Genomic DNA, 112,939 nt, shown 5'->3' on the forward strand with positions numbered 1-112,939 from the left:
GGGGGGGGCGCCCCTGCGCGGGGGGGGGGGGGGGCGTTGGTTGGGTTTGGGGGGGCTCCGCCCCCCCCCGCGCGGCCCCCCCCCCCGGCGCGACCCCCGGCACGCTCCCCGAACTCCCCGTCCAGTACGCGGACTGGCAGCACGCCCGGCTCGCCTCCGGGAAGCTCCAGGACACCGTCGATTACTGGCGCGACCGGCTCGCGGGCGCGCCGGCCCGGCTGGAACTGCCCACCGACCGGCCCCGGCCGCCGACCCAGTCCTACCGCGGGGCGGTCGAGCACTGCCATCTCGACCGGGAGCTCCTGGGCGATGTCCACGCACTCGCCCGTGAGTCCGGGGCGACGCTGTTCATGGTGCTGCTGGCCGCCTGGATCGTTGTGCTGTCGCGCCGCTCCGGCACCGAGGACCTGACGATCGGGACGCCCGTCGCCGGACGGCCCGCCCTGGAGATGGAGCCGTTGATCGGCTTCTTCGCCAACACCCTGGTGCTGCGGGTGAGCACCGCGGGCTCCCCCAGTTTCCGGGAGCTGACCGACCGGGTGCGGACCGTGACCATGGACGGATTCGCCCACGAGGAGATGCCGTTCGAACAGCTGGTGGAAGTGCTGCAACCGGAGAGGTCGCTCAGTCACAGCCCCCTCTTCCAGCACATGTTCATCCTCCAGAACACCCCCACCGAGGGGTTCGCGCTGCCCGGACTGTCGACGGGCGCCCTGACCGAGGACTGCCCGGACGGCCTACGCGCGGGACTGGAGTACGCCACCGACCTCTACGCCCGGGACACCGCGGAACGCCTCCTCGACGAGTGGCGGACCGTGCTGCGGGTGGCGGTCGCCGCCCCGGACACCCCGGTGGACCGGCTGCCGCTGCTCTCCCCCGCGCGCTGCGCCGACGAGGGGTGGGACCGGGGACCCTGGTCGGGCTGTACCTCCTCCGCTCTCCGGAGCTGGTGATCTCCCTGCTGGCGGTGCTCAAGGCGGGCGGCGCGTATCTGCCGCTCGACCCAGGCGCCCCTACAGAGCGCACCGCGTACATCCTCGGCGACGCCTCGGCCGCGTTCGTGCTCGTCCGGTCCACCTCGGCCCGGCCGCCGGATGTCCCGGAATGCACCGAGGTCCTTGAGGTGGACCGACTCGACCTCACCGGCCACCCGTCCGGCCCGCCGCACCCGGCGGCCGGCCCCGCCGACCTCGCGTACGTGATCTACACGTCCGGTTCCACCGGCCGCCCCAAGGGCGTCATGGTCGAGCACCGCAATATGAGCGGTTTCTGCGCCGCCATGGACGAGGTGTTCAGCGCCCCGACCACACACGGGGAAAGCAGGCGTCCGCCCAGGTCACAGCGCATGACAGCACCCCTCGCGACAGGGGGTGTCCCGTCTCAAATGGTCTGCTCTGCGAGTAGGGCTGTGACCTGCGGCGACCAGATCACTTGAGACGCCCGGACGCCGAAAATCTCAGGCTATCTGGTCCCGGAAGCCTGGATGCCGGGTGTCGTCTCAGTTGATCCGGTCCGTCCCAACGCAGGCCAGCGGCCTCGTAGTCTCTCGATGTGCCCGCATCCCGAAACATCGACTCCTGGCAGCAGGTGGAATCCCGAGCGGACTTCGCCACTTACCTCCGCTTCCTGGCCTTCGACCGCGAGCGTGCCTGCGGCGCCAAGCACCGGACCCACCAGAGCATCAACGGCTTCCTGTTGGGCTGGGTCCGCCTGCTGGGCAGCCGTATCGACGGCACCGACCTGCTGCACGAAGAAGCCCCCGAGTCGACCGGCCTGGTTCGCGGTTGCTGACCAGATCACTCCGTCACGGGCAGGCACTCGGCGAGCAGGTCGACGACGTCGCGCCAGGCCCGCTGCGCGTGCCGTGGGTGGTGGCCGACGCCGGGGAGCACGGTGTGGTCGACCGGCGGGTAGTGGAAGGCGTGCAAGGCTCCGCCGTAGACCACGAGGCGCCAGTCGACGCCCGCGGCCTGCATCTCGGCGGTGAACGCGTCCCGTTGCGCGGGCGGCATGATCGGGTCTTCCGACCCGACCCCGGCCCACACCGGGCAGCTCCGGCGCGGTCCGGAGGCGGTCGCGGTCTCAGGCCACCGGCCGGAAGGGCGCGGTGGAGTACGGCGTGGGGGCGATGATGTGATGGTGGCCGTCCTGGACCTGGTAGACGAGGTGGGCTTGCGCGATGGACGGGTCGGTCGTCTGGTCCGGGTAGACCAGGTTGGTCTGGTCGGGAGAGCCGAAATGGTAGGAGCCGTTGACCCCGCGATGGACGATGCGGCGCAGGACGCGGTTGACCTCTTCGGTGTCGTGGGGCGAGTCGCATTGTGACCATGCGGCGGCCAGTAGGTGGATCATGTCGTAGCGGATTCCCGCGCTGGACAATCCGGGTGTGCTCCCGAAGCGCCGGAGGAACCGTCGCTCGAATTGATGGCCGAAGTTGTCGCCGTACAGTCCGCTGACGGTCGCCCAGAGCATTCCCTCGGCGCGGCCGTCGGCCTGGTCGAGGAATTGGGGAACCGAGGGCGAGTACAGGGCGTACAGCAGGGCGTCGGACGGATCGCGCCGGAATTCGCGTACGAAGGCCGCCATCTGGGCCGTGGCGAAGTGGGCGATCATGACGGCGGCGGGGTCCAGGTCGCGGATCTGGCTGATGACGGTGGTCCAGTCAGGCGCGAAGGAATTGATGTGTTCGACGGCCGGCCGCCATCCGGCTCGTTCGGCCGCTTCCATCGCGGACGGGGTGAACGTGGTCATATCGGTGTCGTCGGTGTCGAAGACCTGAAGTCTGTTCGAGGCGGGGCGCCACGCTCCTGAGTCGCGCAGCGTGGTGAGCATACGGACGAAGCCGGTTCCGTAGACACTCTCCCGGCCGCACACCTGGAAGACGTTGCTGAACGTGTCGGTCTCTTCGGCGATGAGATCGGCGGCGCTCGCCGACGTCGAATGGTGCAGTAGGGGAGAGCCCGCGGAGGCCGCGGGGAGGAACTGCGCGCTGAGTGAATCGCGGGAACGCTGGAGCGTGTATCCCGTGGTGATCGCGTCGACGTCCTCGCCGACGAGTCGTTCGATCGCGTGCTGTATCGCCCGGCCGTCCTGGATGTTGACCCGGAGCGGGATGTGCTCGATCCTGCGGCCGGCTACACCGCCGCGTTCGTTGATCTCGTCCACGGCGAGTCTGGTGCCCTGTTCCATCTTGAGGCCGTCACCGAGCCAGTCCCCGGCGGAGGGATAGACGGCGCCGATCAACAGGGGTCGCGGGCGGGTGACGCGCCGTCGTGGAGCGTCGGGGGTGGACGGGCTCCCGGGGTTGTCGCGTACCGCCGCCTCCAGCCTCAGCGGGCCGAGCGACGGGAGGCCCGCCAGCTCGCCCCGTACCGGGAGGGTGAACAGGTCACGGTCCAGCGCGATCGCTGTCGCCGCGGCGCGGCTGGTGACTCCCAGCTTGTGCAGAAGCCGCTCGACGTGGGTGGCGGCCGTGCGCCGGGAAACTGTCAGGCGGGTGGCGATGTCGGGGTTCGTCAGTCCGCAGGCGACCAGGGTCAGCACCTGGAGCTCACGCCCGGTGAGTCCGGAACGTTCCTCCGGCGCGAACGGCCGGACCTCGACGTGACAGCCCCCGGACGGACGCCCGGCGGGTGCGATATGGACGCGCAGGATCTGGGGATGGCCCGTGTCGGGCTCCTTGGGGAGTACGACCGGGTCGGGGCCGGTGTCCCAGGCGAAACACACAGGGGCGGGCAGCCCGGTGCGAGCCGCCGTGCGCAGATAGCGGGAAAGGCCGGCGTGCACGGTGATTTCGCCGCGATGGCGCTCCCGGATCTCGCCCGCGCGGGACACCATGGCGATCACCGTGGAAAAACGGGGCGGATACGTGCTCATCAGGGCATCGTAACCGGGGGCTGTGTTGTCCGCTTGTCGGTCATTTGACCGACGAATTCTGACGATTTCGCTGACAGCATGCGGGCATCGACCGGACTCGAGGGAGACCCTGATGCCCAGAATCGCCAGCTGTACTTCAGCGTTCCGTGAAGTCGCGGATTTCGAGGAGTTCGCCGCACATCTTCGGGATCTGCTCGACCAAGCGGTCGGCGCCGACCTCGTCGTGCTGCCCGAACTGGTCACCTTCGAACTCATGACGGCCGTTCCCGGCTGGCGCGACGCTGTGGATCTGGAGCCTGTGGTCGAGACCGTACGGTTCACCGACCGGTACCGGGAACTCATGGCCCGCGAGGCCGCGAAGCGCGGACAGTACATCCTCGCCGGTTCACATCTGGTCCGTACCGGGGATGGCGGCCTGCTCAACGTCGCTCCTCTTTTCGGGCCGGGCGGAGCGCTGCTGCACGAGCACGCCAAAACCCACCTCTTCCCACTCGAAAATTCCCTCGGTATCGGCGAGGGAGACGATATGGCGGTCGTGGAACTTCCCTTCGGCGTCGTCGGCGTGAATATCTGTTACGAGGCCGAGATCCCGGAGTGCTCCGCGTCGCTCACCGAGCAGGGTGTGCAGATCGTCCTCGTCCCCTCGCTCACCATCACCGAGGCCGGGTTCTGGCGCGTCCGTCACTGCGCCGCCGCCCGCGCCGTCGAGAACCAGATCTACACCGTGCACTCCGGTGTCGCCGGTCCCGCACGCGGGCCCTGGCCCGGGGCCTGGGCGCGCAGCGCGGTCCTGGGCCCGTGCGACGCGGGCTGGCCCGACAACGGGGTTCTGGCCGAGACCGCCGCCAACGTCGACGCGGTCGCCGTCGCCGATGTCGATCTCCAGCGGCTCGCCGAGAACCGGAAGACGGGCGCCGCGACGACCTTCGCGGACCGCCGCCGGCGCGCGGAGCGCTACCGGGCCTGGCCCTCCCACTGAGTCCGCGTTCGGCCACCGACCATCCCGATCAAGGAGACGAGGACCCATGTCCAAACCGACCGTATGCCTGACCTTCGACTTCGACGCCATCTCCGTCTGGCTGGGCACTATGGGCCTGTCCACCCCGACGTATGTGTCGCGCGGCGAGTTCGCGGCGAACGTCGCGACCCCGCGCATCCTCGATCTGCTGGAGCGTGAAGGAGTCACGTCCACCTGGTACATCCCCGGCCTGGACGTCGACACCTACCCGGACGTGTGCAAGCGCATTCGCGACGCCGGCCATGAGATCGGCCACCACGGCTACGCCCATGAGGGGCCGACCAGCCTGGACGAAGCCGCCGAGTCCGAAGTGCTGGAGCGTGGACTCGACGCTCTCGACCGGGTTCTCGGAGTCCGCCCGGCCGGCTACCGGTCGCCCGCGTTCGATCTCTCCCCGAACTCCACACGGCTGCTGTCGGACTTCGGGTTCACGTACGACAGCAGCATGATGGGGCACGACTTCGAGCTGTACCGCTGCCGTACCGGCGACATCATCCACCGTGACCGGGCCGTGGAGTTCGGGCGCGAGCTGGACCTGGTCGAGGTGCCCGTCTCGTGGACCCTCGACGACTTCCCCTTCATGGAGTTCGCCCTCGCCCCGCCGATGTTGATGCCCGCCTCCACCGACGTCGAGGGGCTGGCCAACCGCTGGCTGGCGGATCTCGACTTCATGGTGGAGGAGGTTCCGCACGGGGTCTTCACCCAGACCTTCCACCCCCAGTCCATCGGCCGCGCCGGGCGCATCCGCATCCTGGAACGGATCATCCGCCGGGCCAAGGAACACGGTGCGCGGTTCTCCACCGTGAACCAGGCGGTCGGCGACTGGACCGCACGGCCCGGCACCGGCAGAGGCTGACCCCACCACGCACCCCGGGTTGTGCATACCGCTCCCCGAACAACTGCGGCAGCCCCTCCGGATCACGGCCGGGGTCTCGGTGCCAGCGGATGAAAGCGGAGGCTGCGGGACGGCGGGCATCGCAGGCCGGGCAGGGCTCCATCCACACGCCCGTCATCAGGCGAGCAGCAGTCGGCCCGGCCGGGCCGGTCCGCGGACGACTTCGACGGCGGGGTGGCCCCAGACCTCTTCGGTCTGGCGGTCGTTCTGGTCTCCTCCGAGGCAGGCGGTGATCAGGTTCCGGTCGGTGCCGTAGGCCCGGCGTGCGTTGTGGTCTTCGGTGAGCAGGCGCAGGTGTCCGTCCAGGAGGAGGTAGGCGCGTGCGTCTCCGGACCAGGCGACCGAGAGCAGGCCGCCGGGGGTGTGCACCACGACGACGGCCGCGGCGGTGGGAAGGTCGTGGTCGGCGGTCCGGGCGGGCTCTGCGGCGTAGTGGTCGTACTCGGCGCGCAGGCCGGCTTCCGCGTCCGCGTGCAGGACTGCGGCGCGGGCCAGGCGGCGGGCGGCGGCCTGGGTCCAGGTGCGGACGGCCGGGGTGTCGCCGACGCCATCGAGGAGGGCGTAGGCCCGCGTACCTGCGGACGACGTCCACACGGCGGTGGCGTCGCATTGATGGTTCCGGTCGCCGCCCAGCTGGGATGTCCCGTACGTGATCAGCAGCCGCCCCCGCGGCATCGTGCGGGGCATCCCCGCCGGGACGGTACCCCTCCGCGCAGAGCTGCCGCGACAATGCCTCCAAGCAGTGGGTGACGCATCTGCACCAGCTGCAGGTCGTGCTGTTCCGTCGCGGCCAGGTGGCCGCCCAGCCGCGCAAGCTGATGCCGTCATGGAAGCCCGCCGATGGAGCTGCCGCTGTGCATGCTGGCGGTCGCCCAGAAGTGGCTGGCGGCACGCGAGCTGACCGATGCTCCGTCGACGGTGGACAAGCTGGAGCTCGCGGTGCGGGTGTTCGGCGTATGGCTCGGCGAGAACCATCCCGAGATCACCACCTTCGCCGACGTCACCCGGGAACACTGCCTCGACTGGATAGGCCACATCGCCCAGGCTCCTGCGGAGCGGACCGGCAAGCCGCTGGGCGTGATGTCGCGGATCCAGCGGATCTCCGGGCTCTCCCAGTTCTTCCGGGACACCGCCGTCTGGCAGTACGCCGACGTTCCCGGCCACACCCTGATCGGTGCGGGCGATGCCCCCAAGTACCCCCAGAAGGTGCCCCGCTTCATCTCCGACCACGAACTCGACAAGCTGATGCCGGCCATCGGGTGGCGGGTGAGGTCCCGGATGGCCCGGTGGTCGCGGTCGGTGAGGATGTGGAGGCCCGCGCGGGCGAGAGCGGTGTAGAGCGGGTCGGCGGCGGGCCCGGCGAAGCGGCGGTGCGCAACATCGGCGCTCTGCCGGGCCTGGCGGGCGGCCTCGCGAGCGCGGTCGGCAACGTCCTGGCGGTGGTGCTCTGTGCACTGGGCGCGCTGGAGTCCGAGGTCGTGGTCCGGGCCGTAGGACTTGAGCATGGTGGTGGCGGCCTCGCCGCGGATGCGCTGCCGCTCCTGGAAGACGACCGCGGCCCGGACGACGGCGCTCTCGTCACCGGCGTCGGCGTGCCGGTCGGCGATCCGCAGGTCGTCCTGGGCGGCGGCCAGGGCCTGGTCGACGGCGGCCGTCAAGGCTGGCGGCCGCCTTCTCCCGGCAGAACGACGCCCGCGGCACCCGGCGGTGCGCTGCCGGGCACCGGCGTGGGTACGCTGCTGCCGATCGGGGTGTTTCGGACGGCCGGGAAACGGCACGAGGGCCTGTGCCCGCGCAGATGCGCGGGCACAGGCCCTCGTGGGTCACTCCGGTTGCCCCTGTCCGGCCCCCGGGGTGAGGGGAAGCCGAATGGTCGGCTTAGTACCAGTGGTGGGTCTGCCAGAAGCTCCAGGCGGCGTTCGGGCTGCCGTAGCGGGTGTTCATGTAGTCCAGCGCCCACTTGATCTGGGTGGACGGGTTGGTCTTCCAGTCCGCACCAGCCGAGGCCATCTTGGAGGCCGGCAGCGCCTGGCCCAGACCGTACGAGCCCGAGCTCGGGTTGGTCGCCGTGACGTTCCAGCCCGACTCGTGGGAGATGATCTGGCTGAACGAGGCCAGCTGGTCCGCCGACACGATCTGAGCGGCGATGGCCTGCGGGGAGGCGTCCGCGGCCGAGGCGACGGTGGGGACCACGGCGGCACCCAGGGCGGTCACACCGGCGGCACCGGCAAGAATCACGGCAGAGGTACGCATACGGAGCTTGAAAGCGGGCATGAAGAGCAAGACCTCAATCGGGTTGGGCCGGTGTCACGCCCCGCCTCGACCATGGCCGGACAGGGGCCGAACGGTCGCAGGGCGTGACTCGGCGGTAAGCCGTTCACCGGCGGGACAGGAGCCGGTGTGGCTGGCGACGAATGCCAAGTTGCCAGACTGGATCGGCGCTCGCCAAGGCCCCTTCGCTACGACCCGCGGTCGTAGCGAAGAGACCGGATCCGATTCGAAGGAAGGGCCTGTCTGGAGCGCGCCACCCCTCCCGGCCTGCACAAACACCCCCCAGCCCCCTTGCGAAGTGGCGCAAAACGGACTGCTAGCCGTCGTCGTTCATCGCATCCGCGTGTGAGCGCACTCACCGCCCCGGCCCCGGCACCATCACCGACCGGCCCACCACCCACCACGCCGAGTCACCACCGATCGCCCGCCATTGAGACCGCCACCACACCCGGCCGACGCGGGAACGGCACCACCGGACGTCGCCACAGCTGCCGCCCCCCCTGACCGGCACGGCGGCAGCCGGGCGGGGCGCGAAGCCGCCGCAGGACCCGGCCGGCCACCGAGACGCTCGTCCCGGCCGGCACCGCCCGCATCGAGGACCTCACGTCGCGGCGGGGCGGGCACCGGCGGCTGGTGTCCGCCCCGCTGGTGTCCAGTGCTCGTTCCGCCAGGCCCGAACGGCTTCGTCGAGGCGCTCGGCGCCCTCCCAGTGGGCCGGGTGGGGCATCCGGCCGGCGGTCTCGCCATCCGTACTCGAGGGCGCAGGCCAGGCCGACCGGGTCGGAGGCGGCGGGGACGTCCAGTTTCATCGGCGGGTAGACGCCGGGGTCGGATTCGCGGTCCCGGACGTACGACCAGTCGACCGTGCTGTCCCAGTTCACGGTGAGCAGGCAGTCGGCGTCGGAGCCATCGGGGTCGCCGACCGGGCCATGGTTGCCGGCGCCCGAGCCGAGGAGCGCTTGCAGCCCGGGAGCGCCCCCACCGCCATCAGCGCGCCCGAAGCCGCCGGCTCAGGCCCGCACCCGGCCGGCGACGACACGGCGGACCGGGTGCTGCTGGGACTGGTACGGTCACCGCACGCGTTCGGCGAGTCCTTCGGCGACATGGCTCCACCGCTGCAGTTCCAGTTCAAGCCGTATCAGGACCTGCTCACGTCCCAACTGCTCCAACGGGTCGGCGACGCTGAGAGGACCACGCCGGGCGCCCTGGCTTGACAGCCCACCCGCCGGGGCCGGGGCGGCTGCCACCCGCCGAAACCGCGACCGAGAATCCCGGCAGGCTGTCACCAGAAATCCCGGCACCCGCCAGACCGGGCCTTACCCGAAGGAAATACCGGCCGCATTCGTGAGCGGAATACGGCGGCCTTTTGGGCGGTCCGTCACTTCGCGGGATTACCCGGACCGCCCCGAGACGGCCCCCGGAGGGCTCCGGACGGCCAGGCGAACACCCCCGGGAACACCCACAGCGGCAGCCCGGCCGGGCCTCCAGACAGCCGGAGCAGGGTTGCGTCACCAGCAGCCGGTAACGCAACCACCGGCCCGGGCCCGGCGCAGCACGGACAGGCCGGGACGGGCAGGCGCAGCCGAGCCGGGCAGACGGGGGCCAGGCAGGAGCGGGCAGGCCGAACGGGACCGGCCACCACCCCACACAGCGGGGCGGCTTGTGGTGACCTCCGGGTTCCGTCACCGTGGGATGGTGACGGGTCATCACGGACAGACGCCTGCCGCCGTCGCCCTTGCCGTAGAGGTCACGGTGATCCGATATCGGTGCCGCCCTGACCACCGCATTGCTCAAGGCCTCCCATTCCGGCAGCACCGCAAGCGCCACATCTGTGATGGCCTGGGGTGCGGAGGGCAGGTTGCATGCCTGCTCGAGCCAGGTAAGGACGGCCTGACGCAGCTGGGAGGTGTCTTCCATGCGGCACGCGACTAGCGCACTTCGCCGTCTACGCGACGTGTTCTCGCACGTCAGAAGCGATGCGAACTCTGCAGTGATCGGTAGAGTCGACTTCGGCTGGATGCGCAAGCTCGGCTGGATCGAGCCCACCGCCCTCGCCGCGGATGCGCTGCCACTCCTGAAGGACGACCGCGGCCCGGTCGATGGCGTCCAGGGTGAGCCCGGCCGCCCGCCGACGGACCCGGGTACGGACGTCCCCGAGCAGGCCGTGCTCCCGGCCGTCCGACTCGTCCTCGTCGACGGCCTGGTCGTCGTCAGGGCGGGCCGGGTACTGGGCGAGGGCGGCCTGCAGCGCCGCTGCGACGCCCGTCTCCCCCGCCGGCAGGCTGACCGGTAACCCAACAACCAGAGCTCCCTACAGCGTTCTCATTGGCTTCGGAACGCGGTTGCAGCTCTTGAAACACTCCAGGTCGGACGCCACACACGAGGTTCCCCCTGACACACCGTCCCTTAAATGCCCAGACCAGCGCCCTCTTGCGGTACGCCTATACGCTCTCTCAACTCGTGAAACAAAGCAGGTCAGAAGCCACCAGCGACCTCACCGCGTTTCAGTTCCACTGAGGCCACATACCCGACAGCCCAGGCCCCGCACCGGCCTCTTCGTATCATCAGCCATATGACTGCTGATCTACCGGAACCGGTCCGCCCAGGTGATGTGCGGGCCTCTCATGCCGAGCGCGATGCGGTGGTTGAGCGTCTACAGGAGGCAGCAGCCGAGGGGCGCCTCGACCTCCACGAGCTGGATGCGAGGCTGGAACAGGCGCTGATCGCCAAGACTCACGCCGACCTGGCGTCGCTCACTGGCGACCTGCCGCCCGTGGTTCCTGTGGACCCGGGACGTCCGCTGGTGCTCAAGGGGGGCCTTAACGGTGTTTCCCGTATCGGGCGCTGGCAGGTGCCCGCACGCATAATCGCGTATGGCGGCCTGGGCGGCGCCAAGCTTGACTTCACCCGGACCGACTGCCGACTGTCGGCCGTCGAGGTGGAAGTCCATGGCCAGATGGCCGGCGTTACCGTCGTCATCCCTGATGGCTGGGCTGCGGAGACCGGTGGGGTGGATCCCGGCCTCGGTGGGCTGAAAGACCTGACCACCTCCGACCGGCTCTCGGGTACACCGCTTATTCGTCTCAGCGGCACCGGTGGCCCGGCGGGCGTGGTTGTCCGCCATCCGAATCGTTGGGAGCGCCGCAAGTTGAGGCGCAATCCGCCGCAGTGAGTCAACGGGCCGGACGACCCGAGCGCACCAACCACGGGCCGCACACGAACACGAACACGCAGCACCGAACGCGGCGGGCCAGGAAGGGCCCAGGCCGCCCGCGCACGCCCGTGCCCGGGGACGAGCCGCCGAACCCGCCCCACCCACGCGGCCGGCACCAGCCGGACGCCGGGAAGAAGAACAGCCCACCGCAGGTACCGAACCCGAACCGACAACCGCAACCACAGACCAAAAACCAAAGACAAAGGGAAGAAAGGAGAAGAGGGTTGTCGAGGTGGTGAGTTCCACCTCGACAGCCACTCACCACTGCCCCGGACCTGCACAGTTGCCCAGATTCCGAGCCCGGCGGCCGGAAGAGGCGGCCACCGGATGGCGCACCCGTTCTCACCACCGGTTGCCGGACCGGTTAGAACACCCGTTGTCGGATCGTGACCGCAAGGACCGCCGGTGGTGAGAAATCCGGTGAGAGGCGCGGGCTTCCATCCCAATGCCCGCTGCCACCAGGGCGGCGGGCGCCGACTTCGAGGAGCCCGTGATGGCGATGCCGCCCGAGATCGACCACGCCGTGGTCGCCGCGCTGTCCCAGTTCCGGATGGCCACCGCCGAGCAGCTGCGCGTCCTGCACACCCCCGAGGCCGGGCCGGAGCAGATGCGCCGGCGTCTTCGCCGGCTCAAGGACGAGGGCCTGGTCGAGGACGTCGTGCTGCCGCAGGCCGGGAGGCCGCGGGCCTGGTTCCCGACCGGGCACACCGCCCGGATCGCCGCAACGTTCCCCGAGCTGAAGGGCGTCGCCTCGCCGCCGCCCGGCGACAAGAGCGCGGCGCGGCTGCGGCTCGGTCACATCCTGGCCGTCGTCCGCACCCACGTCGCCTTCGTGGCCGGCGCCCGGGCGGCGGAAGACGAGTGCGCGCCGCTGGACTTCCTGCCGGAGGTCTACCACCGCTACGGCGCAGGCCCGGCCGGGGCAGTCATCCCCGACGGCCTGCTCCACTACGGCCGCACCGCCGCCGACGGGCGCACGCCGCACCGGGCGTTCGTCGAGGTCGACCGTGGCACCATGGCCAGCGAGAAACCGGCGTCGAAGCTGATCGGCCACGCCCGCTTCCACGACCACCACCCCATCCCGGCGCACCTGCGGCGCACCTCCCACGCCCAGGGCGTGCTCCCGGCCCGGCAGCAGCACTACGTCGTCTTCCCGCGGCTGCTGTTCGTCCTCACCGGCACCGGCCAGGCCGGCTTCGCCAACCGGGCGAACGACCTGGAGATCGCCACCCGCACCCCGTACGTCGCCAGGATGCTGCGCACCGTGGCGGCCGGCGTCGCCGAGCTGGAGGATCTGGAAGCCGATGGCGCGGGTGCCGACCTCTGGTGGTCGACCGCCGACCTGGACGACGGGCCCGCCCCCTGGTGGGAGCTGACCGGCACCAGGCCCTGACCGGCACCGCCACTCATTCCTTGATGGCCCGCCCCGGACTGCTGGGGCGGGCATCAAGGTGCCCTGACCGGGCCGGCCGCCGGGCCATCAAGGTGCGCGATGTCATCACAGGGTTGATCGCTTCGTTCTACCTGCGCAGAACGAACCGGAGGGCGCGGGGCGGGCATCAAGGTGACCGATTCCGCTCTCACCAATGCTTTGACCTGGCGCGTTATCTCGCCGTGACATGGCTGCCAAGGTATCGGACGGATACCTTGGCGGACCATCAAGGTGCGGAGCGCGGCTCCGTGGCGCCATCAAGGCCGGCGGCCGGACGCTCCCGGGAGGACCACGTCGGGGTCCAGGACGACCAGGTGCTCGTCGGCGTACGCGGTGCCCAGCCCGGCACCGGCGAGATGCGATTCGAGGACGAGGTTCTGCACGAAGCGGGCGCTGGGCGGGTCGCCGCCCGGGGTGCGGCAGACGCTGACGGCGAGGACACCGCTGGGCAGCGGGTGCTGGTCGGTGAGCTGCCAGCGGACCGCGACCGCGAGGCCGCGCGGGCCGAGCTCCAGCACCGCGCCGGGGCGGCCGTCCCCGGCCTGGACGACGTCGATGCCCGCGGCCGCGAGAGCCGCGACCGTCCGGTCCCACAACGCCCGGCGGTCGCCGGCCGCAGCGACGGGGTCCGTGGAGTCGGGTTCGGCAGGCTGGTCGTGCATCCGGCGACCCTCCCCGCCGTCGGCGCTCAGCGCCGGGCCCACGTCGGGCAGGCGGGTTCGTGCCAGGTCGTGCGGACGACCAGGCCGCCTTGGGCGAGGTGTTCGCTGGACCAGGTCCGGCAGCACCCGCCGCCGCGCGGCCGGGCCGGGGCCGGCGGGAGCGGGCACGGTGGGCGAGGCCGGACGGCGGCGACGGCGGCGCCTGGTCATGGGGTGTCGTCATGCCGGAGGCTCTGCCCACCGCGCCGCGGTGCCGAACCCCGCAACCACCCGGACGGCCCATCCCCGATTCCGCTCCAACCAGCCGCTGACCTGCGCCGACATCCGAAACTCACCAGGCGACGGGGGCGAAACTCACCAGGGTCCGGCCGCCCGGGCGCGCGAATCTCACCGGCACCTCGGGGCGGAACTCACCGCCCCGAGGCGAAACTCACCGGTGCAGGTCAGCGGCTTGCACCCGAGGCGGGGCCGGGTCAGGACCGACGCCACCAGGCGCCGGCGGCCGCGGCCTCGGCGGCGGCCTGGTGGTGCTCGGCGGCCTCCCGGGCCCGCTGGTCGGTGTCGGCCCGGCGGCAGTCGGCGCACAAGCCGTCGTCGCCCCAGGTATCGGCCCGCTCGTGCTCGGCCCACCGCTCGTCGGAGAACTTCGCCCGGCAGCGGGTGCAGGCCGGACGGCGCCGCTCGCGCTCCGCCTGCCGCCACTCCTTCTCCCGGGCCTGGGCATGGGCGGTCTGCTCGGCTTCGAGCAGCCGGTCTCCGTCGGGGTTGTCGAGGGCGTCGGTCAGGGAGTGCCGGCCTTGGCGGCCGTAGCGCCACCAGACGGGGCCGAGCGGGCCGGGCTCGGCCAGGAGGTCCAGGGTGGTGGCGAGGACGGGCACGGAATCGTCGTACTCGCGCCAGCCGTCCCCGGACGAGCCGCCGCCCCACGAGTCGGTCGCCGCCCTCGGCCGACCGACGTTCCGTCACCAGGCCGCCACTGGTGACATCACGACAGGCCCAAGTCCGTCCCGCATGCCGACGGGCCCTGCGTCAGCCCGCAGCAGCCTGCAGATCGACGATCTTCCGATCGATCGAGAGGGGGGTGATTGTGATGACCGGCCAGCCCGTCGATTCCCACAGCTCCAGTTCCGCAACGGACTGGATCTGTTCGACTGTCACCAGGGGCACCCTGAGGGGCCTGTCACGGTGCACCCACGTGTGTTCGGCACCGTCGCAGACGGCCGGCTCGGCGCGACCAGGCCCCCACGCCGAACTGTGGAGGCGGACCACGCGAGGACCGAAGGGGGAGGGGGCGGGGGCGGGGACGGGCGCGGAGCAGCGGTACGTACCCGAGAGGGTCACGAACCCGTTGCTGTCGACGGTCCCGGTGGAGTTGAGGAACACCGTCCCGGTGTAGGCGGTGGGCGTCGTCCCCGAGGTGGCTGCCTGGGCCGGCGAAGCGGCCCAGATTCCCGAGAGCAACGTGATGGACACAGCTGTGGACAGAGCGGCAGAAGCAGAGCGACGCAACGAAATTCCCCTCGCTGAACGGTGATTGACTTGTCTAGACCTTTCATCGAGAACGTACCAACGCCTTTGCCGGCACATCTGTGGGTCCGTCAGAAACTGCCCCGCCTACCGGGCGAGGCTGCCCGATCGGACAGACTCTCCCCGGAGCAAGGCCAGCCGCAGGCGCAGGCAGTGATGGCCCCCGCTCCCGCGAGCAGGCCCCCGCCTGGTTCGACGGCCTGGTGGAGGCCGGCGCCGGACGCGGTCCGGGCCGAGCAGTGCGCGGTGCGACGCGGGTTGCGTGTTGCACCGCGCGTCGCGTCCGGAGGTTGTCACGGGGGGCTGTCGCGCCCGGATCGGCTACAGGAGAAGGGGCCCGTCCGTGCAGGTCGCAGCACCCGACAGCGCCCCACGCGACAGGGGACGCGGCAGCACCCGCGACAGGCCCCGGGCTCCGGGGTTCAGGCGGTGCGGCCCTTGGGCGGGTAGAGCTTGGCGTGCCGCACCCGGGCCTCCCACCACCGGTCGGCGGGGGCCGAGATACGGGCGGCCATCAGCTCCCGCCGGGTCGGGGCGGGCAGCACCAGCGGCCCCAGCCCCTTCGTCTCCCGGTCGCTGACGCACTGCGGGCACTCCAGCCGGTCAGGGCGGCCTTCTCGGTCAGCTCCAGCCACGGCCCCTCCTTCCCGCCGATCGAACCCCGGCACGTCCAGCACGGGCGCAGCCGCGCGTTGGCCGCGCGGGCCGCCTCCAGCTGCTCTTCGGCCTCCCGTTCCAGCCGTTCCGTGTGTTCCTGGTCCTTCTCGTGGCAGGACCAGCAGCGGCCACCCGGGCGGCGGGTCCACTTCTGTGGTCCCTTGGGGCCGTACTCCTCGGTGCTCTCCTGGGTCGGCACGTTCCCGCAGTCGGCGCAGGCCAGGGTCTCCATCAGCTCGCGGTGGACCTGGCGGGCCTTCTTCTCCCGGGCCTTCTGGCGTTGGTTGCAGGCGGCGCGGTTGTCGGGGTTGTCCGGGGCGTCTGTCAGGGAGTGCCGACCCCGCCCGCCGCGTCGGGCTCGGTGCCGTCGCGGGGCGCGTTGCGGGAGGTCCCGTACGGCCTGCCCTTCGTGCTCGTGGTCCCGGTCCCTGTCGACCGTATGAAGCGGCGGGGCCGGGCAGGCGCGGTGGTGGGGTGAGGTGTCCCATCGTGCGGCCGGTCAGCTTGCCGTCGGCGCGGGCCTGGGCTTTTCCGAGTCCGGGCAGGTCGGTACACCAGCGGTGTACCAGCGGTGTACGATCGCGGTATGGCTGATGCGACGATCAAGGTTTCCCCTGATACGCGTGACCGGCTGGCCGCTCTCGCGGCGGCCCGCGGCACCACGATTGGCGCCCAGGTGGCCCTGCTGGTGGAGGCGCAGCCCACCGCGGAGCAGATCGCGGAGCGCGTTGCCGAGGGCCGTCGGCTGCTGCGGGAGCACTTCGGGATGACGCTCACCGACACGGAGCTGGACGAGGGCCCGAACCTGCTGCAGCGGGTCTACGACATCGCCGCGGCGGATGCGCGCGCCAAGGTCGCCCCGAGGCGCAGCGCGTGATCATTCTGGATTCCAGCGCCCTGTCCGCGCTGGCCGCCGGTCATCCGCGCCTGCATCGGATCGTGGACTCCGCTCTGCAGAGTCCGTTCCAGCATCTGCTGGTTCCGGTGCTGTGCGTGGTCGAGGCCGAGGTGAAGGGCGAGGGTGCCGCGCACGCGGTCATGGCGCTGCCCGCGCTCGAGTTCGAGCCGCTGGATGCGAGTACCGCAGTGGTGGTGGCGACCATGGTCCGCGACGGCTACGGCGGCCCGGATCTGGCCCATGCCATCGCCACGAGCCTGCCCACCCCGGTGCGTCCGCTGCAGCACCTGATCCTGACGGCCCGTCCGGAGCTGTATCCGCCCGGGATCGCCACCGTCGACATCGACGACCCCCGCCTGGAGCCGTAGGTGGCGACAACTGGGCGCTCAAGGACCACCGGGTGCAGTACCTGTCCGACCGCGCCACCGGCATCCGGGCCCTGTGGGAATGGGCCGAGGCGGAGCCAACGAGCGCCGATCCGCTGACCGTCCTGTCCAGGGCGGAAGTCGCCCGCGCCTTGGTTACCAGCGCTGCCCACAACACGGCGCCCGCCGTACGAGGGCTCCCGATTCCGCGTCACCAGCGCCTTCGTATCGTGTCCGCCACTACGGATGAAGGAGTGCCGCCGCTGTCCACTGACCCGCCGGACGACCCGCCGGCCCCTGCCACGGACCCGGTGTACGAGGGTGAGCAGCTCGGCCGCTGGGCGCAGGCGCAGCGGGCCGGCTGGCCCGGCCCGGAGGAGGACCAGCGGGACCTGCTGTCAGCGGTCGGCATCGAGGAGGACCAGGAGCTGGTGGCCGCCAAGGCCGCCACGGAGGCGAAGCCGGCGGTCTCCCGCGTCGACCGGTTCGCCCAGGGCCTGGCGGCGCTGGCGCAGTTCGTCGAGCGGGAAGGGCACGCAGCCGTCAAGCGCCCGCGCAAGGAGCCGCTGGAGACCGTGGAGGCCGGCCCCGGCGGTGAGGAGCAGGCGGTGGTGTCGCACTTCGTCCTGGGCACCTGGCTCAACAACCAGAAGGCTCGCCGGGTGAAGCTGACCCCGGGCCAGCTCGCGCAGCTCGCCGAACACGGTGTGGAGTGGGCTGGGTGGCTGGGCCGAGCGGCAGGTGCGGTTCGGCGGGCGGTGGGCCGTCGGGGGCCGGCCGCGCCAGGCCGTGCTGGTCGCCGCGTACTTCGTCACCCGGCCGGTGGTCAGCTTGCGCAGCGTCAGGAAGGACCGGGCCGAGCAGCGGTGATGCCGGTCAGCAGCACGTGGGGGGGCCGCACCCTGCGGGGTGCGACCTCCCCCGCTCCCCTATAGATCGTCCCGGGGCTTCTGATGCTCGTCCCAGTTTCCGAAGAAGAGCAGGCCGAACGCCATACATCGCCGCTGTCAAGCAAAGAACCCCAGTTCAGAGCCCTGGAAGCGGTCTGTTCCAGTTTTTGCAGAACACCCCGGCGTACATGCCGATCTCGTGCGGTTGCGTGATCGTCAGGTGAACTGAGATCAACTCCGCATTCACTACGTCGTCATCGAACAGGAAGAACCCTTCGGCAGGCCGAAGGGGGCTGCGGTCCGTGTTCTCCGGGATGATCCCGGGGCTGACCGACGGCAGGGAAGCCACCGAGAGCAGATGACCGCCGGTGGGGGCGGGACCTGGCAGGGCCCGCCCCCGGTGTCGCGTCAGGCCACCTCGGCCCGGGACGCGAGGTGGAAGGTGCAGGGTCCGCCCGCGTGGGCGACGAGTCCTCCCCCGGCGATGTCGAGGGACACGGTGGCGAGCGTCTCCCAGCGCTTGCCGAGCGCCGAGTCCGGCTGGGCGTGGCAGCACAGCTCCGCACCCTCGTCCGCGTGGCAGGTGAGGGCCTTGACGAGGTCCTCCCTGTCCGGTCCGGTGAGGGTCGCCGTGTGCTCCCGCAGGACGTCCATCCGCCGGTACGTGCTCGGGTCCTCGACTCCCATGGCCTCGCCACCGGCCAGTGCCCGGTCGACGAAGTGGTTGGTCCGCAGCAGGAAGCCGTCTTCGCGTGGGCGTAGCAGTACCGAGCCGGCCGGACTGAGTTCGATCGCCGCGGCGGTGCTCCGCCTTTGCGCGTGGTCGACGAGCGTCAGTGAGCTGGAGGCCGCCACCGGTGTGGCGGCGGCCAGTTCGACGGCCTCGGACACGCTGGTGCAGGTGTCGAGTATGCGTCGCGCCAGGACGTGTACCGGTATCCACGAGCCGGTCGGCACGAGCGACTTGTCGGAGGTGTGGCCGAGGATGTTGAAGTGCAGGCCCAGGCCCGCCGTGTTGACACCGATCTTGCCGACGATGCCGAACTCCGTCACCGCGTGCACGACCCGGCCGTCCGGGTGCTCGATGGTCCAGACGAACCAGCCGTCGCGCATGCCGTCGTGCCAGTCCCAGGTCTGCGCGGTGACCGGCGGGCGTCCGTCGGCCGGCGCGTACACGACCGTGGAGCACTCCGGGTGCTGCGTCCGGCCGAAACGGCCGAGGATCTCCGTTCGGGCGTTGAGCGCGGCGATCCGCCACAGGGGCAGGCCCGCGCCGAGTGCCATGCCGTCGATCTCCTCGGCCAGTTCCGGGGCCCAGGTGCTGATGTGCTCGAAGGCCCGAAGGCTCCAGTCGGTGACGTCCTCGGGCGTGGCGCCCGCGGCGGCGAAGAGCTGGTCGTAGAAGGCGCTGGCCTGCCCGATGCGTTCCGGGAAGGCCTTGCCCAACTGCTGCCCGCGATCGCCGGGGGCGGCCTTGGCCGACCGGAAAACCGTAGGGGTGGTCACCATGTCTCCTCCATGGCGAGCGCCCGGCGCTCGTCCTGGCTCATTCGCCGCGGCTTCCAGCCGGGGCCGGGCACGGATCGGCGAAGCATCCGGGTGTACGGATGCTGCGGGTCGTCGAGGATGCGGGCGGTGGGGCCGGATTCCACGATCCGGCCCTTGCGCATGACGATCGCCTCCTCGCTGATCTGCCGTACGACGGACAGATCGTGGCTGATGAACAGGTAGGTGAGGCCGGTGCGTTCGCGGATGTCGGCCAGCAGGTTGAGGATCTGCGCCTGGATCGACACGTCCAGCGCGGCGACCGCTTCGTCCAGCACCAGGACCTTCGGTTCGGCGGCCAGGGCACGGGCGATGGCGACCCGCTGCCGCTGTCCGCCCGACAACGCGGAGGGCAGTGCGCGGGACTGCCGTTCGTCGAGGCCGACGTCCTCCAGCAGCCGGGCGATCCGCTCCTCGCGCTCGCCGCGGGAGGGCTTGAAGTGCAGGTCGATCACCTCGCCCAGGGCGTCGCGGACCGACCTGCGCCGGTTGAGGGATCCGTACGGGTCCTGGAAGACCATCTGGATCTCGCGCCCGCGCCGGCGCCGTTCGGCCGTCCCGGCGCGTTTCACGGTGCGGGAGCGGCCGAGGACGGTGATGCTGCCGGATGTCGGGGTCTCCAGGCCGACCAGCATCCGGGCGACCGTGGACTTGCCGGAGCCGGACTCCCCCACGATCGCGAGCGCTCCCCCGGCCCGGACCTGGAAGCCGACGCCGTCCACGGCGGTGAAGTCGGCGGAGCCCCGGCCGTCGGGGCGGCGGACGCGGAACACCTTGCGCAGCTCGGTCGCTTCCACGACGGGAGTGTGGTCAGACATCGCGCACCTCCGTGCCGGAACGTCGCAGAACGGGCTCGATCTCTTCGCTGCGCAGGCACCTGACCCGCCCCTCGCCGGCCGGCCGCAGGGCCGGGACGGTGGCCGTGCACTGCGGCTCGGCGTAGGGACAGCGTGGGGCCAGGGCGCAGCCGGGACCGACCTCGAAGGCCGAGATCGGCCGTCCCGGGATCACTTCCAGGCGGTCTGCGGCCTGGTCGATGCGCGGCCGGGAGTCCAGCAGGAGCCGGCTGTAGGGGTGTCGGGGGTGGTCTTCGAGCGCCTGCGGCCTGCTCTCCTCGACGATCGAGCCCGCGTACATGACCGCGATGCGGTCGCACACCGCACCGGCCAGCTCCAGGTCGTGGGTGATGAACAGCATGGCGAGGCCGTGTTCCCGGCGCATCTCGTCCAGGATGCCCATCACCTCGGACTGGGTGGTGACGTCCAGCGCGGTGGTGGGCTCGTCCGCGAGGATCATCCGGGGGCGGACGGCGATCGCGGCCGCGATCGCGACGCGTTGGAGCAGCCCGCCGGACAGTTCGTGCGGGTACTGGCGCATCCGGCGCGAGGCGTCGGGGATGCCGACGTCGGACAGGATGTCCTGGACGCGGGCGCGTGCCTGCCGCGGGCTTTCCTGATGGTTGGCGACCAGCGCTTCCACCAGGAAGTCGCCCACGGTCGACACGGGGTTGATGGCGGCACGCGGGTCCTGGTGGATCACCGCGACCTCGTGGGAGCGCAGCCGCCGCAGGTCCTTGGCCGGCATGGACAGGATGTCGGTGCCGTCGAAGTCGATGCGTCCCGAGGTCTCGGCCCCGTGGGGGAGCACGCGCAGGATCGAGCGCACCGTCATCGACTTGCCGGAACCGGACTCGCCGACCAGGCCGACGGCCTCGCCCGCGCCGACGTCGAGCGAGACGTCGTGCAGCACGGGGCGTCGCTCGCCGTCGACGTTCAGTGTCACGTGAAGGGCGTCCAGGCGCAGCAGGGGGCTCATGCGCGGCCTCCTGCCTTGCGTCCGCCGAGGCGTTCGCCCAGCACGCTGAACGCCGCGACGGTGATGACGATCATCAGGCCCGCGTACAGGGACTGCTGGGGGAAGCCCTTGACCAGGGAGGCCTGGCCGCTGGAGACCATCAGGCCCCAGTCGGCCGCGGGCGGCTGGACGCCGAGGCCGAGGAAGGAGATCGCGGCGAGTTCGATCATGGCGGATCCGAAGTTGATGGTGGCACCGGTGAGGATCTGGGGGGTGATGTTGGGCAGGATCTGCCGCAGGCAGATGACGAAGCCCGAGAAGCCCTGGATCTCTCCGGAGGCGATGTAGGGCAGCATGCGTTCGCGCAGGGACACGCTGCGCAGTACCCGTGCGGTGTACGGGGTGAAGCCCACCGCGAGCGCCAGGGACGCCTGGAGCAGCCCGCGGTCGTAGAGCGCGATGACGATGATGGCCAGCAGCAGGCTGGGGAAGGCGAACAGCAGGTCGAGCAGGCGGGAGATCAGGTCGTCGACGCGGCCGCCGAACCAGGCTGCGGCCAGCGCCAGTGCGGTGCCGAGTGTTGCGGTGACCGTGACGACGATGAACGGGCCCAGAAGGCTGGTCCGGGCGCCCCAGATCAACCGGGAGAGCAGGTCACGGCCGGAGTTGTCGGTGCCGAGCAGGTGCTCCGCGCTGGAGGACTGGTAGGTGGCGGCGAGGTCGACCTGCAGCGGGTCGTAGGGGGCGATCCAGGGGGCGAGGATCGCGACGAGGGCCAGCAGGGCGATGATGGCGGCGGCTATGGTGCCGGCGATCCCGACGCGCCCGACAAGGCGTCCGATCGGGTTCCGGCCCTTGGTGGGGCTCGCGGGTCGGGCGGCCTTTCCCGCGGTGGCCGCGGTGGCCGTGCCCGAGGCGTTGACGCTGTCGCTCATGAGCGCTTCCCTCCCAGCTTGAACCGCGGGTCCAGCCATGCGTAGAGCACGTCCACGGCCAGGTTGACCAGGCCGAACGCGACCACCAGCGCGAGCGCGATGGCCTGGACGACGGCGAAGTCCTTCTGGTTGACCGCGTCGACCAGCGCGGAGCCGAGACCATCGAGGGCGAAGGCCTTCTCGACCACGGTCGCGCCGGCGATCAGGGCCGCGATGTTGACGCCCACGATCGTGGTCACCGGCAGGAGTGCGTTGCGCAGCACGTGCCGCCGGACCACCAGCAAGCGCGGGAGTCCGCGGCCGATCGCGGTGGTGACGTGCTCGGAGTCCTTCTCCTCCGTGATCGCGGTCCGGGTGATGCGGGCGACCACCGCGCCCGAGGGGATGGCGAGCGCGATCGCGGGCAGGGTGAGGTGCCAGAGCCGGTCCGCCAAGCCCTCACCGGAACCGAACACGGGGAACCAGCCGAGTCGCACGGAGAACAGGTCCATGAGCAGCAGCGCGGCGAAGAACGTGGGAACGGCGAAGCCCGTGCTGGTGACGATCAGTGCCACCGTGTCGAGCCGGCCGCCGCGGAGCCCGGAGACCATGCCGACCAGCACGCCGAACACGACGATGAGCACGGCGGCGTACAGCGTGAGCAGCAGGGTGGAGCCGACACGCGGGGCGAGCAGGCTCGCCACGTCCTGGCGGAACACCAGGGACTCGCCGAGGTCGCCGCGGGCCACTCCGGTGATCCAGTCCCAGTAGCGCACCGGCAGCGGGTCGTCGAGGTGGTACTGCGTGCGGATCGAGGCGAGTGTCTCGGGGCTGATCGAGCGCCCCTGGGTGAGGAAGGTCTCCGGCCTGCCCGGTGCGAGGTAGAGCGCACCGAAGATGAGGAAGCTGGCGACGATCAGGGTCGCGGCCAGCCCGAGCAGGCGTCGGACGAGGAATCCGAGCATGGGCTGTTCCTGTGGGGGGAGTTCGCGGGGGCGCGGCCGGGCGTGGGCCGCCGCGCCCCCGGCGGAGCGTGGTGAGGGCGTGGGCCGTGGGCGGGTGGGGTTGGTGGGTGCCGCGTGCTACCGGCTCACTTGGCCGAGCCCACGGATGCGGCCCACGGGTAGTACAGGTAGACGAAGGAGGCGGGTGCTCCGGTGACCTTGTTGTTCATGAACAGCCGGGTCGAGGGGGCGACCATGGGCAGCCACGGGGTCTTGGCCATGTACCTCGTCTCGATCTGGGCGGTGAGTTCGGCTCGCTTGGTGTCGTCGCTCTCCGCGGAGGCCTGGCCCAGCAGCGCGGTGATCTCGGGGTCGGAGAACTTGTCGTAGTTCTCGGGGGAACCGGGGTCGATGTGGTTGCGCAGGAAGGCCAGCGGCTCGGGCACGTCGGAGTAGTTCGTGGTCATGAAGCCCGAGTAGCCCTTGCGGGCCTGCGCGTCGGAGAAGAAGGCGCCGTACCGCGCGCTCGGCACGCCCTTGGGCTGGATGTCCAGGCCGATCTTCTTGCCGGCGCTCTGCACCTCGGCGAGGAGGTCCTCGTAGACGGTCCGCTCGCTGGGGTAGGCGATGGTGATCGGCCCGCTGGGCTTGCCGGCCTCCTCGACCAGCTTCCTGGCGCCCTCGATGTCGACCGTGGTGGGCAGCAGCTTGTCATAGGCCGCCTCGTAGACCGCGGACGCGTAGGAGTAGCTGCCCGGAGGCACCACGGAGCGCAGGGGCGCGGCGGTGCCGGCGAAGACGGTCCTCCCGATGGCCTCCCGGTCGGTGGCCATTAGCAGGGCGGTACGCAGCCGGGGATCGGCGAAGGGGCCCTCGCCGGTGCCGATGATGGCCACCATCTGCATGGACTTGCCCAGGTAGAGGGTGCCGTTGGTGGCGTTGGACAGCTGGTCGACGGCGTCGGTCGGCACGTCGTACGAGCCGTCGATCTCGCCGGTCTTCAGCGCGTTGGTGAGGGTGGCCGGGTCCGTGATGAAGCGGAAGTCGAACTCCTTGGCCTTCGCCTTGAGCGCCTGGTTCCAGTACGCGTCGTTGCGCGCCAGCTTGATTCGGGAGCCCTTCTCCCACGACTTGAGCTCGAAGGGGCCCGTGCACATGACGCCCTTGTCCGGGGTGCCGAACTTGGCGCCGGCCTGCTGGGTGAACGCGGCCTGGGTGACGGCGCCCAGCGGTGTCGCCATGTAGTCGTTGATGACGACGTCCGGCGTCTTGAGGGTGACGGTGACCTGCAGGTCGCCGGTCTTCTCGATGCTCGCGATGTTGCCGGTGAGCATGTCCCCGGCCCAGAAGGAGCCCTCCGCGGGGTCCAGGTGGCGCTTCAGGCTGAAAACGACGTCGTCGGCCGTCATCTCCTGGCCGTCCCAGAACGTCACGCCCTTGCGGAGGTTGTACACCCAGGTGGTGGGCGTGGGGTGCTCCGCCGACTCGGCCAGTCCCGGGGTGATCGAGAAGTCGGGGTTGATCCGCATCAGGCTTTCGCAGAGGTTCGAGAGGACCTCGTTCTCCGGGTAGTTGTAGGACTTGAGCGGGTCCAGCGAGGTGGGCTCGCCGTAGGGCATGTTCCAGGTCACCCGGTCCACGTCGGCCTTGGAGGCGGGGGTGTCGACGCGCTTCCCCGCGCCAGCGCTCTGGTCAGCGCTCGATGACTGCGCCGGTTTTCCGCACCCGGCCAGCGAGATCACGCTCGCGATTGCGACGGCGACAAACGCTCTCTTGCGCACTTCCAGTCCTTCCTGGCCTGTCCCCGGGGCATGCGGCGGCGCCACGACGGGCGCACGTGAGGGTTCGCATCCAGCGGGAGTGGACAACTCAGACTGGTAGAGTCACCTACCAAAACGTTTTGGTCAATCGTTTTGGTGATATCTTTTTGCCAACATCCGGAAAGGCTGGACAAGGCGTGATGGCTCCGTCGGGGAGAGTGACGATCCGCGACGTAGCGCGGGCGGCCGGTGTGTCGGCGACCACCGTCTCGCACGTGCTCAACGGAAAGGGCGCGGTGGCGGCGGCGACGCGTGAGCGCATCCTGCGCACCGCCGCCGAGCTGCGCTACCAGGCCAACCCCATCGCCCAGAGCCTGCGCGGCGGCCGTACGGGGGTGATCGCGCTGGCCATCCGCCCGCTGGACGCCATCGGTTACACGCTGCAGGGCGTGGACTACTTCGTCCGGCTGGCCGGAGCCGCCGCGACCGCAGCGCTCGACCACGGCTTCGGACTCATGCTCGTCCCCGACCTCACGCGCAGATCCGTACCCGCCGCCATGAACCTGGACGGCGGTATCGTCGTCGACCCGTTCGTCGGCGACCCGGTCCTGGCCGAGCTGCTCGACCGGGGGCTGCCCGTGGTCTCCACCGGCCGTGACCCCGCCCGGCCCGAACACATCTGGTGGACCGACACGGACAGCCGTGCCGAGACCCGGCGCGTGCTCGACCTGCTCTTCGAACGCGGCGCCCGCCGGGTCGCCGTCGTCGCGGGCACGGATGACAACGCCTGGAACCACGACACGGTCGAGGCGTACCTGTCATGGGCCCACGAGCACGGCCAGGAGCCGATCCTGGAGCGGGTCCCCGAGAAGCGCGGGGAGACGGCCGGCGCTGAGGTCGGCGGGCTGCTGCTGTCCCGCCCGAACCCCCCGGACGCCGTCTTCGCCAGCACCGGCCGCCACGCCGCCAGCATCGCGCGCACCGCGATCGCCCTCGGCTGGGACATTCCCGGTCGTCTTCTCATCGCCGCGGGATCGGACAGCGAGCAGACCCGGTTCGCCACTCCTGGCATCACCGCCCTCGACCTCTCCCCCGAGGCCACCGGCAGACTCGCCATGGAGCTCCTGCTCGAACGCCTGGCCGGTGAGTCGGGATCGGCGGCACCGAGGATCGTGCCCGCGACGCTGCACGAGCGCCAATCCACCGCCCGCCTGGGCTGAGGACCGCCCCGGACCCCGGCCGACCGTGCGCCGCCCGGGTGATCCGGCAGCTCTTCGCTCGAACCAGCGCCACCTCACGGCGCACGTTCATCGCCCGTCAGATCTCCCCGCTCGAGTTCGCCCGCTACCTCGGCGTCCCCGTCTCCGCCCGCACGACCCAGGCCCAGATCGCCGCCTCCGTGTGCCACACCTACAACACGGTCGGCGTACGGCTGGTGACGATCGACGAGATCCACCGCCTCAACCCGCGCACCAGCACCGGCGCCGAGGCCGCCGACTTCCTCAAAGACCTCACCGAGCGGATCTCGGCGACATTCGTGTACGCGGGTATCGATGTCACCGCCACCGCGCTGTTCACCGGCGCCGCGGGCGCCCAGCTCGCCGGACGCGCCGGTCTGATCGACTGCGACTCCCTGCCCGCCACCGCACGCACAAGCAGCACCAGGAGCAGCCGGAACTCCGGCGGTGAAAGCGGCGGGAGTGGCGGCAGCAGAGGCAGTGCCGAGGGAAGGGGAGGGAGCGGCGTGGGGGCGGGAAGCGCAAGCAGCGGGGGTGGCGGCGCGATGGTCATCCGGCCAGTCGGGACGTGCCGAAGCGATGAGGTTCAGGGAGATCTCGTCGGTGAAGGCGCCATCCATCTCCAGGAAGGGCCCGGCGAAGTGCAGGATGCCGGTGAGCGAGATCACCGCGTCGGGACGACCCGGTCCGTAGCGGAGGAAGACGTCCACTCCTCCGCCCTCCCTCGAGCTGTCGACCAGGACACGCTCGATGAAGTGGTCGTCGAGGTGTTGGTGACGGTCAGCCGGGGAGGGTACTTTCACCAGGTCCTCCACTCGGCAGTACCCCCACACCCTCAGCTCGTCCAGCGCCGCCGCCAACGCCTTGCGGCCCTGCGGACTGGAGTCCGCCATCTGCCGGCACGTCTCCCGCCAGCCGCCCGGCCGCGACAGCAGGTCCACCGACAACCCCCGCGCGGTGCAAGACAGAGCCCCTCCCGCGCAACGACGGAAGGGTGTGTGGCCGCCGTGGCGGCCGCACACCCTTCGCTGTCACTCGTCATCCGCCGCCGGCGTCACCCGCCGTCGACGCCGCCGACCCGTCCGTCCGTCAGATCGACCAGACCTGGTCCGCGAACTGCGGGATGCAGTCGTACTGGGTCAGCTTCGACCCGGGCGCGTTGTCGCCCGACCAGGCGATCGCGCACCGGTCGGAGAAGGTGTTGCGGATCTGGTAGCCGCCGTCGACCTTCTCCAGCTTCCAGACCTGGTCCGGGTACTGCGGGTCGCAGTCGGCCTGCACGATCGGGCCGCCGTTGTCCGGGGTCTGGTGGGGGGCCAGCAGGCACTTGCCGGAGTAGGTGTTGCGGATCTGGTAGGTGCCGGCCGGGGTCTTCTGGAAGTCCCAGACCTGGTCGATGAACTGCTTGTCGCAGCCGATCTGGATCACCGGCGCGCCCCACTCGGGGGTCTGCCACGGCACGTACGCGCACAGGCCGCTCAGGTTGTTGACCAGCGAGGCGGTGTGCAGCCGGGTGTCCAGCAGCCAGCCGGCGAGGTCGTCGACCCGGGTCTCCACCGCGCCGGTCCTGGTCTCGGTGGTGCCGAAGCAGCCGCCCTGCCAGGAGGTGCTGTTGACGGCGACGATCTCCGCCCGGCCGTTGACCATCCGCACCGCCGGGCCGCCGGCGTCACCCTTGCAGATGCTGTCGCGGCCCGCGGTCTTCCCGGTGACGGCGAGGGTGGTGGCGGTCGAGGACTGCACGGTGAACTGGCCGTTGTGCAGGGCGAGCGGCGACCACTCGTCCTTGGTGCGGCCGTAGCCGTTGACCGTCAGGGTCTCCCCGGCGACCGGCGCGGCGCCGAGCGGGACGGTGGGGATGCCCTGGGCGGGCTTGGCGAGGCGGGCCAGCACCAGGTCGCGGTCGGCCCGGGGGACCAGCTCGGTGACCTCGGTGACGTGGCCGGTGCTGGTGGTCGTCAGGTCGGTGCGGCCGACGGTGGCGACGGTCCTCAGCTTGGGCGCACCGGCGGCGAGCGCCAGCGGCTGGGCCGGGTTGTCGGCGAAACAGCTGCTCGCCGTCAGCACCCAGTACGGGTCGACGAGCGAACCGGTGCAGCTGCGCTGGCCGTTGCCGATGTCGAGCTTGGTGGTGTACGTGTGGAAGTTGGTGGGCACGGTGTCGCCGACGACGGCGTTGGCCGTTCCGCCGGTGAGCATTCCGCCGACGACGGCGGCCGAGGCGAGCAGGCCGGTCATCCACGCGGTGCGTGAACGGGTGCGAAGCACGAGGTGTCTCCCGGTGTCAGGGCAGGGCCGGAACTGATGTCGGGGCAGGACGGCGCGGGCCCGCCGCGGTCGCGCGGCGGGGCCCGGGGGCGTCACTTGACGGCGGTGAGGTCCAGCAGCGTGTACGGGCGGCGCTGCGGGTCGGTGGCCTCGCCGACCGGGTTCGGCTTGTTCCGCTGCAGCGCGAAGGTCTTCTCCTCGGTCTGGTCACCGGTGCCGGTGACCATGTGGGCCGTCACCGCGTAGTCGGGGGTTGTGATGCCGTAGACGTTCGGCAGCTCCAGCTTGATGGAGGCGCTGTTCCCGGTGATCTGGAAGCAGAACTTGCCGTGGCCGATCGTGTCCCGGTCGGTCATGCCGCGGGTGTCGATCAGCAGAACCCCCGGCTTGGTGGTGCCGGGGCTGGGGCAGTCGACGAGGACCATGTGGCCGTCCCCGGTGATGAGCCTGATGCCGCGGTCCGTGAAGATCTTGTCGGCGTCCGGGTAGACGAAGTCCTCGACGGCCGGCGGCGGGGTGTCGTCGGCGGTGACGACCGCGGAGCCGGCCGGAACGCCGGTCGCCGCGTTGGCGACCGCGACACCGGTGAGCGCGACGGAGCCGGCGACCGCACCGGCGACGAGCAGCTTGGGAATGGAGCGCATGGGAATCCCCCCTGGAAAGTTTCGGTTTCGGTGGTTCACGGCATCTGCGTGAATGGCTCGGCGGCCGTTACCGGAAGCATTGCTATCACGAACGGATGATGTTCCGGAAGATCGTTCAGCCGGCCGAGAGGAGAATTGTCGAACCGCAGGTACGTGTACGAACTCTATGGGCGGGGTGATATTCCGAACGGCCCCTTGCCGGGCGGTTACGGCTTGAACAGGTACATGAGGCCGCCCATCGCGACCGCCGCGACGGTGAAACGGATCATGGCTTCCTGGGCGAGGCCGTAGTGCTCCGGCGGCAGGCTGCCGTCCTCGGGGCGTTCCAGGACCATCCGCGCCATCTTCCTGCGGAACCCGAGCAGGCTCCCGGGAACCAGCAGGCAGGCGATCGAGTACATCGAGAGCAACAGTTGGGTCGAGTAGTCGGGCTTGGCGACCGAGGCGACGAAGGCGAACGTCGCGATGACCACCGGCATGAACGAAACGCGGATCCGGGTCGCGCGCGTCGGCATCGAAGGCACCAGCAGCGCGAGGTTGACGGCCGCGCACAGGACCGCGATCAGCCACCAGGAGGTCGTGCTGAGGTCGAGTTCGTACATGTCCCCCCCTTGTCGACCGTGGGGCCGCGTCGGACGCGGCCCCACGGTCCCGTTCGGATTGACTCACCGCTCTCCGGCAGCCTAGACCGCCGGACGGTTCAGGAGATCACCAGGTGAAGAGGCCGATGATGCCGGAGGCCGCGTTGGCCCCACCCTCGATGATCTTCTTGCCGACTGCCTTGGCGCCCTTGATGCTGGTCTTCACGGCCGGTGCGGCGACCTTGCCGAAGGCCTTGCCGAAGGGGCCTCCGACCCAGCCGACGGCGGCGCTGGTCGCCGCGTCGAGGAACGCCTTGCTGTTCCAGCCGTCGGAGAGGAGGAACCCGCCGGCGCTGAGCAGACCGGCGCCGAGGGAGAAGGCCCCGAAGACGGTGAACCCGATCTCCCCGAGGGGCGGCGGAAGGACGAGCGAAGCGACCGCAGCCATCGCCCAGACGGTGCTGTAGTGCCCCATCTCCGTGGCGAAGTTGCGGACGCCCTCCTTGCCGTCGCCGCCGCCCGTTCCACCGTTCCCACCGTTTCCGCCGGAGCCCCCGGGCGGGGTGGCGGACGCCGTGTCGTTGACCTTGTCGTTGGCCGGGTTGTTGGACGGGTTGACGTTCGCGGCCTCGGCGGCCCGGGCCGCCTGAGCCGCCGCGGCGGCGGCCGCCGCCTGCTCCTGGGCCCGCTTGTCCGCCGCGATGGTGCGTGCCTCCCGGGCGGCCGCGGAGGCCTCGGAGGCGCTCTTGCCGGCAGCCGTCGCCGAGGCCGCCGCGCTGGCGGCCGAGGCACGGGCGCCGGCCGCCGAGGCGGTGGCCTTGTCGGCGGAGGCGACCGCCTGGTTGAGCGAGTAGTTGGCCGCGCGGTTCGCCTTCTGCGCGGTCGCGGCGGCGGACTTGGCCTGCTGGGCGGAGGCGGCCGCGGCGTTCGCCGAGGCGTCCGCCGCCGTGGCCTTGGCCTTCGCGTCGTCCGCGTAGCCCTTGGCCTGCTGGGCCGATGCCTGGGCCTTGTCCGCCCACTCGTTGGCCTCCGCGGAGGCACTGCGGGCGTTGGCCGCGACCTGGTACGCCAGCTGGGCGTTCTCGGTGGCGGTGACCGCGTCCTTCGCCGCGTTGGCGATCAGCGCGAGGACCGAGGACACGTGGGTGTCGGTGTCCGAGTCGAGCACGGCCGCCTTGTACTGGACGGTGGTCACGAAGTCGTGCTGCATCCAGGCCGGCCCGGCGAGCGCGATCTCGGCCGCCGCCTTGAGGTTGGGACCGGCCTGGCTGCCCAGGAGGGTGAAGATCGCCACCCGGTCGTCCTCGGCCACGGCGCGCTGGTAGCCGGTGTGGACGAAGTCGGACATCGCCTTGGCGCTGCCGTTGCTCAGTGCGGCGGCGCCGTCCCGCTGGACCGCGGTCCCGGCTCCGTTGAGCATGGTGAAGATGGTGTACCGGAGGTCGTCGGCCTGGACGTCCAGCGCGCCACCGGAGAGGAACTTCGGGACGGCGGTCGGGTCCGTGCTCTCCAGTGTCCGCTGGGCGGCCCCCGCGAGCGTGGAGGTGCCGATGGTGGACATGTAGGCGACCTTGTCGCGGTCGTCCAGCCGGAGGCTGTCCTGGTACTCCTTCTTCGCCCAGGCGACCACGCCGTCGTCGTTGTCGGCGAGCGCCGCGCGGGCGGCGTCGCGGGTCCAGTAACCCGCGGTGTCCAGCAGGTTGACGGCGGCCTTGCGGCCGAAGCCCGCCGCGGTCTTCGTGTCGGTGCCGGAGGCGGCGGCCTTCTGCACCAGGTCCTTGGTGGCCGCGTCGAGCGCGGCGGCCGAGGTCTGGTCGCTGGTCAGCTTGGCCTGGTCCGCTGCCTCCGCCTTGGCGAGGGCGGCGGCCTCCTTGAGCCCCTGCTGCTTGTCGGCCTCCAGCTTGGCGTCCTCGGCCTCACGGGCCAGCTGCTCGGTGCTCTGGGCCTCGGTGACCGCGCTGTTCGCGGCGGTCGCGGCCTCGATCGCGGCGTTGGCGTGGGCGGTCGCCACGTTGGCCCAGTCCTGCGACTGGCCGGCCGCCGCGGCGGCCTGCTCGGCGGCTGCCGCCGCCTTGTCGGCGTGGTCGGCGGCGCTGTTGGCCTTCTTGTTCGCCTCGGCGGCGTGCGCGGCGGCCGCGGTGGCGAGGCTCTCGGCGCGGCCCGAGGCCGCGGTGGCCAGGTTCGCCGCGGAACGCGCCTTGCCGGCCGCCTCCCGGGCCCGGGCCGCCTGAGCGGTGGCGGCGCCGGCCGAGTTGCCGGCCTGGGCGCTCGCCTCGGCGGCGCTGGCGGCGTCGTTCGCGGCCCGGGCGGCGGCGGCACCGGAGCGCCCCGCGTCGGCGCTCGCGGTGGCCGCCGCGGAGGCGGCGCTGGCGGCGTCCCGGGCGCCCTTGGCGGCGTCGCGGGCGCCCCGGGCGGCGTCGCGGGCGGAGTCGGCCTCGTTCCGGTTGCCCGCGGCCGAGGCGGCGGCGCGGTAGGCCCTGGAGGCGGCCTGCTCGGCCGCGGCCGCGGCCGAGGCGGCCGACTGAGCGGCCGAGGCGGCCGTGCGCGCGGCGGCGACGGCGGCGTTCGAGGCGGAGATCGCCGTCTCCGCGGCGGCGGCCGCGCCTTCGGCGGCCTGCGCGGCCTTGTTGGCCGCCTCGCCCGCCTTGTTGACGTCGTCCTTGGCCTTGGAGGCCTCGTCCGCGGCGCTCAGCGCCGCCTTCTTGGCCGTGGCCGCGGCGTCCTCGGCACGGGCGCCGGCCTGCTTGGCGTTCTCGGTCTCGGTCTTGGCACGCTGGCCGGCCTCCTTGGCCGCCTGGGCGAGCTGGGTGATCGAGAGCGTCTCCTGGTCCCGGGTCCGGGCCAGGTACTGGCCGTTCTCCAGGAACGCGCGGACATCCTGGGCCGTCCCGGCGAGCGCCCGCTGGGCCTGCTTGGTGAACTCGGGCCCGGGGTTCTGGCCGAGCGCGGCGAAGACGGCGAACCGGTCGTCCTCCTCCTGCGCCTTGGCCTGGCCCGTGGTCAGGAAGTCTTCCAGCGCCTTCTGGGTGCCGTCGTTCAGCGCCTTGGCGGCGGCCGACTGGACACCCGCCTCGCTGTTGTTCAGCACGTAGAAGACGGCCGCCCGGCGGTCGTCGTTCATCGGGTTCTGCCAGCCCGACGTGACGAACGCGTGGACGTCGGCGTCGGTGCCGTTCAGCGCCTTGATGGCGGCGTCGCGGACGCCGACACCGGTGTCGCTGAGCATCTTCAGGACGGCGAAGCGCTCGTCCTCGGCGGAGACCCGGGCGAGGGTCTCACCGAGGAACTTGGTGAGGTCCGCGTCGGTGCCGAGCAGCGCCTTCGCGGCGGCGTCCTTGGTCGAGAGGCCGCCAAGCTCCCAGGCCTCGACGACCTTGCCGCGGGTGTCCGCGGGCAGCGGTGCCGGCCCGGCCTCGGACGGCAGGGCGTGGGCGACGGTCGTGCCGGCCACGGTGGCGGCCAGAGTGAGTGCGATCAGAGCAGAGAGCTTCTTGCGGATCCGCCGCCCCTGCGGCGATCCTGTCCGATTTGTCGCGTAGGACATAACCCCTCACGTTTTCCCCCGGGCCCGTCAGGGCCCCTTCGTGGCGGGACAGTTGTCCCGGCACCGCGAGGAGCCTAGTTGTGCACGGACGAAATTCCGACCCTCTTTTTTGATTGTCCGAATGTGCACACACTGGCTTGATCGCTACGCTGGTTCGAATACGTATTGTTCATCGCAAAGCGGACGCCGGGGATTGACGTGGGATCATCTGGGTACGCCCCTCAGATGCGCTGTCAGGGCCGGGACCCCGCAGGCCCGGACCGATCAGTCCTCGATCTCCTCCACCTCGCTCAGGCCCTCCACCCGCACCGGCCGCAGCCCCTCGAACACCACCCCGACCCCGTACGGCTCGCAGAGCGGCAGACCTCCCTCGGCGAACCGCAGCAGCCATCCGTCGGTGTGGACGTCCACCTCCGGCGCGTCCAACGCCGCCTGTTCCTCCGTCACGCCCAACGCGGCGCAGACGAACCGCCGCGCCTCCGCCACCAGCCTGTCCTGACCACGCCGATCGGGGTCTTCCTCCTCATCGGGGTGGGCGGGCTCGCGGTTTTCGTCCGGGATCCGTTCGGCGTGGTGCTGTACATCGTGATCACCCTGGTGAGCGCGGCCGGCGTCTGCCGCAGCGTGCGCCTGGGCGTCCGGGCGGACGCGCAGGGCGTCCTGCATCGCGGCCTGGAGCGCAGCAAACCCGTGCCCTGGTGTCAGGTACGCATGGTCACGAAGGGAACGGCAGGCGGCGGGAGCCCGATCCCCACCGGCACGGCCACCCTTGTCCTGTACGACGGGGAGGACGTCGTCCTGACGGGCATGGTGACCTGCGCCTTCACCCGGCGCTCGGTCGTGCGCCTGGCCCGGCGCACCGCCCGCCTGCGCGCCCTGCACCGGAGCCACCACGCCACCTGCCCCACCTGCCGGAACCGCTGACGGCGCGTCCGGCAACCCGTGGCCCAGGAGTGACGCCACCAGGAACTGCCGCACTTCGCCTCGGCGGCCGCGGCCTCAGCTTCGGCGTTCCGCTCCTGCTCGGCCTCCTCCCGGGCCCGCAGGTCCGTGTCGGCCCGGCGGCGGGCGCCGCCGCTACGGCGTGAGGTGTTACGGCGCGAGGTGCTGCGCGAGGGCCAGGCGCGGCAGGGTGATGGCGTGGGCGGGGGTGGCGGACAGCGGCTGGTGGTCGGCGACGTCTTCACCGGGGAGGACTTCCTGGAGATCACCTTCAGGAAGGGACCGTGGAAACCGGACGTCGTGATCTCCCTCTCCGGCCTCCGCCATGTCTCGGTCGACAAGCCCCCGCAGATCGCCGGCAGCTTCATCGACGAGATCTCCTTGATCCACCTGCCGCAGCTCCCGCGCCCCTGGCCTGCGGACGCCTCCGGCGGGGCTCCTCCTGCAAGCGCAGCCCGGGCGCCGGTGGCCTGCGCTGCTACCGTCCCGGCATGACAAGATCCACACAGTTGGCCGTTCCGGCCGTCGTGTTGGCGTTCGTTTTGGCGTTCTCCGCCCTCTTCGTGCTCCGGTCCTGCGTGACCACCGCCCCGCCGCCGAGTCCGGTCGGACAATGGACGGCCGAGGGGACAGCCGGAGCCAGGTTGGCCCTGCTGGAGGGCGGCCGGCTCGGCCTGTCGGTGATACCGGCCTCCGCCTGTCGTGATTCCGTGGAATCCCCGGCGACGGACGACCTGTGGGAAGTGGCGGACGGTACCTGGGAAGCCACCTACGAAACGGATGCCGGGCACCTGGTGGTGATCGGGTTCGCGCAGCCCAAGAGGTGTCACCTCGCGCTGTCGAGCCGGGTCGCGAAGGACGGGAAGCACACCCTTTGGCTGGGCGGGTACGGCAACTCGTGGACGTTTGACAGGCCCTGAGTGGTACTCGGATCCTCCGGGCACCTGAAGGCCGCCTCGTCATGATCTTCAGCCAGTGATGGACAGGCTGTGCAGGTGGGCGGTGCCGAGCATCGCGTGGTGGGCAGCCCTGTCCGCACCCCGGCGGACCGCCGACGGCCCCCACGCTCCGCTGCCCCCTCCCAGGCCGGGCGCGCGACGTTCTTCCCGAATCCAGGCCGGCGCCACCCTCGCCCGGGTGGCCGCCGACGGATCGGTACTGTGGCCGGACACCCCGTTGAGAGGCGCCCTCCCCCATGGCCAAGAACGCCGCCGAACCACGTGCCGCAGCCCGCGAGCCCCTGCTGCGGCTGACCGGCGTCAGCCGCTCGTACGGCGAGCGGGAGGTGCTGCACCCCGTGAGCCTGTCGCTGGCCGCCGGGGAGTGCGTGGCGCTGCTCGGACACAACGGATCGGGCAAGTCGACCCTGCTCAGGGTCGCGGCCGGACGCGACGTACCCAGCAAGGGCACCGTGTTCTTCGACGGCATCCCGATGGACGAGAACGACCCCCGGGTCCGGGCCCGGGTGGCGGTGGTCGGCGACACCGTCGCCTGCTACCCCGACCTGACCGTCCGTGAGCACCTGCTTCTGGTCGCGGTCGCGCACGGGGTCGCCGATGCGCCCGGCTGGGTCTCCCAGGTGCTGGCCGACCGGATGCTCACCGAACGGGCCGACGCGCTGCCCTCGGCCCTCTCCTCCGGACAGATGCAGTCCCTGCTGCTGGCCTGCGCGCTGGTCCGCCCGCGCGATCTGCTGCTGCTGGACGAGCCCGAGCAGCGGCTCGACCCGGACGCCCGCCGACACCTCGCCGATCTGCTCAAGGCCGAACTGGCCGACGGCGTCGCGGTGTTGCTGGTAACCCACCATACCGACCTCGCCCTGGACGTGGCCGACCGGGTGGTGGTACTGGAGGACGGCAGGATCCTGAAGCAGGGCGCGACCCGCAAGGTACTGGCGGCGGATTTCGCGGCCCGCACCGCCGCGGACCCGGCGGGTGCCCGGTGACCACCGCTCACCCGGAAGCCGAGCCCGCCGTCGAGGCCTGGACGGACGACGACGACTGGACCGACGAGACACTCGCCCTGCTACGCGCTCTGCGTGCCCCCCACCGGCGCAACCGCGCCAAGTCGGTCGGCTTCGCCGTCTACTGCGTGGTACTCATCCTGATCATCTGGGGCGGCGTGCCCAGCCTCGGCCTGTTCCTGCAGGCATCCATGGGCGCCGACTACACCGGCCACGGCGGCGATCTGCTCGCCGCGATACCCGCCGGTATCACCGCGATCGGGCTGGTCACCTTCCTCCTGCTGGTCCGGGACGGCCTGTGGCGCGGCCCGGTGGTGCCGCCCCGGGCGGCGGCCGACTGGCTGCTGGTCCACCCCGTCCGGCCCCGCCCGGTGCTCCGGCCGTGGTTCTGGCTGTCCTGCGCCGTGGCCGCGTTCCCCGGTCTGGTGGCGGCGGCCGGCGGCATGGTCGCGCTCGGGCTGACCGTTCGGGTCGGCCTGCCGGCCGCGCTCGGCTGGTGCCTGCCCGGGGGGCTCTGCGTGCCGCTTCTGGCCACCTGCGCCGCGCTGGTGGTGGAGCGCAGCGACCGCGCCGCCCGCTGGGTGCGCCGGCTCACTCCGTATCTGACACTGTTGATCATCGCGCTGGCGGGGCAGAGCGCGCTGGCCGTCGCCGGTCACCCGGTGCACTGGCTGGAGCTGGTCGAAATGTGGTCGGGGCCGTGGGGCTGGGCCGCGATCGCCGCACTGGCGCCGACCCCGGCCGCCGTGGCGGGCAGCTGGGTGGCCGCCGCACTCCTGCTGGTGTCGACCGGTGCTGCCCTGGTGCTCGCCGACCGGGCCGCCGCGACGGTGCCACTGGCCCGGCTGCGGGAACGGGCCAGGACGGCCGCCGGGGTGCTGGCCGCGCTCCGGACGGTCGAGCTGCGCAGCGCGCGGCTGGCGGTGAACGGCGCCAGCGGCAGCGCCCGGCAACGCCGGCTCCGGCTGCCGGCGCCCCGGCGAGCCTGGCTGGTGGTGCCGTGGCGAGACACCCTCGCCCTGCTCCGCTCCCCCGCCCGGCTGGGTCGCGCGGTGGTGCTGACGGTGCCCGCACTGCTCTGCGCCGTCCTCGCGCACGGCGCCACGGGCGGGCTGTCCTGGCTGGCCACCGCCGTCGCGCTGGTGTTCGGCTACCTGGCCGTCGCGCAGTTGCTGGAGCCGGCCCGGATCGAGACGGACGATGTCCGGCGGGCCTCCTGGTCGCCGTACCCGTTCGCCGCTCTGATGCTGCGTCATGCGATCGTTCCGACGCTGGCCGGGGTCCTGCTGGGGCTGGCCTGCACCGGGGCGCTGCTGGCAGCGGGCACGGGCCCGGCGGCCTGGCTCGCACCGGCCGCCGCGCCGGCACTGGTCGCGGCGGGGCTGGTGAACGCCTGCCGCGGGATACTGCGCAAGGACCTGATGTTCTCCCCGGCCCAGGGCGCGGGCGGCGGGACAGGCCCGCTGCTGTTCGCCGCCTGGTACGCGGCCGGGCCTGCCGTGGGCGTGGCGGCGCTGACGCCGATGTTCTCCTCGGCGCTGCGCGGCGGGGCGACCGTGCCGGTCGGCAAGGCCGCCCTGATGGCCCTGGTGGTTGCGGTCCTGCTGCTGCGCTGGGCGCGGGCCAGGGCAGCGAAGATGAGCAAGGCCCGCCCCGGGAAGAGCACTCCCTAGACCCGTACTCCGCGGGTCGTTGGTTCGGATGCTCCGGCGCACCGCCACCCAGGACCGGCCCGCACCGTGCGTGGCGGGGACGATGCCTGGCGCTTCAGAGTCTCCAGGGCCCGGCCCTGCGGGATGCGCACTTCGGCGCCGGACCGGGGCCCAGGGCCGGTTCGCCGCGGCGGCCGGGCGGCGCGGACCGCGTCAGCCCAGCCGTGGCCACCACCTGCGGGACGCCAGCGAGGCGACGACGCCGACTCCCGCAGCAGCTCGTCGAGTCCGCTGCGGGAGTTCGTCGCGAGGTCACGGGGAAGGCGATCCATTTGCGGGGCATGACTGCTCGGACCTCTCCGACGCCGGCCGCCCCAGAGCCTCATACCTGTCGGCAGAGCGCCGGCCCAGCCACCACAGACGGCGCTCGGCCCGGGGAACGATCACGCTGAGGCTCTCGCCCTCTTCGTCGACTCGGTGCTGGATGTCGAGCCTGCCCATCAGCCGCGGATCGTCCAGCAGCGCGCCCATGATGCCGAACGGCGGGGCGATGTGCTTGGCGAAGACGGCCAGCTCCTCGGCTGCCCGCTTCTCCTCCTCATCCGTCGGCTCGTGGTCCGGGTCGCTGTATCCGAGCTGGTCCAGTGCGTGCACCAGGTTGTTGGCGCGACCCTCGATGAGTTGCCACATGTAGGTGATCCCCACTGGCCCGGTCAGGGCGAGCGTGCGGTGGTAGCGGAGCATGCGCAGCCGGTTGTCGCCGAGTTCTCTCCGCACGGCACCCCGCTCCCGCGGTGTGACTTCGACGAGAAGCACGGCGATGCTCTCAAACGCGGTGGCGAGCGTCTCGGCTTCCTTGTAGACCGGTTCCCGCCTGTCGCGGATCTTCGCGTCCTGCTCGGCTTTGTCGTGTCGCCGATTCCCCCGCATGGTGAAGTACGTTCCGGCGGATGCGACGCCGGCCGACAGCACCGACGCGATTCCGGTGATGAGTGCGGGGTCCATGCCCCTCCCCGTCATGTGGCACCTCTCCCCTGGGTGCGATGGCGCCGGATGCTAGCAGGATGTCGCGGGCGTAGGACGGCCATGAAGAGCGGGCGAGCGGGCAGGGTGTCGGCATGTCCGAGCGCCGTAACCGCCTGCGTGCCCTCTCACTGCGACTGCGGAAAACCTCACCACTTCTCATGCCACCCGGCGCTTCTCAACCGACCGCACAAACACCCAGGTCAACGCTGCGGATCCCTAACCGGCGACACCACCGGAACCAGCACCCATCCCCGCACACGAGACCAGCCCCAGTCCGGTCTTCAGCCTCTTCTTCTCGTCGTCCACCCAGACCGTCGGCGAACCGCCGCCCTGGGTGTCGGGGTCGATCCCGACAAACCGTAGCGTCATGACGATTTCCCATGTCGGGTCGGTTGCGTGTTCTTGCACCACCGCCCCGCGCAGCTGACGTTCCGTCAAGGATGTGTGACAGCACTGGACTTCCCTGGGACATGCGAACCGGTCGGCGCTCCGCCGAGCCCGGCGCCGTCGGCCGGCGGAGCGGATCCTCTGCCCACGGCCATCGCGCGGAAAGAGGTGCTGGCGCGCGTGAGAGGCTTGCCCGCACAGTCTGACCTGCTAGAACGGGCGATCCCATGGAAGGGGGCCGCAACTCTCGGTGCACCCCTCGGGGCAACCGCGCAGCCCCCTGTCCAGGCGCCGGTTCAGCCCCCTGTGGAAGCAACCGCCTCACGCCGCCGGCACGGCCTCGGGGTCGCCGTCCCGGGGCTCGTCCCAGGGCATGACCAGCGTGGCCTCACCGTCCGAGGCGACCAGGCCGTGCAGGGCGAGGTCGCCGAGCGCCCGAATCGCCTTGTCCGACACCGCGCCAGAGCGCAGCAGCCGCTGGAGCTGATCGGCCATGGCGGCCTGAGCGCAAGGGAGTTGGACACCGAACCGGTGACCCTGACGCCGTTCCGGGGGCGGGTACGCCGCAGGGCGGAGCCGGGAGCGCACCGGTGTACCTCCCTGGTCGGGGTCCGGACCGCTCCACAGGCTGACGCGTGGCGGCCGGACCGGTCCGTACCGTCGACCCGTGGGCGGCGGAGGGGTTCCGCGGGGGAAGTCCCGGACCTGGAGGGCACAGGCACGGCATGGGTATCGGACACAGGAAGTCGATGGCCCGGGCGGCGGGCATCACGGCGGTCGCGCTCGTGCTCACGGCGGGAACGGTCGGCGCGGCCGGGGCGGTCGGCGCCGCACCGGAGGGGGACGGCGCGAAGCGGCCGGGCGCCAACCGGCTGGAGGGCGTCTGGCGGGCGGACGGGTACGGCACGATCGTCGAGATCCACGGGACCGCCCTCACCACCTACGACGTCACCAGGAACAGTTGCACCCCCGGCGTGACCTCCGCCGAACAGTTCGGCGCGCCCCTGCCCGGCGGCGCCGTCCGCTACGGCACCCCCGGGGAGCCCTTCGCCCAGCTGACCGTCACCCCGCACGGACGCCACCGGGCCGTGTACGCCAAGGACCCGGGCACCGGCACCCGTACGCTGGAACGGCTGCCCGGCGGGCTGCCGGCGCGGTGCGCGCTGCCGGTCTCGGACGATCCCGTCGCGGTGTTCGACAGGTTCTGGGACAGCTTCGAGGAGAACTACCCCTTCTTCGCCGTCAAGGGCGTCGACTGGCACGCCGAGCGGGCGGCGTACCGGCCGACGGTCACCGCGGAGAACCTGGTGGACACGATCATCGCCATGGTCAAACCGCTCCAGGACTCGCACGTCGCCCTGCTCCGTGCGAATCCCGGCGGCGGGTACACCACCTTCTTCAGGGAGATGCGGGACGGCACCGTGGCGCCGACCGCGCAGCTGCTGACCACCGTCCTGCCGCCGATCAGCGCCCAGCTGGCCGTCCCCGAGCAGCCGTTCGGGAACGGCCTCCTCGGTGTCGGCGAACTCCCGGACGGCCTCGGCTACCTGCGGGTGAGCGCGTTCGGCGACTACGTCGACCAGGGCGGCCAGCAGGACCAGGAGGCCGAACTCGACAAGGCCGTCGGCGCCCTGCTCGACCGGCCCCGCGCCACGCCCCTGCGCGGGGTGGTGATCGACGCCCGGGTGAACGCCGGCGGCTCGGACGCGCTGGCCGTCCGGCTCGCCTCCCGGTTCACCGACCGGCCGTACCTGGCCTACCGGAAGGTGGCTCGCAACGACCCGGCCGACCCGGCCGCCTTCACCCGGCCCCAGTCGGTCACCGTCCGCCCCGCCCCCGGGGCGACCCGCTTCACCGGGCCCGTGGCCCTGCTCACCTCGGGCTCCACGGTGAGTGCGGGCGAGACCTTCACCCAGGCGATGATGGGCCGCAGCCCGCACATCACCCGGATCGGCGAGAACACCCAGGGAGTCTTCTCGGACGCCCTGGCCCGACGGCTCTCCTCGGACCTCGTACTGCTCCTGCCGAACGAGGAGTTCCTCACCCCGGCCGGCACCACCTTCGACGGACCGGGCATCCCGCCGGACGTCCGGACCCCGGTCTTCACGAAGGAGGAGCTGGCCGGGCTGAAGGACTCCGCCCTGACCGAGGCCCGGCGGCTGCTCACCGCCGGAGCCGGCCACCAATGACCCGTCACATCGGATCCACCGCCCTCAGGGCCTGGCCGGTGGCCGGGTAGAGGTGGGGGCCGGCCGCATCCGCCAGCGGAGCGGGCGGCGGCGCGCTCAACGCAACCATCGACCACACCGGAAGGAGAAGTTCTTCCATCGTGCTGACTTGAAGCCCGCACCGTCCGGCAGGCCCGTCTTTCACGCTACGGTGCGGCGGGATGTCGTGATCGTGATTCTCGTGAGAGGGATGCCTCCGTGACTGGCCGCTTGAAGGTGCCTCGTGTGCTGGTGGTCAACGCCGCCCTTGCCGGTGTGGTCTGGCTGGTCTGGGCCCTGGTCTGGGGCACGGAGTACTTCACCGTGCTCGCGGAGAACTGGCGAGTGGCGTTGACGATGGTCTTCGGCTCCCTCGTGGGCGGCGGGACGAGTGAGGGCGGGGGTGCCATCGCCTTCCCCGTCCTGACCAAGGTCCTGGTCGTTCCCCCGGACCGGGCCAGGATATTCACCTTCGCCATCCAGTCGATCGGTATGTCGGCCGCTTCGCTGTCGATCCTGTTGAACCGGATTCCGATCGAGCGGAAAGTGGTGCTCTACGGTTCTGCTTCCGGGGTGGTCGGTGTCGCGCTGAGCGCGACGCTGCTCGCTCCGCACGTACCACTCCCCGTCGTACGGGCGCTGTTCACCATGCTGCTGGTGGCCCTCGCTCTTGCCCTGGTCGTCCAGCTCGGTCAGCGCGGATACCGCCGCAACGCGAAGATCCCCGCCTGGAGCCAACGTGAGAAGGGCCTTGTCCTGGCGGCGGGCTTCGCTGGCGGGATTGTCAGCGGCGTGGCGGGAGTCGGGGAGAACTGCGTCATGTTCCTCCTGCTGGTCCTGCTCTTCAGGGTGTCCGAGAAGGTCGCCACCCCGACGACCGTGGTCATGATGACGATCGTTTCCGTCGCGGCGTTCCTCACCCACGTGATCCTGCTCGATGACTTCACAGGCCCCGTCGTCGGGTACTGGACGGCGGCGGCGCCGGTGGTCGCCGTCGGCGCTCCGCTGGGGGCGTGGATATGCACCAAGCTCGCGCCTTTCACGATCAGGGCCGTACTCTTCGTCCTGATCGGAGCCGAACTCATCAGCACCGTGCTGCTCGTGCCGTTCACACCGTTCATGGTCGCGGCCAGTGTCGCCACCCTCACGATGTTCACCGTCCTGTGCGTGGCCCTCGTCCGCAACGAGCGCTACGCGATCCTCTCCCCGGAACTCCGCCATGAGGGGTCTCCCGCCCGGGTTTGACCAGCCCGACAGCCGAAGGCTTCGCCGTCCTGACGGAAGACGGAGACCTCGAAGGCCCGGCCGCCGGGAGCCGCCTGGACGGCAGCCTGAGCTGCCGCACCGGGCCACCCCTCGCGACCAACCACGCACATGAGGAGTGGCCGCCATGACGGCGGACCGAATTCACTGCCCGGCCCGCGGCAGCGCTGACACCACCCGGCTCCCGGCTCCTGGCGCCTGGCGCGTCGGCCGTGCGGGAACTGTGCGACCCGGACGGGCGGCGGAACGGCGGGGCGCCGGTTCCGCCGGGGAACCGGCGCCCCGTCAGGGGGTATGTCGGGCTCAGTCCTTGGCCGCGCCGTGGTCCTCGGACTGCTGCCGTGCGCGGCTGAACTCGCCGGCGCCGACCCGGGCGGCGAGGGTGTCGTCGGGGCCGGACAGCAGGGAGCCGTAGCCGGTGGCGGCCCACAGGCTGCGTTCGGCGGGCACCTCGAAGTAGGGGACGGTGCGGCCCTGGTCCCGGACCGCCAGCACCTGCGGCGAGCGGCGGGCGCGCAGGGCCTGGCCGCAGTCCTCGCAGACCGCGACGTCGGCCCGCTCCCGGCGGCCGAGCGGGCGCCAGGTGGTGCGGCGGACGGCGGTGCCGTGCCGGGGGTCGAAGAAGCACAGCGGGAGTCCGGGAGCCGGTGCCAGGGCGGAGCGTCCCTCGGCGGTCAGGGCCAGCACTCCGACCAGGTCGGGGAGGCCCCGGGCGGCGTCCAGTACCCGGCCGGCCGCGTCGTAGGCGTCCAGGGCTCGGCTCAGACCCGGGGTGGCGGCGCCGCCGCCGTGCTCCACGGCCTCGCCGAGGGCGAGCATCTCGGCGGTGGCCTGGCGGCGCAGCCCGGCCTCGTCGGCGGCCTGCTCGGCGGCGAAGACGGCGTCGGGGAAGGTGAAGGCGGTGTGCCGGGGCGAGCGGCGGCGGCGCACCAGGAAGGCGGCGCCGACGGCGGCGAGGACCAGCGCCGCGGCGACCGCGAGCAGGGTCCCGGGGCCGCGGCCGGAAGAGGAGCCGGAGGCGTTCTCCTTGACCTCGGGCCGGGCCGAGTGCTCCTTGTCGATCCTGGCGGTCTCGGCCTTGTAGACCTCGGTGCCGTTGCCGGCCTTGATCAGTTCCACGGCCTTGGCGACCCGGGCTGCCAGTCCGGCGTCGTTGAGTTCCCTGAGGAAGCCGACGGCGGAGGCGGCGTCGCGGGTCTGATGGGCGTCGGTGGGCCACTCGGTGCCGTTGAGCCACTTCCCGTACTCGTCGGTGCTGATCAGGATCAGCTGCTGCTGGCCGAGCCGCTCCTTGATCACTGCGGCGAGGGTGCGGGAGCTGCCGTCGAAGGCGTCGCCCTTCTTCAGCGGCACCAGCACCACCTTGATCGGCATGCCGGTCGCGGCGATCTGGTCGACCAGGGCCTGTTGCTGGGCGGGGTTGACGGCGGCCGCGTAGGACGGGTCGACGTAGACGGGGCTGGTGGCCAGCGCCTCGGCGATCGTCGTGGCGGTCGGCCCGGTCCCCGCAGTCTCCGCCCGGGCGGGGGTGCCGGTGCCGAGCAGCGCCGTGCAGGCCAGCAGCAGGGCGGCGAGCAGTCCGGCGGCGAGGCCGCGGGAGGCGCCGGTCGGGCGGTCACTGGTCAGTCGGTCACTGGACACTGGCGGACTCCCTGGCCCTGAGGATGAGTGCTTCGAGCCCTTCACGGGCGGCCGGCAGGACCTGCCCGGTCTCGTCCCAGGCGGTCCGGGTGCGGCCGTCCGCCCCGGGCAGGCGCAGCAGCCGTTCGGTGGCCTCCCGTTCGCGGGCGGCCGGGTCGGCGGTGCTGTGGTTGGCGCCGCTGCTGCGGAAGGCGTCCCGGCAGGCGGGGCACAGCTGCGCGGACCTGGGGCCGATGCCGAGGTCGGCGAGCCACCCCGGGACCTTGCCGCCGGTGGCCTCGCCGTGCAGCGGGTTGAGCCGGCAGAGGGTGGGGTGGAGGTGTCCCCGGAGGGCGGCGAGTCCGGCCTGGGCGAGTACCGCGACGGTGGCCAGGTTGCCCGCCTCGGTGGCCTCGTCCGGGTGCTCGTCGCCGGTGTCGGCCAGCAGTTCGGCGGCGTCCAGGCAGTCCCAGGCGCGGGTGCGGCCGGGCGCGGCCTGGTCGGCGGCGGCCAGCCGCCCGGTGAGTTCGCGGACGTCGGCGGCGGCCCAGGCGCGCAGTTGCCGGACGGACGGCAGCGCGGTGGCGTGCCGGGGTCCGGCGTGCTGCTGCGGCGAGGGGTCGGCCGCGGGGGTGCGGCGGGAGTGCAGCACGGCCCGCGCGATGGCGATCACCAGCCAGGCGACCAGCAGCAGCGCGCCCAGCAGCATCGTGCCGAGCACGATCCCGGGCCCGAAGTCGCTGCTGAACAGGCCGGGCAGCCGGTTGTCGCGCAGCGGGGGCAGTTCGGCGTCGCGGGTCGTGGGTCCGTCGTCCCTCCCCGGCTGGGCGGCGGCGACGGCGTCCAGGGTCTGGTTGAGGCGCGGCACCACCTGCAGGTCGCCGTTGTTGCGGTACTCCGGGTAGAGGACGGTGGACGGCAGGCGCAGGAAGCGGCGCGCGGCGTCCTGGTCGGTGCCGAAGGTGTCCAGGTCGATCCGGCCGGACACCGGGTCGATCAGCACGTAGACGCCGTTCTGGCCGGTGCGCTGGTGGACCCGGGCGAGCAGGATGCTGCTGCTGCCGCCGCTCTCGTCGTCGCTGTCGGTCGGCGTGACCAGCACGTGCACCGGGCCCTTGGGCGCGAGTTCGGCGATCCGCTGCCGGATCGCGGGCAGGTCGGCGGCGGTCAGCGCGTCCGCGGTGGACGGGTCCTGGTAGATCGGTCCGGCGGCGAGCCCGGTGGCGACCTCCTCCACCCGGGCGTCCAGGTCGCCCTGGGTGACGTTGAGGTACGGGCTGTCTACGGTCTGCGGGAAGACGGTGGGCGCGGCCAGCACCACCGCGACCGCGGCGGCCACCGCCGCCACCACCGTCACCGGCAGCACGCCGCGTCGGCGGGCGGCGGGCCAGGTGGTGCGGGCCGGGGCCTTCGGCTTCGCCACGGCCTTGCCCGCGCCTTTGTCCAGGGTGACGGCCGGGGTGACGGCCGGGGTCTTGGTCAGGACGACGGCCGGGGCCTTCGAGCCGGCGGCCTTCTTCTTCCCGGCCGGCCGCGGCCGGTCGGAGCGGCGGCGGGAGAGCCGGATGCCGAGGGCCAGCACCAGGCCGGGGATCACCACCACGGCCAGGCCGAGCAGCAGGTTCTGGTTCTGCCGGTCGGTGGAGCTGATGTAGAGGTCGGGCTTGCCGTCCTTGTGGTAGCGGTCGTACAACTCGTCGGCCTTGGCGGCGGCCCGGTCGCGGCCGGAGGCGATCGCGTCGGCGAAGGACTCGAACGCGGCGAGCGGGCCGGCCCCGTACGGGGTGCCGTACAGGGCGATGCGGCGGGCCTCCTCGACCGGGACGTCGACGCCGAACGCGGAGGCGGTGATGCTGCCGTGGTCGCCGATCAGCACGTACAGGCCGTTCTCGCCGAGCCGGTCGCGCACCAGGGCGAGCAGCGCGGCGTCGCCCGCGGGCAGCGCCAGCACGTAGGTGGGCACGCCGGTGCGCTCGGCGAGGGCGGCGATGTCCGGGGCGAGCGAGCGCGGCAGTTCGCGGGGACGGTCGGCCGAGACGTAGACCGGGTTCTTGCGCAGTTCCTCGGCCAGGCGCTCGGACTGGGTCGCGCCATGGGCGAGTTGACCGGCCGGCGCGGCGGTGGCGGACGCCGTGGACGTTGCCGTGGCGTTCGGCGCGGTGCTCGGGCCGGCCGCAACGGCCGTTCCGGCGCTGCCGAGCAGCACGAGGGCCGCGAGCGCCGTACCCGCCAGGGCCCCGAACGTCCCGGTCCGTCTCTGTATCCCTGACAGCGTCCGCATCGGTGCCCTTCCGGTGGTTCGGCCGGTTACTTTACCCGCGCCTGGTCCCGAGCTTCGCCTCGGTGGCGGCCTGCTCGCGCTCGGCGGCTTCCGGGGCCGTTGGTCGGCGCCGGCCCGACGGCAGGCGGCGCACCAGCCGGCGGTGGGCCGGCATCGCCTTCTCCCCTCGGGTCACGCTCCGCCGAGGCGGATGGCTTTGACCAGCAGCAGGATCGCGGCGAGGACGAGGTAGCCGCGCAGGGCGAGCATGCCGAGCCGTAGTGCCGGTGACCATTGGACGGGCTTGAGCAGGGCCAGTGGGGGCATCCGCCAGGCAAGCTTCTCGGCCGCCGGCATCGCGGGTGCCGGAGCCCGGGCCGGGGCGCCGGAGCGCCGACGGGCGATCCGCAGGCCGGCGGCCGCCGCGATGAGCGCGACGACCAGGGCTACGGCGAGCCAGGTGGTCAGGGTCTTGACGTCGATGTGGGGGAAGAGCGTGGCGGTCATCAGGGTGGCGGAGAGCAGGAGCAGGACGGCGATGATGAGGGCGGCGAGGAGGTTGAGCCAGCGGGGGTTGACCCAGGGACCGAGGACTTCGGGGTCGTTGCAGAGCAGGAGGAGGAAGACGCTGGCGGAGGGCAGGAGGAGTCCGGCGAGGGCCTGGACGGCTTCGGTGATGACTCCCAGCGGGGCGCCGGGGATGAGGACGACGGCGGCGGCGAGCAGCACCATCAGGCTGTAGGAGGCGTAGAACGTCTTCGCCTCGCCGAAGCCGCGGTGGAGCGAGTGCCTCAGGTTGAAGACGTCGCCGAAGGCGTAGCTGGTGGCGAGGGTGACGGCGGCGGCGCCGATGATGCTGGCGTCCATGAGGACGACGGCGAACATGACGCCGAGTGCGCGGCTGTGCTGTTCGAGGGCGTGGGCGACGCCGGCGGCGTCGGTGAAGTTGCCTGCGAAGCTTGTGCCGCGGGCGGCGTAGTCGGCGATCATGACGAGGGCGGCCGCTCCGACGACTACCACGACCGATCCGATGACGGTGTCCGCGCGTTCGTAGCCGATGAAGCGCGGGGTGATGCGCTTGTCGATGACGTTGGACTGCTGGAAGAAGAGCTGCCAGGGGGCCACGGTGGTGCCGACGATCGCGATGACCAGCAGGACCGCGTCACCCGTGATGCCGCCCTGGATTCCGGGGACGACGAAGTGGTGGGCGGCCTGGCCCCACTTCGGCCCGGAAAGCAGGGTGAGCGGGACGAGCAGCAGGCTGACGGCGATGAGGGCGAACATGGCGCGTTCCCAGCGGCGGAAGGAACCGCTCGCGGTGACGGCGATCAGCAGGAGGGCGGAGAGCGGCACCACCCAGTATGTGGAGGCACCGAGGTACTCGGCGGCCAGCGAGATGCCGATGAACTCGGTGACGATGGTGAGGAAGTTGAGGACGAACAGGTCGCCGACGCTGAACCAGCCCCAGAACCTGCCGAAGCGTTCGTTGATCAGGCGGGCGTGGCCGACGCCGGTGACGGCGCCGAGGCGTACCACCATCTCCTGGTTGACGACCAGGACCGGGACGAGCAGCAGCAGGACCCAGAGCAGGGAGTAGCCGTAGTTCTGGCCGGCCTGGGCGTAGGTGGCGACACCGCCGGCGTCGTTGTCGCCGACCATGACGATGATGCCGGGCCCGAGAACGGCCAGCAGGGTGAGTGTGCGGGTCTTGAGGCTCGGGCGTTCTTCGGTGTGGTCTCGGGGGATCCGGCCGAACGCGCCTTCGATGTCGCCGAGGTGGGCTTCGTCCAGGACCGCGCTGGGCCGTGGTGCATCCGGCTTTCTGGGTACCGGCCTCGCGGGTGCGGGCTTCCCGGGTGCGGGTGCGGAATCGGGTGCTGCCGGTGCCGGTGGCCGTCTGGCCGGTCGGGGCGCGGGAGGGGTGGGTTCTCTCGGCGCGGTGGGGTGCGCGTCCTCGTGCTTCGGCGGGGGTTGGGCGGGGCCCTTCGCGGGGCTCTTCGCGGGGGCGTGTGCGGGGCGGTCGGCACGGTCGTTGTGGTCCGGGGGGTTCTGGGGGTTCTGGGGTGCCGTCATCCGTCGAGGTCCGTGGTGTTCATGGCCTCGCTCGGCGCGTCGTCGCTTCGGCGGGCGGGGTGCGGGGCGGGCTCGCGCCGGCGCCAGTCCTCGGGGATGACGGTTTCCAGGATGTCGTCGACGGTGATGACGCCGAGGATCTGGTCCCGGTGGTCGACGACCGGCACCGTGAGGAGGTTGTAGTCGGTCATCAGCAGGGCGACATCCTCGACGTCGGTGTCCGGGAGCACCCTGACCGGTTCGGTGGTCATGACCTCTTCCAGGCGGGTGTCCGGGTCGGCTTGCACCAGGGCGACCAGGGGCGCGGTGCCGATCAGCCGGTTTCCGTCCCGGACGACGTGGACGCTGGTCAGGGCCTCGGGCTGCAGGTTGCGGGCCGCCCGGACAAGGCCGAGCACCTCGGTGACAGTGGCGTCCGGGCGCGCACTGAGGATGTCGAGGGCCATCAGACCGCCGGCGCTGGACGGGTTGAAGCCCATCAGGGTCAGGACCTTCGCGCGCTGGCCGGCCGGCAGGGCGTCGAGTACCGGCTGTCGGCGTCTCTGCGGAAGGTCGTTGATCGCGTCGGCGGCGTCGTCGGCGCGCATCCGGCCCAGCACCTCGGCGATCTCGCGGTCGCTCTTCTCCGCGAGCAGGCGCGTCTGCGAGTCGGGCTCCAACTCCTCGAAGACGTCCGCCTCCAGCTCGGGATCGGCGTGGACGGTCTGCAGGATCTCGTGGGATTCGGTGCGGTTGGCGTCCTCCAGCAGGTCCGCCAGGTCGGCCGGCTTGAGCCGGGCCAAACGCCCGAACGGGCCGCGCACGCGTGCCGACTGAGCGTGGCCGATAAGTGGTTCAAAGGACATCCAGTCCCGCCACCGCGGCCGGCTCCCACCGGCGAGGAACCCGAACGGGCGGGCGCGGCGCGGGTGGGTGTCCAGGCGGTCGACGACCCAGCCGTCCGGCCGCCGGCGCAACTCCAGGTCATGTGCCCGGACGAGTTCGGCCTCGGCGACGTCGATCACCCGGTGCCCGAGGACGTCGGCGCGCAGCAGAACCTCCCCTTCACGCCGTTCGAACGGACGAAGGTCCACAACCTCGCTGGTGAGCCGGATCTGCTCGCCGCCGAAGGCCGCGACCTGCTCGACGGGCAGGAAAACCTCGCGCCGGCCGACCCGCACGACCAGCCCGGCGACCAGGGGGTGATCGCGCCCGCGCAGGCGGACGATCACATCGGACAGGCGGCCCACGGCCGCGCCGCCACGCCCCACCAGCGGGCGGCGCAGCAGTTGGGAGAGAGACACGACGAGGTCCACGCCACGACGCTAACCAGGCGTCGGCGATGGCCCGTGGGACGCACCGGGTGGGGCCGGCACCCGGCCCCAATGGCCCAGCCTGCCGGGGCCAAGGCGGGTCGTGCGGGAGTCAGGGGCACGGCAACCGACCGCGTCGGTGGGCTCGCTCGACGAGCTTCCGGGCCAGGCCGTCGGTGAGGTCGAAGTGCCGTTCGAGCCATACGGCGTCGTGACCGTGGGTGGCGAACACCCACGCGGTGCAGAGACGGTTCATGGACGGCGCGTCGGTCTCCGGCAGGAGCCGGCGAAGCTCCTGTTCGGGGAAGTCCTCCATGGACGGCGCCGCGAACCAGGCCTCCGCCGGGTCGCGGTCGAGCTGCCGGGTGTGGTGGCGGGAACGAGCCCGGCGCACGAGGGCCGACGCCGCCAGAACGCCGAGAACGGCGACCGCGGCTCCGCCGAGCGCCGCAGCGACGACGGGCCGGGCCCCGGCAGGCGACACGCCGATGGCGGCGATGGCCGCCACGGCCACGACGGCGGCGGTGAACGCCGCCATGCCCTCGCCGGTCCGCAGGTGGGGTATCGCCCGCATACGGACCACCTTCCCTCTCCTTCATTGTGACGCGGCCGCCGACCGTGGTGCTGAAGGCGCTGTTACCGGCGACCCGGACCGGCGGCGGGCGGGCCCGCAAGGCGGAGCCCGGAGCTGGGCCCGCCGACGGGATCCCAGGGTTCTGGGATGGGAAGGGGCGCGGCCGGCCAGCAGAATTGGCATAGACCACAGGCTCCGCCCGCAGGAACGCCCGTCCGACCGGAGGCACGAATGCTGCGCAGACTCACCTGGATCCTCGCTCTTCCGGCCCTTGTGCTCACCCTGGTGACGGGCCCGGCGGTCACACCGGCCGGCGCCGCCACCGAGCACGAGTTCCTGCAGGGGTACGGCCAGTTGGTACCGCTGCCGGCTCCCGTGACGCCTCCCCAGCAGTGCACCTCACGACGGCTGTACCTGGACGCCGGAACCTACGCCTGGAGCCTCAACACCCCGGGCGGCAACGCGCCCGCCCTGGACGTCCAGCTGTCGTCCGGCTCGTACATCTGGACCGTCTGCGTGTACCCGCGCGCCAGCGTCTACGGAGCGTTCACCCGGCTCACCCCGGAGGACGGCGGGCCGTACCTCGAACGGAGCACCACGTTCGAGGTCACCTTCACGTACACCTACGTGTGGGAGTCCATGCTCTACCGCTGGCAGGGCGTCCCGCGTCCCCCGCGCACCATGTGACGGCATGACGGCACCGGTACCCCTGGTACTCCAGCAGGACTTTGCCTCGTGACCCGGGGCGATGCGGGCGGGCTGGAGCGCAGCCGGGGTGCGGGGCATCGAGGGGCGGCTTCCCGTGGGCCGCCCCTCGGTCGCGTGACAGCGCCTTCGGTCATGACGGCTTCGGGGAAGCCTCCCGATGTGATCACCGAGAGCGCCGCCGGGATGTGGAACCGCGCACCGGACGATCTCCTCCTGGACATCGGGCACCGCTTCCGCCGAGTCGAACCCCGCCGCCGCATGCGCGACCGCATGCGAGGCCTGCCGGCACCGGTGGGCCGCAAGAGCAGCCGGCAACTGGCCGAGCACGCCGGCGCCCAGCGGGACGCGGACGAGATCCGCGACGACCTGCGGTCATTCGTTGCCGTCCGGCGGTTTGGTGGCGGTGTTCGTGCGGCACGGGCGGCCGGTGCCGCGACGTCCGGCCTGTCGCACGCGGCCGACCGCACGCTCCAGCGGCACACGGTCGTGCTCGCCCGCGAGGCGGAGATGGTGCTGCCCCAGATGCGCCGCGACGGCGCCGGCCTCGCCTCGAACGGCAAGCCATGGCAAAGGGTTGACATTTGACACGCCTTGATCAAGGATCAATTGCACCGGGAGACGAACCATTCAGGCGGGACAATTCACCTGGGGGGGCTGGCTTGTCGTGCGACACGGGGGCTGACAATGGCGCTTCCGTCTCCCCGAAGTCACCGGTGTCGCGGCGCCGAAAGGCGCCCGGCCGGCCGTGCCCCGGGACCGGGTGAATTTCCTGGATTCGTTCGAGACAAAGGAGTTCATGTGCCTACTACCCTCATTGCCGAGGAAACCGTGCAGGACCTCGACCTCATGGACCTCGACCTGGACATCCAGACGGCGATCACCGGTGGTGCCGACGCCCCGCTGCGGCCCGAGATGTTCACCTTCATCACCTGTGACACCGGCGGCGCCACGGGCACCTCCTGTGGCTTCACCAACCACTGCAACCCGATGTGCTGCTAGTCGGAACGGCCATGCCCCTTCCCGCGGCTCCACCGCGGGAAGGGGCGGTGACGCCGTTCGAGGTCCACTGCCCCGGATTCCGTTTCGCCGCCGGAGCTCCTCTTCGCGGATGCCGGCGGCGGTCGGCCTTCTTCATGGAAGCGAGATTCTTCCGGCATGCCCAGCCAAAGCCATTTCTCGGCCGCCGAACCGATATTCATCAGGTCCGCGGCACTTCCGGCTGACACTTTTGACGGCATGCTCGCCAGGCTCGGTACGGGCGATTCACCGACCGAGGAGATGCTCACGGATTACATCGGTGAGCTGTCGACCCGCGCCGAACTGCGGGAGGCGATCGCGGTGTCGAGCCCCGATCTGACCGCCGAGCTCGACCGGATCGCCGACGGGGCCCGGCTCAGCCGCAAGCGGCTGGTCCGCACCGCCGTCTCACTGACCCGCTACGCGCGGCGCATCACCGGCCGCCCGACCCCGTTCGGCCTGTTCGCCGGGGTGTCGACCGTCCCGGCCCGGCCGGCAAACGGATCGGCCGTCAAGTCCGCCCGCCCCGACGCGGGCTGGTTCGACGGGCTGGCCGCGAAGTGGCTCAGGGCGCCGCACGTGCGGCACTCGTTGCGGGTGGTGGTCAACAACCTGTGCTTCGTCCGGGGAGACCGGCTGGTGCTTCCGCACCTGCGGGCCCGCGGGGACGACGCCGCGGACATCACCGGGACACAGCAGGCGACGCAGGAACTGTCCATGCGCTGCACGCCGTTGCTGTCCTGGGTCCGCTCGGCCGCGGCCCGCCCGGTGCCCTACCCGGACCTGCTGGCCGCGGCCGAAACCGCCTTCCCGCGCCTGGGCCGCACGCACCTCGACACGTTCCTGGGAGTGCTGGCGCACCACGAGGTGCTCCTCACCGAGTTCGCCGCGACCTCGCTCGACGACCCCGGCCTGGCCTCGCTGGAGCAGGCCCTGCCCGAATCCTCCGAGGAGAGGGCGCAGTTGAGCGCGGTGCGCTCCGCCCTGGCCGACTACCGCGCCACCGCCCCGGGCGAGGGGACGGACGCGTACCGCCGGCTGGTCCGGGTGTCCGCCCGCGCGCACCCGTCGAAGACGGTCTCTGCGCAGGTCGACCTGCGGATGGACACGGACGCGCGACTGCCCGGGGCGGTGCTGCGGGAGGCGGAACGGTACGGCGCGGTCATGTGGTCGCTGTCGGCGCCGAGCGGGGCCTTCGCCCACATGCGGGGCTACCGGCAGGCCTTCCTGGACACCTACGGGCAGCACGGCGCGGTCCGCCTGGAGGAACTGGTGGATCCTCACCGCGGCCTCGGCTACCCCGCCACCTACCTGCACCCGCGGACCAGTACCGACTTCCCCGCCGGGCAGCGCCCCAAGCAGTCGCCGGCGGAGAGCGCCCGCGTGCGGGCGCTGGCGGACGTGCTCCAGCGGGGGCTGTCCGCCGAGCGGCGGGAGGTCGTACTCACCGACGACGACATCCGCAGGCTCGGCGTCGACACCGAAACGCCGCCGCCGGCCTCCCTCGAACTCTGCTTCCAGCTGGTGGCGCGCAGCCGGGCGGACCTGGCGGCCGGGGACTTCACGCTGGTGACCACGCCGACCACGGGCACCCTCACCGCCGGTGCGATGGCCGGGCGGTTCGCCGACCTCGCCGGCGCGTCCGAGGACCTCGGCCGGCTGCTGGCCGGCGACGGGCAGGCACTGGCCGCCCAGGTGGACTTCGTCCCGGTGCTGCCCCGCGCTTTGAACGTCATGCAGGTGCCGCGGATGCTCCCCCATTCCATCCCGGTCGGGACCTTCGACGATCCGGCCGGCCCCGGCCGCATCGACTGGCGCGACCTGGTCGTCGCCGCGGACGGGGACCGGCTGCGCCTGTACTGGGAGAGGACCGGGCAGGAGGTGCGCCCGGTGATCCCGCACGTGCTGTCGCTCGGGACCGCCGCGCCCAACCTGGTCCGCTTCCTCGGTGAACTGGCGTACTGCGGGGAGGAGAAGATCTGGCAGGCCTGGAACTGGGGGCCGTTCGAGCACCTTCCGGTGCTGCCCCGGGTACGGCTCGGGCGGGTCGTCGTCTCGCCGCTGAGCTGGCAGCCCGGCCCCGGGCTGCGCGAGCACGCCGAGCACGGCCGGGACTGGCCGCGGGCGGTGGAGACATGGCGGCGCGAGCTGCGGGTCGACGACCGGGTGAGCGTCGGCCACCGCGACCAGGTGTGCGAACTCGACCTGAGCAGCGGGTTCCAGCGGGAGATGCTGCGCCGCGAGGTGCTGCGTGAGGGGGTGACGATCACCGAGAGCCCGCACGCGCAGGCCGACGCGTTCGGCTGGCTCGGCGGGCACGGCAACGAGATCCTCGTGCCCCTGCGCGCCGCGGCGCCCGCCCCCGGCCCCGTACCCGCGCTGGACCCGCAGCGGGTCGCCAACAGCGCCGTGCGGCCCGTGCACCAGCCGGGTGGCGAGTGGGCGTTCGTCGAGCTCCACGCCCTGCCGGAGGCGCACGAGGCACTGATCACCCGTCACATACCCGCGCTGCTGGACCGGTTCGGCGCAGCGGTCGACCGCTGGTTCTTCATGCGCTACCGGCAGTCGGGCGACCACGTCCGGTTCCGGGTGCACGGCCCGGCCGAGCGGATCGCCGCCACCGTCTGGCCGCAACTGCTGAGCGGGTGCGGCGAGTTGAAGGCGTCCGGGCTGATCAGGGACTTCCGCGTCTCCGGCTACGGGCAGGAGACCTCCCGGTACGGCGGCGTCGAAGGCGTCGCACGGGCGGAGGAGTGGTTCTGCGCGGACAGCCTGGCGGCGGTCGGCCTGCTCACCGCCCTCGGCGGCCGCGGCGCGGGGGCCGACAAGGCCGAGGTACTGCTCGCCGGGTACGTCCACCTGCTGGACTCCCTGGGCCCGTGGGACTGGCGCGCGTGGGTGGGCCGCGTGGCGCCCAGGAGCCCGGGTGCCGCACGGCCGCGCGACGAAGTCCGGGCCGCCGAACGGCTCCTGATACCCGGTCGGGCCAGGGAACTGCTGGCGGGGATCCTTCCCGATCCGTACCGTCCGGCTCTTGCCCGGATCGCCGACGCGGCAGGCCGGTTCGGCGAGCTGGTCCTGCCGGGAATCGGCCGGGAAGGCGGCCGGGGATGGCAGGACGCGGCCGTGGCGAGCCTGCTCCACATGCATCACAACCGGCTGTACGGCATCGACCCGGCCGGGGAACTCGCCGGCCTGGCCCTGCTGGGGCAGGCCGCCCGGGCCCACCGCGGCCGGCTGGCCCACCAGGCCCAGGGCCAGGACCGGCGGCCCGCACACGTCCCGGAAAGGAACCGCACGTGACCACCACCACGGCACCGCCCACGTACCGCGAGCAGGCCCTGGCCCTGGCCGAGGAGCTGGCCGGCCAGCTGCGGGACCCGGCGTCGCTGCCCCAGGCCGATCACGGAACCGGGCCGGACGAGCGGTGGAAGGTCTCGTCGCTGGCCAGCGGCCACGCGGGCATCGCCCTGCTGTTCAGCGAACGGAGCCTGCGCGATCCGGCGGAGCGGCTGACCGCGCACCGGTACGCGTCGCTGGCGGCGGCCAGTCTGGAAACCCAGCCGGCACCGCACCACGGTCTGCTCTACGAGGTCGCGGGCCTCGGCTTCGCCCTCCATCTGGCCAGCCAGGCCGGCGGCGGCTACGGCCGGGCCCTGGCCGCGCTCGACGCCAGGGCCGGTGCGGCCGCCTCCGCGCTGTCCCGGCTGGTGGACACCGTGCCGCTCGGCCCGATGGCCCGCTACGACGTCCTCGACGGCCTGGCCGGTCTGGGCCGCTACCTGCTGCTGCGCGGCCTCGGCGGATCCGCCGACATGGAGCAGCTGCTCACCTCCCTGGTCGGCATGACCGGCCCGGCCGACCACCACGGGCAGCGGGTGCCGCGCTACTGGTCCGTCACCCCGCCCAACTGGCATCCGGCCACCGACCCGGCACTGGTCGACCACGGCCACCTCAACCTCGGCCTCGCCCACGGCATCGCCGGCCCGCTCGCCCTGCTCGCCATCGCCCACCGGCACGGCGCCGTCGTCGACGGCCAGCGCGAGGCCGTCGAGTCGCTGGTGGCGCTCCTCGACCGGTTCCAGGACACCGACGAGTACGGGCCGTTCTGGCCGCCGACGGTCTCCCTGTCCGCCTTCGGCAACGCCGAGCCGGGCCGCGCCCGGGGCCGGACCGCCTGGTGCTACGGCGCGCCCGGCATCTCGCGGGCACTGCAGATCGCCGGTCAGGCCATGGGCCGCGCGGACTGGCTGGAGCAGGCCCACGCCTCGATCGCGCCCCTCACCCGCCTGCCGCTGGAGTCGTTCGGGACGGAACACTGGTCGCTGTGCCACGGCTGGTCCGGAGTGCTGCACCTGCTCGGGTACTTCACCGACGGCCCGCACGCGGCACCGGTGCGCGGGCTGCGCGACACCATCGCCGGACGGATCATCGAGGAGTTCGAGGCCGACGGCCCCCCGCGCCTGCAGCTCGGCTACGACGGCCTGGCCGACGGCAGCCACCCGGCGGGCTTCCTCGAAGGAACGGCCGGCCTGGCCCTCGCCCTCAACCACTACGCCCGCCCGGAGGAGTCACTGCCCTGGGACATCGCCCTGCTGCTGAACTGACCGACCACATGGGGAACCACATGCGCACCCACCCCGGCGCCGGACGACCGGCCCCCGCGCCCGGCGACCACGACGCCCCGCACGACGGCGAGACCATCCGGATCGGCGAAGCCCGGCTGACGGTCCCGCAGTTCCTGCGCGCGGTGGCGGCCCAGCTGGACCACGCCGACACCGCCGCGGACCCCGAGCTGCGGCCCGTCGCCGAGTGCTTCCTCGGCGCCGGGCTGACAGCGCTGCGCGCCGCGGCCGAACCGCGGACCTGGCTCGAATACCGGCTCGTCCCCGGGCCGGACGGCGCGACGCCCGCGCTGTACGAGGGCCTGCTGCACACCGTGCGCGAACTGCTCGCGGCCCGGTGGATCGACGACTTCTTCTTCGTCCACAAGACACCCGGACTGCGCGTCCGTTTCGACACCTGCGCGGCGTACCGCGCGCAGACCCAGGACAGACTCGCCCGGGCGTGGGAGGACTGGCGGGCGGCCGGCCTGCTCACCGAGGTCCGGCCCGCCGTCTACGAGCCGGAGCAGCACCTGTTCGGCGGGCCGCGGTCGATGCGCGGCGTGCACCGGGTCTTCACGGCCGACTCCCTTCTGTGGCTGAGCCACCTGTCGCTGCCGACGCCGCCCGCCCCCGGCTGGGCCCTGTCCCTGGCGGCGACCCGGGTCCTGCTGGAGCGGCTGGGCGTCGCCGACTTCGAGGACCGGGACGTCTGGGACCGGCTGCGCCGACAGCTCGGCCGCAGATTCGAGGCGGAGCCGCCGGCCGACTGGCCCGCCCTGTCGGCCCGGCTGAACCTGCTCTGGCACTCGCCGCAGCAGCTGGCCGCACTGCGCGCCCCGGTGATCGAGCCGGCGTTCGACGCGTTCCAGGAGTCCGTCGCGCGGGCGTGCGACACCTGGCACGAGGAGTACTTCGGCAGTCCCGGCGCACGGGTCGGCCCGCGGGAGGCCGCCGCCCTCCTGACCGTCTTCCACTGGAACCGCGCCCGCATGCCGAAGAACTGGCAGGTGGGCATCACCGAGGCGCTTGCCCAGGGCCCGTCAGAGGAGAGCCAGCCGTGACCACCCGGCCACACGAAACGCCCACGACCGGCGACGCGTTCGGCGCGCTGGTCCGCGACTGCTGGGAGCACGGCGGCGTCCAGGAAGTCCTGGAGCGGGACGACGGCCGGCTCTACCGCTCCCCCGCCTCGATGTACTTCAGCACCGCCGACGCCTGGCCGGACGTCGACCGGGAACTGCTGCGCCGCGTCCGCGGCCCGGTCCTCGACATCGGGTGCGGAGCGGGGCGCACGCTGGCCGAACTCCGGGCCCGCGGCCACGAGGCCCTGGGCGTCGACCCGTCACCGGGCGCGGTCCGGCTCTGCCTCGACCGCGGGCTTCCCGCGGTGCGCGGCACGGCGGCCGACCTCGGCCCCGTCGACGGCCGGTTCGACACCATCGTGATGACGGGCAACGGGCTGGGGTTCCTGGAGAGCAGGGAGCAGGCCCCCCGGGTTCTCGCGGAACTCGCCAGGGTGGCCGCGGCGGGGGCCTCGCTGCTGGGCACCACCTTCGACCCGGCCCGCCTGACCACGCCCGCGGAGAACCGCTACCGCGAACACAATGCCGCGCGCGGCCGGCTGCCCGGGCAGTGGCGGATCAGGGTCCACCACGCCGGCCTGGCGACGGAATGGTTCGATTACGCCTTCCTCTCCCCCGCCGAGCTGGAGGAACTCGTCACCGGCTCCCCGTGGCGCGTTCATGAGATCCACCACGGCGACTTCCACTATCTGGCGCACCTCGTCCTGCGGTGAACCGCGGGCTCGGCGCCCTCGTCCGCAAGGGTCCCGGTCTCAACTGGTGGAGCCGTGGAGGAGATCAGGCCGCGCGGCGAGGGAGCGGGCGCGGCGGGGCGGGGTGGGACGGCGGGGGCTGTGGGCCAAAGGTCAGCGCACGGTCACGGTGAACACGGGAGAGACGGTGTCACCGCTGACGATGCGCAGCTCGTTCAGGCCCTTGAGTCCGAGCTTCACGCCGAGCGAGTAGGAGCCGTTGCGGGCCGTGGGCGCAAAGGCCGGCAGAGTGACCCACGTGCCGTGCTGCTTCTGCTGCAGGGTCACCTTGCTTCCCGCCGTGAGGCCGGTGGTCGTGCCCAGTTGCCATGCCTGGACGGACGAGACCGACGGCCTGGCGGTGATGCCGGCGTGCGCGGCGGCTCGCTGCGTGGCGGACGCGGGGTGGGCGACCGGGGTGGCTGCCATGGCGGTGCCCGCCAGCCCGAGGGAGAGCACGCTGAGGGTGGTCACGGCGGCCAGGCGCAGGGAGTTCCGCTTGGAGACGATCACAGGTACACCTCTTTCGAAGGGGAAGTGGTTGTTTACCCGAAGGCACGGTCGGTCGGTGCGATCCGGGCTCTGTCATCCGTAGGGACGCTCCGCTCCACGCACAGGTTGCGAGCGGACCGTCACTTCCTTGTAACAGCCTGCGATGCTTCGAGGTCCCCAGCACCCAGCGCGCTTCGGTGCGGGGTGCCTGTTTCCGCCGGCGTGGAGGGCGCGGCGTTCTGTTTCAGAAGTCAGCTGGGTTCGTTGCGGGTGGTGCCGCGGGCGCTGTGGGCGCGTGAGCGGCAGCGCGGGGAGCAGTGAAGGCGGCACCGGCACCCTGCGCGGGGATTTTCGGGGCCCTGAACCCAGTCTTCGCATGGACCGCCCCCCGGAAGTCGCCGCGGCCGTCCTCTTTCTCGCATGCGACGAGAGCGGCTTCTGTGCCGGCATGGACCTGAGCGTCGACGGCGGCCTGGCTCAGATCCGAGGCCGGAATCCGTCGGCCCAGGGAATCCCGGGTTCGATCGGCCGCTGGACTCGCCGAACGTCCTCTGGCCGGCCCGCCTGCAGGTTCACCGGGGTTTGGGGACTTACCTTCGAGGCGTTCCGCTGCCCGCCGTCGGGGTGAAACAACGAGACCCCGCCAGGGAATTCGTTTCGCTGCACGGAATGCGCTGTCCGCTCACATAAATTAACCCACCGGGTTGCACCCTTTCCAGTATCCCCAATCCCCCGGCGGGTGTAACGGGGTCGTCCATCCGCTTGAGGAGACCGTTTCCGGACCGGTCTTGGACCACACCCGCCCGTGCCGCTGGGGACGCGCAGAAGGAACGATGGTCATGAATGCGAACTCCTCTCCGCCGGTCCGGCGCTCGCGTACGGCGTGCCTGGCCGCCGTCGTCGTCGCCGGAGCACTGGGACTGCTCAGCGCGTGCGGCGGATCGTCACAGCCCGGACCCGCCGGCACGCTGAGTCCCGGGCCCGGCCAGACCCTGCCGGGATTTCCCGGTGCCTCCGGAACGGGCGGCACGGTCAGCGCACCGGCAGTCACGCCCTCGGTCTCACCCACCAGCAGCCAGCCGTCCGTTCCAGCGGCCGCCAACGCGGTGACGATCAAGAACTTTGCGTTCTCCCCGGCCACGCTGACGGTCAAGGCGGGCACGACGGTGACCTGGACCAACACCGACTCCGACGCTCACACCGTCACCAGTAAGCAGGGGTCGGGCGGGCCGCTGCAGTCGGCGGCCCTGGCCACCAACGACACCTACAGCTACACGTTCACCGCACCCGGCACCTACGCCTACTACTGCACCATCCACCCGTTCATGACCGCCACCGTGGAGGTGACGCCATGACCGGGCAGACACCCGACTCCGGCGGTGACGGCGAGCACGGCATGACCCGCCGGCAGCTCATCCGGCACTCCGCCTGGTTCGGTGGGGTCGTGGTCCTGACAGTCACCGCAGGAGAGGTGATCAGTCATATCCCCGGTTCGGCGAGCGTGGCCCCGGCAAGCAGCGCAGACCTGCGTTTCGTGCAGGTCTCCGACAGCCACATCGGCTTCCAGGGCCCGGCCAACACGGACGTCACCGGGACGTTCGCCGCAGCGATCAACCAGGTCAACTCCCTCGGGTTCCGGCCCGACTTCGTCATGCACAGCGGCGACCTGACGCACCTTTCCACCCCCGCCCAGTTCGACCAGGTCAAGCAGATGCTGTCGCAGCTGGACACGGACCGGGTCTTCACCGTGCCGGGCGAACACGACTCGATCGGAGACAACGGACCACTCGCCTACCGACAGACCTTCGGCAAGAACACCCTCGGCGACGGCTGGTACAGCTTCGACACCCACGGTGTGCACTTCATCGCGCTGGTCAACACCCTGCACCTGGAACAACTCGGCCACTTGGGCAACGACCAGATCGACTTCGTGCGCAAGGACATCGCCGGCCTGTCGTCGGACACCCCCATCGTCGTCTTCAGTCACATCCCGTTGTTCGCGATGTATCCGACGTGGGGCTGGGGCACCGACGACGCGGTGCAGGTGCTGTCGATGCTGCGCCGCTTCTCCTCGGTCACGTGCCTCAACGGGCACGTCCACCAGCTGTTCAGCAAGACCGAGGGAAACATCACCTTCCACTCGGCCCGCCCCACCTGCTACCCGTTCCCCAAACCCGGCCAGGGCCCCGCACCGCTCCCACAGGTGCTGCCCGCCGGACGCCTCAAGGACGCGCTCGGCATCCGCACCGTCAACTACTGGCAGGGCAACCACGCGCTGGCCGTCAAGGACGAGAAACTCGTATGAACACCCGGAGCCTGCCAGCCCTCGCACTGCGCCTGCTGCTCGCCGCCACACTCGCGGCAAGCGGATACATCCACGCCCAGCTCTACATCGACGGATACCGCTTCGTCCACATCATCGGCTCGCTGTTCCTGCTGCAGGCCAGCACCGCCTTCGCGGTGGCCGCACTCCTGCTGCTGGCGGCACCCCTGCTCCTTCGAATCGCCGCCGCCGCGATCGCCATCGGCTCGCTCGCCGGGTTCACCGCATCCCGCACCATCGGATTGTTCGGGTTCTCCGAGCAGGGCCTGCGACCCGCCCCGCAGGCCCTGCTCAGCCTCATCGCCGAGACGCTCACCCTGCTGATCGTCGTGGCCTGGCAGGCATCCGGGGTCGCGGCGGCAAAATCGACAGCGGGGGCGGCCGGGCACGCGGAGGGCCCCGCTCGCCCCGCCGGCCACCGACGGCTCCACGACATCCTGTGGCTTCTCCTGCCCGTGGCGGTGATGGTCGGCCTCTACTGGTACGGCCGGGTACACACCCCCGACTACGAGACCAGCCTCTTCGGGAACCGCGGCGACGACGCGAGACTGCTGAAAGCCCAACTGGGATCCGCGCTCCTGGGCCTGGCGCTGATTCAGCTCCTTCTCGCCCTGTGGATCTACGGCCGCCTGCCCGCACTGCGAACCGCACCGCACAAGGTCCGCACCACGCACCGCCTCGTCGGCCTGACCGCCTTCCTCCTCTCCCTGCCCATCGCCCGGCACTGCATCACCGCCTACGGCGTCCAACTGACCGACCCCCGCGTGGCGCTGCATTCGCTCACAGGCTGCTTCCTCTACGGGGCCTTCGTCGCCAAGGTCATCGTGGTCCGGCACCGCCGCTGGCCCGGCTGGGCACTCCCCCTGGCCGGCGGTACCCTCGTCACCGCGATCGCCCTGATCTGGTACGCCGCCCCCTTCTGGTACCTGAACGACTTCCAGGCACCCGGCCTGTGAGCAGAACGTGAGGCGTCCCTCCCGACGGCCGGCAGTGGGTTCCCGGGCGGCGGGGCCCAGTTCGCCCCGCGCCGGATTCGCCACCGCCGGCACCCCGCCCGAGGAGGCCGAGCCGGCGGCAGCCGCCGAACCCACGGATCGAGGTCACAAGTGCGTCACAGGCACTTTCCCTCACGGTGACCTGCCGAAATGCTTCGCCCGTGACGTTTCCCATCTCCCGTCAGCTGGCCAGGCGGCTGCTCGCCGTACTGCTCACCCCCTTCGTCCTCCTCGCGCTTCGGGCGGGTGATCCCGGCGCCCTGGCCGGGCTCCCGCTCGGCGTCGGGCTCGGCCTGCTGCTCCCCGACGTGTGGTGCCTGCTGTTCGCCCGGGCGGCCGGCGCGCGACTGATGGTCGTCCGCTACGGCCGCGGCCGCCTGCTGGCCTCCACCGCCGTGGCAGGCGTTCCCGTCGAGATCGGCCTGGTACCCGCCGCCGAGCTGACGATCTCCCTCAACCTCGTGTCCGCCCCGCGGCTGCGCCTGCGGCTGTGGCTGCACTCGGCCGTGCTGCTCGCCGTCCAGCTCGGTCTCGGGGCACTGCTCACGGCGCGCCCGGAGGGCTTCGCCCGGGGGCTGGGGATCGCCCTGCTGGTGACCACCGTCATCAGCAACCTGCGCTACCAGGCCGGTCCGTTGGCCCCGCTGTGGGCCGCGCTCGGCATCACGCTGCGGCGCGACCTGCTCGAACCGCAGCTGCGCCACCCCGACCTGCTGCGGGCCGAACGGCAACTGGTCCGGGGCCGGATCGGCGCGGCCCGCCGACTGCTCGACCTGGTACCCGAATCGCCCCTGCCGAGCGCCACCGAGGTGGGCGTCCTGCTCGCAGAAGGCCGCTACGAGCAGGCCTCCGCCGGTGCCCGGGAACTGCTGCACGCCCACCAGGCACCCTGCCACCCGATCGGCTACCAGCTGCTGGCCGCGGCCGCCGTGGCCGCCGGGGAGGCCGGCGAACTGCCCCCGGAGGAGGTCCGGCACCGAGTCGCCCTGGCGCTCATCGGCCTCGGTGGCGACGGCTCCGAGCCCGACCCGCGCATCATGCACCGGTACGCGCAGACCGCCGCCGACGCCGAACTGCTCGACGGCCGCCCCGAGCAGGCCGCCCGGCTGGCCAAGCGCTGGAGCAGCACCGCCGGTTCGCCCTTCTGGCGCGCCGACGCCTGCTGCACCCTGGCCGCCGCGCTCACCGCCCTCGGCCGCTACGAGCAGGCCCGCACCGCTCTCGCCCGGGCCCGCGCCCAGTGCCCCGAACTGGCCCGCACCGCCCGTCTGGAGACGCGCCTGAAAGCGGCGGAGCGGGCCGCGGTTCCCGCCCGCTGAACGAGCGGGGCCCGGCAGGAATGAACTCATCAGCGATCCTTCAGGGCCGGGCTGGGCGACACCTCGTCCAGCAGGCGGTCCACCGGCCCCCGGTGAGGGCCAGGCAGCGCAGGTCGGGACACTTGAAGACGGCCACGCCCTCGCGGGGTGTCGGCCAAGCCCGCTCGATCGACCTGCCGCCCTTGTGCGATCTCGATCGGTGCGTCGTGGTGCCGGGCCTCATCTCCGGAGCCGTCGTCACATTCGTCCCCGGCTGCCACGCCGCGCTCCACCGGCAGTCCCGGCGGTAGCCGCCGCTGACCCCGGGCGGCGCTTCGGTCACAGGTTCGCGAGCAGATTGTGGAGGGGAGCGGGCACCCGGTCGGGGTCGAGGGCCTCGGCCAGGAGGCGGCCGTAGCGGATCTTGCGGCCCTTCTTCGTGCCGAGGAAGCGCCGCATCTGTCGCTGCGGGGGCCGGCCCTGGTGGGCGGGCTGGCGCACGAAGGTCTGCCAGGCCTGGAGGTCGCCCTCGGCCTGGACGATCTCCTCAACCCGTGCCACGCCCAGCGCGCGGATGAGTTCGTCCTCCAGGTCCGCCGCACACACGAAGAACCCCTGGCGCGGCGCGCGGGCCTTCTCAAGACCGCGGTCGTAGAAGCGCTGCTCGCCCTCGTCACACAGTCCGGCGAGGCGCAGACCCAGCCCCGGCGGCCCGAGGAGGCCGGCGTAGCGGCCGACGCTCATCGCTCCGCCCATGGGTATGACGCACACCCCTTCGGCGGGCAGGTCCCGGCCGTAGCGCGCGGCCAGCGTCTCAACGGCCGCGAGGTCGCTCGGCCCTTCCAGCAGCACCGCGGTCCGCACGCGCAGTCGTGCGGCCAGCTCACTCGCCGGCCCGCCGGGGCTGCCCGCCGCCCAGCTGGTGACCGCATCCCGGAACGCTCGCATGTCCGCCATGGGGCGATTTTGCCCCTGTTCGGGCAGGCGCGGCACGGATTTTTCGTCGGCCGCGCTCCGGGGCTTCGCGTGAGGGGGGAGAGCGGCTCCGGCCGTTTTTTCGGGAAGCCTCGTCAGTCGGGCCTGTCGGAGGCAGTGGGGCCGCGGGGATCCGCACGCCCCGCGCTCCCCCGGTCGGCGGACGGCGACGCCGAACGGCCACGCCCGCGGCAGGTCTGCCGCGGGCGTGGCCCGCACGGGGAGGGGCGTCCGGTCAGAACTGGGTACTGACCGTGACCCCGCTGAAGTCGGTGTTCGCGTAGAGGCTGATGTAGCGGTAGCCGGCCGTCGGGTTGGTGACGGTGATGCTCTGCGTGGTGCCCGGGTTGGTGGACGAGGTGGTGAAGGCGCTCGGCGAGGCCCAGGTGTCCGCGTTGTAGTACAGGTACGCGGTGCCGGTGCCCCCGGAGGTGTCGATCTTCAGGGTGCTGGTGCCGGCCGGCAGGTAGACGTACAGGTAGTCGAGGTGGCCGGCGGTGGCGGAGAGGCCGGAGCGGGAGCAGTTCCGGCCGAGCGCGTCGGTACGCGGGTCGGCGCAGGTCGGCAGGGTGGTGCCGCCGCCGCTGCCGGTGGTGACGGTGACCGGGGCCGGGGTGCTGGCGGTCCTGCCGGTGTCGTCGGTGACGGTCAGGGCAACGGTGTAGGTGCCGGCGCTCGCGTAGGTGTGGGTCGGGTTCTGCTGGTCGGACGAGCCGCCGTCGCCGAAGGTCCAGTGCCAGGCGGTGATCCGGCCGGGGCCGGTCTGGACGGATTTGCCGGTCAGTGTGACGGTGGCGCCGTTGACGGCCTGGTCGAACAGCGCGGTCGGGCCGGCCGCGTAGCAGGCGCCGCCGGCGCAGCTGTCGAGCCAGGCGTCGAAGTCGGCGTCGTAGCCGGTGCCGACGTTGTTGTAGACCGCGTAGCCGCCCTGGTAGTCACCGGTGCGGAAGTGCCCGAGCATGGCGGTGATGTCGGCCGGGTGCTTCTCGAACATGTACCGGACGGCGAGGTAGCCCCACGGGTAGGTGCGCACCGAGTCCGAGTTGCGGTACGTGTTCTGGAAGATGGTGCTGAGCGTGTAGGTGTGCTTGGCCGCCTCCGACATCGCCTGGGTGTCGGTGGTGCCGCGGTAGGCGTAGGACTCGTACTCGGCGACGCCCTCGATCCACCAGATGTCCGGAACGGAGACCTCGGTGGAGAAGTCGCCCTTCATGTCGTAGATGTTGTCCAGGTAGTGCGTGTACTCGTGGTTGAGGTTCCATACGTTGGCGGTGAAGCCGTCGTTCCACGACTTCTGGTACATCACGCACACGGCCTGGTCGTTGGGGTCGGTCGGGTCCATGACGGTCTGGCCGCCGTTGTCGGTGGAGTTCCTGAAGATCGCCCAGGAGTAGGTCAGGTAGTCGGCCTGGTTGGCGAAGACCGCGAGGGTGAGGGTCTTGTCGTACTGGCCGGGGATGGGGCCGTTGTCCTTCACCATGGCGTGGAAGAAGGTGTCCTCGCCGCGCAGGCTCGCGCAGACGGCGGCCAGGTCGGCGGGCGACAGCGCCTCGGTCTGGATGGTGCGGTTGTCGCAGACCAGCTGGTTCGGCAGCACCGCCGCGGTCAGCTTCGCCGGCAGGTCGCAGATGCCGTAGTACGAGCACTGGCCGGGGTCGAACGTGTTGGCCTGGTACGCGGTGTGGACGTACAGCGGGCCGGTCACCCCGGTGATCCGGACGGCGTCGAGCACCGCCTTGACCTGGTCCTTGAGCGCGGCCTCGACCGCGGGGCCGTCACCGGCCATCCGGCCGAGGTCGTTGCCCGCGTTGACGTCGAGGTAGGAGTTCGCGGTGCCGAGCAGGTCCTTGTGGTTGAGCGCGAACGTGCCCAGCGCGGTGCCGATGGCCGGGTCCGCGCTGACCGCTTTGACGAAGTCGGGGTTCCAGTTGCCCCGCCACAGCGGCGCGGACAGTACGGCGTTGACCGACTTGAGCATCTTCGGGAACGCGTTGTAGGAGTTGTCGTAGCTGTTCAGCACCTGCTTGTAGACGCCCAGGTAACTGCCCTGCAGGTTGGCGCTGTCGGTGAGAACCAGCACCTCGTTGAGGACGGTGCCGTTGTTGTCGGTGACATCGGTCCAGTGCCGGCTCGCGAAGAAGGCGTCGAGTCCGGCCCTGGAGGCACTGGTGAGGGCGGCGTCGTACGGGCCGACCGCGTCCGCGTTGTAGGACTGGACGTACCAGCCGGCCCGCATGAAGAGCACGAGCTGCAGGATGCCGGTCGAGTTGTCGCCGGTGTAGCCGGCCGCCAGGTTCTGGAAGGCGTTGGCGACGGTGAGCATCTTCGCTTCCTTGAAGATGCCGCCCGCGTCGGTGCCGGTGACGTTGAACAGCGTGCTGACGCAGTCCGGGGTCGAGCCCTCGACGAAGGAGACCAGGTCGGCCCCGCTGCGGCCGCCGAAGTCGGCCGGGGTGCAGCTCTGCGCGCCGGCGGCGGCCGGACCGGTGGCGGAGCGGCTGGCGGAGCCCGGCCTGGCCGGGGGCGTCTTCCGGTCGGCCGGTCGCGGTGCGGTCTGCACGGTGGTGCCGGCGGGCTGGCCCATCACGACCTGGCCGAGCAGCGCCGGCGGCAGCGGCTTGGCGGCGGGGGCGAGGTCCTCGGAGGGGTCGGCCGCGCGGAAGGCCCCCAGCGGCCCCGGGGCGGCGGAGCCCGCGTCGGCCGCCGGCCGGGCACTGGCCGACGGGTGGGAGGCCGGTCCGGAGGCGGCGAGCGCCGGGACCGGCAACAGGGTGGCGGTGGCGGCACAGCCGGCGACGACGCCGGCCATGAGTGTGGGGAGGGGTATCCGAAGGCGCACTGCTGGGCCCTTCTCCTGTGGGGGAGGTCTCTGGACGACTGCCGAGGCATGGGGGGATGCGGCATGATCCTGCCATTCGACAGGGCGTCAGAACAATGTCACAGGTCATATGACATCAGGTGGGCCGGTCATAACACGGCCTCGGAACGGCCGTGCCGAACCACCGGCCCGGCGCGTCCGGCGGCCGCCGGCGCGAACAGCGCCCGCCCCGTTACGGCCGGGTCGGCCGGTACGTCCGCGCGGCCCAGGCCCGGAAGGCCGGCGAGGCGGCGATCAGGTCCCGGTACGCCGCGGCCGCCGCGCCGAACAGGGTCTCCACCACCTCCCCGCTCACCCCGCCGGGCCGCCAGGCCAGCAGATGCCGGACCCAGACCGGCGTACCGGCGAGCGGTTTGACCACCACGTCGGCGAGCGGCCGGGTGGTCGCCTGGACGACGGAGATCCCGAGCCCGGCGGCGATCATCTCCTGGAGCTCCAGCCGGCCGCCGGGGAACTCGTGGACCGCGGCCGGGGTGAACCCCGCCGCGGCACAGGCGTCGTAGAAGACGCCGTGCCAGCCGGCTCCGTCGTCGGGGGTGAGGAACCAGCCCTCGTCGGCCAGGTCCACCAGGGCGATCTCGGTACGGTGCCGGAGCCGGTGGCCGGCCGGGAGGGCGACGAAGGAGGGCTCGGTGACGATGCCGCGATGCGCGACGGACGACGAGTGGCGCAGCTCCCGGCCCGGGTAGTCCATGGCCACGGCGGCGTCCGCGTCGCCCTGCTCCAGCAGGTCGACGATGCCCGAGGACTGGTGGACGGAGGTCACCGTGAACCGCTGGTCGGGCCGCTGGTGCCGGGCCCTGGTGACCAGTCCGGGCAGGATCGGCGAGATGGTCGCGGCCAGGCGCAGTTCCCGGCGGGCCGGCCCGCCGGGAGCCTCCGGGCGGTGGCCCAGGCAGTCGGCCCGGGCGAGGAGGTCGCGCGCGGCGGTCACCACCTCGACGCCGAAGCAGGTCGGCGCCACGCCTGCGGCCGTGCGCTCGAAGAGCGGCGCGCCCAGGTGGCGTTCGATGCGGCGCAGCTGTGTGCTGGTCGCCGGCTGCGAGGCGCCGAGCAGGGCGGCGGCGCGGCTGACGCTCCCGCTGTCGGCGATGGCGCACAGCACCCGAAGGTGCCGCAGCTCCAGCTCCATGCCCCTCCCCTCCCCTTCACGCGACGGCCGGGCCTTCCCGGCCGTCGGCGTCGGGTGCTGCCGCCGAGGACAGTGCAACAGCACACATGACATGTCAGCGGCCTACCTTCACCCCCCGCGGATTGCCTCGTCAAGGCCCTTCCGGGGCCGGACGGCGATACCGGCACCACCTTTTACCAGGGCATTGCGTCCGCCTGACCGTCCGCCTGACCGTCCGACGGCTGCCGGGTCGGGGCCGGCCCTTCGCGCGGTGGCCGGCGTCCTCGTGCGGTGCGCGCGCCGGTGGCCCTCCGGCGGGGTCCGGCCGTGCTCGGCCCTGAGGTGGCGCGGGTTCTCGTGGAGGGGCGGTTCTGCCTGTTCGGGCAGGCCGTCGTTGCGTGAACGTACACGTATCTCCGGGATTCTCTGCATTTACCGATAAACGCCTGGATTTTCCGGACTTCCGCGATCAAGCATCGGGATGACGTTCCGTCATCGATCCCGGTTTCCGTGGAGGACACCCAGTGCCGCACCCGTCCCGTACCCCCAAGGCGCTCGGCCTCGCCGTCACCGCCGTGCTGGGCCTGACCCTGGCCGCACCGCCCGCCCTGGCCGGACCGGCCGCCGACCCCGACCCGGTGCCCGCTCTGGTGGCCGGCCGGGACACCGCCGCCCCGCAGCTGGTCACCGGGCTGGCCGAGGCGGCGCCCGGCAGTCCGGGCGAGGCGGCCCGGGCCCACCTGGCCGCCCACCCGGAGCGGTACCGGATCGACCCCGGGCAGCTCACCGAGGTCGGCACCGGGCGTACGGCCGAGGGGCGGCACACCGTCAGGTTCCAGCAGTACCACGGCGGTGTGCCGGTGCTCGGCGGGCAGTACCTGGTCCGCCTCACCGGTGAGGGCGCCGGCCAGCGGGTGGAGTCGGCCGGCGGCAAGTACTTCACCGGACTGACCGCGCCGACCACCCCCGCCGTCCCGGACCCGGTGCTGCGCGGCCTCGCGCTCGGCTCGCTCACCGACCCGCGCGCCCGGGCCGGCGCCACCGCCGAGGACCACGGCCTGGTGGTGCTGCCCGGCGGCACCGGCCGGCTGACCCGGCACTTCACCGTGCGCGGCACCGACCGGGCCGGCGGGCAGCCGACCACCCGCGAGGTCTACGTGGACGCCACCGTCGGCGGGATCGCCCTCGCCCACGACGCCCGCGCCCCGTACCAGGCCGGTGCCCGACCGGCGACAGCGGCGGCCGCCGCACCGGCGCTCGAACCCGCCACCGGCACCGCCCCGGACGCCTACGGCCGCACCGTGAAGGTGAACACCGCCCGGCTGCCGGACGGGAGCCACCAGCTCGTCGACCTGACCAGGCCCGCCTCCATCACCACCTACGACGCGGCCGGACGGGACCTGCTGGACTTCATCGACGGCCTGCCCGCCGACCTCCGCCCGGCCGCCTCCCCGACCTCCGACTTCCCGGCCGCCACCGGTGCCGACGGCGCCACCGACGCCCACCTCAACGCGGGCATCGTGTACGACTTCTACCGCGACCGGCTGGGCCGGGAGGGGCTGGACGGCAAGGGCTCCCCGATCGTCTCGCTGGTCGGCGTGACCAACGACGGCGCACCCATCATGAACGCCACCTGGGACGGGACCATGATGTCCTACGGCGGTGGCGGCCCGCAGTACCACTCGTTCGCGGTCGCGCTGGACATAGCCGGACACGAGATGACCCACGGCGTCATCGACCACACCGCCGGCCTGGTCAACGCCGGCCAGACCGGGGCGATGAACGAGGCGCTGGCCGACTACTTCGGCAACGCCGTCGAGGTGACCGCCCGCGGCGTGTCGATGACCGACCCGAAGGCCGCGCTGTTCGGCGAGGCGGTGTGCCGCACCGGCACCCCGGAGGCCTGCGCGGGGCGCCGGCTGGACGACCGCCGCACCACCGTGGACGACTACCTCGGCACCGACCTCAGCCTCGACAGCGGCGGCGTGCACCTCAACTCCACCATCTTCTCCGGGGCGCTGTGGGACATCCGGCGCACCCTCGACCCGCTCACCGCCGACCGGCTGGTCTACCGCGCGCTCGCCGACTACCTCACCCCGCTGGACGACTTCGTCGACGGCCGCAACGCGGTGCTCGCCGCCGGCCGCTCGATGAACCTCAGCCCGACCCAACTCCGTTCGGTGGCAGCCGCGTTCGACGCCCACGGGATCCGCGCCGGCTGGGAGTCCAGGCTCGGGACGGACAGCCGCCCGCTGGTGCGCGCCATCCCCACCTCGATGGCCGCCCCGGCCGTCGCAGGCGGCCGCTGGGTGATGGGCAACTCGACCGGCACCGGCGACCCCGCCCTGTACACCGGCTCCACCACCGCCCCCGGCACGCCCACCCGGCTCAGCCCGGAGGACGGCCGCCGGCACAGCTGGGCCGCCACCGACGGACAGTCCGCCGCCTGGCTGGCCGTCGGCCCCGACGCCGAGGGCAGGTTCGGCATGGAGGTGCTGACCCGCTCGCTGGCCGGCGGCCCGGTCCGCAGCCTGTTCGCCTCCCGGACCGAGCAGCTCGCCGAGGTCCGGATCTCCGGCGGTGACATCGCCTTCCTGGTGGAGGACTGGGAGAGCGGCCGGACCACGGTGCGTCTCTCCCGCGACGGCGCCCCGCCGGTGGAACTCCCGCTGCCCGACGGCCACCGCCCGTCCGGCCTCACGCTCAGGGACGGCGTGCTCGGCTGGAGCGAGCAGTGGACCGCCGGGGAGCGGGAGATGTCCGCGGCCACCGTCCGCTCGCTCACCACCGGCCGGGTGACCGCGCGCTACGAGTCGGCCGGCACCGTCAGCTCCACCGTGCTCGCGGGCGGACGGCTGCTCTGGGTGGAGACCCCGGCCGGCCCGGCCGCGCGCAGCGCGATCCGCTCCGGCGCCCTGGACGGCTCGGGCGTGGTCGACGTGCTCCCCGCCGACTCCCCGTACGCCCAGGTGACCGCCGCCATCACCGCCTCCGACCAGGCCGTCACCTTCCAGGCCGTCATCTCCCGGGACGAGGGCGGCAAGCCCGCCGGCGGCTGGACCAACGCCGCGCTGCCCAAGCTCTGGCAGCTGCCGCTCACCGGTGGCACGCCCGTACGGGTCTCCTGCAACCGGGGCGGCCAGTACGAGGCGGCCGCCGACCGGGGCACCCGGGTGCTCTGGCTGGACGCCACCACCGGCCGCACCGACCTGGTGGTCCGCGACCGCCCGGCCGGGCGCTGCTGACCGGGTCCTGCTGATCAGGCCGCCGCTGCGGCGTTCGCCCCGGTGCCGGCGGGTACCGGGGCGATGGTCTCCTCGTCCGTGGCGGGGCCGCACCGTGAGGCATCAGGCGAGGGCCGCCGCCAGCAGAGCGGCGGTCCTGGCGACCAGCGGTTCGTCGGCCGGCGCGCCGGCGTCCCGCCGGGTGGACAGGACGGCCAGGACGACGGGCGTCCCGTCCGGGGTCCAGGCGATGCCGACGTCGTTGGTGGTGCCGTAGCCGCCGGTGCCGGTCTTGTCCGCGAGGGTCCAGTCCCCGGGGAGTCCGGCGCGGAGGCGGGCGGCGCCGGTGGTGTTGGCGAGCAGCCACCCGGTCAGCCGCCGCCGGTCCTGCGGGGCGAGCGCGTCCCCGAGCACCAGCCTCAGGTGGCTCCGCCCGATGGCGGCCGGGCTGGTGGTGTCCGTCACACGCCCCGGTTCGGCGGAGTTCAGATCGGGCTCCCACCGGTCGAGCCGTGTCACGTCGTCGCCGATGGACCGGCAGAAGCGGGTGATCGCCGTGGGGCCGCCGAGCTCACGGAGCAGGAGGTTGTCGGCGGCGTTGTCGCTGTAGCCGATGGCGGCGGCGCACAGCTCGGCGACGGTCATGCCGTTCGCGAGGTGTCCGGGCGTGCCCGTGACCGGGGCGTAGCCCGCGTCCGTGACGTCCTTGCCGGTGTAGCGGATCCGCCTGGCGAGGAACCCGCCGTCCCGGTCGAGGTCCCTCAGGACGGCGGCGGCGGTGATCGTCTTGTGCACCGAGCAGATCGGGAAGAGCTCGTCGGCGCGGTACACCACGCTCCTGCCCGTGACCGTGTTCCGCGCGAACACCCCCAGCCGGGCGCCGTGCTCCCGCTCAAGGCCGGCCAGCGCCCGGGTGACCGTGTCCCCACCCGGTGACGCGCCGCCCGCCGGGTGGGCCGGCCCACCCGTGGACACGGCGCCGGCCAGTGCCGTCCCGGCGCCGAAGGCCAGCACCGCACGGCGGCCCGGGCGTCCTGCGAAGATCCCCACGATCGTGTCCTCCTCTGTCCGGCGACCATCCTCCGGAGATCAGGACACCTCGACGGCCCGACCGGTTCGCCCGCTTTCCCCCGTTTCTGCCGCTCGTGCGCCACCGCCGGTGCAGCCGGTCCGGGCCCACGGGCCGCACGACCGGGCCGGGCCCGGCCGGGGGCGGGACGGCTCAGGCGGGGCGCCGGGCTCCGGCCAGGGAACGGATCTGCACGTGGACGGCCGCCGGCTCGGTGCCGGTCACGGCCGCGACCTCGCTCTGCGGCAGGCCGAGGACCAGGTGGAGCAGCAGGACGTCCTGCTGGGGGTCGGTGAGGTGGGCGACGGGGTGGAGCGGGCGGGGGCCGGCCAGGGTGCGGACGTGGCGGCGTACGGCCTGCCAGGCGCAGGCGGCCGGGCTGGCGGCGGCGAGGACGTCGGGCCAGCGTCCGGCGAGTTCGTCGAAGGCGTCGTGCACGGCGCGGCCGGCGTCGGCGGGGGTGAGGAGGAGGGCGGCGTAGCGCAGGTAGTTGTGGAGGTGGAGGTCGTGGAGCGCCCACAGGCCGAGGTGGGGTCCGGGGTGGGCGGTGGTCCGGGTTCGGGGTGATGCGGGCATGGGTGTTCCCGAGGTAGCCGGGTGGGCGGATGGGTGGTCCGCGGGCGGGGCCGTGGTGGGGCCCTGCCCGCGGAGCCTGGTCACACGAGCGCCGGGGTTTCTCCGGTGCCGTCGCGGCCCGCCGGGGCCGGGTGGTGCGCGTCGTCGGCCTTGTCGGCGGCGAGGCTGTTCTTGAGCGTCACCCACAGCTTGAACAGGGTCTCTGTCGGGATGCCGCCGGTGGAGGTTTTGATCGCGCGGGCGAACTCGCGCTGGTAGGTCCTGGCGGTCATCGGCACCGGGGTGCGGGCGTTGTTCGTCCGTTCCCAGGCCGCCGCCCACAGGACGCGGCGGTTCTCCTTGACGCCGCAGACCTCCATGTAGGTGGTGAAGACGGTCTTGTGGAGGGGGGCTTCGCCCTTGAGGACCAGGGCCAGGGTGCTGGAGGGCAGGCGGCCTCCCAGTTTCCGGGCCCGGCGGTCCAGTTCTTCCAGAGAGGGCCAGTCGGCCTTGCGGCGCATCTCGTGCATGGCCCGGCGCAGGTCGGCGAAGGAGTCGGCGTGTTCCGGGTTGAGCCGCTTGGGTACGCGCCGGCGCCGGGTTCCGGAGGAACGGGGTACGTGGGCCCAGTAGTTGGCGTGGGTCCATTTCTTGCGGGCCGTCTTGAGGTCCGCCCCGCATTCGCGGGCGATGGCCTCGACGACCTCCCAGCTCGGCAGGGACCGGCCGTTGGTGGCCCTCTGCAGGGTGGTCGAGTGGTAGTTCGTCCGATCGGCGAGCTGGCGGTAGGTCAGCTTGGCCTCGTCGCGCTGCTCGCGCAGCCACGCGGCCAGTCTGCCCAGTGCCGGTTCGGTCGCCGTGATCGGGTTCTCTCGGCGTCCCATCGCGGGCGGGCACCCTCCGCTAGATCCGCTCCCGCCGCAGCCTCAGCCCCACGAGCCAGCCGCCGCCGGCCAGTTCCAGTGCCGCTCCGGCCGACATGCCCGCCGCGACCAGGACGGCGGCGACGGCGATCACGATGACGATCACGATCGCCTCCGCCCGTCCGGGCAGCCAGGACGGGCGCGGGCGCGGCGGCGTGATGCCTCCGGCGGCGCAGTGGGCGGGGACGGGGGCGGCTTTCTTGCGCTTCCTCGTCATCGACGAGACCCTCCTATAGCACTGATCACTCCAACAGGACGGCACTTCGGTGGTTGGCGTCACGCGAAGCATCCGTTCGGGTAACACTCTGTCAGGCATACAGGCGATTCCCAATCGATTCGGTGAACACCACGCGGATTGATGCGCCACCGTCCAGGCCCGAGCCCGCGTTTTCGACCTGCCCTTACCGCATACCGGCAGGTCAGAAAGGTGAAACTGGAAATTGATGCGCGTTCGCGCAGCATCCCCTTGTCGCCCTCACCGCTGGGTGTGACGATTGCAGCAGCGTCATCCAGACCTACGGGTCGGGAACCCGGGGGCGCTGATTACTCCAACAATTTCGGGAACACCCGGAGCGGGCCGTGTTGGCGCATGGGCCCGTCCGGACAGCAGAGACCGCCCGGCCGCAACGGCCCGAGCGGTCTCTCTGCGTTTCCCGGCCTCACCCACCGCTACGGCGTCCCCGGGGGCCGGCGGGCGAGGTCGATGAACAGGGCGGAGGACCAGCCGAAGCCGGAGGTCGCCCGGGTGGCGCGGGCGCCGGTCAGGGGGTTCCAGTACTCGTAGAGGCCGCCGGCGTCGCGGACCATGGCCAGGGTGCGGTGCTGGAGTTCGTCGGCGGTGGCGGCGAAGCCGGAGCGGCGCAGGCCCTCGATGAGCAGGTAGTTGATGTTGAGCCAGACGGGGCCGCGCCACATCGCCTCGGGGTCGAAGGCGGGATCGTCGAACGCGACGGTCGGGACGGGGTGTTCGCCCCAGTACGCGGTGGAGCGCAGGGTCCTCTCCAGGCGGGCGGCGATCTCGGGGGGTAGGCGTCCGGTGAACAGCGGCATCAGGTCCAGTGCGGTCCGTACGGGCACGTTCTCGCCGTCCGCCACGGTGCGAAAGCGGGTGCCGTCCCAGCGGTTGGCGACCAGCAGGCGGGTGTGGGCGGCGGCGCGCGAGCGCCAGCGGGCGGCGTCCCCCGGCAGGTCCAGGGCGTCGGCGATGTCGGCCAGGCGGTCGGCCTGGTGGATCAGGTAGGAGCTGAGGTCGGGGGGCTCGGCCCGGGGGCCGTAGTCCCAGACGGGGCTGTCGTCGAGGCCGGAGGAGTAGGGGTGCAGGTAGGCGGGCAGGCCGTCGCCGTCCGGGTCGGAGGCGGCGAACCACCAGGCGTGCGCGCGGACGAGCCGGGGGTAGACCGAGGCGAGGAACGGGAGGTCCGGGTCGGCCTGGTGGACCTTCCACACGGCCCACGCGGCCAGCGGCGGTTTGGTGACCGGCACCGGTCCCGGGCTGGGTGCGGTGCCGTTCGCCCGGCCGACGTGTTCGCTCAGGCGGACGTGGTCCGCGCGGGGCAGGTCCGTCGTCTCGGCGAGCACGCCGTGGTCGTGGACGACGTCGGGCAGCCGGCCGTCGGGCAGCTGGTGGTCCAGGAGCAGGAGGATCTGGTCACGGGCGAGCGCCGGTGAGGCGTGGCGCAGTGCCACGGCGTGGAAGAGGGCGTCCCAGTTCCAGACGCCCACGTAGCCGTACTTGGAGGGGACGAGTCCTTCGCGGCCGGCGATCGGCAGCAGGTTGACGGCCAGGGTCCACCAGGCCATCCGGGCGCGCTCCGCCAGGTCCGCCCGTACGGGTGGCATGCGGGCGAACCAGTCGTTCCAGCGGGCTTCGGCGGCGGCGCGCACGGCCGGTTCCGGCCAGTGGCCCGGCGGGCCGGCCAGGACGTGGCAGCCGGTGAGCGCGAGGGTGTGCTCCGTTGCGTCGGGCAGCCGCCAGGAGGCCCGGGCGTGCCGTCCGGCGATCACCAGGGTCGAGGGGTCGGCGAACAGCAGCGACACCCCGCCGGCGAACGCCACCTCGGAGGGCGTCGCCGAGACGACGGGCAGCGGGCGTCCGCCGGGGTCGCGTACGACCAGGGCGGTCAGTTCCGTGGTCTCGGCGAGCGGGGTCTCGTAGGCGGCCCGGGCGACCCGGAGCCCGTCCGGGCCGGCCGTGACCAGCAGCCGTGAGCCGCGTTCGGTGAACGGCCGCTCCACGAGGTCCAGTGTGAGCATCAGCGTCCTCCCAGGCCCGACGAGGCCATGCTGTTGAGGATCTTGCGCTGCCCGACGAGGAAGGCGATGAGCATCGGTACCACGGTCATCGCCGACAGGGCGGCGGTCAGCCCGTAGTCGACGCCGCCCCGTTGGGAGTGGAAGGCGTCGAGCAGCAGGGGGATGGTGAACAGGTCCGGGGTGTTGAGGAACACCAGCGGGAAGAAGTAGCTGTTCCAGCTGGCGAGGAAGACGATGATGCCGAGCGTCCACAGGCCCGGCCGGATGTTGGGCAGGATGATCCGCCAGAAGATGGTCCAGCGGCCCGCCCCGTCGATCCGTGCCGCGTCCTCCAGCTCGACCGGGACGGCCCGGATGAACTGGCGCAGCAGGAACACCGCGAAGGGGTTGGCGACGGCGGGCAGGATCAGCGCCAGGTGCGAGTCGATGAGGTGGAGCCTGGCCAGCATGAGGTAGAGCGGCACGATCGTGACCTGGGCCGGGACCATCTGGGTGGCCAGGAAGAGGCCGAACAGCGGCCCGGAGCCGCGGAACGGTATCCGGGCGAAGGCGTAGGCCGCCATGGCGCTGGTGAACAGGGTGGCCGCGACGGTGACGGCCGCGATGTACATGCTGTTCCAGTAGGCCCGCCCGAGCGGTACCTCGTCGAGGACGTCCGGGTAGTTCCGCGGGCGCCACGGCCCGGGCAGCCAGGCCAGCGGCTCGTTGATCATCTGGGTGGCGCCCTTGAAGGAGGTCAGCAGCATCCAGATGAACGGGAACAGCATGACCAGGCCGCCGAGGGCGAGGCCGGCGTGCAGCAGGGTCTGTCTCCGGTTGGTCATGCCGGCCTCACGACTCGTAGTGGACGAAGCGCTTCTGCGCCTTGAACTGGACCGCGGTGACGACGAGCGTCAGCAGCAGCAGGAGCAGCGCGGCGGCGCTCGACAGGCCGAAGTGGAACTCGCGGAAGCCCTGTTGGTAGACCTTGTAGACGATGGTCTGGGCGCCTTCGTTGTGGTCGGGGTTGACGAGGACGTAGACCAGGTCGAACGCCTGGAACGAGCTGATCACCGACACCACCACGGTGAAGAAGACGGTGGGTGAGAGCATCGGCAGGGTGACCGAGCGCAGCATCTGCCAGGGTCCCGCGCCGTCGATCCGCGCGGCCTCGGTCAGGCTCGGCGGGATCGTGGCCAGCCCGGCCAGGAAGATGACGACGTTGAGCCCGAGCGACGACCAGATCGTCACGACCGCGATGGCGGGGACGACCCAGGTCGGGTCGGCCAGCCAGTCCGGCGGTGTGATCCCGAACAGGTCCCGCACCGTGCCGTTCAGGATGCCGTCGGTGCCGCCGCCGAGGATCATCTGCCAGATCACCGACACGGCGACCGAGCTGGTCACGACGGGCAGGAAGTAGATCACCCGGTAGGCGGTGCGGCCGCGCACGCCGTGCAGGGCCAGTGCCAGCAGCAGGGCCAGGACGAGCCCGCCCGGGACAGTGATCAGGCCGATCTTGACGGTGTTCCACACCGCGCGGCCGAAGTACGGGTCGGTCAGCTGGGTCCGGAAGTTGTCCAGCCCGACCCAGGTCGCGTCGCCGATGCCGTCCCATTCCATGAAGGACAGGACGACCGCGTAGCCGAGGGGGCCGACGAGGAACACCAGCAGGGCGAGCAGCTGGGGGGCGAGGAAGAGCACGGCCCACCGGCGGTCCCGCCGCCGCCAGAGCGGCTCGCGGGCGGGGCGGACGGGGCGGGCGGGGCGGGCCCGCCGGGGGGCCGTGGTCCGGGTGGCGGCGCTCAACCCTTTGGGCCCTTCATGCCGTCGACCAGGCTCTGGAGCTGGGTCATCCCCTCGTCGAACCCGACCTTGCCCTCCCAGATCTTCAGGAGGTGGTCGTTGATCGCCTTGGTCAGGCCGGGGACGGCGACCTCGTCGGGGTAGTTGGCGAAGCCCTTGTCGCGCACGTCGAGGAAGGTCTGGGCGTGCGCGGGGTAGTTGCCCTCCGTCACCAGGCTCTCGGCGCCCTTGACCGACGGTACGGCGCTGCCGCCCTTGAGCCGCAGCTGCTGGCCCTCCTTGCTGACGAACTCGCTCAGGAAGGTGAAGGCCTCCTTCATGTGCCTGGTGTCCTTGTTGATGGTCAGGTAGGACGCCGCGACCGCGCCCTGGATCGGCTGTCCGGACTCCGAGGGGAACGGCACGACGTCGTAGTTCTGGCGGTCGCCGCCCTTGTCGATGCCCTCGATGACCCAGCGGCCTCCGGCGTAGAAGCCGGCCTTGTGCTTGACGAACTGGGTGGCCGCGCTGTTGCCCTCGGGCAGCAGGTCGGCGGAGGCGAAGGTCTTGTCCTGGAAGCCGTCGGCGAGGGTCCTGAACGCCTGGCGGGCCTTCGGGTCGGACGGCGCGACGAACCTGCCGTTCTCCCAGACCTTGCCCCCGAAGCCGTTGACGAGGCTGTAGTTGGCGCCGTACCAGTTCCAGAATATGGAGCCGTACTTGCCCGCGGCCTTGAGTCTGGCGTTCATCTCCAGGTAGGTGGCCATGGTCCAGCGGCCGGACTCGTTCAGCGCGGCTGGGTCCTCGGTGATCCCGGCGGCGGCCAGGGCCTTCTTGTCGAACCAGAGGACTTCGGGGTTGGTGTCGTTGGGGACGCCGAAGGTGACGCCGTCCTTCTTCGCGCCGCCGTAGAGGCCTTCGAAGAAGTCCGAGGGCCTGGTCTTGCTCAGGGGCCCGGCGAGCTGCTCGTCGAGCGGGGCGAGCACGCCGTCGGCGACGAGTTTGCCGATGTAGTCGTCGCCGGCGTAGAAGACGTCGGGGGCGGTCCTGGAGGTGAGCTGGGTGAGCAGTTTGGGGTGGTAGTCCTCGTAGGAGGCGACCGGTTCGAGCTTCAGTGTGATGTTCGGGTGCCGCTTGGTGAACTCGTCGGTGAAGGCCTTGAAGACCGCCATGTCCTCGGCCGAGCCCCAGGTCGACCAGCGCAGGGTGACCTTGCCGTCCCTGGAGTCGCCGGCGGGGCCCGCGCCGCCGGTCCCGCTGCACGCGGACACGGACACCGACAGGGCGACGGCGGCGGCGGCCAGGGCTGTTCTTCTCTGGAAAGCGGGCATCGGGTGCCTCCTGGGGGGGCTCTCGTGGGAGGAGCGGGGTGGGGAGGAGCTGGTGGGGCGGGGTCAGGCGAGGCCGCCGCCGTCGACGACGAGGGCGGAGCCGGTGATGTAGCTGCTCGCGTCGCCGGCGAGGAACAGCACGGCGTTCGCGATCTCCTCCGGCGAGCCCGCGCGGCCCATCGGCCGGTCGGCGGCGTCCTTCTCGAAGGCGGACCACTGTGCCCGCAGCTGGCGCGCCTCGTCGCGGAGCATCGGCGTCATGGTGTCGCCGGGGTTGACCGAGTTGACCCGGATGCCCGCGGCCGCGTGGTCGATGGCCAGGGCGCGCGTCATGTTGACGACCGCGGCCTTGGAGGCGCAGTAGGACAGCGCGTTGCCGCCGCCCTTCAGGCCCCACCCGGAACCGGTGTTGACGATGGAGCCGCCCTCCGTCATCGCCGGGACCGCGAAGCGGCACATCAGGTAGACCGACCTCACGTTGACGGCCATCACCCGGTCCCAGTCGGCGGCGGAGATCTCCAGCGCGGTCTGGCGGCGGATGATCCCGGCGTTGTTGAACAGGACGTGCAGGCCGCCGAACCTCTCGACGGCGGTGTTCACGACCTGCTCGCAGTCCGCCTCGGACGAGACGTCGGCCCGCACCGGCACGGCCCGGCCGCCGCCGGCCTCGATCTCGCGGACGACGCCGGAGGCGTCCGCCACGTCGGCGACGACCACGGCCGCGCCCTCGGCGGCGAACAGCCGCGCGGTGGCCCGGCCGATGCCCGAGGCGCCGCCGGTGACGATGGCGACCTTGTTCCGCAACGTGTTCATAGGTCCTCACTCGCTGACTGGATGCGGTACATCACTGACTCGCGGTACCCGGTGACGACCCGGGCGTGCCCGCCGAACGCGGCGTCGGCCGCGGCGTCCCCGCTGTCCACGAGCAGCGGACGGCCGCCGAGCGCGGCGAGTTTCTGCTGGGTGGCGAGCAGCACGATCCCGGCGAGCCGGTCGAGCACGCGCGGGCTGAACTGCTGGTTGCCGCGGCCGATCACGAAGCCCTGCCCTCCGATGACGGACAACACGCCATGTGTGACCTGTGACATGGCAAGGGTGTGAAGGGTCTGCTCGGTGACGTCCGAGGCGAGCAGGACGCCGTCCCGGACCACGTCCACGCCCAGCGGCGTCAGCTCCAGGCCGAGCTCGCGCCCCACCGCGAGCGTCGTCGCGCCGGGCCCCAGCGCATAGGCCGCACCGGGTGCCATGGACGCCACCACCTGGCGCGCGATCGACTCCGCCGACCCCGGCGGCGCCGCCGACGACCCGCTCTTGCGCCCGCTGAGCCGCGCCCTGGCCGCGGGCACCCGCAGGGTCCCGTACAGCCGCACCCCGACCCGCCCCGACCGGTACGCGTCCTCGTCCAGGTCGACGACCTCCGCGGCGAGCGTCGTCCCGTCGAAGGCGGCGGCCGTGGTGGCGGCCGCGGACGGGCTGACCGCGAAGCACCCGGAGTAGACCTTCACCCCGGCCGGCACGCCGAGCACCGGCCCCCGCGGCCGGGCGTCCAGCACGTCCCGCGCCGTCCCGTCCCCTCCCGCGAACAGCAGCAGGTCCGCCCCGGCGAGCGCCGCCACCGCCGCCCGGGTGTCCGCCGGCCCGTCGGCAGCCGCCCCGGGCCGGGGGCGGTGGGCGATCTCGTACGGGACGCCGGCGGCGACGGCGCTGTCCTCGCCCATGGCGCCCGCGACGGTGCGCACCCGGATGTCCGGGCGGCGGCGGTGGAGCGCCGTCAGCGCGGCGGCCGCGCGGGTGGCCGCGCGGGGAACCGCGCCCAGGGCGAGCGCCCTGGCCTGGATGTCCGGGCCGTCGCTGCCCTTGAGGGCGACGGGACCGCCGAGGCCCGCCACGGGGTTCACGACCAGGCCGACGATCACCGGCGGTGCTTCCGGCAGTAGGCGCGCCAGGTCGGCGACCACTGCGCCGGGTCGTCCAGGGACGCCGGGTCGATCCGGTGGACGCTCTGGTTGTAGGGCGCGTTCCTGACGAACTCCGGGTTCTCGCGGGCTTCGGAGGCCACCTGGGCGAGGATCGCGGCGTACTCGTCCAGGTCCTCGCGGGAGTAGGACTCCGTCGGTTCGAGGGTGAAGGGCTCGGCGACCACGTAGGGGTGGTGGCTGGTCCAGTAGTGCACCCCGAAGTCGGCGGCGCGCACCCCGATCTCCTCCGAGTGGACGCCGGTCTCCTCGGAGAGCTCCTGCCAGGAGTAGCGGACCTGTTCCACCCGCCGCCGGTCCGCCCACGGGACGGACGCGCCGGGGATCCGCAGGATCTTGTGCATCAGGTAGTTGTTGTTGAGGACCGCCGTCTCCGCGACCTCCTTCAGGCCCTCCGCGCCGAGCGCCATCACCCAGGCGTAGGCGCGGACGACGTTGGGCGTGACCCCGAGGAACGGGCGGATCTTCCCGACCGAACGGGCCGGGGAGTTCAGCGTGTACGAGTCGCCGTCGCGGTCGACGACCGGGCCGGGCAGGAACGGGACCAGCGCCTCGGAGACGCCGCACGCGCCCGCCGCCGGGCCGCCGCAGGCGTGCGGCGTCGAGAAGGTCTTGTGCAGGTTGAAGTGGCACAGGTCGAACCCGGCGTCACGGGCGCGGGTGACACCGAGGATGCCGTTGGCGTTGGCCTGGTCGTAGCAGGCCAGCGCGCCCGCTTCGTGGACCAGTTCGACGAACTCGCGGATCCTCGGGTTGAAGATCCCGGTGTCCTCCGGATTGGTGATCATCAGTGCGGCGGTGCGCGGGCCGACGGCCGCGCGCAGCGCCTCGATGTCGGGGCAGCCGTCGGCGTCCGGCATCAGGGTGATGACCTCGTACCCGGCGGTCTTCGCGCACGCCGCGTTCGAGGGGTGCGAGAACATCGTGGTGATGACCTGGTCGCGCCGGCCGCCCTCGCCCCGGGAGGCGTGGTAGGCGCGGATCATGGCGATGTTGGCGTAGATCGCCGCCGAGCCCGCGCCGGGCTGCAGTGAGACCCGCGCCATGCCGGAGAGCTCGTTGAGGATCTGCTCCAGCCGCCAGTAGATCTCCAGCACGCCCTGCACGGAGTCCTCGGGCTGCAGCGGGTGCAGCTCGGCGATCTTCGGGTCGCGCACGAAGGTGTCGTTGACCTTCGGGCTGTACTTCATCGTGCAGGTGCCCTGGCCGACGTCGATGTTCAGGTCGGCGCCGAGGGTCTCCTGCGACAGCCTCAGGTAGTGCCGCACCACCTGGTTCTGCGACAGTTCGGGCAGCGCGGGCGGGGTGCGGCGGCCGACGCCCTCGGGCAGCTCGACCGGCGGCGCGTCCGGGGCCGGGACGCCCACGCCGCGCCGCCCGGGCCGGGAGAGCTCGAAGATGATCTCTTCGTCCCAGCGGGCCTGGTGGAAGCGGCGCAGGACGGGCTTGGGTGCGACCGGCAGCGTCGCGAACGGTTCTCCCTGCGAGCTCACTTGGTGCCTCCGAGGGCTGAGAGGGCGTCCTTGACGGCCGCCGCGAGGGTGTCGATGTCGGCGATCGAGTGCCGCTCGGTGACGCAGACCAGGACCTCCCGGGGGCCCAGCCGCACCCCGCCGAAGATGTCCGCGCGCCGCAGGGCCGCGAGCAGCCCGTCGGCGTCCGGCACCTCGATGGCGAACTCGCGGAAGTGGAAGGCGTCCTGGTGGCGGACCCGGGCGCCGGCGGAGGCGAGGGCCCGCATGGCGTACCTGGTCCGGGCGAGGATCGTCTCGCCGATCTCGCGCATCCCCCGCGGGCCCATGAGCGCGAGGTAGACGCCCGCGGTGATGCCCCACAGGGCGGCCGCGGTGCCGACCCACTCCTTGCCCTCCTCGCGCAGCGCGAAGGAGGTCCGGTCGTAGAAGACGTCGCCGAAGCCGTACTCGCCCGCGACCGCGGTCGGGGCGATGCCGAACAGGCGGGAGGGGAACTCCGCGACGAGGCGTTCCTCGTCGTGGCTGGCGATGAAGCCCGCCTGGCCGCCGCCGTACTGCTGGTGCATGCCGAGCGACTGGATGTCCCCGCACACGAGGTCGGCCCCGAAGGACGCCGGCGGCGCGAGCACGCCGAGCGAGATCGGGTCCGTCCCCACCACCAGGAGCGCGCCGGCGCCGTGCGCCAGGTCGGCCAGCTCGCGTCCGCGGGTCTCGATGACGCCGTAGACGTTGGGCGTCTCCAGGTAGAGGGCGGCGAAGGTGTCGTCCGGGCGGACCTCGCCCGTCTCCCCCGAGGCGGCCACCGGGGCGAGCACCGTCTCGATGTCCGGGGCGAGGTAGTCGCGGATCTTGGCGAGCTTGTCGGGGGCGACCGCGCCGCTGACGAGCACCCGGTGGCGGCCGGTGCGGCGCGCGGCCATCCGCAGGGCCGTCCCCGCCGCCTGGAAGCCGTCGTAGGTGGGCACGTTGACGACGTCCATCTCCAGCAGCTCGCCCATCATCGAGACGTACTCGAAGAGGGCCTGGAACCGGCCGTGGTCCTCGTAGGGCTCGCCCGCGTAGGCGGTCAGGAACTCGCCGCGCCCGTTCACCTCGTCGCAGACCGCCGGAACGTGGTGCGGGTAGCAGCCGTGCCCGAGGAAGCTCAGCACCTGCGTCGTGTCGGTGTTGCGGGCCAGCAGGCCGCGCATGTGCCGCACCAGGCCCTGCTCGTCGGTGAAGGGGGCGGGCAGGTCGAGGGGACGGGCCGGCCGCAGGTCGGCGGGGATGTCGCCGTAGAACTCGGCGACGTCCGGGGCACCGATCTCGGCGAGCATCGCCGCCCGGGTCTCGGCCCCCGCGTTGGGGATGTAGGGATGGGTCACGGGTGCTCCTCAGTGCTTCAGGACCACGGCGTCGCGTGGCGCGATGACCACGCGGCCGGTCAGGAGACGGCCGGTCAGCAGGTCGGTCCCGGGGGCGGGCAGGGGGACGGTGGCCGGTTGGGCCCCGTGGTTGAGCAGGAACAGGAAGTCGCCGCGGCGGCAGGCCTCGACGCCCTCCGGCAGGTCCGTCCCGGTGACGCCGGCGGCGGCGAGGACCTCGTCCAGGACCGGCGTCAGGTCGTCGGGCAGGCAGCCGAGGTAGGTGGCGGTGCCGCGCCGGGTGACGGCCGCGCGCCCGTCCAGCGGGCCGCCGCGGTAGCGGGCCACGACCTGCGCGTCGTCGACGTCCAGCCACTCGCTCCAGGTCCGGGCCGTCAGCCGGGTGCCGTCCCGCATGACGACGTCCTGGGTCCGGCCGTCGGGGATCGGCCAGAACTCCTCGGCGCGCACGCCGAGCAGTTCCCGCAGCGGCCCGGGCGCCCCGCCCTCGTGGACCTGGTCGGCGGCGTCCACGACCCCGCTGAACGGGCCGACGACGAGCCGGCCCGGGAAGGAGGCGAGGTTGGCGGCCTGCTCCGCCGTGCACAGGTAGAGGTTCGCGACGATGACGACCTTGTAGGAGGAGAGGTCGCGGCCGGGCGGCGCCAGGTCGACGGCGATGCCGCGGGCGTGGAGCGGGGCGTACCAGGAGAGCAGGAGTGCGTGCAGCCTGAGCCGGTCGGACGGCAGGGACTCGGGCGCCTCCAGCCCCCACCAGCTCTCCCAGTCCAGTACGAGGGCGACGTCGGCCGCTGTCGTGGCCCCGGCGACCTCGGCCAGCCGTCGCACGTCCGCGCCCAGCGCGAGCGTCTCCCGCCACTGGCGCGAGTCCGTCCCCGCGTGCGGAAGCATCGCCGAGTGGAACTTCTCCGGGCCGTACCTGGCCTGGCGCCACTGGAAGAACATCACGCCGTCCGAGCCGTGGGCCAGCGCCTGCAGGCTGTGCAGGCGCATGACGCCCGGCTCCTTCGGGACGTTCACCCGGCGCCAGCTCACCGCGCCCGGCGCCGATTCCAGGAGCAGCCACGGCTGCCGCTTCAGGGACCGCATCAGGTCGTAGCTGAGCGCGGCCTTCACGTGGGCCCTGGGGTCGGCGGGGTCGGGGTAGGCGTCGTCGCTGACGAGGTCCTCGGCGGCGGCCCATTTCCAGTAGTCGAGGTGGTGCAGGATGCTCATGAAGTTCGTGGTCACCGGGATGTCCGGGGTGACCTCCTTGAGCACTTCGCGCTCGGCCCCGAAGCAGGCGAGCAGCGCGTCGCTGGAGAACCGGCGCCAGTCCAGGAGCTGGGCGGGGTTGACCGGGCCGGGGGCCTTCCGGGGCGGGTTGACCTGCGTCCAGCCGGTGTAGTGCTGGCCCCAGCAGGACGTTCCCCAGGCGGAGTTGAGGCCTTCCAGGGTCCCGTAGCGGGCCTGGAGCCAGCGGCGGAAGTGCCGGGCCGACTCCTCGCAGAAGCACTCGACCGTATGGTCGGCGTACTCGTTGCCGATGTGCCACATGGCCAGCGCGGGGTGGTCCCGGTAGCGCTCGGCCATGGCGCGCGCCAGCCGGACGGTGCCGTCCCGGAACACCGGGGAGGAGGGGCAGTAGCCCTGGCGCGAGCCGAACTCCAGGACGGTCCCGCCCGCGTCGACGGGCCGCACCTCCGGGTGGCGCCGTACGAGCCAGGGCGGCGGTGTCGCCGTCGCCGTCGCGAGGTCCGCGGCGATCCCGTGCGCGTGGAGCAGGTCCAGGACCCGGTCCAGCCAGCCGAAGTCGTGGACGCCGGGCGCGGATTCGAGCCGGGACCAGGAGAAGACCGCGACGGTCGCGATGTTCACACCCGCCTCGGCCATCAGCCGCATGTCCTGTTCCCACACCTCCTCGGGCCACTGCTCGGGGTTGTAGTCGCCCCCGAACAGCAGCCCCGGCACCCGTGTCAGGCCCATGGTCCGTCTCCCGTCCACCCCGCCCGCATTTTGTATTCAGAATGCATAGTGCAGTACTCTGCACCCGGTCAAGGGCCAGGCCGGAACCGGAGATTGGGGACCCGATGGCGATCAAGCGCCGACCGCTGCGCGAGCAGATCCGCGACGAGCTGATGGAGCGGCTCACCCGCGGCGAGTTCGCCCCGGGCACCGACGTCAACGAGGCCGTCCTGGCGGCCGAACTGGGCGTCAGCCGCACCCCGCTGCGCGAGGCGCTGATCACGCTGGCGGGCGAAGGGGTGCTGGAGAGCAGCCAGGGCCGCGGCTTCCGCTTCGCGCCCGTCAGCCGCAAGGAGTTCCGCGAACTGGTCGCGATCGTCGCCGCGCTGGAGTCCCTCGCGCTGGAGTCGTCCGACCCGGCGCACCTGCGGAAGATCGCCCCGGAACTGCTGGGAATGGCCCAGGAGTTCCCCGACCCGGTGGCCGAACACGCCACGGTCGACCGGCGCGACGACGAATGGCACGGCCTGCTGCTCAGCGGCTGCCCCAACCAGCGCCTGCTGGACCTGCTCGCCGGCGTCAAGGCCGGGATGCGGCGCTACGAGAACCTCGTCGTCGCCGAGGACGAGCCGGTGGCCCGCGAATCCGAGGAGCACTGCGAGATCGCCCGCAGGCTCCTCGAGGACGACCTCCCCGGCGCCGTCCGGGCACTCAGGGCCAACTGGGTGGGCGGCATGGAGCGCATGCTCGCCCACATCCCGTGATGCCAGGGCTTGTCAGGCTAGAACGCCGCGTGGGCCAGCCAGTGGTCCAGCAGCGCGCGGTCGCCCGTCACCGTCACCCGGCCGTCCAGCGGCGGGACGCGGCGGGAGAACACCAGCATGAGGTCCGCCACCGCCCCCGACACCACCACGTCGGCCTCGACCGGTCCGCGCTCCCACCGCGGCGCCCCGGGCGTCCTGGTGACCACCCAGCCCTCCGCGGCCCCCGGCCGGAACCCGATCCGCTCGCCCCGGCCGCGCAGCCCGGCGACCGCCGGCCTGACCGCCGCGAAGGCCGGTGTGGACAGCAGGTCCAGGTTCTCGCCGATCACGTCGGCCGCGAGGTCGTCGGCGATCGTGAACGCGGTGTCCGTCGCCAGCGCCGCGTCGTAGTGGTGGACGCAGGTGTCGCTCAGCATCCTGCGCAGCCAGAAGGCGGCCGGCCGCGGCCCGGTGAACGTGCGCGTCCCGGTGTCCGCGCCGGTCTCCCGGATCGCGCGGATCAGCTCCTCCGCGCCCTCGCGCAGCCACCGGGCCCACCCGTCCGGGGCGCCGGGATCGGCCTGCCACGGGTCGGGGACGGGCAACTGCTCTCCCCCGCGCACGAGTTCGGCCGCCCACCGGTGTTCCTGGCCGACGTGCCCGACGAGGGTGCGCAGCGGCCATTGCGGGCAGGTGGGCACCCGGGTGTCCGGGTCCCTTCCGGCGACCGCGCGGACGAACCCCCCGGTCTGCTCCCGCAGGCCCTCCACGAGCCGTGCGGTGTCCAGCGTCGACGTCATCACGAAAGCTCCTCTCACAAGGTGACGCAGGTACGGTAGAAGCTCCAGTCCGGTGGAGGTTCAAGTGCCTTTGCTCGATGAGACGTTCGGGATCGGCGAGCTGGCCCGGCTGACCGGCGTGCCGGTGCGGACCATCCGCTTCTACTGTGACGAGGGCATCGTCGACTCGGTGCGCAGCACGGGCGGGCACCGCAGGTTCGACCGGGCGGCCGTGGAGCGGCTCGGCCTGGTCAGGCGGTTGCGCGGGCTCGGGCTCGGGCTGTCCTCCGTCCGGCAGGTGCTGACCGGCGAACGTTCCGTGGCCGAGGTCGTCGCGGCCGAGCGGGCCGCGCTCGATGTGCGGCTCGCGGACCTGGCCTGGCGGCGGGCCTCGCTGCGGGCGGTCGAGGAGGCGGGACCGGCCGAGCGGGCCGCGCGGCTGGAGCTGCTGGCGGCGGTGCGGGACGGGGGTGCCGCCCGCGACGCGCTGGCCGGTTTCTGGCGGCGCGCGCCGGTCGCCCCGGTGTCCGGGGCGATGCTCGCCGCGTTCGTGGCGATGGCCGTGCCCGAGCCGCCCGCCGATCCGACGCCGTCGCAGGTGGTCGCGTTCGCCGAGCTGTTCGCGCTGGCAGGTGACCGGGAGCTGACCCGCCGCCTGCTGGCCATGGCGCGGGCCAATGCCGAACTGGTCGCCGACGAGGCCGAGTTGCTGCACGGGATCGGCGAGGCGTGCGCGCTGGCCCGGCCCCTGGTGCGGGCGGGTGAGCCGCCCCGCGCGGGCCCCGAGCTCGACCGGTTCGTCGCGGCACACGTCGCGGTGCGCGGCGGCGGCGACACCCCGCGGTTCCGGGGCCGGCTGCTGGCCCACGTGGCCGCCGACCGCGATCCGCGGATGCGCCGCTACTGGCGGCTCGTGGCCGAGGCCGGCGGCGACCCGGCGACGCCCGGCGCGTCCCACCTGTGGCTGACCGACGCCCTCGAACGCTCCGTGAGTCCCGGTGGTGCCGCTCCCGGTGGCTGACGCCCGGCGCGGTCGGCGGGCTGCCCGGTGTCCTGGCCGGTGTCCTGGCCGGAGCGCGCCGGCTCAGAGCGTGCCCGCTTCGCGTTCCCGGGATCCGTTCGGTACGGCGATGACCGGTTTCACGGAACCGGTGCCGTCCTTCTTCGCCGGCGATTCGCCGGGTCGGCGGACACGGGCGAACAAGCCCTTCGCCCGTCGGGGCAAAGGGCGAGGGCTCCGGTGGTGCCCCGAAACAGCATCCGAACGGGTGATTTCATGCCGGTTGCCTCCCCCACGGGCGCGCGGGCACACCACCCTGGGAGCCGACGGTGTATCAGTACCCGTACTGAGCAAGTCAGTTGTCGACAAGAGGAGAAGGCATGCCCACGTACGAGACCGAGATCCACACGGGTGGCGGAGGCTGGCAGCCGGACCAGCCGCTCAGCCTCTCCATCGCCAACCGCTCGAATGTCGTTCCCGAGGACGGTGCTCCCGCGACCGGCACCAGTGTCACCTGGTCCGGCGACGCGGGAAACGGCAACGTCACCTTCTTCGACAACGGCGCCTCGTTCCAGGGCACCGCCCAGTTCCCGGGCGAGGGGCCGGTCGGCTACCGGGGGAACCGGGTTGACTGACCGCTGACGCGCGGACGTGGTGCGGGCCCTGCCGGCCGGTTCACGGCAGGGCCCGCACCACGTCCGCACCACGGCACGAACCCGCCCGGTCCGGCCCGGCGCGTTCGGTCACCGGACCGCACAGGCCGCCCTGGACGCCTTCCAGGGCGCGGGCGGAGGCTCCCGGCCGGCGGGTACGGTACCGGCATGACGGGCAGTCCGGACACGGTGCTGGTGGTGGTGCGCGGGCCGAGCGGCGCGGGCAAGTCCACCATCGCCGCACGGCTGCGCGCCGCCTACGGACGGGGCATCGCCGTCGTCGCCCAGGACGTGCTGCGCCGAACCGTCCTGCGCGAGCACGACGTCGCCGGCGGCGCGAACATCACCCTGATCGACCTGGTCGCCCGGCACGCCCTCGACCACGGTTTCCACGTCGTCGTCGAAGGCATCCTCGCCGCCGAGCGCTACGGCCCGATGCTCGCCCGGCTCGCCGCCGACCACCGCGGCCGTACCTTCCTGTACTACCTCGACGTGGACTTCGACGAGACCGTGCGACGGCATTCCACCCGCCCGCAGGCCGCCGAGTTCTCCCCCGAGGACATGGCCGGCTGGTACCGGCCCCACGACCTCGTCCCGGGCGCCCGCGAACACGTCATCGGCCGGCACAGCACCCTGAACGCCACGGTCGAGCGGATCCTCGCCGACACCGCCCTCACCCCGGCCGGCTGGACACCCCGCCCCTGAGCCGCCGCTGGCGACCCGCCTCGCCGGTGCCGGGGCGCCGCGAGGTCTTCGGGGGCGCCCGGTGCGAAGCCCTGGCTCTCCCGGGCGGTCCCGATCGCACGGACCGCGGTGTCCGTGCACAGCGAGCCGCGTGACTGTCCTTCCCTACGCGGCGAGTAGGCCGTTGCGCTTCAGGAGCGGCAGCACCTGGTCCCTGACCGCCGGAGCGAGTCGGACGTCCGGCTCGGTTCCGGTGATCCACCGCATGTCCGCCAGTTCGGCCGCGGGCCGGGGGGTCCGGCTGATCCCGGCGGTGAAGACCGTCATCCGCATGGGCACGTTCTCCAGCGCGGCCAGGGCCTCGACGTCGGCCAGGAACCGCGGTTCCAGAGGACGGACTCCGAGTTCCTCGTCGAGTTCCCGGACCAGTGCTTCGGCCGGCGCTTCACCCGGATCCGGCTTCCCGCCCGGCAGATAGAACACCTCGGGTGCCGCCTTCTTGCTGACAACGAGCAGCTTCCCCTGCTCGACGACCGCGGCAGCCACGACGATCAACGGCGCGGCTTCGTCATGGTTCCCGGGCGCGACCGCCCCATCGTGTTGTGTCATGTGGATCATTCTCCCAGGCGCTGCGGTGGCACCGGTCGACGGCATCGCCGCCCGCTTCGTGGAGAACGGGGCCTGCCGGCGGATCACCGTACAGACGGCCGGTTTCCCGGCAGAATCGAGCCATGACCTCCTCCTCGTCGGGCGTTGTCCCGGACCCCTTGCCGCCCGGACCGGCCGTCGGCGGTGGCCTCGCGGACCGCCTGCGCCGCACAGCCGCGGAGCTCGGCCTCGACCTGCCCGCGCCGGAGAAGGAGTGGGAGCGCAGCGCCGAGTTCAAGGACGCCGACGGCCGCTGGGTGTGCATAAACACCCCCAACAGGAGGCGCCGCCACGATGTGCGCTTCCGGAAGCAGGGCGCCTGGCTCGCCACCGGGCGGACCGCGGACCTGGCCGCCGTGGTCAGGGCCACGGTGGCCTGGATGAGCGGTGCGGACCTCGAACAGACCCGGGCGGTGGCCCCGTTCATCCGGTTCGGGGACTGGGCCGTCGCCCACGAGCGCGAGCCGCTCGACCCGGTCGAGCTGGCCTGGTGGCACAAGCTCGACCGGTACCACCTGCCCCCGTGGGACCGCCGTCCCCACAGCCGTGCGCTGACGGAAGCGGCTCACGCCCAGCCGGCCCTTCGTCGGCTGATGCCGGTCAACAGCCACTACATGCTCTGGTTCTCCACCCGCGTCAACTTCCCGTACGCGTCGGTCGGGTACTCGGTCGACCCGCACCACGACGGGCTGTACGTCGTACGGAACGAGAAGGGGGAGGTCGTCGCCCGCACCGAGACCCCCGAGGAGGCCGTCGCCCTCGTGGTGGCCGCTCTGCCGGAGGACGCCGGCCCGGCGCGCTGACCCTGCCGGCCGGGCGGCGGGGCGCTCGGCCGGGCCCGGTTGGCCGGCGCGTGCCGGGCGTCAGAAGTGCCCGTTGTCCGTCCACGCGTACCAGTGGCCCGACAGACGGGTGTAGCTGTTGCCGTCGCGCTCGGCCGGCGGGCCGTCCGGGAGGTAGGCGTGGCCGGTGAGCTCGAAGACGCCGCTGCCGGGGACGGTGAAGCGCAGGCCGGTGCCGGGCGCGACAGGCCGTGGCGGGTACCGGGGCCGACTTGTGCGTTCCATTCGGCGTTCCGGGCCCGGTGTTCCGGGGTTCCGGCTTTGGGCCGGAGCGCCGGAACAGTGAAAAGAATATGACGCCCAGTCATCGGAAAGTCACGCGTTTCCGTGATTGGGTGCGCACCGGATGGGATCCCGGCCCTATTTCCACGGCCGGGTCGCGGTAGCCGGTTCATCACGCATTGCTTTCGCGCCGTCCGGCCATTGTCTCGCGGCGCACGGCCCGCCGGGATTTCCCCGGGCGGGCGGCCCCCCGGCGGTGGCCTAGACGTCCAGCCCGGTCTCGATGCGCTTGAGGCCGTGCCGGGCGAGCGCCAGGTTGGCGCGCGAGCGGTCCAGGGCCAGGTAGAGGAAGAGCGAGCCGCGGCTGCGGGCCAGCGGGCGGATCAGGTGGTACTGGGTGCCGAGCGTGATCAGGATGTCCTCGATGACATCGTCGACCGACAGCGCGGCCAGGGCGCGTATCTTCGCGCGGACGACCTCGGTGTTGCCGGCCGCCGCGATCTCCAGGTCGAGCTGCTGGCTCCCGCCGAGAAACCCGAGTGACATACCGCTCTCGTAGTCGACCAGGGCCACCCCGATGGCGCCCTCGATGCCCATCGCGTCCTTGAGTGCGTTGTCAATGTTCATGAGCTGTTCGTCCTTTGCGTGACTTCCGGGCGGAACCCCCGTGTGCAGGGGACAAAGTAGCAAGAAGTCGTCAGCTGTGGTCACCGCGCGGAAAGGGTGGAATAAAGTACGCTGCGCAGGCAGTTCAGAAAAGTGAAGGGGTACCGGTGCGCGCACTCGAAGCTTCCCTCTCCGATGTGCTCGGCTCCCCCGGAGTCGTCGGTGCCGCCCTCGTCGACGCCGTCACGGGCCTCGGCTACCGGTCCGCCGGGGAGCACCGGCTGCTCGGGACCGGAGCGGAGCTCGCCGAGCTGACGAACCTGATCGGCGACCGGCTGCACGAGGCCGGGGCGGAGGGCGAGTTGGAGAGCCTGGTGGTCACCAGCACCCGCCATCACCAGGTCGTCCGGGTGGTGCCCCGGCAGGGCGACCCGCTGCTGCTGGCCACCGTGCTGGACCGGGAGCGGACCAACCTGGCGCTGGCGCTACGTCAGACGGCCGACCGGGCCGGGGACCTGCTGGCATGACCATCCGTTCCCATGACTCCGCCCGGCCCGTGCCGCCCGCCGCGCGCAACGTGCCGGCGCTGCTGCTGGCGCTGCGCCGGGCGGGATTCACCGGCTCGGTCACCGTCTCCAGTGCGCCGGGCGGCACGATCCACCTGGAACAGGGGCTGGTCACCGCGATCGAGACCCCCGGAGCCCCCACCGCCGAGACCCTGCTGCTGAAGTCGCGGCGCGTCGGCGAGGCGGACTGGGCGGCCGCCGAGACGGCCGCCGCGACCGCCCGCGCGGGCGACGCCCCGGGGCCGTGGGGCGGCGGCCTCGGTGCGGCTCTGGTGGCCCAGGGGTCGATCGGCGCAACCGAGCTCGAAACCGTCTGCGCGGCCGCCGTCTTCGACGGCGCCTTCGCCCTGGTGCTGAGTCCGCCCGGCAGCTGGCAGGTGGCCGAGGCGGCCGCGCCCGCCGGGATCGCGCTGCGCCCCGGGATCGAGCCGCAGCGGCTGTTCGAGGAGACCGCCCAGCGCGTGGCCCTGCTGACCCGCCTCTGGGGCCCGCCCGGCGAGCTGGCCCGTACCCGGATCCGCCCCGCCGCGCAGGCCGAGTCCAGGGCCCTGCGGATCCCGGACCGCTACCGGGAGATCCTGATCGCCGCCACCGGCCGGCGCACCGCGCGCGACATCGGATTCGCCCTTGGGCGCGGGCTGTTCGCGGTGCTGCTCGACCTGGCCCGGATGGACGCCCGGCACCTGCTCCACCGGGAGCCGGCACGCCCGGCCGCCGGAGTGCCGGGCGTCGCCCCGCGCACCCCGCCCAGCGGCCCGCCGCCGGCCGGGACCGGGCCGCTGCCGCGCCGGACCCCCGGCGTGCGCGGCCCGGGCGGCCAGAGCGGCCCGGGGGGTCAGGGCAGCCTGGGCGGCCCCGCCCGGCCCGGGGGCCCGGCGGCCGTTTCCGACGAGCCACCGAACGGACACCGCGCCGAGCGGACCGAGACGACCGAGAACACCGAGAAGAGCGCACCATGAGCAGCCAGACATCGCCCGCAGCACTCGTCGACGAGCTGAAGTCCCTCCGTGACCGGGTCATGGGCATCTCCGAGAGTGTCATCTCGACCGCCGACGGCCTGCTGGTGGCCGCCGACACGGCCGCCGTGCACCCCGAGTCGGCCGCCGCTCTGTCGGCCGCCATGCTCGGCCTCGGCCGGCGCACCGCGGCCGAGTTCGGCCTGGGCGGCCTGCGCGACGTGGTCACCCGCTGCAACGGCGGCTACGTCGTGGTGCTGTCGATCGGGGAGCAGGCGCTGCTGATGATCCTGGGTGACGAGGGCCTGGACATCGCCGGCCTGCACCGCGAGTCGCCCGCCTCGGTCCGTCGGCTGGGCGGGCTGCTCGGGATGGCCCCCGCCGCGCTCTAGCCGTACCGGCCCGTGAGGCCCGGGGACGCGGCCGGCGGGGGTGAGGGCGGGTCGTCAGGTGCCGGTGCCGCCCTGGTCCGGGGTGGGGCGCCCGGCGGCGGGACGGCCGGCCTCGGGCTCGTCGAGCAGCAGTTCCAGCAGTGGGACGGCGGCCTCCAGTTCCCGGCACTGCTGCGGAGTGAGCCGCCCGCTGCGGTGGGCCAGCAGCGCGGAGCGCTCCTGGCGGATCCGGGTGATCGCCGCCAGGCCGGCCGGGGTGAGTTCGAGCAGCTGTGACCGGCCGTCCAGCGGGTCGGGGGTCCTGGCGATCAGCCCGTCGGCGGTCAGGGGGGCGATCGTGCGGACCATGGACGGGACGGCGACCCGTTCCCGTGCGGCGAGTTCGCCGAGCCGCAGCGGGCCGTGCTGCTCGACCCGGGCCAGCGCGGAGAGCTGGGCGGAGGTGAGGTCCTTGCCGCTGGAGGCCTGGGCCATCTGCCGGTGGAGCCGGGCGATGACCAGGCGGAGCCGGACGACGGCCTCCGCGGAGAGGCCACCGCCGCCGGCCCCGCTCGCGGCCCCGGCCCCGGCCCCGGTCATGACCGGCCGGCCCCTCCGGCCGGCCCGCGCCGGCCCGCGCCGGGGCGTCCACCGGCCTCTCCCCCGCCCGGCCGCGGGCCGCCGGGCCGGGTACGCCCGCGCACCAGCGAGGCCGCGGCGGCGACCAGCGACATCGCGATCGCCAGCCAGAACACCACGACCAGGCCGTCGTGGAAGGGCCCCGAGATCAGCTGCGGGAAGAACTGCCGGCCGGTCAGCGTATGCGCGTTGGCCTCCGGGAGCTGTCCGAGCACGTGCGGGCCCAGCAGCTGCCGGATCGGGTTGTACCCGAGGAACGCGGCGAAGAGCGTGCCGACCGGCGGCAGCGAGGCGATGGTCTGCGCGTCGCCGGCGGGTACCCCCTGCGCGGTCAGCCCGGAGCTGAGCGTGTGCGGCAGCGACCCGGCCAGCCCGGCCACCATCAGTGAGAAGAAGACGCCGATCGACAGGACCATGCCGGCGTTCTGGAAGGTGGCACGCATGCCTGAGGCGGCGCCGCGGGCCTCGGCCGGCACGCTCGACATGATCAGCGAGGTGTTGGGGGCCGCGAACAGGCCGCCGCCCAGGCCGTTGAGGAACACCAGGCACGCGAACCACGGATACCCGAAGTCGGTCGGCAGCACCAGCAGTCCGGCGAAGGAGACGGCCATCGCCACCAGCCCGCCGGAGGCGAACAGCCGGGCCCCGGCACGGTCCGAGAGATATCCCGAGACCGGCCCGGCGGCGAGGAAGCCGAAGGTCAGGGGGACCAGGTAGATCCCGGCCCAGAGCGGGGTGTCCGCGTAGTCGTAGCCGTGCAGTGGCAGCCAGATGCCCTGCAACCAGATGATCAGCATGAACTGGAGGCCGCCGCGGGCGATCGAGCCCAGCAGGGTGGCCGCGTTCCCGCCGGCGAAGACCGGGTCGCGGAAGAGGGCCAGCGGGAACATCGGCTCGGCGACCCTGGACTCGATCAGGCAGAAGGCGACCAGCAGCGCCGCCCCGCCGGTCAGCCCGCCCAGCACCCAGGGGCTGGTCCAGCCCATGGTGTGGCCGCCGTAGGGCTGGATACCGTACGTGATCGCGGCCAGCAGGGCGGTCAGGCCGACGGCGAAGGTGAGGTTGCCCCACCAGTCGATCCGGGCGGGCCGCCGTACCCCGGTGTCGCGCAGCGACCGGTAGGCCCAGACCGTGCCGAGGACGCCGATCGGCACGTTGACCCAGAAGATCGACCGCCAGTTCCACTCGGCCAGCAGCCCGCCCAGCACCAGACCGATGAACGAGCCGGCGATGCCCGCGACGACGTTCACCCCGAGCGCCGTGCCGCGCCGGTCGGCCGGGAACGCGTCGGTGATGATCGCCGCCGAGTTGGCCATCAGCATCGAGCCGCCGACCGCCTGGACCACCCGCCAGCCGATCAGCCACAGCGCGCCGGGGCCGCCGTGCAGCGGGTCGAGCGAGAGGGCCACCGAGGTGACGGTGAAGATCAGGAAGCCGGCGTTGTAGATCCGCACCCGGCCGTGGATGTCGCCCAGCCTGCCGAGGGTGACCACGAGGACCGCGGTGACCAGCAGGTAGCCCATCAGCATCCACAACAGGTAGCCGACGTTGCCGGGTTGCAGCGGGTCCAGGCCGATGCCGTTGAAGATCGCGGGAAGTGAGATGAGGACGATCGAGGCGTTGACGGTGGCGATCAGGGTGCCGAGGGTGGTGTTGGAGAGCGCGACCCACTTGTCGTGCGGACGGCCGGGACCCGCGGTCCTGCGGGAGCGGCCCGTACGGCCGGTTCTGTCACCGCTCGCTGCTCTGGTCGCCACCGCTGCCTCCTGGAGAGCGATCGGCTGTGGCTGCCGTGCGGAGAGCATGTCGATAGCTCTCGTCAGCTAACGATAGTCCGGTCATCGCCCTGCGGACAGGCGCACCGGGTACGGAGGCCCGGTGCGTCCCGGGCTGCCGCGCGGATCCGCGGCGGCCGTCCGGTCCGTGTTCATGTGATCTTGTGTGCGAGCCCTTAGCCTTGTCCGCGGACGATCCGCGTCCGCGTCGCCGGTGATCGGTCCCTGGAAAGGACGGATCGGCTCAGTCCGGACAGTACTTCCTTCCGTCGAGGTAACACTCCGTCAGCAGTCCTTGCGCCCGGGGGGAGACCGCAGAGCCGGGTGCCCATCGTTCAGCGGGGAGGCTCCACCATGAGTCGAACAGGCATATGTCCAAGAGTTCTCGTCGTCGGGGCGGGCCTGGCCGGCACCGCCACGGCGATCCGGCTGCTCCGCTTCGCGCGCAGGCCGCTCGAGATCGTCCTGCTGGAGCGGCGTTGCGACTACCGGTCCGCCGGCGTCGCGTACCACCGCGACGGCAACCCCTGGGACCATGTGTTCAACATCCAGGCGGGTCGGATGTCGGTGTTCCGGGAGGACGTCCACGACTTCGTCCGCTGGGCCAACTCCGAGGCCGACCGCCGGGATTGGCCGGAGCCCTGGGCCGGGCTCGAGTTCGTCGAGCAGGGCCCGGCGCCCCGGCGGATCTTCCAGGACTACCTGATCGACCGGCTGGCCGAGGCCAGGCGGGAGGCCTGTCCCGGTGTCGTGCTCGTCGAGGCGGACGGCGAGGCGGTCGACCTGGACGTACGGCCCGCAGGGGTCGAGGTGACGGTGCGCCGGCCGTCCGCGGGCGGTACCGGGGCCGGGCCGGGCCCGGAAGAGACCGTGCTGTTCGCCGATCACGTCGTTCTCGCGACCGGCCTCGAACTCAGGGAACCGCCCTTCGCCGCCGGGGTGTTCGCGCACGAGTCCTTCGTGCGGAACCCGTACTCAGCGGCCGGCGTCCGAAAGCTCGCGGCGCTGCCGCCCGGGGCGACCGTCGCGATCGTCGGGTCCGTGCTGAGCGCGTACGACTCGGCGGGCCTTCTGCTGCGCCGGGGCCACACCGGGAGGATCCATCTGATCTCCAAGACCGGGACGATGTTCCGGACGTACCCCGGCGGACACGAGCACGGAGTGGTGCAACTTCCCTGCCCGGCAACGCTGCTGGAGCCGTACCGCAATCGTGAGGAGTTCCTCGCCCGGGTCCGGGCCGAGTGGGAGGCGGCGTGCTCGGCGGTCGTCCGGGACCATCCCGGGGTCGACCCGGTGGTGGTCGCGGAGCGGGTGGCCAAGGCGTGGGAGCCGCATCTGCCCAAGGCCCTCCAGCGGATTCCCTCCGATGAACTGCGGCGCCTGCTGGACGAGTTCGGTACCGCGATAGCCGCTTTCCGGGTCGGCGCGGTGGAGTACACGATGGAGGTCATCGAGCGCGCGATGCACCCGGCGGACGGGTCGGTGAAGCTGGTCGTCGGCAACGTGGAGGGGATCACGCCGGCGCGGTCGGGGCGGCTGGTCGTCTCGGTCGTGGCCCCGGAGGAGAAACACGCCATCGAGGCCGACCTGGTGGTGTCCAACTTCGGCCGGGAGTCGGACTACAGCAGGGTCGGCCAGCCGCTCTGGAGGAATCTCCTGCGCAGGGGGATCGCGGTCCCCCATGAGCGCACCGGGCGCGGCCTGGAGGTCGACGGGCAGGGGGTGCTGCTGGGCCCCGGCGGGGAGCCGGCCGGCCCGGTCTCCGCGGTCGGCGTGCTGAGAGAGGGCGACGAGATCGTGCGGAACGGCCGGACCGGTGCCTTCACCTTCAATCTCGCCGCCATCAAGAACCATTCAATCGCGGTCGCCGCACACGCGATCGAACAACTGGAACTGCGCGAAGACGGGCTGGCCGGGAACATGGCTCAATACCGTGGCCATGTCGGCAATACAGAGGAAGCGGCCGGGGCCGGATTCGAGGAGGCTGTGGTCATGGAGGTGAGGAGGATGGCCACCCGTGCCCGAAGTGAACGGGAACTGCTCGATTCCCGGCTGGACGCCTGTATCCGGTCCATCGGCGCACTTCCGACCCTTCCGGTGGAGGCTTCCCGGCACAACCGCCTGACCAGGGCGTTCGTCACCCGGGCCGCCGTCGAACGACTCACCGACGTCTCCGTGACACCACGGCAGCTGCGTCGACAACTGGGGATAGCGAACGCCGAAGATCTGGGGGATTAATTGAACGGGCGGCGGATTCAGGGATTCCTTTTGACCGGTGGTACACAGAGTGTGTTGCGAGGTACTTGTAACCGCACCAGAAGTCCACTCGAGGGATCCATCCTCGTCGCCCCTTCCCTCGAAGCGGGTCTGTACGACGCGATCGTGGCGGCGCGTGCGATCGTCTGCGGTTCGGGTGGGCTGACCGGCCACATGCAGTCCATCTGCCGCGGCCGGGGAATACCCGTGCTCCGCGTCGACCAGGCGGACCTCGCCGACCTGGTCGGCGAGGTGACGCTGCACCTGGAGAGCCAGTCGGTCGTCATCGGGTCCGACGCGGGTGTCGGGGCCCCGGGCCCGGGGGCCGGGAGTCCGTCGGTGGACCATCTCGGCTCCGCGTGCGCGGTCATCGCGGACCTGCAGGACATCCGCACGATCAACTCGTGCGGGCCGAACGCGAAGCGGGTCGACTCCTTCTTCATCCGGGAGGAGTTCCTCTGCCTGGCGGCGGGCCTGCGTCCGCTCGACGCCCTGGACGGCGGCCCCGCCGACATCGCGGTCTACGGGCAGGCCGTCGCGGACCGGCTGTGCACCTTCGTCGAGGCGCTCCTGCCCGGCCAGCGGCTGGTCCTGAGGCTTCTCGACCTCCGCTCCGACCACGCCGCCGGCGTCACCGAGCTGGCCCCGGTCGCGGTCGAGCCGAACCCCGAGCTGGGCCTGCACGGCGCGCGCTGGCTGCTGGGTTCGACCGCCTACCGGGACGCGCTGCACACCGTGCTCGCGTCCTTGCGCAAGCGGCTCGGCGACGACGCGGACCGCGTGCACCTCTCGGTTCCGTTCCTCAACGACGCGGAGGAGTTCGCCCAGCTCAGGGCGCACCTCGAACTGCCGGCCGACGTGCCTGTGTCCGCGTTCATCGAGACGCCCGCGGCGGTGCACGCCACCACGGAGATCTGCGCCGCGGGCGCCAGCGAGCTGTTCGTCGGCACCAAGGACCTGGTGCAGTTCTACCTGGCCGCGGACCGGACCAACCACCTGGTGGCCGAGTCCTACCAGACCCGGCACCCGGCCGTCCTGGACGGGGTGCGCAGGGTGGTGGAGTCCGCGCGCGCCGCGGGTACCCCGGTGAGGGTGTTCTCGCTGGGCGCGGACCTCACCCACTACCTGGAGCGCCTGCCGACCCCGGACGGTTACATGATGTGCACCGCCGAACTCCGGCAGGTGGTCCTTCAGCCGCAGCCCTGACGCCGCCACCGCGCGGAGCACGAAGCCCGGCCGCCGCCGGGGTGACCGGGGCGACCGGGCTTCGTCGGGCTCACGGGCGGCGACCGTCCGCCGATCAGGCCTCCTTGACCACCACGGTCTTGGCCGCCTTGTCGTGGAAGCACTGCTGCAGCGGCTTGTCCCAGAGCAGCGACAGCACGTTCACCAGGGAGAACAACGAGCCGATGCAGTAGACCGCCTGGGGCAGGCCGTAGACCGCGCTGCGGGTCCAGAGCTCGTTGTCGGAGGGACGGCCGCCGTGCGCCGCCGAGACCACCCGCAGCTTCATCACCTTCTTGCCGACGGACTGCTGGAGCTGGGTGAGCATCATCACCGCCTCGTAGCCGAAGACGACCACGGCGCCGATGACGCCGGCCAGGATCGAGCCGGCCGCGGACGCGACGGTGAGCTGGATCACGAGCAACGGGATCAGCAGCACGAGGCAGTCGATCAGGCGGGCCAGGAAGCGGTCACCGGGGCCGGCCAGGGTGCGGCCCGGGCCCAGCCACGGCGGGATCTGGCCGCCGCCCTGCGGGTAACCGGGCGGGGGCGGGTAGCCGGAGCCGGGCGGCGGGTAGCCGGGACCGGGCGGCGGGGGCGGGTAGCCGGGGCCGGACTGCGGGTCGTACGGGCCCTGCGGGGCACCGTGGCCCGGCTGCGCCGGAGGCTGCTTGCCGTAGGGGTTCTGCTCTGACGGGTAGCCGTAGCCGGGAGGTGGGTTCGTCATCGTCCTGCTCGTCTCGTGGTGGTGTCCCCTAGGGTCTAGCGGCTGGGTGATCCTTTAGGAAGACCGCGGGGTCAACCGTTACGTGAACACCACGGATTCGCGATCTCGTCACGGCCGCTCCAGGCCCCGGCGTCGAGGCCGCCATCACGGTAGGCGTTCTGGTGAAAGGTCACGTGTGATCTTGTCTCTCTGTGCGGTGATGAATTTCCTCGAACACGGCGCTGCTGCGCGCTGTGGCACACGGGAGACTTGACCTTCCGCGCCGGCTCGACCTGGCCAGCCTCCGTCAAGGGTGGCGTAGATGGCGGTTGAGCAGGCAGGATCGACGCATGAGGCTTCTGGTGATGGGTGGCACTTGGTTTCTCGGCAGAGCGGTGGTGGACGGCGCGCTGGCGCGTGGGTGGTCAGTGACGACGTTCAGCCGCGGCCGGTCCGGTTCACCGGCGCCCGGGGCTGATCACGTACTGGGAGACAGGACGGTGGAGGAAGATCTGCGCCGTCTTGCCGGTCATGGTCCGTGGGACGCGGTGATCGACACGTCCTCGACCGAGTTGGCCCCGAGGGGCGTACTCCTGGGTGCCTCGGTGTTGCGTTCCCAGGTTCGCCATTGGGTGCATGTCTCGACGGTCTCTGTGTATCGGGGGTGGCCCCACGCGGTACTGACCGAACAGGACGCCATGCTTGACTGCCCGCCTGACGCCGACGAGACCTTCGGATACACGGGTGTGGACGGGTCCCCGACTGTCTACGGGTTCCAGAAGGCCGGCGGTGAACGGGCGGTCACCACCATGTTCGGGAACGACGTGACATTCCTACGCCCGGGGGTAATCCTCGGCCCTAAAGAGTATGTCGGGAGGCTTCCGTGGTGGCTCGGCCGGGCAGCTCGTGGCGGCAGCATTCTCGCGCCCGCACCGGCCGATCGACTCATCCAGCCAGTTGACGTCAGAGACGTTGCCGGTTTCGCGCTGGACCGGGCGGCCGTAGCCGAGGGCGCCATTTTCAACGTCACACACCCGATCGGAATTACCTTCGGTGACTTTGTTGAGGCCTGCTTGCGCGTCACGGGCGGGGTCGGCCGACCTGTGTGGGCCCAGAGCGACGCGCTGGCCAGGCATGGTGTGACGGAGTGGACCGAACTGCCGCTGTGGCGGACGCACCAGGGTGTCTGGAGCGTCTGCTCTCAGAAGGCAGTGTCCGCCGGGGCACGGTTCCGGCCGATCGAGCAGACGATCAACGAAACGTGGGCGTGGCTCCAAGAGGGTGGCGAACTAATTGACCACCCGAGGCGCCACGCCCACGGCATCAGCGAGGACAAGGAAGCCCTCGTGCTGGCCAGCGTCCGCTGACTGACGGATCAGCCTATGGCCAGCGTGCCGCCGAGTTGGGAGTGCGCGCCGACGGCCACATACTCCTCGATCCGCTCAGCGAGTTCCACCCGTACAGGACCCGGTCCGCTGATCTCCGGAGACGCGAGAGCGCGCCGAAGACCCCCAGCACGGGATGTGATGCCGGCTACCCGCCACTCCTTGGGGATCTCGAAAACGGGCGCTACCGCCTCCACGGCTCCATCGAATTCGCCGGCCAGTAGCCTGGCGTGGCTCAGGTCGATGGCTGCCTGCGCCAGATCCGTTGCTTCCTGAGGGGTCGACAGGCCAGAATCGTGGACCTTCCGCATCAGGGCAATCGATTCCATTGCCGACTGCTCGGCGGCCGGACCGTCCTTGACGAGAAGGAACGTCGTGGCGTTGCTCATGAGCGCGCGGCGGCGCGAGAAGCTGAACTCACCGCCGACGTCATCGTGCAGGCCGTCTCGCTTCCCATCGCCGGGTTCCAGAGCGGCAGTCGCGGCCAGGCGAGCGGAGTTGGCATCACCAAGGTGGCCATAGGCCCTCGCTTCGATCACCGCCAGGCGCTGGCGGGCCGTGTCGCCGAGTCCAGGGAAACTCTGCGCCTTCTCTACCTGTCGGATGGCCTCTGCGGGCCGCTGATCCCAGTAGGCCAGAATCCCAAGAGTTCCGTGAGCGAAAGCCCTGAGAGGGCCATGGTCGACGACCTCCCCGTACATGGCGGCTGTCCGTGCGAAGCTCGTAGCAGCAGTGATCGACCCCAGGTCGAACACCGCAGTCGCCAAGACTGCCGAAGCCTGGCCGGCCGCGAGGTAGAGACGTTCCCGCTGCCTGACGATCTGGGTGCGGTCAAGCATCGCCGTGACCGTGGCGAGCAACTCGTTTCCCATCCCGTACACGGCGAACGGCGGATGGGTGTGATAGGCCCGAGCCAGCGCGAGGGCATCGTCCTCAACCTGGTCGAGCGTCATGTCCGGCAGGTTGCTGGCCGCGGCATCGCTCGCGTGCTCGGCGGCTCGTCGTGCATTCATTACAAGATCGCTTTCATCGATCACGGACCCGACGGCTGGCGGCATTGAGCTGCCGCCCGCCGGGGCGAACAGGTCCTTGGCGGTGAGCCTGGGGAACATCCGCTCCAGAACCGCCGGTGCAGGAAAGCGGGGCAACCCCTTCACACCGCCGTTCCTCCAGCGGGAGACGGTCATGACTGACAGGTCCAGCGTCTGAAAGTCCCGGTTGTTGGTCTCCTTGAACAGGGCCTTGCCGGTTGCTTTGTAGCGTTCGATGAAGCTTTCGGTGGTCTCGCCGGAGCTGAAGAGGAGTTCTCCTAAGCGCGTCTGCAAGGTCGGCCCCTTCCTGAGGCTGGCGCCAAGGTGTCCCTTTCCGGCGCCTACCACCAGTCTCGCCGCCAGCTGGCTCCTGCGCGACAAGTGTTAACGAGTGGTAAGCGAGTGTTGCTACCGCTCACTGATGACGTATCAAGTGTTGTGCCCAGTGTTCTGGTTCTGCGCGGCTTTCGCCGACATTGTTGGTGGCCGCAGCGGATCAGGCCGGGGCGGACCACGGACGCTTCTGAACGGCCAGGAGCGAGACGTGATCGCCAGGTGGGCGACCGAACTTCACCCTCTGCTGCCCCACACGCACGGCCCGGAGGCTGTCATGCAATGCGCAATGAAATTCGCAACACCCACAAGGACGAAAGCTGTTGGCGACATTCGCAACAGACTGCTCCATGGAATCACCGTCTTGGCGGGCATCGTGTTGGGCGACGGGCTCCTTCTGGTTCGTTCCTACGCCGAGAGCTTCGGGTGGACCGAAAGGACGAACGGGAATGGGGAGGTGGCAGGCCGGGACGTGTGGTTCGAAGTCGCAGTCGCCTCGCTCTCCCCGGCGTTCTCCGGCCATGCCACCGCCGGGGCGGAAATGCAACCGGCGGGCCTGACCGAACGGGACCGCCAGATGTCCCTCTCCGGGCCTCTCGCCGCTATACAGGCTGTCTCCCGTATACGGCTGGTTCGCCCCGTTGTTGCAGGCGACATCATCAGGTTCCGCGACCGGCCGGGCGCCGTGACCGCCCGGGCCGCGTGAACCGGTCCTCCTCGGCCGCAGCTTCCCGGCTGCCACCGCAGCCTCACTGAACCTCCGGCCGCCGCTGTCCTCCTCGTGCTCCGCCCCAGCGTCTTCGGCGTCATCCGGAGGCCATTCATGGTCATGTAGCCCAGAGACCGACCCGCCGCGGTGCGTTTACCGCGGCACCTACGAAGAGGAGTTGCCATGTCCACCTTGCCGAAGACCGCTGAGACCGACGAGCAGTTGCGCTCGGCCATGGTCGACGCCCTGCGTGCCGACGGAACGATCCGCACGGACCGCGTGGCCGATGCCCTTCTGGTTGTACCCCGGCACGTCTTCGCGCCCGAGGTGTCGCCGACCGAGGCGTACGAGCCGGTGCGCGCGCTGGTGACGAAGCGCGACGGGCACGGTCTCGCGGTGAGTTCGGTCTCGGCCGCGCAGATTCAGGCCCTGATGCTGGAACAGGCCGACGTACAGCCGGGGATGCGGGTGGAGGAGATCGGATCCGGCGGGTACAACGCGGCGCTGCTCGCCGAACTCGTCGGTCCGGAGGGTGAGGTGACGACGGTCGACATCGACCCGTTCGTCACGGACCGCGCGGCCAGGTTCCTCGATGAGGCCGGCTACAGCCGGGTGAAGGTGGTGCTCGCCGACGGCTCCGAGCCGGTGGACGGAGGGCCGTTCGACCGGGTCGTCGTCACGGTCGGCGCGTGGGACCTGCCTCCCGCCTGGACCGACGGCCTCGCCGAGGGCGGGACCATCACCGTGCCGCTGCGGATGCGCGGCCTGACCCGCTCGATCAGCTTCCGCCGCGACGGCGACCGTCTGGTCAGCGTCAGCGCGGAGGTGTGCGGCTTCGTCAGGATGCAGGGCACCGGCGCACACGACGAGCACCTGGTGCTGCCGCGCGGCACCAAGGAGGTCGGGCTGCGCTTCGACGAGCTCGACCGGCCCGACACCAGCCGTCTCGCGGGCGTACTGGAGACGCCCCGGGCAGAGCGTTGGACGCAGGTGACGGTCGGCAACCAGGAGCCCTTCGACTCGCTGTACCTGTGGCTGGCCTGCTCCCTGCCCGGCTTCGGCCTGATCTCCGTCGACCCCGAGTCGGACACCAGGACAGTCGCCCCGGCGAACAGGATGGCCTGCCCGCTTGTGGTGGACGGTGACAGCCTCGCCTACCTGGCGCTCCGCAAGATCAGCAACGGCCCGGCGACGTTCGAGTTCGGTGCACATGGCTTCGGCCCCGACAGGGGTCGCCTGGCGGATCTCATCGCCGAGCAGGTCGGGGTCTGGACCCGCGAGCACCGCACCGGCTCCGGACCGACCTTCACCGCTCACCCGGCCGGCACCCCCGACGACCAGCTCCCGGACGGGCCGGTCATCGACAAGCGACACGTTCGGCTCACGATCTCCTGGCCGTGACCTGCGGCCGGGCAACCAAGCACCACCGACGAAACAGGAGGATCCACCATGACCCGCACCCTTGAGAACGCGCCCACGCTGGACGGCGACTTCGACCTGGACCTGCGCATCGTGGAGGGAGCCGACCCGGTCGCCGCCCTGCTGCGCTCCACCGACGACAACTGCGGCAGTACCTGCTCGGGCTCGGCCTGCGCCAGTGGCGGCGGCAACGTCTGACCCTTCCCCTCCCGTGTGGCCAGAGGCCCGGCGTGCGGCCGCCGTGAGAGCCGCCGCACCCGGGCCTCGCCCTTCCCGGATTCCGGAGGTGAACCACCTTGTACCGCGTTGTGGGACCGGCCCTGATTCGCGCTTCGGCATGCCCCGCCGACTCCGCGCCGCGATGGCCCGATCTCGCCGACAGCACCCCTGTCGGCACAGCGGCCTGGCGATCCTGGCTGCGTACCGCCTGGTCCGACCAGCAGTTGGCGTCCGCGATCGAGGTGGCGGCAGGAGCGCAGCTGACCGGCCGGGTGCGCGCGGCGATCGCGGGTGGCCCGATCGGCACCGCGCGGCTGCGCCGGTTGACGGCCACGGTGATGCACTACGCGCTCCGGAGTGAGGGCAGAGCGACACCGTTCGGCCTGTTCGCCGGGGTGGCGGCCTGCCCGATCGGGAGTCGGACGGTGGCCCCGCTGTGGGATGCGGGCCGTGCGGTGGCCCGGGTCGACGCGCGGTGGCTGGCCCGTATCACTGGTCGGCTGGAAACGCTGGTGGCCGACCGGCTGTCGGTGGTGGCCAACGACCTGCGCGTGCTGCGCGGAGAGCGGATCGTGCTGCCGGTTCAGCAGAACCCGACGGGCCAAGCGCCGGTCGAGGTGTCGGTGCGCGCCACCCGGGCTGTTCTGGCGGCCCTGGAAGGCGCCACCGGACCTGTATCCCTTGGTGTGCTCGCCGGCCGCCTCGCGGAGCAGTTCCCCAACGCGCACCCTGGGCAGGTTCGGCTGATGCTGGGTGAACTGGTCCGGCAGCAGCTGCTGCTGAGCGGCTTACGGCCACCGATGACCACCACCGACCCGCTCGGGCACCTGCTCACAACCCTGGAGCAGGCAGGAGCGGACGACGTCCCCGAGGCCGCCCGGATCACCGCCGAACTCCGACGGCTTCACACCGGGCTGGAGCGGCACAACCTGCTCGACAGCCCCGAGGAGCAGCGGACGGCACGGGCGGCGATCACGGCCGCGATGGAAGGCGGTGCCGAGGGCGGCCAGCCGCTGATGGTCGACCTGCGGCTGGCCGCAGGGCCGGCGGTGCTGCCCGAGCGGGTGGCCCGGGAGGCCGAGCGCGCCGCCGAGCTGCTGACCCGGCTCAGCCCCCATCCCGACGGCCATCCCGTCTGGCTGGACTACCATGCCCGCTTCATCGAGCGGTACGGACCCGGAGCGGTAGTGCCAGTGGCCGATCTGGTGAATCCCGACACCGGACTCGGCTTTCCGGCCCGCTACCGAGACTCAGTGCTGCCCGAGGCAGCGGCCAGGCTCGGGCGCCGCGATGCCCGGCTGCTCGCGCTCGCACAGAAAGCCGCCATCGAAGGCGGCAACGAACTCGCCCTGGATGACAGCTTGGTGGAGCACTTGGCCTCCGCGTCGGGTCCGGCCGCGGTGCAGCCGCACGCGGAGCTCACCGTTCACCTTGCCGCCGGCGACGCCGAGTCGCTGGACGCAGGCGCGTTCACCGTGACGGTGGTGGCCGCGCCGCGCGCCGCCGGGACCACCACAGGCCGCTTCCTGCATCTGCTGGATGACACCGACCGGGGCGCCTTCGAGAAGGCGATCTGCGGAGCGCCGACGCTCCGCACGGACGCGGAGCCGGTACAGGTGTCCGTGCCGCCGCTGTTCGCCCGCGTCGAGAACGTCGCCCGGACGCCGGCGCTGCTGCCGGTGCTGCCGCTCGGCGAGCACCCCGGCCCCGGCCCCGGCGCCGGGCGGCTGCGGCTGGATGCGCTGGGGGTGTGCGCGGACGAGCAGCGGATGTGGCTGGTCTCTCTCACCGACCGCCGTCCGATCGAGCCGCGCGTGCTGAACGCGATCGAGTTCCGTGCGCACACCCAGCCCCTCGCCCGGTTCCTGTGCGAGATCACCAACGCCTTCACCCCCGTGTTCACCGGCTTCGACTGGGGAGCCGCCGGGAAGCTGCCGTTCCTGCCCCGGCTGCGTCACGGCCGTGTCGTGCTGTCCCCGGCGCGCTGGAACCTTCCCGCTGCTGACCTGCCACCCGAAGGTGTGCCGTGGGCCGACTGGGAGAGAGCCGCCCGCGCCTGGCTGGCGCTCTACCGGGCGCCGGCCAGGGTGCAGTTGACCCAGCAGGACCTGAAGCTGCCGCTCGACCTGGGCCTGGCCGAGCACCTGGTCCTGCTGCGCGACCACCTCAACAAGCAGACCTCGGCCACCCTCATCGAGGCTCCGGCCCCCGGGATGAACGACTGGTGCGGGGGCCGGGCGCACGAGATCACCGTCCAGCTCCACTCCACCCGGGCACCCCTGCCGCTCACCCGGCGGCGGGCCGTGCACGTCACCGGACATGAGGACGGGCACCTGCCCGGGGCGTCCCGGTGGCTGTACGCCCGTCTGTACGGCAATCCCCGCAGGGCCGATGAGATCCTGGCCCGGGTGCCCGCCCTGCTGGACCGCTGGGTGAACGATCCCGCGTGGTGGTTCCTGCGCCACACCGACCCTGAACCGCACCTGCGGCTGCGCATCGGGCTGCCGGAGGCGGCGGCGTTCACCCTGGCCGGGGAGCGGATCGGAGTGTGGGCGGCCGAACTTCGCGCGGCCGGACTGCTGACCCGGCTCCAGCTGGACACCTACCAGCCGGAGACCGGTCGCTACGGCCGGGGCGCGGCGATGCGCCAGGCGGAGGAGGTGTTCGCCGCCGACTCCCGGGCCGTTCTTGCCCAACTCGCTTACCTCGAACAGGTGAAGGCCGACCGGATGGCGGTGACGGCGGCGAGCATGGCCGCCATCGCCACCGGGTTGCTCGGGACCGACACCGGACTGCGGTGGCTGCTGGAGCACGTACCCCGCCACACCGGTCAGGCCCTGCCCCGCGCCGTGTGCCGCCAGACGCTGGCCCTTGCCGAGCACCCGGGCAGTTGGCCCGCGCCGGAGAGTACCGCCCGGGGCCGGGCGTTGACCCGGGCCTGGCGGGCACGCGCCGAAGCCCTCGCCGAGTACCGCCACCTTCTCGACCAGCAGCTGGAGTTGGAGCCGAGCGAGGTAGTCGGGGCGCTGCTGCACCTGCACCATGCGAGATCGATCGGCATCGACCCCGACCACGAGCGCACCTGCCACCGGCTTGCCCGCGCCGCAGCCCTGACCCACACCGCCCGCACTCCGAAGAGGGCCCGATGATCACCATTACCGGCCGCGGCGCACTCGCGGCGCTCACCGAACCGCTCATCGCCCCGCCCGACAGTGCCTCCGCGAAATGGGGGCAGTCCCTGGCCAAGGGCGCCCCGGGCATCACGCTGTTGCACATCACCCGCGCCACCACCGGCGCCGGCGACTGGGAGACGGTGCACGCCTGGATCGCGGCATGCCTGCGTCAACCGGTGCTCTCCACCCCCGGGACCGGCCTGTTCTTCGGTGCCCCGGCACTCGCCCACGTCCTGCGCGCAGCCGCCGGCGGCGGTCCCCGCAGCTACGAGCGGCAGATCACCGCGCTGGAGGCCACCGTCGACCGGATGACCGAACAGCGGCTGGCCGCCGCCCACCAGCGCATCACCCGGCGGGACCGGCCGATCTTCGCCGAGTACGACCTCGTCTACGGAATGACCGGCCTCGGTGTGAACCTGCGCTCCCGCGGAGACAGCCACCTGCTGCGAGACGTGCTGACCTATCTGGTCCGCCTCGCCGAACCCCTGCGCGACCTGCCGGGCTGGTGGACCGACATCGCGCCCTCCGGCGATCCCTCACCGCACTATCCCGGCGGCCACGGCAACCTCGGCCTTGCCCACGGCATCACCGGCCCGCTCGCCCTGCTCGCCCTGACCTGGGCCGACGGCATCCGGGTACCCGGCCACCGGGAGGCGATCGACCGGATCACCCACTGGCTGGACACCTGGCGGCAGGACACCGGCACCGGACCGTGGTGGCCCGAGGCCGTCACGCCCGACGAGGACCGGACCGGCCGAACCCGCCAGAAGGGCCCGCTCCGCCCGTCCTGGTGCTACGGCACCCCCGGTATCGCCCACGCCCAGCACCTGGCCGCACTCGCCACCGGAGACCAGCACCGTCAAGAGCTCGCCGAGCACGCCCTGCTGGCCTGCCTGACCGATCCGCAGCAGCTGGCCCGGCTCACCGACAACACGTTGTGCCACGGCACCGCCGGGACGCGGCTCCTGGCCCGCCGCCTGGCCGCCCGCACTGCCGACGTCACCACCGCTGCCAGGCTTCGCACGGCCACCGACGCGATGACCACGTTCGCCGCCTCCCCGACCGAGGCGGGCCTGCTCGAAGGAGCGGCCGGTACCGCACTCGCTCTCCACACCCTCACCCTCGACCAGCCTGCCACCACGGGGTGGGACAGCTGCCTGCTGCTCACCTGACCCGGACGGAGTCCGCCGTGACCGACACCGCCAAGCCCCCGTGGCTCCACTACCACCTGCACCTGACCGACATCGGTGCTGCCGAAAAGTCCGCCGCACAGTACCTCGGGCCCGCCCTGACAGCATTGGAGAACGAGGGCGTCGTCACGTCCTGGCACTTCCTGCGCAAAGGCGACCGATGGCGGCTGCGCTACCAGCCGCCCACCCCTGAGCGAGCCGACGCCGCCACTGCTGCCGTGGACGCGGTACTGGAGAACTGCCGCACCAGCAACGTGATCACCGGCTGGACCTCGGTGATCTACGAGCCCGAGACGCTTGCCTTCGGCGGGGAGGAAGCGATGGAGGTCACGCACCGGCTGTTCCACCTCGACAGTCACCGCACCCTTTCCTATCTGCGGGCCGTTCACAGTGCCCAACAGGTGGACCATCGCCGCGAGTTGTCCGTGCTTCTCGGGATCGCGATGATGCGCGGCGCAGGCCTGGACTGGTACGAGATCGGCGACACGTGGGCCACGGTCGCGGAGAACCGCCCCTCCGCCCCGGGCGTCGACCCCGGGCGCCGACTCCGCAACAGCGTCGGCGCCCTGCTCCGGGCCGACACCGGTCCCACGTCCACGCTCCTCACGGTGGGACAGCTTTCCTTCGCCGCGCCGTGGTTCGCCGCCTTCACCGAATGCGGCCGGGAGCTGCGGGTGCTCGCCGACAACGGCCGGCTCCGGCGCGGGCTGCGGGCTGTCCTCGCCCGTCATCAGCTGTTCCACGCCAACCGGCTCGGCATCACCCACCAGCACCAGGCACTGCTGGCCACGGCCGCCGCTACCACCGTCCTCGGACTCACCCCAGAGGCCTCATGACAGCCGTTCCGCCGCCCGGCCCGCTCGCCGACGCGCTCCGCTACTTCCCCCTTGTCCCCCGCACTCGACTCCACCGAGCGGGTCATCCACGACCTTGCCGGCGCATAGCGACTGCGAGGCGTCGGGGAGCCTGATGCTCCCCGACGGCCCGGCGCCGACCCGGGGTACGGCCAACGCGACGCGATGTCCTGGACCACCGTGCTGCGCCTACCCGTGCGGGCCGGCCCCGGTCATCTGACTCGGCTAGCCCGGCAGGTGCGGGAGCAGAAGCTCGGGGCGTACCGGCAGTGTCCTGATCCGGACGCCGGTGGCGTGGTGGACGGCGTTCGCCACGGCGGCGGCGGTGCCGACGATTCCGATCTCGCCGATTCCCTTGGATCCCATGGGGTTCAGCCGGGTGTCCCGTTCCTCGACCCAGTACGCCTCGACCACGGGCACGTCGGCGTTGACGGCCACATGGTACGAGGCGAGGTCGCGTTCCGCGTGGTCGCCGAACTCCGGGTCCATGGTGCTGTGTTCGAGCAGGGCCATCGAGATCCCCATGATCATTCCGCCGGTGAGCTGCGAGCGGGCGGTGCGCTCGTTGAGGATCCGGCCGGCCGCGAACACCCCGAGCAGCCGGCGCACCCGCACCTCCCCGGTGTCCGCGTCCACCGCCACCTGTGCGAACTGCGCGCCGAACGCGTGCCGTGCGAACTCGCTGCCGGCCCGGACGGCTTCGGTGGTGTCCGCCCGGAACCGCACGCCCCCGGCGGGCAGCGGCCCCGGGCCCCGGGCGGCCAGCGCGCGGCGCAGTCCGGCGCACGCCTCGTGGACGGCCCATCCCCAGGAGGAGGTGCCCGAGGAGCCGCCCGCCACGGAGGCTCGCGGCAGGTCGCTGCGCCCGATGTCGACGGACACCCGTGCGACGGGGGCGTCGAGGGCCTCGGCGGCGATCTGGGCGAGGACGGTGCGGGCGCCGGTGCCGATGTCGGTGGCGTTGGTGCGCAGCAGGTAGCCGCCGTCGGGGAGGGCGACGGCCTCGGCGGTGGAGGGGAAGACCAGGACGGGGAAGGTCGAGGCGGCGACTCCGGTGCCGAGGAGCCATCGTCCGTCCTGGCGGGGGCCGTGGGCGCGCAGGCGCGGCCAGTCGAAGCGGCGGGCGCCTTCGCGCAGGCATTCGACCAGGTGGCGGCTGCTGAAGGGGCGGTCGCTGTCGGGTTCGAGGGCGGGTTCGTTGCGGATGCGCAGGTCGACCGGGTCCGTGCCGCAGGCCTCGGCGAGTTCGTCGATGGCGCTTTCCAGGGCGAACATGCCCGGTGCTTCGCCGGGTGCGCGCATCCAGGAGGGGGTCGGGACGTCCTGGCGTACGACCCGGTGGGTGGTGCGGCTGTGCGGGGAGGTGTACATGATGCGGGCGGGGACGGCGGCCTGTTCGACGAACTCCTGGACTGTGGAGGAGCGGGTGGTCACTTCGTGGGCGAGGGCGGTGAGTTCGCCGTGGTCGGTGGCGCCGAGGCGGATCCGGTGCAGGGTGGGTGCGCGGTGTCCGGTGAGGGCGGTGAGGTGGGCGCGGGGCAGTGCGAGGCGGACCGGCCGGCCGGTGTGGCGGGCGGCCATGGCGGCCAGGACCACGTGCGGGCGGGTGGTGCCTTTGCTGCCGAAGCCGCCGCCGACGTGTTCGCTGGTCACCAGGACGTCCGCGGG

The 112,939-nt window shown here is 72.0% G+C and carries 104 protein-coding genes and 3 pseudogenes (1 of these 107 cut by a window edge); 50 read left to right on the forward strand and 57 right to left on the reverse strand.

From position 1 onward, the window contains the following. The 3 genes from ACIO5D_RS23095 to ACIO5D_RS23105 form a co-directional block, all read left to right on the forward strand. The coding region (locus tag ACIO5D_RS23095) for a condensation domain-containing protein (protein ID WP_400797420.1) at positions 1–953 on the forward strand (953 nt) is incomplete at its 5' end. Next, the gene (locus ACIO5D_RS23100) at positions 899–1,435 is read left to right on the forward strand and encodes an AMP-binding protein (RefSeq protein WP_400797422.1); all 537 of its coding nucleotides are present in this window, start codon (positions 899–901) and stop codon (positions 1,433–1,435) included. The genes ACIO5D_RS23095 and ACIO5D_RS23100, both read left to right, overlap by 55 nt. 116 nt (positions 1,436–1,551) lie before the next feature. Beyond that, entirely contained in the window at positions 1,552–1,791 is a 240-nt protein-coding gene (locus ACIO5D_RS23105; RefSeq protein ID WP_400797425.1) for a hypothetical protein, read from the forward strand. A 5-nt stretch (positions 1,792–1,796) separates the two neighbouring features. On the opposite strand, the pseudogene ACIO5D_RS23110 reads toward ACIO5D_RS23105, so the two are convergent. Both ACIO5D_RS23110 and ACIO5D_RS23115 read right to left on the reverse strand, forming a co-directional pair. Continuing rightward, a pseudogene (locus ACIO5D_RS23110) lies at positions 1,797–2,099 on the reverse strand (dienelactone hydrolase family protein); the annotation flags it as partial. Further along, the gene (locus tag ACIO5D_RS23115; protein WP_400797428.1) at positions 2,083–3,876 is read right to left on the reverse strand and encodes an ABC transporter substrate-binding protein; all 1,794 of its coding nucleotides are present in this window, start codon (positions 3,874–3,876) and stop codon (positions 2,083–2,085) included. The gene ACIO5D_RS23115 and the pseudogene ACIO5D_RS23110, both read right to left, overlap by 17 nt. Before the next feature lie 112 nt (positions 3,877–3,988). Between ACIO5D_RS23115 and ACIO5D_RS23120 the strand changes: the two genes are divergently transcribed. Next, positions 3,989–4,855, forward strand: coding sequence for a nitrilase-related carbon-nitrogen hydrolase (locus ACIO5D_RS23120; RefSeq protein ID WP_400797431.1), 867 nt, complete (start codon positions 3,989–3,991; stop codon positions 4,853–4,855). Between the two features lie 46 nt (positions 4,856–4,901). Then, positions 4,902–5,750 (forward strand): polysaccharide deacetylase, encoded by an 849-nt coding sequence (locus ACIO5D_RS23125; protein ID WP_400652379.1) that lies wholly within the window; start codon positions 4,902–4,904, stop codon positions 5,748–5,750. Between the two features lie 156 nt (positions 5,751–5,906). On the opposite strand, the gene ACIO5D_RS23130 is transcribed toward ACIO5D_RS23125, so the two are convergent. The 3 genes from ACIO5D_RS23130 to ACIO5D_RS23140 form a co-directional block, all read right to left on the reverse strand. Then, complete coding sequence (locus ACIO5D_RS23130; protein WP_400797434.1) at positions 5,907–6,476, reverse strand: mucin-2; 570 nt, start codon at positions 6,474–6,476, stop codon at positions 5,907–5,909. 137 nt (positions 6,477–6,613) lie between these two features. After that, positions 6,614–7,447, reverse strand: coding sequence for a hypothetical protein (locus ACIO5D_RS23135; protein WP_400797437.1), 834 nt, complete (start codon positions 7,445–7,447; stop codon positions 6,614–6,616). Between the two features lie 220 nt (positions 7,448–7,667). Beyond that, positions 7,668–8,042: a transglycosylase SLT domain-containing protein gene (locus ACIO5D_RS23140; RefSeq protein ID WP_363614857.1), complete on the reverse strand. Its 375-nt coding sequence runs from the start codon at positions 8,040–8,042 to the stop codon at positions 7,668–7,670. Between the two features lie 977 nt (positions 8,043–9,019). On the opposite strand from ACIO5D_RS23140, the gene ACIO5D_RS23145 reads away from it, so the two are divergent. The 4 genes from ACIO5D_RS23145 (at position 9,020) to ACIO5D_RS23160 (ending at position 12,667) form a co-directional block, all read left to right on the forward strand. Further along, positions 9,020–9,274 (forward strand): hypothetical protein, encoded by a 255-nt coding sequence (locus ACIO5D_RS23145; RefSeq protein WP_400797440.1) that lies wholly within the window; start codon positions 9,020–9,022, stop codon positions 9,272–9,274. Between the two features lie 776 nt (positions 9,275–10,050). Next, on the forward strand, positions 10,051–10,353 hold the full coding sequence (locus tag ACIO5D_RS23150) for a hypothetical protein (RefSeq protein WP_400797443.1): 303 nt from the start codon (positions 10,051–10,053) through the stop codon (positions 10,351–10,353). A gap of 279 nt (positions 10,354–10,632) precedes the next feature. Further along, positions 10,633–11,232, forward strand: a complete 600-nt coding sequence (locus tag ACIO5D_RS23155) for a DUF1707 domain-containing protein (RefSeq protein WP_363609797.1) — start codon at positions 10,633–10,635, stop codon at positions 11,230–11,232. A gap of 487 nt (positions 11,233–11,719) precedes the next feature. After that, entirely contained in the window at positions 11,720–12,667 is a 948-nt protein-coding gene (locus tag ACIO5D_RS23160; protein WP_400797446.1) for a replication-relaxation family protein, read from the forward strand. Between the two features lie 296 nt (positions 12,668–12,963). Here ACIO5D_RS23160 and ACIO5D_RS23165 read toward each other — a convergent pair whose 3' ends face one another. The 5 genes and pseudogenes from ACIO5D_RS23165 to ACIO5D_RS23185 all read right to left on the reverse strand — a co-directional run bounded on the left by ACIO5D_RS23165 (position 12,964) and on the right by ACIO5D_RS23185 (position 15,530). Beyond that, positions 12,964–13,368, reverse strand: coding sequence for a hypothetical protein (locus ACIO5D_RS23165; RefSeq protein WP_400761948.1), 405 nt, complete (start codon positions 13,366–13,368; stop codon positions 12,964–12,966). Between the two features lie 473 nt (positions 13,369–13,841). After that, a complete protein-coding gene (locus ACIO5D_RS23170; RefSeq protein ID WP_400797448.1) occupies positions 13,842–14,246 on the reverse strand; it encodes a hypothetical protein in 405 nt (134 codons plus the stop codon). Between the two features lie 151 nt (positions 14,247–14,397). Continuing rightward, entirely contained in the window at positions 14,398–14,526 is a 129-nt protein-coding gene (locus tag ACIO5D_RS23175) for a hypothetical protein (protein ID WP_363609809.1), read from the reverse strand. A gap of 6 nt (positions 14,527–14,532) precedes the next feature. After that, positions 14,533–14,955 (reverse strand): annotated as a pseudogene (locus ACIO5D_RS23180) (DUF6299 family protein); the annotation flags it as partial. Positions 14,956–15,317: 362 nt separating this feature from the next. Then, positions 15,318–15,530, reverse strand: coding sequence for a hypothetical protein (locus ACIO5D_RS23185; protein ID WP_400797451.1), 213 nt, complete (start codon positions 15,528–15,530; stop codon positions 15,318–15,320). Positions 15,531–16,138: 608 nt separating this feature from the next. Here ACIO5D_RS23185 and ACIO5D_RS23190 point away from each other — a divergent pair. The 3 genes from ACIO5D_RS23190 (at position 16,139) to ACIO5D_RS23200 (ending at position 17,750) form a co-directional block, all read left to right on the forward strand. Next, complete coding sequence (locus tag ACIO5D_RS23190) at positions 16,139–16,429, forward strand: hypothetical protein (protein ID WP_363609787.1); 291 nt, start codon at positions 16,139–16,141, stop codon at positions 16,427–16,429. Next, entirely contained in the window at positions 16,426–16,818 is a 393-nt protein-coding gene (locus ACIO5D_RS23195) for a hypothetical protein (RefSeq protein ID WP_400652405.1), read from the forward strand. The genes ACIO5D_RS23190 and ACIO5D_RS23195 overlap by 4 nt, the downstream gene beginning before the upstream one ends. Positions 16,819–17,045: 227 nt before the next feature. After that, positions 17,046–17,750, forward strand: coding sequence for a helicase associated domain-containing protein (locus tag ACIO5D_RS23200; protein WP_400797454.1), 705 nt, complete (start codon positions 17,046–17,048; stop codon positions 17,748–17,750). A gap of 91 nt (positions 17,751–17,841) precedes the next feature. Here the strand turns inward: ACIO5D_RS23200 and ACIO5D_RS23205 are convergent, their stop codons facing one another. The 7 genes from ACIO5D_RS23205 to ACIO5D_RS23235 all read right to left on the reverse strand — a co-directional run bounded on the left by ACIO5D_RS23205 (position 17,842) and on the right by ACIO5D_RS23235 (position 24,683). Beyond that, entirely contained in the window at positions 17,842–18,054 is a 213-nt protein-coding gene (locus tag ACIO5D_RS23205) for a hypothetical protein (protein WP_400797457.1), read from the reverse strand. 59 nt (positions 18,055–18,113) lie between these two features. Next, entirely contained in the window at positions 18,114–19,214 is a 1,101-nt protein-coding gene (locus ACIO5D_RS23210; RefSeq protein WP_363609779.1) for a C45 family peptidase, read from the reverse strand. Further along, a complete protein-coding gene (locus tag ACIO5D_RS23215) occupies positions 19,208–20,068 on the reverse strand; it encodes an ABC transporter ATP-binding protein (protein ID WP_400797461.1) in 861 nt (286 codons plus the stop codon). The genes ACIO5D_RS23210 and ACIO5D_RS23215 overlap by 7 nt, the downstream gene beginning before the upstream one ends. Further along, a complete protein-coding gene (locus ACIO5D_RS23220) occupies positions 20,061–21,065 on the reverse strand; it encodes an ABC transporter ATP-binding protein (RefSeq protein WP_400797464.1) in 1,005 nt (334 codons plus the stop codon). The genes ACIO5D_RS23215 and ACIO5D_RS23220 overlap by 8 nt, the downstream gene beginning before the upstream one ends. Beyond that, positions 21,062–21,979 carry an ABC transporter permease gene (locus tag ACIO5D_RS23225; RefSeq protein WP_400652415.1) on the reverse strand — a complete coding sequence of 306 codons (918 nt, stop codon included), beginning with the start codon at positions 21,977–21,979 and terminating at the stop codon, positions 21,062–21,064. Before ACIO5D_RS23225 ends, ACIO5D_RS23220 begins: the two co-directional genes overlap by 4 nt. Next, complete coding sequence (locus ACIO5D_RS23230) at positions 21,976–22,923, reverse strand: ABC transporter permease (RefSeq protein ID WP_400797467.1); 948 nt, start codon at positions 22,921–22,923, stop codon at positions 21,976–21,978. Before ACIO5D_RS23230 ends, ACIO5D_RS23225 begins: the two co-directional genes overlap by 4 nt. A 125-nt stretch (positions 22,924–23,048) precedes the next feature. Next, positions 23,049–24,683: an ABC transporter substrate-binding protein gene (locus tag ACIO5D_RS23235; protein WP_400652418.1), complete on the reverse strand. Its 1,635-nt coding sequence runs from the start codon at positions 24,681–24,683 to the stop codon at positions 23,049–23,051. 197 nt (positions 24,684–24,880) lie between these two features. Between ACIO5D_RS23235 and ACIO5D_RS23240 the strand changes: the two genes are divergently transcribed. Then, positions 24,881–25,882 (forward strand): LacI family DNA-binding transcriptional regulator, encoded by a 1,002-nt coding sequence (locus ACIO5D_RS23240; protein WP_363609769.1) that lies wholly within the window; start codon positions 24,881–24,883, stop codon positions 25,880–25,882. A gap of 113 nt (positions 25,883–25,995) precedes the next feature. Then, positions 25,996–26,304: pseudogene (locus ACIO5D_RS23245) on the forward strand (TniB family NTP-binding protein); the annotation flags it as partial. Between the two features lie 685 nt (positions 26,305–26,989). Here the strand turns inward: ACIO5D_RS23245 and ACIO5D_RS23250 are convergent. The 5 genes from ACIO5D_RS23250 to ACIO5D_RS23270 form a co-directional block, all read right to left on the reverse strand. Next, positions 26,990–28,168, reverse strand: coding sequence for a trypsin-like serine protease (locus ACIO5D_RS23250; RefSeq protein WP_400761959.1), 1,179 nt, complete (start codon positions 28,166–28,168; stop codon positions 26,990–26,992). Positions 28,169–28,260: 92 nt separating this feature from the next. Continuing rightward, the gene (locus ACIO5D_RS23255) at positions 28,261–28,812 is read right to left on the reverse strand and encodes a hypothetical protein (protein ID WP_363609765.1); all 552 of its coding nucleotides are present in this window, start codon (positions 28,810–28,812) and stop codon (positions 28,261–28,263) included. A gap of 206 nt (positions 28,813–29,018) precedes the next feature. After that, a complete protein-coding gene (locus ACIO5D_RS23260; RefSeq protein ID WP_363609764.1) occupies positions 29,019–29,414 on the reverse strand; it encodes a hypothetical protein in 396 nt (131 codons plus the stop codon). 106 nt (positions 29,415–29,520) lie between these two features. Beyond that, on the reverse strand, positions 29,521–32,937 hold the full coding sequence (locus ACIO5D_RS23265) for an ALF repeat-containing protein (protein ID WP_363609762.1): 3,417 nt from the start codon (positions 32,935–32,937) through the stop codon (positions 29,521–29,523). A gap of 264 nt (positions 32,938–33,201) precedes the next feature. Beyond that, entirely contained in the window at positions 33,202–33,423 is a 222-nt protein-coding gene (locus ACIO5D_RS23270) for a hypothetical protein (RefSeq protein ID WP_400797471.1), read from the reverse strand. Between the two features lie 84 nt (positions 33,424–33,507). Between ACIO5D_RS23270 and ACIO5D_RS23275 the strand changes: the two genes are divergently transcribed. From ACIO5D_RS23275 to ACIO5D_RS23295, 5 genes are all read left to right on the forward strand, one after another. Then, the gene (locus ACIO5D_RS23275) at positions 33,508–33,861 is read left to right on the forward strand and encodes a hypothetical protein (RefSeq protein WP_400652425.1); all 354 of its coding nucleotides are present in this window, start codon (positions 33,508–33,510) and stop codon (positions 33,859–33,861) included. A gap of 180 nt (positions 33,862–34,041) precedes the next feature. Next, the gene (locus ACIO5D_RS23280; RefSeq protein ID WP_400797474.1) at positions 34,042–34,374 is read left to right on the forward strand and encodes a hypothetical protein; all 333 of its coding nucleotides are present in this window, start codon (positions 34,042–34,044) and stop codon (positions 34,372–34,374) included. Further along, entirely contained in the window at positions 34,371–34,799 is a 429-nt protein-coding gene (locus tag ACIO5D_RS23285) for a hypothetical protein (protein WP_400797477.1), read from the forward strand. The genes ACIO5D_RS23280 and ACIO5D_RS23285 overlap by 4 nt, the downstream gene beginning before the upstream one ends. Positions 34,800–35,074: 275 nt before the next feature. Further along, positions 35,075–35,824 (forward strand): ABC transporter ATP-binding protein, encoded by a 750-nt coding sequence (locus ACIO5D_RS23290; RefSeq protein WP_363609752.1) that lies wholly within the window; start codon positions 35,075–35,077, stop codon positions 35,822–35,824. After that, complete coding sequence (locus ACIO5D_RS23295; RefSeq protein WP_400652434.1) at positions 35,821–37,515, forward strand: hypothetical protein; 1,695 nt, start codon at positions 35,821–35,823, stop codon at positions 37,513–37,515. The genes ACIO5D_RS23290 and ACIO5D_RS23295 overlap by 4 nt, the downstream gene beginning before the upstream one ends. 291 nt (positions 37,516–37,806) lie before the next feature. Here the strand turns inward: ACIO5D_RS23295 and ACIO5D_RS23300 are convergent, their stop codons facing one another. From ACIO5D_RS23300 to ACIO5D_RS23310, 3 genes are all read right to left on the reverse strand, one after another. Further along, positions 37,807–38,499, reverse strand: coding sequence for a hypothetical protein (locus ACIO5D_RS23300; protein ID WP_363609748.1), 693 nt, complete (start codon positions 38,497–38,499; stop codon positions 37,807–37,809). Positions 38,500–38,736: 237 nt separating this feature from the next. Beyond that, the gene (locus tag ACIO5D_RS23305) at positions 38,737–38,889 is read right to left on the reverse strand and encodes a hypothetical protein (RefSeq protein WP_400797605.1); all 153 of its coding nucleotides are present in this window, start codon (positions 38,887–38,889) and stop codon (positions 38,737–38,739) included. Between the two features lie 339 nt (positions 38,890–39,228). Next, complete coding sequence (locus ACIO5D_RS23310) at positions 39,229–39,402, reverse strand: hypothetical protein (protein WP_400761972.1); 174 nt, start codon at positions 39,400–39,402, stop codon at positions 39,229–39,231. A gap of 230 nt (positions 39,403–39,632) precedes the next feature. Between ACIO5D_RS23310 and ACIO5D_RS23315 the strand changes: the two genes are divergently transcribed. Both ACIO5D_RS23315 and ACIO5D_RS23320 read left to right on the forward strand, forming a co-directional pair. Continuing rightward, complete coding sequence (locus tag ACIO5D_RS23315; RefSeq protein WP_400797480.1) at positions 39,633–41,096, forward strand: S41 family peptidase; 1,464 nt, start codon at positions 39,633–39,635, stop codon at positions 41,094–41,096. A 237-nt stretch (positions 41,097–41,333) separates the two neighbouring features. Beyond that, positions 41,334–42,359 carry a TSUP family transporter gene (locus ACIO5D_RS23320; protein WP_400797483.1) on the forward strand — a complete coding sequence of 342 codons (1,026 nt, stop codon included), beginning with the start codon at positions 41,334–41,336 and terminating at the stop codon, positions 42,357–42,359. 321 nt (positions 42,360–42,680) lie between these two features. On the opposite strand, the gene ACIO5D_RS23325 is transcribed toward ACIO5D_RS23320, so the two are convergent. The 6 genes from ACIO5D_RS23325 to ACIO5D_RS23350 all read right to left on the reverse strand — a co-directional run bounded on the left by ACIO5D_RS23325 (position 42,681) and on the right by ACIO5D_RS23350 (position 50,196). Next, positions 42,681–44,018, reverse strand: a complete 1,338-nt coding sequence (locus ACIO5D_RS23325; RefSeq protein WP_400797486.1) for a hypothetical protein — start codon at positions 44,016–44,018, stop codon at positions 42,681–42,683. Then, entirely contained in the window at positions 44,008–46,278 is a 2,271-nt protein-coding gene (locus ACIO5D_RS23330; RefSeq protein WP_400797489.1) for a hypothetical protein, read from the reverse strand. Before ACIO5D_RS23330 ends, ACIO5D_RS23325 begins: the two co-directional genes overlap by 11 nt. Positions 46,279–46,309: 31 nt before the next feature. Next, on the reverse strand, positions 46,310–46,432 hold the full coding sequence (locus ACIO5D_RS23335; protein WP_363609738.1) for a hypothetical protein: 123 nt from the start codon (positions 46,430–46,432) through the stop codon (positions 46,310–46,312). A 17-nt stretch (positions 46,433–46,449) separates the two neighbouring features. Further along, the gene (locus ACIO5D_RS23340) at positions 46,450–47,916 is read right to left on the reverse strand and encodes a divalent metal cation transporter (protein WP_363609736.1); all 1,467 of its coding nucleotides are present in this window, start codon (positions 47,914–47,916) and stop codon (positions 46,450–46,452) included. A 410-nt stretch (positions 47,917–48,326) separates the two neighbouring features. After that, on the reverse strand, positions 48,327–49,625 hold the full coding sequence (locus ACIO5D_RS23345) for a magnesium transporter MgtE N-terminal domain-containing protein (protein ID WP_400797492.1): 1,299 nt from the start codon (positions 49,623–49,625) through the stop codon (positions 48,327–48,329). Positions 49,626–49,734: 109 nt separating this feature from the next. Then, positions 49,735–50,196, reverse strand: a complete 462-nt coding sequence (locus ACIO5D_RS23350; protein ID WP_363609732.1) for a hypothetical protein — start codon at positions 50,194–50,196, stop codon at positions 49,735–49,737. A gap of 231 nt (positions 50,197–50,427) precedes the next feature. Between ACIO5D_RS23350 and ACIO5D_RS23355 the strand changes: the two genes are divergently transcribed. The 7 genes from ACIO5D_RS23355 to ACIO5D_RS23385 all read left to right on the forward strand — a co-directional run bounded on the left by ACIO5D_RS23355 (position 50,428) and on the right by ACIO5D_RS23385 (position 58,323). Beyond that, positions 50,428–50,883 (forward strand): hypothetical protein, encoded by a 456-nt coding sequence (locus tag ACIO5D_RS23355; protein WP_363609730.1) that lies wholly within the window; start codon positions 50,428–50,430, stop codon positions 50,881–50,883. A 180-nt stretch (positions 50,884–51,063) separates the two neighbouring features. Continuing rightward, positions 51,064–51,489, forward strand: a complete 426-nt coding sequence (locus ACIO5D_RS23360) for a hypothetical protein (protein WP_400797495.1) — start codon at positions 51,064–51,066, stop codon at positions 51,487–51,489. Between the two features lie 213 nt (positions 51,490–51,702). Further along, positions 51,703–51,903 (forward strand): hypothetical protein, encoded by a 201-nt coding sequence (locus tag ACIO5D_RS23365; RefSeq protein ID WP_363609726.1) that lies wholly within the window; start codon positions 51,703–51,705, stop codon positions 51,901–51,903. Between the two features lie 237 nt (positions 51,904–52,140). Then, the gene (locus tag ACIO5D_RS23370; protein ID WP_400797498.1) at positions 52,141–55,224 is read left to right on the forward strand and encodes a lantibiotic dehydratase; all 3,084 of its coding nucleotides are present in this window, start codon (positions 52,141–52,143) and stop codon (positions 55,222–55,224) included. After that, on the forward strand, positions 55,221–56,528 hold the full coding sequence (locus ACIO5D_RS23375; protein ID WP_400652457.1) for a lanthionine synthetase C family protein: 1,308 nt from the start codon (positions 55,221–55,223) through the stop codon (positions 56,526–56,528). The genes ACIO5D_RS23370 and ACIO5D_RS23375 overlap by 4 nt, the downstream gene beginning before the upstream one ends. 20 nt (positions 56,529–56,548) lie before the next feature. Continuing rightward, positions 56,549–57,589 (forward strand): thiopeptide-type bacteriocin biosynthesis protein, encoded by a 1,041-nt coding sequence (locus ACIO5D_RS23380; RefSeq protein ID WP_363609720.1) that lies wholly within the window; start codon positions 56,549–56,551, stop codon positions 57,587–57,589. Beyond that, positions 57,586–58,323: a class I SAM-dependent methyltransferase gene (locus ACIO5D_RS23385; protein ID WP_400652460.1), complete on the forward strand. Its 738-nt coding sequence runs from the start codon at positions 57,586–57,588 to the stop codon at positions 58,321–58,323. Before ACIO5D_RS23380 ends, ACIO5D_RS23385 begins: the two co-directional genes overlap by 4 nt. 132 nt (positions 58,324–58,455) lie before the next feature. On the opposite strand, the gene ACIO5D_RS23390 is transcribed toward ACIO5D_RS23385, so the two are convergent. Continuing rightward, a complete protein-coding gene (locus tag ACIO5D_RS23390) occupies positions 58,456–58,854 on the reverse strand; it encodes a hypothetical protein (protein WP_400797501.1) in 399 nt (132 codons plus the stop codon). A gap of 818 nt (positions 58,855–59,672) precedes the next feature. Between ACIO5D_RS23390 and ACIO5D_RS23395 the strand changes: the two genes are divergently transcribed. The 4 genes from ACIO5D_RS23395 (at position 59,673) to ACIO5D_RS23410 (ending at position 63,470) form a co-directional block, all read left to right on the forward strand. After that, positions 59,673–60,188, forward strand: a complete 516-nt coding sequence (locus ACIO5D_RS23395) for a cupredoxin family copper-binding protein (RefSeq protein WP_363609714.1) — start codon at positions 59,673–59,675, stop codon at positions 60,186–60,188. Next, a complete protein-coding gene (locus ACIO5D_RS23400) occupies positions 60,185–61,138 on the forward strand; it encodes a metallophosphoesterase (RefSeq protein ID WP_363609712.1) in 954 nt (317 codons plus the stop codon). Before ACIO5D_RS23395 ends, ACIO5D_RS23400 begins: the two co-directional genes overlap by 4 nt. Continuing rightward, complete coding sequence (locus tag ACIO5D_RS23405; protein WP_400652465.1) at positions 61,135–62,112, forward strand: DUF6529 family protein; 978 nt, start codon at positions 61,135–61,137, stop codon at positions 62,110–62,112. The genes ACIO5D_RS23400 and ACIO5D_RS23405 overlap by 4 nt, the downstream gene beginning before the upstream one ends. A gap of 200 nt (positions 62,113–62,312) precedes the next feature. After that, complete coding sequence (locus ACIO5D_RS23410; protein ID WP_400797504.1) at positions 62,313–63,470, forward strand: hypothetical protein; 1,158 nt, start codon at positions 62,313–62,315, stop codon at positions 63,468–63,470. A gap of 318 nt (positions 63,471–63,788) precedes the next feature. Here ACIO5D_RS23410 and ACIO5D_RS23415 read toward each other — a convergent pair whose 3' ends face one another. The 3 genes from ACIO5D_RS23415 to ACIO5D_RS23425 all read right to left on the reverse strand — a co-directional run bounded on the left by ACIO5D_RS23415 (position 63,789) and on the right by ACIO5D_RS23425 (position 68,434). Next, complete coding sequence (locus ACIO5D_RS23415; protein WP_363609706.1) at positions 63,789–64,406, reverse strand: TOPRIM nucleotidyl transferase/hydrolase domain-containing protein; 618 nt, start codon at positions 64,404–64,406, stop codon at positions 63,789–63,791. A gap of 253 nt (positions 64,407–64,659) precedes the next feature. After that, complete coding sequence (locus tag ACIO5D_RS23420; protein ID WP_400797506.1) at positions 64,660–67,263, reverse strand: collagenase; 2,604 nt, start codon at positions 67,261–67,263, stop codon at positions 64,660–64,662. Between the two features lie 211 nt (positions 67,264–67,474). After that, positions 67,475–68,434 carry a LysR family transcriptional regulator gene (locus ACIO5D_RS23425; RefSeq protein WP_400797509.1) on the reverse strand — a complete coding sequence of 320 codons (960 nt, stop codon included), beginning with the start codon at positions 68,432–68,434 and terminating at the stop codon, positions 67,475–67,477. A 503-nt stretch (positions 68,435–68,937) separates the two neighbouring features. Here ACIO5D_RS23425 and ACIO5D_RS23430 point away from each other — a divergent pair. Continuing rightward, positions 68,938–71,658: a M4 family metallopeptidase gene (locus ACIO5D_RS23430; RefSeq protein WP_400797512.1), complete on the forward strand. Its 2,721-nt coding sequence runs from the start codon at positions 68,938–68,940 to the stop codon at positions 71,656–71,658. A gap of 102 nt (positions 71,659–71,760) precedes the next feature. On the opposite strand, the gene bla is transcribed toward ACIO5D_RS23430, so the two are convergent. The 13 genes from bla to ACIO5D_RS23495 form a co-directional block, all read right to left on the reverse strand. Continuing rightward, entirely contained in the window at positions 71,761–72,681 is a 921-nt protein-coding gene (gene bla, locus ACIO5D_RS23435) for a class A beta-lactamase (protein WP_400762048.1), read from the reverse strand. A 178-nt stretch (positions 72,682–72,859) separates the two neighbouring features. After that, positions 72,860–73,282 (reverse strand): sigma factor-like helix-turn-helix DNA-binding protein, encoded by a 423-nt coding sequence (locus tag ACIO5D_RS23440; RefSeq protein WP_363609697.1) that lies wholly within the window; start codon positions 73,280–73,282, stop codon positions 72,860–72,862. 80 nt (positions 73,283–73,362) lie between these two features. Further along, positions 73,363–74,145 carry a helix-turn-helix transcriptional regulator gene (locus ACIO5D_RS23445; protein WP_363609695.1) on the reverse strand — a complete coding sequence of 261 codons (783 nt, stop codon included), beginning with the start codon at positions 74,143–74,145 and terminating at the stop codon, positions 73,363–73,365. Between the two features lie 19 nt (positions 74,146–74,164). After that, positions 74,165–74,401 (reverse strand): hypothetical protein, encoded by a 237-nt coding sequence (locus tag ACIO5D_RS23450; protein WP_363609693.1) that lies wholly within the window; start codon positions 74,399–74,401, stop codon positions 74,165–74,167. 452 nt (positions 74,402–74,853) lie between these two features. Further along, complete coding sequence (locus ACIO5D_RS23455) at positions 74,854–76,437, reverse strand: MGH1-like glycoside hydrolase domain-containing protein (RefSeq protein WP_363609691.1); 1,584 nt, start codon at positions 76,435–76,437, stop codon at positions 74,854–74,856. Next, the gene (locus tag ACIO5D_RS23460; protein ID WP_400762003.1) at positions 76,437–77,261 is read right to left on the reverse strand and encodes a carbohydrate ABC transporter permease; all 825 of its coding nucleotides are present in this window, start codon (positions 77,259–77,261) and stop codon (positions 76,437–76,439) included. The genes ACIO5D_RS23455 and ACIO5D_RS23460 overlap by 1 nt, the downstream gene beginning before the upstream one ends. A 7-nt stretch (positions 77,262–77,268) precedes the next feature. After that, entirely contained in the window at positions 77,269–78,222 is a 954-nt protein-coding gene (locus ACIO5D_RS23465) for a carbohydrate ABC transporter permease (RefSeq protein ID WP_400797514.1), read from the reverse strand. Then, positions 78,219–79,529, reverse strand: a complete 1,311-nt coding sequence (locus ACIO5D_RS23470; RefSeq protein ID WP_400797516.1) for an ABC transporter substrate-binding protein — start codon at positions 79,527–79,529, stop codon at positions 78,219–78,221. Before ACIO5D_RS23470 ends, ACIO5D_RS23465 begins: the two co-directional genes overlap by 4 nt. Positions 79,530–79,592: 63 nt before the next feature. Next, a complete protein-coding gene (locus ACIO5D_RS23475) occupies positions 79,593–80,342 on the reverse strand; it encodes an SDR family NAD(P)-dependent oxidoreductase (protein ID WP_363609683.1) in 750 nt (249 codons plus the stop codon). Continuing rightward, positions 80,339–81,445 (reverse strand): ATP-NAD kinase family protein, encoded by a 1,107-nt coding sequence (locus tag ACIO5D_RS23480; RefSeq protein ID WP_400797518.1) that lies wholly within the window; start codon positions 81,443–81,445, stop codon positions 80,339–80,341. Before ACIO5D_RS23480 ends, ACIO5D_RS23475 begins: the two co-directional genes overlap by 4 nt. Next, on the reverse strand, positions 81,442–82,998 hold the full coding sequence (gene gcvPB, locus ACIO5D_RS23485) for an aminomethyl-transferring glycine dehydrogenase subunit GcvPB (protein ID WP_400652491.1): 1,557 nt from the start codon (positions 82,996–82,998) through the stop codon (positions 81,442–81,444). The genes ACIO5D_RS23480 and gcvPB overlap by 4 nt, the downstream gene beginning before the upstream one ends. After that, positions 82,995–84,344, reverse strand: a complete 1,350-nt coding sequence (gcvPA, locus tag ACIO5D_RS23490; RefSeq protein ID WP_363609677.1) for an aminomethyl-transferring glycine dehydrogenase subunit GcvPA — start codon at positions 84,342–84,344, stop codon at positions 82,995–82,997. Before gcvPA ends, gcvPB begins: the two co-directional genes overlap by 4 nt. 9 nt (positions 84,345–84,353) lie before the next feature. Next, positions 84,354–86,309 (reverse strand): beta-galactosidase, encoded by a 1,956-nt coding sequence (locus ACIO5D_RS23495; protein ID WP_400762011.1) that lies wholly within the window; start codon positions 86,307–86,309, stop codon positions 84,354–84,356. A gap of 104 nt (positions 86,310–86,413) precedes the next feature. Between ACIO5D_RS23495 and ACIO5D_RS23500 the strand changes: the two genes are divergently transcribed. Beyond that, a complete protein-coding gene (locus tag ACIO5D_RS23500; RefSeq protein ID WP_400797520.1) occupies positions 86,414–87,052 on the forward strand; it encodes a GntR family transcriptional regulator in 639 nt (212 codons plus the stop codon). Positions 87,053–87,069: 17 nt separating this feature from the next. On the opposite strand, the gene ACIO5D_RS23505 is transcribed toward ACIO5D_RS23500, so the two are convergent. Then, on the reverse strand, positions 87,070–87,831 hold the full coding sequence (locus ACIO5D_RS23505; RefSeq protein ID WP_400652496.1) for a maleylpyruvate isomerase family mycothiol-dependent enzyme: 762 nt from the start codon (positions 87,829–87,831) through the stop codon (positions 87,070–87,072). 64 nt (positions 87,832–87,895) lie between these two features. Here ACIO5D_RS23505 and ACIO5D_RS23510 point away from each other — a divergent pair, with 64 nt between their 5' ends. The 3 genes from ACIO5D_RS23510 to ACIO5D_RS23520 all read left to right on the forward strand — a co-directional run bounded on the left by ACIO5D_RS23510 (position 87,896) and on the right by ACIO5D_RS23520 (position 90,168). Continuing rightward, complete coding sequence (locus tag ACIO5D_RS23510) at positions 87,896–88,831, forward strand: MerR family transcriptional regulator (RefSeq protein WP_400797522.1); 936 nt, start codon at positions 87,896–87,898, stop codon at positions 88,829–88,831. Between the two features lie 359 nt (positions 88,832–89,190). Then, positions 89,191–89,445, forward strand: a complete 255-nt coding sequence (locus tag ACIO5D_RS23515) for a hypothetical protein (protein ID WP_363609667.1) — start codon at positions 89,191–89,193, stop codon at positions 89,443–89,445. Between the two features lie 186 nt (positions 89,446–89,631). Then, a complete protein-coding gene (locus ACIO5D_RS23520; protein ID WP_363609665.1) occupies positions 89,632–90,168 on the forward strand; it encodes a kinase in 537 nt (178 codons plus the stop codon). A 144-nt stretch (positions 90,169–90,312) separates the two neighbouring features. Here ACIO5D_RS23520 and ACIO5D_RS23525 read toward each other — a convergent pair whose 3' ends face one another. Next, positions 90,313–90,756, reverse strand: a complete 444-nt coding sequence (locus tag ACIO5D_RS23525; RefSeq protein ID WP_400652503.1) for an NUDIX domain-containing protein — start codon at positions 90,754–90,756, stop codon at positions 90,313–90,315. Positions 90,757–90,878: 122 nt separating this feature from the next. Here ACIO5D_RS23525 and ACIO5D_RS23530 point away from each other — a divergent pair, with 122 nt between their 5' ends. Further along, on the forward strand, positions 90,879–91,598 hold the full coding sequence (locus ACIO5D_RS23530; protein ID WP_400652506.1) for a DUF6193 family natural product biosynthesis protein: 720 nt from the start codon (positions 90,879–90,881) through the stop codon (positions 91,596–91,598). Between the two features lie 60 nt (positions 91,599–91,658). Here the strand turns inward: ACIO5D_RS23530 and ACIO5D_RS23535 are convergent, their stop codons facing one another. Beyond that, a complete protein-coding gene (locus ACIO5D_RS23535) occupies positions 91,659–91,862 on the reverse strand; it encodes a hypothetical protein (protein WP_363609659.1) in 204 nt (67 codons plus the stop codon). A gap of 258 nt (positions 91,863–92,120) precedes the next feature. After that, the gene (locus ACIO5D_RS23540) at positions 92,121–92,486 is read right to left on the reverse strand and encodes a hypothetical protein (RefSeq protein ID WP_363609657.1); all 366 of its coding nucleotides are present in this window, start codon (positions 92,484–92,486) and stop codon (positions 92,121–92,123) included. Between the two features lie 146 nt (positions 92,487–92,632). On the opposite strand from ACIO5D_RS23540, the gene ACIO5D_RS23545 reads away from it, so the two are divergent. Genes ACIO5D_RS23545 through ACIO5D_RS23555 form a run of 3 tightly spaced genes read left to right on the forward strand, consistent with a single transcriptional unit; the run spans position 92,633 to position 94,379 of the window. Beyond that, complete coding sequence (locus tag ACIO5D_RS23545; RefSeq protein WP_363609655.1) at positions 92,633–92,992, forward strand: hypothetical protein; 360 nt, start codon at positions 92,633–92,635, stop codon at positions 92,990–92,992. Next, positions 92,989–93,990 carry a hypothetical protein gene (locus ACIO5D_RS23550; RefSeq protein ID WP_400797524.1) on the forward strand — a complete coding sequence of 334 codons (1,002 nt, stop codon included), beginning with the start codon at positions 92,989–92,991 and terminating at the stop codon, positions 93,988–93,990. The genes ACIO5D_RS23545 and ACIO5D_RS23550 overlap by 4 nt, the downstream gene beginning before the upstream one ends. Beyond that, a complete protein-coding gene (locus tag ACIO5D_RS23555) occupies positions 93,987–94,379 on the forward strand; it encodes a roadblock/LC7 domain-containing protein (RefSeq protein ID WP_363609651.1) in 393 nt (130 codons plus the stop codon). Before ACIO5D_RS23550 ends, ACIO5D_RS23555 begins: the two co-directional genes overlap by 4 nt. A gap of 54 nt (positions 94,380–94,433) precedes the next feature. On the opposite strand, the gene ACIO5D_RS23560 is transcribed toward ACIO5D_RS23555, so the two are convergent. Then, positions 94,434–94,958: a MarR family transcriptional regulator gene (locus tag ACIO5D_RS23560; protein WP_363609649.1), complete on the reverse strand. Its 525-nt coding sequence runs from the start codon at positions 94,956–94,958 to the stop codon at positions 94,434–94,436. After that, positions 94,955–96,754: an MFS transporter gene (locus ACIO5D_RS23565; protein WP_400652516.1), complete on the reverse strand. Its 1,800-nt coding sequence runs from the start codon at positions 96,752–96,754 to the stop codon at positions 94,955–94,957. The genes ACIO5D_RS23560 and ACIO5D_RS23565 overlap by 4 nt, the downstream gene beginning before the upstream one ends. A 372-nt stretch (positions 96,755–97,126) precedes the next feature. Here ACIO5D_RS23565 and ACIO5D_RS23570 point away from each other — a divergent pair, with 372 nt between their 5' ends. Both ACIO5D_RS23570 and ACIO5D_RS23575 read left to right on the forward strand, forming a co-directional pair. Continuing rightward, positions 97,127–99,010 carry an FAD/NAD(P)-binding protein gene (locus ACIO5D_RS23570; RefSeq protein WP_363609647.1) on the forward strand — a complete coding sequence of 628 codons (1,884 nt, stop codon included), beginning with the start codon at positions 97,127–97,129 and terminating at the stop codon, positions 99,008–99,010. Between the two features lie 51 nt (positions 99,011–99,061). Next, the gene (locus ACIO5D_RS23575) at positions 99,062–100,234 is read left to right on the forward strand and encodes a putative PEP-binding protein (RefSeq protein WP_400797527.1); all 1,173 of its coding nucleotides are present in this window, start codon (positions 99,062–99,064) and stop codon (positions 100,232–100,234) included. 94 nt (positions 100,235–100,328) lie between these two features. On the opposite strand, the gene ACIO5D_RS23580 is transcribed toward ACIO5D_RS23575, so the two are convergent. After that, on the reverse strand, positions 100,329–100,979 hold the full coding sequence (locus ACIO5D_RS23580; RefSeq protein WP_400652522.1) for an RDD family protein: 651 nt from the start codon (positions 100,977–100,979) through the stop codon (positions 100,329–100,331). 329 nt (positions 100,980–101,308) lie between these two features. Between ACIO5D_RS23580 and ACIO5D_RS23585 the strand changes: the two genes are divergently transcribed. Beyond that, entirely contained in the window at positions 101,309–102,325 is a 1,017-nt protein-coding gene (locus ACIO5D_RS23585) for an NAD-dependent epimerase/dehydratase family protein (protein ID WP_363609642.1), read from the forward strand. An 8-nt stretch (positions 102,326–102,333) separates the two neighbouring features. Here ACIO5D_RS23585 and ACIO5D_RS23590 read toward each other — a convergent pair whose 3' ends face one another. After that, positions 102,334–103,668, reverse strand: a complete 1,335-nt coding sequence (locus tag ACIO5D_RS23590; RefSeq protein ID WP_400797530.1) for a hypothetical protein — start codon at positions 103,666–103,668, stop codon at positions 102,334–102,336. Positions 103,669–103,996: 328 nt separating this feature from the next. Between ACIO5D_RS23590 and ACIO5D_RS23595 the strand changes: the two genes are divergently transcribed. The 6 genes from ACIO5D_RS23595 (at position 103,997) to ACIO5D_RS23620 (ending at position 111,253) form a co-directional block, all read left to right on the forward strand. Further along, a complete protein-coding gene (locus ACIO5D_RS23595; RefSeq protein ID WP_400797533.1) occupies positions 103,997–104,413 on the forward strand; it encodes a hypothetical protein in 417 nt (138 codons plus the stop codon). A 186-nt stretch (positions 104,414–104,599) separates the two neighbouring features. Beyond that, entirely contained in the window at positions 104,600–105,817 is a 1,218-nt protein-coding gene (gene fxlM, locus ACIO5D_RS23600) for a methyltransferase, FxLD system (RefSeq protein WP_400652528.1), read from the forward strand. A gap of 48 nt (positions 105,818–105,865) precedes the next feature. Beyond that, positions 105,866–106,033 carry an FxLD family lanthipeptide gene (locus ACIO5D_RS23605; RefSeq protein ID WP_363606072.1) on the forward strand — a complete coding sequence of 56 codons (168 nt, stop codon included), beginning with the start codon at positions 105,866–105,868 and terminating at the stop codon, positions 106,031–106,033. Positions 106,034–106,278: 245 nt separating this feature from the next. Beyond that, entirely contained in the window at positions 106,279–109,203 is a 2,925-nt protein-coding gene (locus tag ACIO5D_RS23610) for a lantibiotic dehydratase (RefSeq protein WP_400797535.1), read from the forward strand. Next, positions 109,200–110,399 (forward strand): lanthionine synthetase C family protein, encoded by a 1,200-nt coding sequence (locus tag ACIO5D_RS23615; RefSeq protein WP_363606074.1) that lies wholly within the window; start codon positions 109,200–109,202, stop codon positions 110,397–110,399. The genes ACIO5D_RS23610 and ACIO5D_RS23615 overlap by 4 nt, the downstream gene beginning before the upstream one ends. A gap of 17 nt (positions 110,400–110,416) precedes the next feature. Continuing rightward, positions 110,417–111,253 carry a thiopeptide-type bacteriocin biosynthesis protein gene (locus ACIO5D_RS23620; protein ID WP_400762912.1) on the forward strand — a complete coding sequence of 279 codons (837 nt, stop codon included), beginning with the start codon at positions 110,417–110,419 and terminating at the stop codon, positions 111,251–111,253. Positions 111,254–111,496: 243 nt separating this feature from the next. On the opposite strand, the gene ACIO5D_RS23625 is transcribed toward ACIO5D_RS23620, so the two are convergent. Beyond that, on the reverse strand, positions 111,497–112,939 hold the 3' portion of the coding sequence (locus ACIO5D_RS23625; protein ID WP_400762914.1) for a xanthine dehydrogenase family protein molybdopterin-binding subunit. 642 nt of this gene lie beyond the right edge of the window; 1,443 of the gene's 2,085 nt are visible here — the last part of the coding sequence; its start codon lies off the right edge, out of view; it ends in the stop codon at positions 111,497–111,499.

The organism is Kitasatospora sp. NPDC087315, from assembly GCF_044744345.1.
GTDB lineage: Bacteria > Actinomycetota > Actinomycetes > Streptomycetales > Streptomycetaceae > Kitasatospora.

Coding starts and splice junctions, on each gene's coding strand:
- ACIO5D_RS23120 (WP_400797431.1), top strand. CDS start 3,989: ATGCCCAGAATCGCCAGCTGTACTTCAGCGTTCCGTGAAGTCGCGGAT.
- ACIO5D_RS23415 (WP_363609706.1), bottom strand. CDS start 64,406: ATGGCGGACATGCGAGCGTTCCGGGATGCGGTCACCAGCTGGGCGGCG.
- ACIO5D_RS23425 (WP_400797509.1), bottom strand. CDS start 68,434: ATGGAGCTGGAGCTGCGGCACCTTCGGGTGCTGTGCGCCATCGCCGAC.
- ACIO5D_RS23580 (WP_400652522.1), bottom strand. CDS start 100,979: ATGACGAACCCACCTCCCGGCTACGGCTACCCGTCAGAGCAGAACCCC.
- ACIO5D_RS23380 (WP_363609720.1), top strand. CDS start 56,549: ATGCGCACCCACCCCGGCGCCGGACGACCGGCCCCCGCGCCCGGCGAC.
- ACIO5D_RS23305 (WP_400797605.1), bottom strand. CDS start 38,889: ATGACGCTACGGTTTGTCGGGATCGACCCCGACACCCAGGGCGGCGGT.
- ACIO5D_RS23560 (WP_363609649.1), bottom strand. CDS start 94,958: ATGACCGGGGCCGGGGCCGGGGCCGCGAGCGGGGCCGGCGGCGGTGGC.
- ACIO5D_RS23440 (WP_363609697.1), bottom strand. CDS start 73,282: ATGCCCGCATCACCCCGAACCCGGACCACCGCCCACCCCGGACCCCAC.
- ACIO5D_RS23405 (WP_400652465.1), top strand. CDS start 61,135: ATGAACACCCGGAGCCTGCCAGCCCTCGCACTGCGCCTGCTGCTCGCC.
- ACIO5D_RS23605 (WP_363606072.1), top strand. CDS start 105,866: ATGACCCGCACCCTTGAGAACGCGCCCACGCTGGACGGCGACTTCGAC.
- ACIO5D_RS23260 (WP_363609764.1), bottom strand. CDS start 29,414: ATGTACGAACTCGACCTCAGCACGACCTCCTGGTGGCTGATCGCGGTC.
- ACIO5D_RS23520 (WP_363609665.1), top strand. CDS start 89,632: ATGACGGGCAGTCCGGACACGGTGCTGGTGGTGGTGCGCGGGCCGAGC.
- ACIO5D_RS23530 (WP_400652506.1), top strand. CDS start 90,879: ATGACCTCCTCCTCGTCGGGCGTTGTCCCGGACCCCTTGCCGCCCGGA.
- ACIO5D_RS23550 (WP_400797524.1), top strand. CDS start 92,989: ATGACCATCCGTTCCCATGACTCCGCCCGGCCCGTGCCGCCCGCCGCG.
- ACIO5D_RS23315 (WP_400797480.1), top strand. CDS start 39,633: ATGGGTATCGGACACAGGAAGTCGATGGCCCGGGCGGCGGGCATCACG.
- ACIO5D_RS23155 (WP_363609797.1), top strand. CDS start 10,633: ATGACTGCTGATCTACCGGAACCGGTCCGCCCAGGTGATGTGCGGGCC.
- ACIO5D_RS23230 (WP_400797467.1), bottom strand. CDS start 22,923: ATGCTCGGATTCCTCGTCCGACGCCTGCTCGGGCTGGCCGCGACCCTG.
- ACIO5D_RS23455 (WP_363609691.1), bottom strand. CDS start 76,437: ATGCTCACACTGGACCTCGTGGAGCGGCCGTTCACCGAACGCGGCTCA.
- ACIO5D_RS23595 (WP_400797533.1), top strand. CDS start 103,997: ATGAAATTCGCAACACCCACAAGGACGAAAGCTGTTGGCGACATTCGC.
- ACIO5D_RS23535 (WP_363609659.1), bottom strand. CDS start 91,862: ATGGAACGCACAAGTCGGCCCCGGTACCCGCCACGGCCTGTCGCGCCC.
- ACIO5D_RS23355 (WP_363609730.1), top strand. CDS start 50,428: ATGCTGCGCAGACTCACCTGGATCCTCGCTCTTCCGGCCCTTGTGCTC.
- ACIO5D_RS23475 (WP_363609683.1), bottom strand. CDS start 80,342: ATGAACACGTTGCGGAACAAGGTCGCCATCGTCACCGGCGGCGCCTCG.
- ACIO5D_RS23220 (WP_400797464.1), bottom strand. CDS start 21,065: ATGAGCCCCCTGCTGCGCCTGGACGCCCTTCACGTGACACTGAACGTC.
- ACIO5D_RS23525 (WP_400652503.1), bottom strand. CDS start 90,756: ATGACACAACACGATGGGGCGGTCGCGCCCGGGAACCATGACGAAGCC.
- ACIO5D_RS23125 (WP_400652379.1), top strand. CDS start 4,902: ATGTCCAAACCGACCGTATGCCTGACCTTCGACTTCGACGCCATCTCC.
- ACIO5D_RS23350 (WP_363609732.1), bottom strand. CDS start 50,196: ATGCGGGCGATACCCCACCTGCGGACCGGCGAGGGCATGGCGGCGTTC.
- ACIO5D_RS23115 (WP_400797428.1), bottom strand. CDS start 3,876: ATGAGCACGTATCCGCCCCGTTTTTCCACGGTGATCGCCATGGTGTCC.
- ACIO5D_RS23445 (WP_363609695.1), bottom strand. CDS start 74,145: ATGGGACGCCGAGAGAACCCGATCACGGCGACCGAACCGGCACTGGGC.
- ACIO5D_RS23450 (WP_363609693.1), bottom strand. CDS start 74,401: ATGACGAGGAAGCGCAAGAAAGCCGCCCCCGTCCCCGCCCACTGCGCC.
- ACIO5D_RS23215 (WP_400797461.1), bottom strand. CDS start 20,068: ATGTCTGACCACACTCCCGTCGTGGAAGCGACCGAGCTGCGCAAGGTG.
- ACIO5D_RS23555 (WP_363609651.1), top strand. CDS start 93,987: ATGAGCAGCCAGACATCGCCCGCAGCACTCGTCGACGAGCTGAAGTCC.
- ACIO5D_RS23165 (WP_400761948.1), bottom strand. CDS start 13,368: ATGCACGACCAGCCTGCCGAACCCGACTCCACGGACCCCGTCGCTGCG.
- ACIO5D_RS23190 (WP_363609787.1), top strand. CDS start 16,139: ATGGCTGATGCGACGATCAAGGTTTCCCCTGATACGCGTGACCGGCTG.
- ACIO5D_RS23290 (WP_363609752.1), top strand. CDS start 35,075: ATGGCCAAGAACGCCGCCGAACCACGTGCCGCAGCCCGCGAGCCCCTG.
- ACIO5D_RS23330 (WP_400797489.1), bottom strand. CDS start 46,278: ATGCGGACGCTGTCAGGGATACAGAGACGGACCGGGACGTTCGGGGCC.
- fxlM (WP_400652528.1), top strand. CDS start 104,600: ATGTCCACCTTGCCGAAGACCGCTGAGACCGACGAGCAGTTGCGCTCG.
- ACIO5D_RS23140 (WP_363614857.1), bottom strand. CDS start 8,042: ATGCGTACCTCTGCCGTGATTCTTGCCGGTGCCGCCGGTGTGACCGCC.
- ACIO5D_RS23395 (WP_363609714.1), top strand. CDS start 59,673: ATGAATGCGAACTCCTCTCCGCCGGTCCGGCGCTCGCGTACGGCGTGC.
- ACIO5D_RS23225 (WP_400652415.1), bottom strand. CDS start 21,979: ATGAGCGACAGCGTCAACGCCTCGGGCACGGCCACCGCGGCCACCGCG.
- ACIO5D_RS23255 (WP_363609765.1), bottom strand. CDS start 28,812: ATGCGCTCCATTCCCAAGCTGCTCGTCGCCGGTGCGGTCGCCGGCTCC.
- ACIO5D_RS23370 (WP_400797498.1), top strand. CDS start 52,141: ATGCTCGCCAGGCTCGGTACGGGCGATTCACCGACCGAGGAGATGCTC.
- ACIO5D_RS23340 (WP_363609736.1), bottom strand. CDS start 47,916: ATGGTCGGCGACAACGACGCCGGCGGTGTCGCCACCTACGCCCAGGCC.
- ACIO5D_RS23515 (WP_363609667.1), top strand. CDS start 89,191: ATGCCCACGTACGAGACCGAGATCCACACGGGTGGCGGAGGCTGGCAG.
- ACIO5D_RS23400 (WP_363609712.1), top strand. CDS start 60,185: ATGACCGGGCAGACACCCGACTCCGGCGGTGACGGCGAGCACGGCATG.
- ACIO5D_RS23130 (WP_400797434.1), bottom strand. CDS start 6,476: ATGCCCCGCACGATGCCGCGGGGGCGGCTGCTGATCACGTACGGGACA.
- ACIO5D_RS23300 (WP_363609748.1), bottom strand. CDS start 38,499: ATGGACCCCGCACTCATCACCGGAATCGCGTCGGTGCTGTCGGCCGGC.
- ACIO5D_RS23540 (WP_363609657.1), bottom strand. CDS start 92,486: ATGAACATTGACAACGCACTCAAGGACGCGATGGGCATCGAGGGCGCC.
- ACIO5D_RS23460 (WP_400762003.1), bottom strand. CDS start 77,261: ATGACCAACCGGAGACAGACCCTGCTGCACGCCGGCCTCGCCCTCGGC.
- ACIO5D_RS23505 (WP_400652496.1), bottom strand. CDS start 87,831: ATGACGTCGACGCTGGACACCGCACGGCTCGTGGAGGGCCTGCGGGAG.
- ACIO5D_RS23285 (WP_400797477.1), top strand. CDS start 34,371: ATGACAAGATCCACACAGTTGGCCGTTCCGGCCGTCGTGTTGGCGTTC.
- ACIO5D_RS23570 (WP_363609647.1), top strand. CDS start 97,127: ATGAGTCGAACAGGCATATGTCCAAGAGTTCTCGTCGTCGGGGCGGGC.
- ACIO5D_RS23615 (WP_363606074.1), top strand. CDS start 109,200: ATGATCACCATTACCGGCCGCGGCGCACTCGCGGCGCTCACCGAACCG.
- ACIO5D_RS23160 (WP_400797446.1), top strand. CDS start 11,720: ATGCCCGCTGCCACCAGGGCGGCGGGCGCCGACTTCGAGGAGCCCGTG.
- ACIO5D_RS23470 (WP_400797516.1), bottom strand. CDS start 79,529: ATGCCCGCTTTCCAGAGAAGAACAGCCCTGGCCGCCGCCGCCGTCGCC.
- ACIO5D_RS23265 (WP_363609762.1), bottom strand. CDS start 32,937: ATGTCCTACGCGACAAATCGGACAGGATCGCCGCAGGGGCGGCGGATC.
- ACIO5D_RS23210 (WP_363609779.1), bottom strand. CDS start 19,214: ATGGTGACCACCCCTACGGTTTTCCGGTCGGCCAAGGCCGCCCCCGGC.
- ACIO5D_RS23500 (WP_400797520.1), top strand. CDS start 86,414: ATGGCGATCAAGCGCCGACCGCTGCGCGAGCAGATCCGCGACGAGCTG.
- ACIO5D_RS23310 (WP_400761972.1), bottom strand. CDS start 39,402: ATGGCCGATCAGCTCCAGCGGCTGCTGCGCTCTGGCGCGGTGTCGGAC.
- ACIO5D_RS23585 (WP_363609642.1), top strand. CDS start 101,309: ATGAGGCTTCTGGTGATGGGTGGCACTTGGTTTCTCGGCAGAGCGGTG.
- ACIO5D_RS23495 (WP_400762011.1), bottom strand. CDS start 86,309: ATGGGCCTGACACGGGTGCCGGGGCTGCTGTTCGGGGGCGACTACAAC.
- ACIO5D_RS23335 (WP_363609738.1), bottom strand. CDS start 46,432: ATGCCGGCCCACCGCCGGCTGGTGCGCCGCCTGCCGTCGGGCCGGCGC.